This is a genomic window from Shewanella sp. DNRA4, assembly GCF_012843185.1.
Taxonomy (GTDB): Bacteria; Pseudomonadota; Gammaproteobacteria; order Enterobacterales; family Shewanellaceae; genus Shewanella; species Shewanella xiamenensis.
Genome location: NZ_JABAIP010000006.1, coordinates 115,344 through 230,686, shown reverse-complemented (window position 1 = coordinate 230,686; position 115,343 = coordinate 115,344). Strand labels below are relative to the sequence as shown.

General features: G+C 46.8%; 98 protein-coding genes (1 of these 98 only partly in view). 47 read left to right on the top strand and 51 right to left on the bottom strand.

Annotation, left to right across the window (positions count from 1 at the left end; genetic code table 11):
* Window positions 1–59 precede the first annotated feature (59 nt).
* Window positions 60–419 carry a DsrE family protein gene (locus HG547_RS08715; RefSeq protein ID WP_047534199.1) on the bottom strand — a complete coding sequence of 120 codons (360 nt, stop codon included), beginning with the start codon at window positions 417–419 and terminating at the stop codon, window positions 60–62.
* A 252-nt stretch (window positions 420–671) separates the two neighbouring features.
* Here HG547_RS08715 and HG547_RS08710 point away from each other — a divergent pair, with 252 nt between their 5' ends.
* From HG547_RS08710 to HG547_RS08680, 7 genes are all read left to right on the top strand, one after another.
* A complete protein-coding gene (locus HG547_RS08710; RefSeq protein WP_169547627.1) occupies window positions 672–1,490 on the top strand; it encodes a hypothetical protein in 819 nt (272 codons plus the stop codon).
* 227 nt (window positions 1,491–1,717) lie between these two features.
* Entirely contained in the window at window positions 1,718–2,029 is a 312-nt protein-coding gene (locus HG547_RS08705) for a hypothetical protein (RefSeq protein WP_169547644.1), read from the top strand.
* An 11-nt stretch (window positions 2,030–2,040) separates the two neighbouring features.
* The gene (locus HG547_RS08700) at window positions 2,041–3,495 is read left to right on the top strand and encodes a protein adenylyltransferase SelO (protein WP_169547626.1); all 1,455 of its coding nucleotides are present in this window, start codon (window positions 2,041–2,043) and stop codon (window positions 3,493–3,495) included.
* An 11-nt stretch (window positions 3,496–3,506) separates the two neighbouring features.
* Window positions 3,507–3,800, top strand: a complete 294-nt coding sequence (locus tag HG547_RS08695; protein WP_248278724.1) for a DUF3630 family protein — start codon at window positions 3,507–3,509, stop codon at window positions 3,798–3,800.
* 29 nt (window positions 3,801–3,829) lie between these two features.
* Window positions 3,830–4,867: a serine/threonine protein kinase gene (locus HG547_RS08690; protein WP_169547624.1), complete on the top strand. Its 1,038-nt coding sequence runs from the start codon at window positions 3,830–3,832 to the stop codon at window positions 4,865–4,867.
* Between the two features lie 128 nt (window positions 4,868–4,995).
* The gene (locus tag HG547_RS08685) at window positions 4,996–5,604 is read left to right on the top strand and encodes a thiol:disulfide interchange protein DsbA/DsbL (protein ID WP_047534208.1); all 609 of its coding nucleotides are present in this window, start codon (window positions 4,996–4,998) and stop codon (window positions 5,602–5,604) included.
* A gap of 453 nt (window positions 5,605–6,057) precedes the next feature.
* Complete coding sequence (locus HG547_RS08680; protein WP_011070699.1) at window positions 6,058–6,270, top strand: DUF1107 domain-containing protein; 213 nt, start codon at window positions 6,058–6,060, stop codon at window positions 6,268–6,270.
* On the opposite strand, the gene HG547_RS08675 is transcribed toward HG547_RS08680, so the two are convergent.
* Window positions 6,267–6,488: a cell division protein ZapB gene (locus HG547_RS08675; RefSeq protein WP_037413745.1), complete on the bottom strand. Its 222-nt coding sequence runs from the start codon at window positions 6,486–6,488 to the stop codon at window positions 6,267–6,269. The genes HG547_RS08680 and HG547_RS08675 overlap by 4 nt on opposite strands.
* 179 nt (window positions 6,489–6,667) lie before the next feature.
* Between HG547_RS08675 and HG547_RS08670 the strand changes: the two genes are divergently transcribed.
* Together HG547_RS08670 and HG547_RS08665 are read left to right on the top strand one after the other, a co-directional pair.
* Window positions 6,668–8,188 (top strand): Na+/H+ antiporter NhaC family protein, encoded by a 1,521-nt coding sequence (locus HG547_RS08670; protein ID WP_169547623.1) that lies wholly within the window; start codon window positions 6,668–6,670, stop codon window positions 8,186–8,188.
* A gap of 56 nt (window positions 8,189–8,244) precedes the next feature.
* A complete protein-coding gene (locus HG547_RS08665) occupies window positions 8,245–8,601 on the top strand; it encodes a RidA family protein (protein ID WP_037413739.1) in 357 nt (118 codons plus the stop codon).
* Window positions 8,602–8,737: 136 nt separating this feature from the next.
* On the opposite strand, the gene HG547_RS08660 is transcribed toward HG547_RS08665, so the two are convergent.
* Together HG547_RS08660 and HG547_RS08655 are read right to left on the bottom strand one after the other, a co-directional pair.
* The gene (locus HG547_RS08660; RefSeq protein WP_169547622.1) at window positions 8,738–9,073 is read right to left on the bottom strand and encodes a hypothetical protein; all 336 of its coding nucleotides are present in this window, start codon (window positions 9,071–9,073) and stop codon (window positions 8,738–8,740) included.
* A 17-nt stretch (window positions 9,074–9,090) separates the two neighbouring features.
* Window positions 9,091–9,357, bottom strand: coding sequence for a Rho-binding antiterminator (locus HG547_RS08655; RefSeq protein ID WP_169547643.1), 267 nt, complete (start codon window positions 9,355–9,357; stop codon window positions 9,091–9,093).
* A gap of 70 nt (window positions 9,358–9,427) precedes the next feature.
* On the opposite strand from HG547_RS08655, the gene HG547_RS08650 reads away from it, so the two are divergent.
* Both HG547_RS08650 and HG547_RS08645 read left to right on the top strand, forming a co-directional pair.
* Window positions 9,428–10,249 carry a DUF1223 domain-containing protein gene (locus HG547_RS08650; RefSeq protein WP_248278723.1) on the top strand — a complete coding sequence of 274 codons (822 nt, stop codon included), beginning with the start codon at window positions 9,428–9,430 and terminating at the stop codon, window positions 10,247–10,249.
* Window positions 10,250–10,403: 154 nt separating this feature from the next.
* Entirely contained in the window at window positions 10,404–11,495 is a 1,092-nt protein-coding gene (locus HG547_RS08645) for a branched-chain amino acid aminotransferase (RefSeq protein ID WP_047534222.1), read from the top strand.
* 40 nt (window positions 11,496–11,535) lie between these two features.
* Here HG547_RS08645 and HG547_RS08640 read toward each other — a convergent pair whose 3' ends face one another.
* From HG547_RS08640 to HG547_RS08615, 6 genes are all read right to left on the bottom strand, one after another.
* Window positions 11,536–16,074, bottom strand: a complete 4,539-nt coding sequence (locus tag HG547_RS08640) for an EAL domain-containing protein (protein ID WP_169547620.1) — start codon at window positions 16,072–16,074, stop codon at window positions 11,536–11,538.
* Between the two features lie 326 nt (window positions 16,075–16,400).
* Complete coding sequence (gene prpF / locus HG547_RS08635; RefSeq protein ID WP_169547619.1) at window positions 16,401–17,594, bottom strand: 2-methylaconitate cis-trans isomerase PrpF; 1,194 nt, start codon at window positions 17,592–17,594, stop codon at window positions 16,401–16,403.
* An 86-nt stretch (window positions 17,595–17,680) separates the two neighbouring features.
* Window positions 17,681–20,284, bottom strand: a complete 2,604-nt coding sequence (gene acnD / locus HG547_RS08630) for a Fe/S-dependent 2-methylisocitrate dehydratase AcnD (RefSeq protein WP_169547618.1) — start codon at window positions 20,282–20,284, stop codon at window positions 17,681–17,683.
* An 80-nt stretch (window positions 20,285–20,364) separates the two neighbouring features.
* A complete protein-coding gene (gene prpC, locus HG547_RS08625) occupies window positions 20,365–21,492 on the bottom strand; it encodes a 2-methylcitrate synthase (protein WP_169547617.1) in 1,128 nt (375 codons plus the stop codon).
* 235 nt (window positions 21,493–21,727) lie between these two features.
* Entirely contained in the window at window positions 21,728–22,606 is an 879-nt protein-coding gene (prpB, locus tag HG547_RS08620) for a methylisocitrate lyase (protein ID WP_144375679.1), read from the bottom strand.
* Window positions 22,607–22,670: 64 nt separating this feature from the next.
* Window positions 22,671–23,459 carry a GntR family transcriptional regulator gene (locus HG547_RS08615; protein ID WP_169547616.1) on the bottom strand — a complete coding sequence of 263 codons (789 nt, stop codon included), beginning with the start codon at window positions 23,457–23,459 and terminating at the stop codon, window positions 22,671–22,673.
* A gap of 332 nt (window positions 23,460–23,791) precedes the next feature.
* On the opposite strand from HG547_RS08615, the gene HG547_RS08610 reads away from it, so the two are divergent.
* Entirely contained in the window at window positions 23,792–24,256 is a 465-nt protein-coding gene (locus tag HG547_RS08610; RefSeq protein WP_169547615.1) for a DUF523 domain-containing protein, read from the top strand.
* A 40-nt stretch (window positions 24,257–24,296) separates the two neighbouring features.
* Here the strand turns inward: HG547_RS08610 and HG547_RS08605 are convergent, their stop codons facing one another.
* The 3 genes from HG547_RS08605 to HG547_RS08595 form a co-directional block, all read right to left on the bottom strand.
* A complete protein-coding gene (locus HG547_RS08605) occupies window positions 24,297–25,238 on the bottom strand; it encodes an acyltransferase (RefSeq protein WP_037431237.1) in 942 nt (313 codons plus the stop codon).
* A 7-nt stretch (window positions 25,239–25,245) separates the two neighbouring features.
* A complete protein-coding gene (locus tag HG547_RS08600; RefSeq protein ID WP_169547614.1) occupies window positions 25,246–26,148 on the bottom strand; it encodes an acyltransferase in 903 nt (300 codons plus the stop codon).
* 100 nt (window positions 26,149–26,248) lie between these two features.
* Window positions 26,249–27,775 carry a YifB family Mg chelatase-like AAA ATPase gene (locus HG547_RS08595; protein ID WP_169547613.1) on the bottom strand — a complete coding sequence of 509 codons (1,527 nt, stop codon included), beginning with the start codon at window positions 27,773–27,775 and terminating at the stop codon, window positions 26,249–26,251.
* Window positions 27,776–27,991: 216 nt separating this feature from the next.
* Here HG547_RS08595 and HG547_RS08590 point away from each other — a divergent pair, with 216 nt between their 5' ends.
* The gene (locus HG547_RS08590) at window positions 27,992–29,110 is read left to right on the top strand and encodes a DUF1963 domain-containing protein (protein ID WP_169547612.1); all 1,119 of its coding nucleotides are present in this window, start codon (window positions 27,992–27,994) and stop codon (window positions 29,108–29,110) included.
* 5 nt (window positions 29,111–29,115) lie between these two features.
* Here the strand turns inward: HG547_RS08590 and HG547_RS08585 are convergent, their stop codons facing one another.
* The 9 genes from HG547_RS08585 to gmk all read right to left on the bottom strand — a co-directional run bounded on the left by HG547_RS08585 (window position 29,116) and on the right by gmk (window position 38,284).
* Window positions 29,116–29,712: a response regulator transcription factor gene (locus HG547_RS08585; protein ID WP_169547611.1), complete on the bottom strand. Its 597-nt coding sequence runs from the start codon at window positions 29,710–29,712 to the stop codon at window positions 29,116–29,118.
* Entirely contained in the window at window positions 29,712–30,791 is a 1,080-nt protein-coding gene (locus HG547_RS08580; protein ID WP_169547610.1) for a sensor histidine kinase, read from the bottom strand. Before HG547_RS08580 ends, HG547_RS08585 begins: the two co-directional genes overlap by 1 nt.
* A gap of 84 nt (window positions 30,792–30,875) precedes the next feature.
* Window positions 30,876–31,580 (bottom strand): hypothetical protein, encoded by a 705-nt coding sequence (locus tag HG547_RS08575; RefSeq protein WP_037426427.1) that lies wholly within the window; start codon window positions 31,578–31,580, stop codon window positions 30,876–30,878.
* A 185-nt stretch (window positions 31,581–31,765) separates the two neighbouring features.
* A complete protein-coding gene (locus tag HG547_RS08570) occupies window positions 31,766–32,716 on the bottom strand; it encodes a calcium/sodium antiporter (RefSeq protein ID WP_169547609.1) in 951 nt (316 codons plus the stop codon).
* 158 nt (window positions 32,717–32,874) lie between these two features.
* On the bottom strand, window positions 32,875–34,539 hold the full coding sequence (locus HG547_RS08565) for an AMP-binding protein (protein ID WP_055647873.1): 1,665 nt from the start codon (window positions 34,537–34,539) through the stop codon (window positions 32,875–32,877).
* Window positions 34,540–34,771: 232 nt separating this feature from the next.
* Complete coding sequence (locus HG547_RS08560) at window positions 34,772–35,155, bottom strand: RidA family protein (RefSeq protein ID WP_011070722.1); 384 nt, start codon at window positions 35,153–35,155, stop codon at window positions 34,772–34,774.
* 22 nt (window positions 35,156–35,177) lie between these two features.
* Window positions 35,178–37,280, bottom strand: a complete 2,103-nt coding sequence (gene spoT / locus HG547_RS08555) for a bifunctional GTP diphosphokinase/guanosine-3',5'-bis pyrophosphate 3'-pyrophosphohydrolase (protein WP_037413695.1) — start codon at window positions 37,278–37,280, stop codon at window positions 35,178–35,180.
* A gap of 43 nt (window positions 37,281–37,323) precedes the next feature.
* Window positions 37,324–37,602 carry a DNA-directed RNA polymerase subunit omega gene (gene rpoZ / locus HG547_RS08550; RefSeq protein ID WP_007651394.1) on the bottom strand — a complete coding sequence of 93 codons (279 nt, stop codon included), beginning with the start codon at window positions 37,600–37,602 and terminating at the stop codon, window positions 37,324–37,326.
* 58 nt (window positions 37,603–37,660) lie between these two features.
* A complete protein-coding gene (gene gmk / locus HG547_RS08545; protein WP_169547608.1) occupies window positions 37,661–38,284 on the bottom strand; it encodes a guanylate kinase in 624 nt (207 codons plus the stop codon).
* A gap of 364 nt (window positions 38,285–38,648) precedes the next feature.
* Between gmk and HG547_RS08540 the strand changes: the two genes are divergently transcribed.
* The 4 genes from HG547_RS08540 (at window position 38,649) to HG547_RS08525 (ending at window position 43,762) form a co-directional block, all read left to right on the top strand.
* Window positions 38,649–40,142: a hypothetical protein gene (locus tag HG547_RS08540; RefSeq protein WP_169547607.1), complete on the top strand. Its 1,494-nt coding sequence runs from the start codon at window positions 38,649–38,651 to the stop codon at window positions 40,140–40,142.
* Between the two features lie 158 nt (window positions 40,143–40,300).
* Entirely contained in the window at window positions 40,301–41,182 is an 882-nt protein-coding gene (locus tag HG547_RS08535; protein WP_169547606.1) for an NTP transferase domain-containing protein, read from the top strand.
* Complete coding sequence (locus tag HG547_RS08530; protein WP_055647870.1) at window positions 41,166–42,230, top strand: aminoglycoside phosphotransferase family protein; 1,065 nt, start codon at window positions 41,166–41,168, stop codon at window positions 42,228–42,230. The genes HG547_RS08535 and HG547_RS08530 overlap by 17 nt, the downstream gene beginning before the upstream one ends.
* A 107-nt stretch (window positions 42,231–42,337) precedes the next feature.
* Complete coding sequence (locus HG547_RS08525; protein WP_169547605.1) at window positions 42,338–43,762, top strand: MFS transporter; 1,425 nt, start codon at window positions 42,338–42,340, stop codon at window positions 43,760–43,762.
* 50 nt (window positions 43,763–43,812) lie between these two features.
* Here HG547_RS08525 and HG547_RS08520 read toward each other — a convergent pair whose 3' ends face one another.
* Entirely contained in the window at window positions 43,813–44,646 is an 834-nt protein-coding gene (locus HG547_RS08520; protein ID WP_169547604.1) for a sulfotransferase family protein, read from the bottom strand.
* A gap of 304 nt (window positions 44,647–44,950) precedes the next feature.
* Here HG547_RS08520 and HG547_RS08515 point away from each other — a divergent pair, with 304 nt between their 5' ends.
* From HG547_RS08515 to HG547_RS08505, 3 genes are all read left to right on the top strand, one after another.
* A complete protein-coding gene (locus tag HG547_RS08515; protein ID WP_169547603.1) occupies window positions 44,951–46,066 on the top strand; it encodes a Fic family protein in 1,116 nt (371 codons plus the stop codon).
* Window positions 46,067–46,226: 160 nt separating this feature from the next.
* Window positions 46,227–46,457, top strand: coding sequence for a helix-turn-helix transcriptional regulator (locus tag HG547_RS08510; RefSeq protein WP_011624886.1), 231 nt, complete (start codon window positions 46,227–46,229; stop codon window positions 46,455–46,457).
* Entirely contained in the window at window positions 46,454–48,412 is a 1,959-nt protein-coding gene (locus HG547_RS08505; RefSeq protein ID WP_169547602.1) for a DUF2075 domain-containing protein, read from the top strand. The genes HG547_RS08510 and HG547_RS08505 overlap by 4 nt, the downstream gene beginning before the upstream one ends.
* Before the next feature lie 32 nt (window positions 48,413–48,444).
* Here the strand turns inward: HG547_RS08505 and HG547_RS08500 are convergent, their stop codons facing one another.
* Window positions 48,445–48,921, bottom strand: a complete 477-nt coding sequence (locus HG547_RS08500; protein WP_047534281.1) for a PD-(D/E)XK nuclease superfamily protein — start codon at window positions 48,919–48,921, stop codon at window positions 48,445–48,447.
* Between the two features lie 103 nt (window positions 48,922–49,024).
* Complete coding sequence (locus HG547_RS08495) at window positions 49,025–49,921, bottom strand: LysR family transcriptional regulator (RefSeq protein ID WP_169547601.1); 897 nt, start codon at window positions 49,919–49,921, stop codon at window positions 49,025–49,027.
* A gap of 240 nt (window positions 49,922–50,161) precedes the next feature.
* Here HG547_RS08495 and yjjG point away from each other — a divergent pair, with 240 nt between their 5' ends.
* Window positions 50,162–50,899, top strand: coding sequence for a pyrimidine 5'-nucleotidase (gene yjjG, locus HG547_RS08490; protein WP_169547642.1), 738 nt, complete (start codon window positions 50,162–50,164; stop codon window positions 50,897–50,899).
* A 305-nt stretch (window positions 50,900–51,204) separates the two neighbouring features.
* Complete coding sequence (locus HG547_RS08485; protein WP_169547600.1) at window positions 51,205–52,428, top strand: site-specific integrase; 1,224 nt, start codon at window positions 51,205–51,207, stop codon at window positions 52,426–52,428.
* A 128-nt stretch (window positions 52,429–52,556) separates the two neighbouring features.
* Here HG547_RS08485 and HG547_RS08480 read toward each other — a convergent pair whose 3' ends face one another.
* Window positions 52,557–52,823: a type II toxin-antitoxin system HicB family antitoxin gene (locus tag HG547_RS08480; protein ID WP_088211932.1), complete on the bottom strand. Its 267-nt coding sequence runs from the start codon at window positions 52,821–52,823 to the stop codon at window positions 52,557–52,559.
* Between the two features lie 97 nt (window positions 52,824–52,920).
* A complete protein-coding gene (locus HG547_RS08475; RefSeq protein WP_241406601.1) occupies window positions 52,921–53,349 on the bottom strand; it encodes a helix-turn-helix domain-containing protein in 429 nt (142 codons plus the stop codon).
* A 145-nt stretch (window positions 53,350–53,494) separates the two neighbouring features.
* Between HG547_RS08475 and HG547_RS08470 the strand changes: the two genes are divergently transcribed.
* From HG547_RS08470 to HG547_RS08450, 5 genes are all read left to right on the top strand, one after another.
* The gene (locus tag HG547_RS08470; protein WP_169547599.1) at window positions 53,495–53,878 is read left to right on the top strand and encodes a hypothetical protein; all 384 of its coding nucleotides are present in this window, start codon (window positions 53,495–53,497) and stop codon (window positions 53,876–53,878) included.
* Between the two features lie 552 nt (window positions 53,879–54,430).
* The gene (locus HG547_RS08465) at window positions 54,431–55,999 is read left to right on the top strand and encodes a type I restriction-modification system subunit M (RefSeq protein ID WP_169547598.1); all 1,569 of its coding nucleotides are present in this window, start codon (window positions 54,431–54,433) and stop codon (window positions 55,997–55,999) included.
* The gene (locus HG547_RS08460) at window positions 55,999–57,231 is read left to right on the top strand and encodes a restriction endonuclease subunit S (protein WP_169547597.1); all 1,233 of its coding nucleotides are present in this window, start codon (window positions 55,999–56,001) and stop codon (window positions 57,229–57,231) included. Before HG547_RS08465 ends, HG547_RS08460 begins: the two co-directional genes overlap by 1 nt.
* Before the next feature lie 23 nt (window positions 57,232–57,254).
* Window positions 57,255–59,321, top strand: coding sequence for an RNA-binding domain-containing protein (locus tag HG547_RS08455; protein ID WP_169547596.1), 2,067 nt, complete (start codon window positions 57,255–57,257; stop codon window positions 59,319–59,321).
* 27 nt (window positions 59,322–59,348) lie between these two features.
* Window positions 59,349–62,285 carry a type I restriction endonuclease subunit R gene (locus tag HG547_RS08450; protein ID WP_169547595.1) on the top strand — a complete coding sequence of 979 codons (2,937 nt, stop codon included), beginning with the start codon at window positions 59,349–59,351 and terminating at the stop codon, window positions 62,283–62,285.
* Between the two features lie 559 nt (window positions 62,286–62,844).
* On the opposite strand, the gene HG547_RS08445 is transcribed toward HG547_RS08450, so the two are convergent.
* The 8 genes from HG547_RS08445 to prmA all read right to left on the bottom strand — a co-directional run bounded on the left by HG547_RS08445 (window position 62,845) and on the right by prmA (window position 67,432).
* Window positions 62,845–63,357, bottom strand: a complete 513-nt coding sequence (locus HG547_RS08445; protein ID WP_169547594.1) for an inovirus-type Gp2 protein — start codon at window positions 63,355–63,357, stop codon at window positions 62,845–62,847.
* Between the two features lie 300 nt (window positions 63,358–63,657).
* Window positions 63,658–63,909, bottom strand: a complete 252-nt coding sequence (locus HG547_RS08440) for a helix-turn-helix domain-containing protein (protein ID WP_169547593.1) — start codon at window positions 63,907–63,909, stop codon at window positions 63,658–63,660.
* Window positions 63,906–64,145, bottom strand: a complete 240-nt coding sequence (locus HG547_RS08435) for an AlpA family phage regulatory protein (RefSeq protein ID WP_088211923.1) — start codon at window positions 64,143–64,145, stop codon at window positions 63,906–63,908. Before HG547_RS08435 ends, HG547_RS08440 begins: the two co-directional genes overlap by 4 nt.
* A 186-nt stretch (window positions 64,146–64,331) precedes the next feature.
* The gene (locus HG547_RS08430) at window positions 64,332–64,556 is read right to left on the bottom strand and encodes a hypothetical protein (RefSeq protein ID WP_023268967.1); all 225 of its coding nucleotides are present in this window, start codon (window positions 64,554–64,556) and stop codon (window positions 64,332–64,334) included.
* Window positions 64,556–64,816 carry an AlpA family phage regulatory protein gene (locus tag HG547_RS08425; RefSeq protein WP_023268966.1) on the bottom strand — a complete coding sequence of 87 codons (261 nt, stop codon included), beginning with the start codon at window positions 64,814–64,816 and terminating at the stop codon, window positions 64,556–64,558. The genes HG547_RS08430 and HG547_RS08425 overlap by 1 nt, the downstream gene beginning before the upstream one ends.
* 269 nt (window positions 64,817–65,085) lie before the next feature.
* Window positions 65,086–65,391, bottom strand: coding sequence for a DNA-binding transcriptional regulator Fis (gene fis, locus HG547_RS08420; RefSeq protein WP_006083371.1), 306 nt, complete (start codon window positions 65,389–65,391; stop codon window positions 65,086–65,088).
* 16 nt (window positions 65,392–65,407) lie between these two features.
* Window positions 65,408–66,376, bottom strand: a complete 969-nt coding sequence (dusB, locus tag HG547_RS08415; protein WP_037413666.1) for a tRNA dihydrouridine synthase DusB — start codon at window positions 66,374–66,376, stop codon at window positions 65,408–65,410.
* A gap of 174 nt (window positions 66,377–66,550) precedes the next feature.
* The gene (prmA, locus tag HG547_RS08410; protein WP_037413663.1) at window positions 66,551–67,432 is read right to left on the bottom strand and encodes a 50S ribosomal protein L11 methyltransferase; all 882 of its coding nucleotides are present in this window, start codon (window positions 67,430–67,432) and stop codon (window positions 66,551–66,553) included.
* A 426-nt stretch (window positions 67,433–67,858) separates the two neighbouring features.
* Here prmA and HG547_RS08405 point away from each other — a divergent pair, with 426 nt between their 5' ends.
* The 4 genes from HG547_RS08405 to HG547_RS08390 all read left to right on the top strand — a co-directional run bounded on the left by HG547_RS08405 (window position 67,859) and on the right by HG547_RS08390 (window position 72,288).
* Window positions 67,859–68,584: a fumarate reductase cytochrome b subunit gene (locus HG547_RS08405; RefSeq protein WP_037426389.1), complete on the top strand. Its 726-nt coding sequence runs from the start codon at window positions 67,859–67,861 to the stop codon at window positions 68,582–68,584.
* 231 nt (window positions 68,585–68,815) lie between these two features.
* Window positions 68,816–69,487 (top strand): fumarate reductase cytochrome b subunit, encoded by a 672-nt coding sequence (locus HG547_RS08400; RefSeq protein WP_169547592.1) that lies wholly within the window; start codon window positions 68,816–68,818, stop codon window positions 69,485–69,487.
* 63 nt (window positions 69,488–69,550) lie between these two features.
* Window positions 69,551–71,557 carry a fumarate reductase flavoprotein subunit gene (locus tag HG547_RS08395; protein WP_169547591.1) on the top strand — a complete coding sequence of 669 codons (2,007 nt, stop codon included), beginning with the start codon at window positions 69,551–69,553 and terminating at the stop codon, window positions 71,555–71,557.
* Window positions 71,557–72,288: a fumarate reductase iron-sulfur subunit gene (locus HG547_RS08390; protein ID WP_037413651.1), complete on the top strand. Its 732-nt coding sequence runs from the start codon at window positions 71,557–71,559 to the stop codon at window positions 72,286–72,288. Before HG547_RS08395 ends, HG547_RS08390 begins: the two co-directional genes overlap by 1 nt.
* A 64-nt stretch (window positions 72,289–72,352) precedes the next feature.
* Here HG547_RS08390 and HG547_RS08385 read toward each other — a convergent pair whose 3' ends face one another.
* Both HG547_RS08385 and HG547_RS08380 read right to left on the bottom strand, forming a co-directional pair.
* Entirely contained in the window at window positions 72,353–72,637 is a 285-nt protein-coding gene (locus HG547_RS08385; RefSeq protein ID WP_169547590.1) for a putative quinol monooxygenase, read from the bottom strand.
* Window positions 72,634–73,656, bottom strand: a complete 1,023-nt coding sequence (locus tag HG547_RS08380) for a zinc-binding alcohol dehydrogenase family protein (RefSeq protein ID WP_055648724.1) — start codon at window positions 73,654–73,656, stop codon at window positions 72,634–72,636. Before HG547_RS08380 ends, HG547_RS08385 begins: the two co-directional genes overlap by 4 nt.
* Before the next feature lie 119 nt (window positions 73,657–73,775).
* On the opposite strand from HG547_RS08380, the gene HG547_RS08375 reads away from it, so the two are divergent.
* The 4 genes from HG547_RS08375 (at window position 73,776) to HG547_RS08360 (ending at window position 79,839) form a co-directional block, all read left to right on the top strand.
* Window positions 73,776–74,705, top strand: coding sequence for a LysR family transcriptional regulator (locus HG547_RS08375; protein ID WP_037426378.1), 930 nt, complete (start codon window positions 73,776–73,778; stop codon window positions 74,703–74,705).
* Window positions 74,706–75,006: 301 nt separating this feature from the next.
* Window positions 75,007–75,426 carry a hypothetical protein gene (locus tag HG547_RS08370; protein ID WP_047534356.1) on the top strand — a complete coding sequence of 140 codons (420 nt, stop codon included), beginning with the start codon at window positions 75,007–75,009 and terminating at the stop codon, window positions 75,424–75,426.
* Window positions 75,427–75,488: 62 nt separating this feature from the next.
* Window positions 75,489–76,358: a hypothetical protein gene (locus HG547_RS08365; RefSeq protein WP_169547589.1), complete on the top strand. Its 870-nt coding sequence runs from the start codon at window positions 75,489–75,491 to the stop codon at window positions 76,356–76,358.
* A 22-nt stretch (window positions 76,359–76,380) separates the two neighbouring features.
* Entirely contained in the window at window positions 76,381–79,839 is a 3,459-nt protein-coding gene (locus HG547_RS08360; RefSeq protein WP_169547588.1) for a zinc-dependent metalloprotease, read from the top strand.
* 112 nt (window positions 79,840–79,951) lie between these two features.
* Here HG547_RS08360 and rho read toward each other — a convergent pair whose 3' ends face one another.
* The gene (rho, locus tag HG547_RS08355; protein ID WP_037413641.1) at window positions 79,952–81,217 is read right to left on the bottom strand and encodes a transcription termination factor Rho; all 1,266 of its coding nucleotides are present in this window, start codon (window positions 81,215–81,217) and stop codon (window positions 79,952–79,954) included.
* 212 nt (window positions 81,218–81,429) lie between these two features.
* Window positions 81,430–81,756, bottom strand: coding sequence for a thioredoxin TrxA (trxA, locus tag HG547_RS08350; RefSeq protein WP_011070766.1), 327 nt, complete (start codon window positions 81,754–81,756; stop codon window positions 81,430–81,432).
* Window positions 81,757–81,907: 151 nt separating this feature from the next.
* Between trxA and rhlB the strand changes: the two genes are divergently transcribed.
* On the top strand, window positions 81,908–83,227 hold the full coding sequence (gene rhlB, locus HG547_RS08345; RefSeq protein ID WP_037413639.1) for an ATP-dependent RNA helicase RhlB: 1,320 nt from the start codon (window positions 81,908–81,910) through the stop codon (window positions 83,225–83,227).
* Window positions 83,228–84,154 (top strand): exopolyphosphatase, encoded by a 927-nt coding sequence (locus HG547_RS08340; RefSeq protein ID WP_169547587.1) that lies wholly within the window; start codon window positions 83,228–83,230, stop codon window positions 84,152–84,154.
* Between the two features lie 87 nt (window positions 84,155–84,241).
* Here HG547_RS08340 and HG547_RS08335 read toward each other — a convergent pair whose 3' ends face one another.
* The 10 genes from HG547_RS08335 to nadC form a co-directional block, all read right to left on the bottom strand.
* Window positions 84,242–84,778, bottom strand: a complete 537-nt coding sequence (locus tag HG547_RS08335; protein WP_011070769.1) for a thioredoxin family protein — start codon at window positions 84,776–84,778, stop codon at window positions 84,242–84,244.
* A 143-nt stretch (window positions 84,779–84,921) separates the two neighbouring features.
* Window positions 84,922–85,317 carry an 8-oxo-dGTP diphosphatase MutT gene (mutT, locus tag HG547_RS08330; RefSeq protein ID WP_037413635.1) on the bottom strand — a complete coding sequence of 132 codons (396 nt, stop codon included), beginning with the start codon at window positions 85,315–85,317 and terminating at the stop codon, window positions 84,922–84,924.
* An 86-nt stretch (window positions 85,318–85,403) separates the two neighbouring features.
* Window positions 85,404–85,613 (bottom strand): DNA gyrase inhibitor YacG, encoded by a 210-nt coding sequence (yacG, locus tag HG547_RS08325; protein ID WP_037413634.1) that lies wholly within the window; start codon window positions 85,611–85,613, stop codon window positions 85,404–85,406.
* Window positions 85,614–85,708: 95 nt separating this feature from the next.
* A complete protein-coding gene (gene zapD / locus HG547_RS08320; protein WP_169547586.1) occupies window positions 85,709–86,443 on the bottom strand; it encodes a cell division protein ZapD in 735 nt (244 codons plus the stop codon).
* The gene (gene coaE / locus HG547_RS08315; RefSeq protein ID WP_169547585.1) at window positions 86,436–87,053 is read right to left on the bottom strand and encodes a dephospho-CoA kinase; all 618 of its coding nucleotides are present in this window, start codon (window positions 87,051–87,053) and stop codon (window positions 86,436–86,438) included. The genes zapD and coaE overlap by 8 nt, the downstream gene beginning before the upstream one ends.
* A gap of 131 nt (window positions 87,054–87,184) precedes the next feature.
* Window positions 87,185–88,111, bottom strand: coding sequence for an A24 family peptidase (locus HG547_RS08310; RefSeq protein WP_169547584.1), 927 nt, complete (start codon window positions 88,109–88,111; stop codon window positions 87,185–87,187).
* Window positions 88,112–88,245: 134 nt separating this feature from the next.
* Complete coding sequence (locus HG547_RS08305; protein WP_047534376.1) at window positions 88,246–89,517, bottom strand: type II secretion system F family protein; 1,272 nt, start codon at window positions 89,515–89,517, stop codon at window positions 88,246–88,248.
* 119 nt (window positions 89,518–89,636) lie between these two features.
* Window positions 89,637–91,346, bottom strand: coding sequence for a type IV-A pilus assembly ATPase PilB (pilB, locus tag HG547_RS08300; RefSeq protein WP_169547583.1), 1,710 nt, complete (start codon window positions 91,344–91,346; stop codon window positions 89,637–89,639).
* 86 nt (window positions 91,347–91,432) lie between these two features.
* On the bottom strand, window positions 91,433–91,867 hold the full coding sequence (locus tag HG547_RS08295) for a prepilin-type N-terminal cleavage/methylation domain-containing protein (protein ID WP_282433114.1): 435 nt from the start codon (window positions 91,865–91,867) through the stop codon (window positions 91,433–91,435).
* Window positions 91,868–92,467: 600 nt separating this feature from the next.
* Window positions 92,468–93,349, bottom strand: a complete 882-nt coding sequence (nadC, locus tag HG547_RS08290) for a carboxylating nicotinate-nucleotide diphosphorylase (protein WP_088586229.1) — start codon at window positions 93,347–93,349, stop codon at window positions 92,468–92,470.
* A 288-nt stretch (window positions 93,350–93,637) separates the two neighbouring features.
* On the opposite strand from nadC, the gene ampD reads away from it, so the two are divergent.
* The 9 genes from ampD to HG547_RS08245 all read left to right on the top strand — a co-directional run bounded on the left by ampD (window position 93,638) and on the right by HG547_RS08245 (window position 112,034).
* Window positions 93,638–94,177, top strand: coding sequence for a 1,6-anhydro-N-acetylmuramyl-L-alanine amidase AmpD (ampD, locus tag HG547_RS08285; RefSeq protein WP_169547582.1), 540 nt, complete (start codon window positions 93,638–93,640; stop codon window positions 94,175–94,177).
* A gap of 162 nt (window positions 94,178–94,339) precedes the next feature.
* Window positions 94,340–95,191, top strand: a complete 852-nt coding sequence (gene ampE / locus HG547_RS08280; protein ID WP_037413617.1) for a beta-lactamase regulator AmpE — start codon at window positions 94,340–94,342, stop codon at window positions 95,189–95,191.
* Between the two features lie 415 nt (window positions 95,192–95,606).
* Window positions 95,607–96,359 (top strand): pyruvate dehydrogenase complex transcriptional repressor PdhR, encoded by a 753-nt coding sequence (pdhR, locus tag HG547_RS08275; protein ID WP_011070781.1) that lies wholly within the window; start codon window positions 95,607–95,609, stop codon window positions 96,357–96,359.
* 80 nt (window positions 96,360–96,439) lie between these two features.
* Entirely contained in the window at window positions 96,440–99,106 is a 2,667-nt protein-coding gene (gene aceE, locus HG547_RS08270; protein WP_169547581.1) for a pyruvate dehydrogenase (acetyl-transferring), homodimeric type, read from the top strand.
* 12 nt (window positions 99,107–99,118) lie between these two features.
* On the top strand, window positions 99,119–101,146 hold the full coding sequence (aceF, locus tag HG547_RS08265) for a pyruvate dehydrogenase complex dihydrolipoyllysine-residue acetyltransferase (RefSeq protein WP_169547580.1): 2,028 nt from the start codon (window positions 99,119–99,121) through the stop codon (window positions 101,144–101,146).
* A gap of 149 nt (window positions 101,147–101,295) precedes the next feature.
* Window positions 101,296–102,723, top strand: a complete 1,428-nt coding sequence (gene lpdA / locus HG547_RS08260; protein WP_011715641.1) for a dihydrolipoyl dehydrogenase — start codon at window positions 101,296–101,298, stop codon at window positions 102,721–102,723.
* A 167-nt stretch (window positions 102,724–102,890) separates the two neighbouring features.
* On the top strand, window positions 102,891–107,363 hold the full coding sequence (locus HG547_RS08255; RefSeq protein WP_169547579.1) for an EAL domain-containing protein: 4,473 nt from the start codon (window positions 102,891–102,893) through the stop codon (window positions 107,361–107,363).
* A 225-nt stretch (window positions 107,364–107,588) separates the two neighbouring features.
* Window positions 107,589–109,802: a patatin-like phospholipase family protein gene (locus HG547_RS08250; RefSeq protein ID WP_169547578.1), complete on the top strand. Its 2,214-nt coding sequence runs from the start codon at window positions 107,589–107,591 to the stop codon at window positions 109,800–109,802.
* 189 nt (window positions 109,803–109,991) lie between these two features.
* The gene (locus HG547_RS08245; protein WP_169547577.1) at window positions 109,992–112,034 is read left to right on the top strand and encodes a M13-type metalloendopeptidase; all 2,043 of its coding nucleotides are present in this window, start codon (window positions 109,992–109,994) and stop codon (window positions 112,032–112,034) included.
* Window positions 112,035–112,092: 58 nt separating this feature from the next.
* On the opposite strand, the gene HG547_RS08240 is transcribed toward HG547_RS08245, so the two are convergent.
* Together HG547_RS08240 and hxpB are read right to left on the bottom strand one after the other, a co-directional pair.
* Window positions 112,093–112,419: a DUF2845 domain-containing protein gene (locus tag HG547_RS08240; RefSeq protein ID WP_169547576.1), complete on the bottom strand. Its 327-nt coding sequence runs from the start codon at window positions 112,417–112,419 to the stop codon at window positions 112,093–112,095.
* Between the two features lie 52 nt (window positions 112,420–112,471).
* On the bottom strand, window positions 112,472–113,125 hold the full coding sequence (gene hxpB, locus HG547_RS08235; protein WP_169547575.1) for a hexitol phosphatase HxpB: 654 nt from the start codon (window positions 113,123–113,125) through the stop codon (window positions 112,472–112,474).
* A gap of 421 nt (window positions 113,126–113,546) precedes the next feature.
* Here hxpB and acnB point away from each other — a divergent pair, with 421 nt between their 5' ends.
* Window positions 113,547–115,343 carry the 5' portion of a bifunctional aconitate hydratase 2/2-methylisocitrate dehydratase gene (gene acnB, locus HG547_RS08230; protein WP_169547574.1) on the top strand. It continues 801 nt past the right edge of the window, so the window shows 1,797 of its 2,598 coding nt (coding positions 1–1,797); the start codon lies at window positions 113,547–113,549; the stop codon falls past the right edge of the window.

The following is a 115,343-nucleotide window of genomic DNA, read 5'->3' as shown; positions in this document are numbered from 1 at the left end:
GGCGCGGGCTTGTTCAAAACGTAAGTGTCAATTTATGAAGATGCGCACAAAATAAGACTTTAAATGTGCATTACCTTATCGGCATCAAGTGTCCAGCGGGTGAGATCCTGTAAGGTGCCAATTTCAGCGCCTTCGAGCAGCATATCCGTATTCACTCCTCGCGCTTGAGCGCAGGTTTTACACAGTAAAATCGGGACTTGCTGAGCACTAAGGATCTCAAACATTTGCTGCAAGTTATAGCTTAAATCAGGCGTTGTCTGCTGTTTGAGTGCCCCAAATACCGCATCTGACATTAAAAAGATTTTGAGATCAACATCTTGCTCGGTTTGATCCTTGAGGGCTAAAGCAATGCGCAGGCTGTTAAACAGTTTTTCTGTGCCGTATGGGCTCGCGTGGGCAACAATAAGAATTTTTTGCATTAGGCTTTCCTTAATTTTTGCAAACGGTCATAAACCTTACCAGTCTAGCCGAATTGCTTATATCGATTTGCGTGCAAGATCGGATAAAACGGCATAAATACTTGATTTACACAGACACTATGGACTTTAATAGCGGTTAATCACTGCTCAACTTTTGGACAAAACTCCTTGTCAGTCGCAGACCACTGAGTCGTTCTGGCAAGCCAACTGCAATAGCTTCTAACAGGAAGCAGCCATAAAAGGTGAAGAAGAATGAAGGTCATTGTCGTTTTAATACTGATCGTTATCGGAGTGTTTTTATTTCGTCGTGCCCAGCGCTTGGCGAAGGAAGAGCGAGAGGCAATGATGGCAAAAAAAACAACTGAAATGACAAAGGATACTAATTCTTTCCCAGAAGTGGCTGAATCTACGCCCGAAGCTACTCCTCCAGTGAATAATACGCCTGAAGACGCTTCTGCTACTGTGAAAGCGCCTGAGATTGAATTAATGCCAAGGGAAGAGGAGCATCAGCCTAGCCGCGCCGAAATCGTTGCAATAAGTGAAGATATTATCGATGTCGATATTCCCGCTGTGCCCAATCAAGACCCTGTGATTATTTTGGCCGATGCCTCCGCAAATATTGAGAAAGAGGCTGAAATTAAACCTGTATCCTCCGAGGCCGAAGGCCTTGCGACACTAGGCCCATGGGCGAATGTGACATTGCAGCGTGCGTTCGAAGGTTATCAAAGTGCAGAGACCGAACTTGCGCGCTATAACGCGTTACAGGATGTGATTGCAGAGTGTTATAAGCAGCGAAAATCGACTGACTATTTAGCCTATGGTGCAGCACTGTGTGAGCTTTATCTGGCATTATTCCATCTAGCTAATGCCACCAAGCCCAAACAGGTTGAGCTTAAAACCACAGGCTTTATGCAACTTGCAACATTATTAAATGATACTCAAGCCTTTAACGAAGCTATCGCGTTATGTCAGCAGGCTGTCTCGCTTGGCTTAACCGACGGTACTGTCACTGGATTCGAAGGCCGGATCAGCCGTATTGAGAAGGCGCAGGCAAAAGCTGCAACTGCATAAAAGTGATAGTAAGAATGACTCTGTTGTCATGGTGTAAGGTTAAAGACTCTGGCATAAACCGGTTAATTCTAGCGCCTCAAATGCCCATAACCTAAAAGCGGTTATTTAACGGCTAAAAGCCGTGTAGAATCCGGAGACTTACCGCGCAAAAGGCGAACTAAGGTTCGCTTTTTTTATGAGCTATTTTTATGAAGTGTGTTGCGAGTTTCTTGAATCAAATCGTCAAAATGAAATTATCCTTGGTTGTCTTATTTGCCAGCTTGGGCCTTGGGCTGACAGGTTGCACTAAAACCCCGGAATGGACGCTATTTTATTATCCTAAGGCGATCTCGCTGCCAACGACGCCGTTACAACCTGATGATATCAATGGTTATTACGACACTCTCGAACAATGCCAGCGTAAAGCCCATGGATTACAGCGTTTAACGGGGTCAGGTATGAGTGGCTTCGAGGCCAGCGGCGCCGGCGTATATCAATGTGGCCAGCAGTGTGAGTTGAACGATAAGTCCGTGCTGGTGTGCAAGCAGCTCACTCAATAGGGAATGTATTGATGAAGTTCAAACAGGATTTTTTCACCCAATTGCCTGAGTTTTATTCCCAAGTCTATCCGCAGGGCATTAGTAACCCCCATTGGCTCGCTTGGAGTGAAGATGCCGCGTCATTAATTGGCTTAAATCAGCCAACAGATGAGTTATTACAGGGCTTATCGGGTAACGCGGCTGTTGAAGGTGCAAGCTATTATGCGCAGGTTTATAGCGGGCACCAGTTTGGTGGCTATACCCCTAGATTAGGCGATGGGCGCTCGATTATCCTCGGTGAAGCAATCGGCCCTAATGGTGCATGGGATGTGGCACTCAAAGGCGGCGGACCGACCCCTTATTCTCGTCATGGTGATGGCAGAGCCGTAATGCGCTCTGCGGTGCGGGAGTTTCTCGTTTCTGAGGCATTGCACCATTTAGGTGTGCCAACGACCCGTGCCTTGGCGGTGATCGGCTCTGATATGCCCGTTTGGCGCGAGAGCCAAGAAACCGCAGCCATTACTGTGCGTTTGGCGCGCAGCCATATCCGTTTCGGTCATTTCGAATTTTTCTGCCATAGCGAGCGTGGTCAAGCCGATAAGCTGACGCAATTGCTCAACTTTACCTTGAAGCAGCATTATCCGCATTTGAGTTGCGATCTGGCGGGTTATAAAGCTTGGTTTTTACAGGTGGTGCAAGATACCGCCAAGATGATCGCCCATTGGCAGGCTATCGGTTTTGCCCACGGGGTGATGAACACCGATAATATGTCGATTCTTGGTGATAGTTTCGATTTTGGCCCGTTTGCCTTCCTCGATACCTTCCAAGAAGACTTTATTTGCAATCATTCCGATCCTGAGGGGCGTTACGCCTTTGGTCAGCAGCCCGGCATTGGCCTGTGGAACCTGCAACGTTTAGCGCAGGCGTTGACGCCTGTTATCCCGTCAGATGATTTAATTGCCGCTTTGAATCAATATCAACATGCTTTAGTGCAGCATTATTTGATGCTGATGCGCGCTAAGTTAGGACTCGCTGAGCGAGCGGATTCGACAGCCGAGCAGGATCAACAGGACTTAGAACTCATTGACCGCTTTACCGTGTTGATGGAGAAAAATCAGCTGGATTACAGCAACACTTGGCGTCGATTTGGTCAGCTTGATCCTAGCAGTGTGCACTCGCCTTTGCGGGATGATTTTATTGATCTCAACGAGTTCGATACTTGGTATCAGGCCTATCAGGTGCGGCTCGGTGAGGTTACTGATGTTGAGGCGTGGCAGCAGGCGCGGAATAACATCAATCCCAAGTATATTTTGCGCAACTATTTGGCCCAAGAAGCGATTATCGCCGTTGAAGAAGGGGATCTTGCGCCGCTACAGCGTTTGCACCAAGTGTTGCGTCAACCGTTTAGCGAGCAAGCTGAGCATGACGATCTGGCCAAGCGTCCTCCGGATTGGGGGCAAGGGCTGATTATGTCGTGCAGTAGTTGATGGAAGTAAAGATGAAATTAAACGCCATTCAGTTAGATAGCGCCGCGTTAAGCTTAAGTGTGAGCGGTGATATCGATTTTGATCATTTCGAGGCCTTTGCCGAGCCGTTAGCCCAGGCCTTAGATTGCCGCGTGCGCGAGCGTCAATGGGGAGCCGATCGTCATCAATGGTTATTGGAGTTTGAAGGTACACCACTTTGTCTCAATTATGAGTTTTACGGCAATATCTGTTGGCTGAGTGTGGAGCGTGAGGCTGATGTTGAGGTGCTAGAATACCTTGCCACGCTGTTAAGCCGCCACTTATGAGCGCGCCACCATTTAATGAGAGAGTTCCAATGAGCCTAGATACGTTAAATCAACACCAAAGTGCTATCGATAATGCTGATTCGGGGGCGGCTTTTGCTTTTCAAGCTCTAACACCGGATTTGATTTTAGATGCTATCGAAAGTCTTGGCATTTACCCTGAAACGGGCCTACTTGCACTCAATAGCTACGAAAACCGCGTGTATCAATTTCGCAGTGATGAAGGGCGGCGCTATGTAGTGAAGTTTTATCGTCCAAATCGTTGGACCAATGCGCAAATTCAAGAGGAGCACGATTTTGCCCTCGCGCTTGCCGAGCAGGAAATCCCGATGGCGGTGCCAGCCTTAGTGCAAGGGCGTACCTTGCACCATTTCCAAGGTTTTCGGTTTGCACTGTTTCCTTCCATCGGTGGTCGAGCCTTTGAGGTCGATAATTTAGAACAGTTGGAATTTGTTGGCCGTTTTATCGGTCGTATACATCAGTACGGCGCGCAGTCGGTTTTTCATGCCCGCGAACCGCTCAATCCGCAAATCTTAGGCGATGAGCCTTTGGCGTGGTTGAAACAATCAGAATTAGTGCCGACTTCTCTACGGGTCGCCTTTTTCACCGTGGTCGAACAAGTGCTGGCGAAGGTCAACACCGTTTGGTCGCAGCAATGTTTCAAACCGATTCGCTTGCATGGCGATCTACACCCAGGGAATATTCTTTGGACACCCGATGGGCCGGGTTTTGTGGATTTAGACGATGCCCGCATGGGACCTGCCATTCAAGATTTATGGATGATGCTAACGGGGGATAGGGCGCAGCAGCAACTGCAACTCGAGGTATTGCTCGAAGCCTATGAGGAATTTTGTGAATTCGATACGCGGCAACTGGCGTTGATTGAACCCCTACGCGCATTACGGATGGTGCACTATAACGCTTGGATTGGCAGGCGTTGGCAAGATCCGGCTTTCCCTATGCATTTCCCATGGTTTGGGGATGAAAAGTATTGGGAGCAGCAGATTTTGGCATTTAAGGAGCAACTCGCGGCACTTAATGAACCACCGCTAAGTTTGATCCCTTATTAAATGTGTGAACAGGGTGGGATTTACGAGGCTCTCTTGCCTAACGGATTGAACTCTCAGCTTGAGTTACACTCAAAAAATGAAATATGTTAGGCTCCAGCTATTTTAGATAATTGATTTAAGGAAAATTCATGAAAAAAGCATTACTTATGGCGGCAGCGCTGTTATTGGCTCCATTAGCGGTTTCGGCAGCGGAATACAAAGAAGGCGTACATTACACTGTGATTAATGATGGTCCCGCGACAGCTAAACCTGAAATCACCGAGTTTTTCTCTTTCTATTGCCCACATTGCTACAACTTTTCGAAAACGGTTGTGCCTAAAATTTTGGCTGAAAAGCCTGCAGGTGTGGAATTTAACCAAGCCCACGTTGATTTTATCGGCAAAGAAATGGGCGTAGAGATGTCACGCGCTTTTGCGGTTGCTCATCAACTCAATGTCGATGAAAAAATCGATGCGGCTTTATTTGCTGCCATCCATGACAAGAAACAACACTTTACCAGCCGTGACGATGTGCGTGCCTTATTTGTGGCTAATGGCGTTGATGGTAAAGCTTTTGATGCCGCAGCAGATTCATTTATGGTCAAAGCCCAAATGGCGAAAATGAAGCGCGATACTGAAAACGCGAAACTTTCTGGCGTGCCTGCGATAGTGGTGAATGGCAAATACCGTGTTGAAACGGGTGCGATTAAGTCCTATGACGAGCTATTAGACATTGCATATTACTTAGCGAGAAAGTAATTATCTTAGGATTGCGGTGATTTAGTCATCTAATTGCAATCTAACTCATTGATAATGAATAAGTAACACAAAAGGAGCCGAGCGCTCCTTTTTTATTGGCCGCATCAAATTGTCCACGATACGTTGAACCAGTTTTGCGGAGAATGCGTATTAGGATTTAGGCAAAAAAAAACCGTACTTCCGATAATGGAGAGTACGGACTTGAGCCATATGGCTCATTTTTACCCTGAGTAACACGGATGATTTTAGATAAGCGTCAAAATAATGTCAATAGTCAAAATATTGACATTATTTTTAGGTGCTGTTGAATGACTATATTGCTTAATAAAATCAAGTTGTTAAGTTATTTGCATTGTAAGTATTGAAAAAAATCCTTTGTGGATGAAACTCAACAGGTCATCTTTCGGTCAAATACTGTGATCTATAACAACAAAAATGCATGTAGGGGGTTCTATGAGAGTTTTCCCTGTCTACGCACCTAAGCTTATTGTTAAGCATGCGCGTATTTTTCTCACTGGCGTGATATGGGTAAAAGACTTAGGTCGATTGGAATTTGAAAAAGGAAGATTTTTATTACCGAGAAAAAGCCTGCCAAAAGTAAAGCAGGCTATCTTAGAGCTGAACGAATTGATTGAAGCGCAGAATCATCAAACTAAAACAGCTTAGATTTCACTATTGAGCAAGCCAACAAGTCCGGTAACTTTCTCGTTCCAAGAACTCAGTTCTTGCTGCAATTGTTGGTTTTGCTCACTTAATTGTTGGTTTTGCTCACTCAAGGTTGACGTCTTTTGCTTCTCTTCCTCTAGCTCCATTTTTAGAAGCTCGATAGTTTCGAGTGTAGCCTGGATCTTGGTTTCCAGTTTGGACAGTAATTCAAGGCTCATCTGGAGAGTCCTATAGTTTCTGGATGGGACTGTGATTCTAGCAGTGCCAAGAGCATAAGGAATAGCAGTCTTTGCCGTTTGGCTAAAAAATACCCGATAACGGAGTGCTAATTTAAGTTTTTTTGCATTTGTTATTAACTCGTTAGTATTCTTGGTTTTATTTATTATCGGAATGGCCCATGACATCAAGCCTGCTCGCCATAATTCCCCTGTTATTAACCTTAGTGTTAGCCCTATGGTTGCGACGTACCTTAGTTGCCCTAGGTGTTGGTATCCTCTCGGGCGCCTTGATTATTGCCCACTTCAATATACTGCAAAGCTTAAGTTATCTTGTGGAGATAGGCGTTAAGCAGTTTTATAGCCAAGATTCATGGCAATGGTGGCATTTAAACGTGCTAATGGCCATGTTATTACTGGGTAGCATGACGCAGCTACTTGCCCGAAGTGGTGCGGTAGGGCAGTTCGGTGATTGGTTATATCAGCGTATTCGTACGGGCCGACAAGCGCGTATTGGTGTCGTATTGCTGGGTTGGTTAGTGTTTATTGATGGCATTTTTAGCTGCCTTGCCGTAGGGCATGTGTGCCAACCGTTGAGCCAGCGTTATGGTATCCGTCAGACGCAACTGGCTTATTTGGTTGACTCTAATGCGTCGCCGCTTTGTTCCTTATTGCCTTTTTCTAGCTGGGGGCCCTATGTGATGGCGCTACTGGCGGGACTCAGCTTTTTACCCGTTTCAGCCCTTGAAGCCTTTATCGAGGTGGCCTTATCCAATTTTTATGCGATTACGACTTTAGGTTTGTCGTTGATTGTGGCCTGGTTTGGGGTCGGATTTCATCCTGTAGAGAGGGCTGCGTTGGGAGCTGAGCCGCTGGATGCTGATCATGTTGAAATTGTATCGCCTAGCACTCAAGGGAATCCTTGGCTGTTGTCCATTCCGATGCTGACCTTACTGTGCGCCTCTGTCGGTTTAACTCTCTGGTCTGGCGCGCAGCAGGTGCCGTCATGGGATATTTCGGCCTGGTTAGCCAGCGCTGATATTGGCGCTGCGATGCGTGATGCCTGTTTGTTATCGACGTTAGTGACTCTAGTGTTGTTGCTGCTGTCGGGCCGAAGCATAGGGAAACTGCTGGCGGACTTGGCGCATGGGGTGCGGATGATCGCCTTTGCCATCGCGATTTTACTCTGCACTTGGATGATAGGTGCTGTAATCCAAGATCTGGGCGTGGCGAGTTTATTGGCCGATTGGGCAAAATGGTATTTATCCCCCAGTTTGCTGGTGGCGGGGATGTTCCTACTCTGCGCTATCATGGCCTTTGCCACTGGCTCAAGCTGGGGAACCTTTGCGATTATGATCCCCATCGGCGGAGAAACCGCCCATAACATGGATGCCAGCTTGCTGTTACCAGTATTAAGTGCGGTGATGGCAGGCTCGGTGTTTGGCGATCACTGCTCGCCAATTTCCGATACCAGCGTGCTGAGCGCGACGAGCTCAGGCTGTTTACCCCATGACCATGTGGTGACTCAACTGCCCTTCGCATTAATTGCTGCTGTTGCGGCATTAGTGGGATTTCAGTTAGTCAATTTATCTGTGGCAACAGTGTTTGTATGGTGTGGCGTGATATTTACGGCGCTAGGTTTGCTCATGCTAATGACGCGCTTTTATCCACCCTGGCTGGGCGCTCGTTCGCAGACAAACTAAGCCTTTCGGGGTAAAATGGTCACAGAATTAACTATCTGATTTAAGAGATTATCCCTATGAGCATTACCCGTTTAGATGTTGGTACACGTATGAGCAGCATAGTGATCCACCAAGGTACAGTGTACTTATGTGGCCAAGTGGCGAAGGATAAGTATCAAAACATCACCGAACAAACGACGACTATGCTAGAGGAAGTTGATACCCTGTTAGCGCAGGCGGGCAGTTCCCGTGAGCACTTGTTGTCAGCCACTATCTATCTAAAGGATATGAATGACTACGATGCCATGAATGCCGTTTGGGACGCTTGGGTACCACAAGGTCATGCGCCTGCCCGTGCCTGTGTACAGGCGGCGATTGCCGAGCCCGAATATTTGGTTGAAGTCTCTGTGATTGCAGCTGTAGCCAAGGCGTAAACCGCGATCGACAGCTAAGTCAGTCGTAAAGCCAAGTTAATACTTGGCTTTATTCGTCATCAGGTAATTGCTGCCAGAGATTCTGGTGTCATATCCGTCGCAACAACGCGATTTTCAATTAGAACAAGATCTTCAGTTAGAAATAGCGGGCTAAGTTCGACGGAATTGCGGGGCTGTGCGAGGCATACTGTGCCTGCAACCCTTGGGAGATGGCTTCAATATCCAGTGTTGGTAAAGCTTGCGCTATGATGGCCGCAGCCCAAGATACGTGGAGCTTGAGTTGAGTATAATGTTCAGTTTCAACAAACCGTGCCAACGAATAACGGCTGCCACCCAATCCGTGTCCCCAACCTTCGCTAACGTCAAAGGGGGAATCGAGTCGCTTGCTATCAAACTCCACCAAGTAGGGAGATTGGCCGTGGTGACCACCAGTCCAATCGCCTAATTCCAACAGCAGAATCATCCTTGCCATTTATTTTTGCTCCTTTGTTATTGGCTCGCAATCATAACACGGCCAAAACTAGCTGCGGGATCCGTGGGCGTGATGGCGATAATGCTATCTAGCCGCAGTATTTGCTGGCCCGCTTGATGTTCAACGACCAGCCATTCAGTATTATCTGCATGGGTCTGAGTCGTAATTGCCCGTGCTTGGCACTGGCTGCCGTCCTGTAACTCAATCTTGAGCCAATAGCTCCGAAGGCAAGCCAGTTCAAGGTAGTCGTAGTGGGCACAGGGGATTATTTTATACTCAGACATCATCTTTGTTCTCAGTTGAATGATTTAGATGCAATTCAAGGTCTCATATTCAGCGATAGGAGAATTGAATATGAAGTGCATCTTACTCTTTGGTCTTTTGTGGTTGCAGTTTTGGCAACCCGTATTGGCTCAGACATTGGCCCCTTTTCAAGCGCAGAGTGCAGCGACCCGTCCATATATTATCGAACTTTACACCTCACAGGGATGTAGCAGTTGCCCGCCCGCCGAAGCTTGGTTATCTGAGCAGTTTAACCAGACCGATTTATGGCAGAAATATTTTCCGCTAGCCTTTCATGTGACCTATTGGGATTACCTTGGTTGGCGGGATATTTTTGGTCAAAAAGCATTTAGTGAGCGCCAATATCAACATTTAAACCAAAAGCATACACGGCAAGTGTATACGCCACAGTTTGTGATTAATGCTAAGGAGTGGCGTGGCTGGTTTTCGGGTGAATTAACCGAGATTTTTGCCGTGCCTCAACCTGAGGTGGGTGTGCTTAAAGTGCGTATCGCCAACCAGCAGCTTGAGGCGAGTTTTGTGCCACAGCAACCTTGGGGGCAGCATAAAGATCTGAGTCAAGCACGTTTACAGTTAGCACTCGTCGGCTCAGGGTTAACTAGTGAAATTAAACGCGGTGAGAATCGCCATAAGCAGTTAACCCATGACTTTGTTGTATTTAGCATGCAATCAATCCCTGTGAGTGTCCGTGCGACGGAGTTTGTTGCATCAGATTCAGCACTGTATTTTGAGCAATATCTCAATAGCATTCCGGCTACGGCGCAGAAGGCGCCTCATTTAGCTTGGGTGGTGTGGTTAACGCTAAATGAAGAGCCCATACAAGCCGTCGGTGGTTGGCTTGAGGCGAAGCAGGGGGAAATCCAAAGTCAATAAGGGAAGTAGAATCAACCTATTCAAGATTACGGCAAGCTAATAAGACATTTTTGCAGGGTTATTTTATCGGCTAAGACTTTTAGATGAATCTCACCTATTGACTTTATTCCTGTCGCTACCTAGTCTGCTTGTTCAGTAATCAAGGTGGTATGCGATGGAAATAAAATACGATTTAAAACCTGCGTCCGAACGCCGTACTGAGCAATTCAAGCCCGAAGGAAATGTGGGCTTCGGTAGCCTCAGAACCGATCATATGTTTTTAATGGATTATCGCGATGGTGAGTGGCGCGATCCTCGTATTGTGCCCTATGGCCCGTTTGAAATGGCGCCGGGTGCGATGGCCCTGCATTATGGTCAGTCAATCTTCGAAGGCGCCAAGGCCTTTATGCATGAAGATGGCGAAATTTACACGTTCCGCATCAACAAAAACGCCGAGCGTATGAATCGCTCTGCGGATATTGTCTGTATTCCTAATATTGATGAGCAGATGCAAATCGATGCGATTAACGCCTTGATCGACGTAGACCGTCTTTGGTTCCCGATGCAAGAAGGTGCCTGTTTATACATTCGCCCCTTTATTTTTGCGACCGAAGACCGTCTGTCTGTGAGTCCAAGTTCGCGCTACACATTCTGCGTGGTGTTAAGCCCAAGTGGTGCTTACTACGCGGCGGGTGTGAATAAAGGTATTCGTCTGCTGATCAGCAAAACTTACCATCGCGCCGTATCGGGTGGTACTGGCGCCTCTAAAGCAGCGGGTAACTATGCTGCCTCATTGCGTGCGGGTAAAGCTGCCGCACAGTTTGGTGCTTCGCAGGTACTGTATTTAGATGCGAACAACCAACAGATTGAAGAAGCGGGCGCGATGAACCACTTCCACATTCTGAAAGACGGCACAGTGATCATCCCAACCTTCACCGATACCATTTTAAAATCGATTACCTCGCAATCTATTATGGAGCTGGGTGAATTGCTAGGCTGCGAAGTGCGCCAAGAGACGGTCATGCTGGATAAGTTTATCGCCGATATCGAATCCGGTGAGATTATCGAAGCGGGAGGTTTTGGGACTGCTGCCGTAGTGTCTGCTGTCGGTTCCTATATTTTTGAAGATGGTCGAGTGGTGACTGTGGGCAACGGTGAAGTAGGTGAGCATATTCAACGCATCTACAAGCTGTATACCGATATCCAGAAAGGCCATATTCAAGGCCCTGATGGCTGGGTGAGACGCGTTGAGCGTATCGCACCTTAATAGTTTCTAAATCAATACGATAAGGCTCCATGATGGAGCCTTATTCTTTTGCGTCTTGACGCTTTTGTATCTGTTGTATTAAAAGTGTTTGGCAATCTTTGGCGCTCAGCGGTTTACTCAGCAGAAAGCCTTGGACTTGATCACAGCCTTGCAGCGCTAAGAAGTTAAGTTGTTCTTGAGTTTCAACCCCTTCTGCCACCACATTCAACTCTAGGCTGTGGGCGAGAGCAATAATCGCGCTGGTAATGGCCGCATCATCGGGGTCGTTGGTTATGTCGCGCACAAACTCGCGGTCAATTTTTAAGGTATCGATAGGGAAACGTTTGAGGTAACTCAAGCTTGAATAGCCAGTACCGAAATCGTCTACAGCAATGGTTAAGCCTAATGCTTTGAGTTTTGAGAGGATATTAACTGACTCCTGTGGGTTGCCCATGATCATCGATTCAGTTAGCTCCAACTCAAGAGCCTGGGCGGGAAGTCCTGATACCGCAAGGGCTACTTCAATGGTTGAGATAATATCGGCCTTTAACTGTCTAGCAGACAAGTTAACGGCCATGGTGATATCGCTAAAACCTAACTCACTCCATTCGGCCAGTTGTTGGCAAGCGTGGTTAATCACCCAATGGCCTATTTGATTGATCATGCCTGTTTCTTCCGCGAGGGGAATAAACTCGGCGGGAGAAATGGGGCCTAATTCTGAATGCTGCCAGCGCAGTAGTGCTTCAAGCCCTGTCAGAGAGCCATTGCGTAGGCAAAACTTAGGTTGATACACCAAGCTTAACTCATTGTGGGCGATTGCTTGTTTTAATCCCGTTTCGAGCAGCATATGGCGAGTCGCCATCTCATTGAGTTTATTGGTATAAAACTGAAAGTTATTTCGCCCGAGAGCCTTAGCATGGTACATGGCGGTATCGGCAAATTTAATTAATGAATCCACATCTACAGCATCATTAGGATAGAGACTGATACCTATCGAAGTGGAGATAGTGAGGGATTTGTCCTCTAATAAGAAGGGCGCTTGAAAGGCTTTGAGCACTTTTTCCGAAATTAACGTCGCCGCTTTAGTTTTCGCCACACCTTCTAGAATAATGGTAAATTCATCACCACCCAAGCGGGCTACGGTATCCCCTTCACGGACGGCGTTTTGTAGCCGGTGGGCTACGGCTTTAAGCAGCAAATCGCCAATGTGGTGCCCCATAGAGTCGTTAATATGCTTAAAACGATCGAGGTCTAAAAACAGTAGGGCGACAATATTATTCGATCTATGTGCTTGAGATATCGCGTGATTAAGCCGGTCTTGGAATAAGGTTCGATTAGGCAGCCCTGTGAGCGTGTCAAAGCTAGCGAGGAAACGTAAATCTTCCTCGGCCTTTTTACGTTCGGTAATATCAGTAAATACCGCCACAAAGTGGCTAGTTTCACCTTTTACGTCAATTACTTGATTTATCTCGAGCCACACCAAAATTGCTCTACGGGCCTTATTGCGGATCCAAATTTCTCCCGCCCAATGTTTATGGCGTAGTAGTTGCTGTTCAATGCTATTAAACAGATCCCGTTGTTTTCTACTATAGGCTAAGTGAATTAAGTATTTATCACTAATCTGCCGCTCTGAATAACCAGTTATATTGCTAAAAGCGGGGTTTACCGAACGGATTCGATAGTCTAATCCTGCCACCACGACGGCTTCATTCATGCTATTTAGCACTTGTGAGGAGAGTACCAGCTCGTTTTCGATCAGCTTGCGCGAGGTAATATCCCGAGTTGTGCCCGTCATACGAATGGGATGGCCCTGCCCATTAGCTTCAACAACTTTACCTCGCTCAAGGATCCAAACCCATTTGTTGGACGAATGCTCAATGCGGTATTCCACTTCAAAGAAGGGAGTGCGTCCTTGTAGGTGTTCGGCTAACTCGTGCCTAAATCTTTCCCTATCTTCAGGATGAGCATTGTCGTGCAGTAGATGGTGACGGTTCCATTGAGGGACAGGTATATCTGTATGCGTCCGGTAAACCTGTTGTTCTTGGATATTCCAGTCCCACATCCCGTCGCCCGAAGCCCAAAGCGCCAGTTTAAGCCGTTCTTCAGATGCACGAATGCTAGTTTCAAACTCTTGTTGTTGGCGACGTTTTTGTTTGCGCCATTTTACTATCCATATCAGTAGAGTCAGTGTCAGTAGAATATAAAGCGCATAGGCCAATTCGGTGCGATAAAAAGGTGCATTGACGGTTAAATCGACCAAAAGCGTATAGTCACCTTGACGGTTGTATTCAAGTGAGTGGCGCACATGGAGCACGTAGTTGCCTGGATCGATATTAGTGAAGGTGATTTCATTGCCTGTCGGTAAATCGTGCCAATGGTTATCAAATCCTTCGAGGAAATAACTAAAGCGGTTTTTTCCTGTATAGCTAAAATCCAGTGAGGTGATTTCAAAGCTCACTAATTGATCTGCGTAGTTCATTACGATTTTCGGCGGATGACTCAGATCTAAAATCGTCTGTTTTTGGCCGGCAATTTTATATGCGGTGAGTGCTACCTTCGCTTCACCCCTTTTGTCAGGTAGGATTTTAGGGTTAAAGCGATTGATGCCATTAATTCCGCCAAACCAGAGATCGCCATCACTGTCTTTAAGTTTTACACCACCGTTAAATTCCAGTGCCTGTAAGCCTTCCTGTTCGTTGAAATTGATAATTTTGTTATTGGTAGGGTTTAATTTTCCAATACCGGCATTGCTACTGAACCAAATATGATGCTCATCGTCCTCTAGCAGAGCGTAAATCGTATCGCTGGGTAGGCCTTGTTCACGGGTATAATTACTAAAAATGGGCAATAAGGTTTGATACGATAGCCGACTAATGCCACCGTGGGTCGCAAACCAAACATCACCATTATTTGCGACTAAGATATCCCTAATGCGGTTATTGATAATACTGTTTTTGTCATGGGGGTCATGGTAAAAAACGTCGCCATGCCCTGTTTGCATATCTAATTTTACTAGTCCATTGAGCGAACCAATCCACAGAATATTATTATTGGCCCTAAGGGTGAGTAACAGGTTTTGTGTAGGATGAAAATTTTCAATGCCTGTTAGCGAAACAGGCGTAAATTCATCATTTACAGTGGATTTCCGATATAGCGCATGGGATGTCGCTACCCAGAGCCTATTTTGATCATCTAACTCTAGACTGCGGATATAGTTCGCTTCTGCTGAGGTGTCTTTGCTATCTGCAACATTGAGTAGGCTAAATTCACCGTTTGGAGCCAGACGCCCTAGTCCATAGTTACTGGCAAACCAGAGTACGCCTTGCTTATCTTGAATAATCGAGCGCAGAGTGAGGTTTAAGTATTGAGTCCCTAACCCTAATGCCTTGGCAAAAAAAGTGCTGTAGTTTTCATATGTTTTACTATTTCGTGCTAACCGCTTAAGGCCAGCGCCTTCTGTTCCTATCCACAGTGCCTGATCTTGGCTGCGGTAAAGGCTACGGACATTATTGCTCTGTTGAGGTAATTCGGTCGTATATTCAAACAGATGCTGAAAATATTGACGGCGAGTGTTGATCTTATTCAATCCAGAATAACTCGCGCCGAGCCATAGATTGCCAAAAGGATCTTCTAGCAGGGATAAGATATTGTTTTCACTGATACTGTTTGTGCGTTTGGGATCAAATTTATGATAAGTGGCAACGAATTGATCCGCCTCTCTTTCTAATTGTATTAAACCAGCTTCAGGTCCGACGACCCAGAATTGTCCTTGGGATGTTTGAACAAAATCTTTGATATAGGGAATATTATTTTCTGCTTGCCAGATGATAGTCCCTTGTTGAGTGGTCAGATCATAGTGCCAGAGCTGATTACCAAGCGCTAAGCTAATTGCTCGACTTGAATTGGCTTTAATCTGATAAGCAATCACATCCTGCGGCACATTCAGCCGCGTAATCGTATTTGCACTTACAGCAAAGGTTCCATTATCCCTGGTTCCTGCGAGTAAATAGGTGTTATCAACATTGGCAAGACTGGTGATGTAAGGTTCAACACTGGTTCCTAGTGAAACTTGGGTTAAGCGTTTTGTTCTTGTGGAAAAAGAAAACAAGCCACTTTGAGTGCCAATCCACAGTGTATTGCCGACAATATTGAGTTTAGTGACCCTGGGATCGGTGAGACCCTGTTCTATGCCAATGCGTTCAAAGGTGCCTGTTTTTAAATTGAGCCGATTTATACCTTGGCTAAAAGTACCTATCCAAAGATAACCTTGGGCATCTTGGATAATATCCGAGATATAACTTTCTGAAATGCTTTGAGGATCATTAGGGGAGTGGATAAAAAGATTGAAGTTGTAACCGTTATAGCTATGGAGTCCATCTTGAGTGCCAATCCACAGCATGCCAGCACTGTCCATAAATAGGCTGGTGATTGTGTTTTGGTTTAACCCTTCTTCACTGCGGATATGCTCAAATTTAAGCTGTGTGTTTGCCGCATTAAGCGGTAATGCCAAGCCTGCGGGAAGCACCGCAACAAAACTGAGAATGCAGAGCACGCTAACGATTAGTCTAAGGATTGGTTGACTCAAAGCTACCCCTATCATTCCCTACTTTTTCCCCAATTTTGGGAGGTATTATTCACGTTACTTTAGGAATGTCGCGTTAAGAATGAGACTGACGCGATCTCAGTTTTAAAATTAAAATAATGGTTAATTTATTCACAGATTTATATAGCGTAAGGTGTTTTTATCAATATCAGCTGTAACCAACGCAAGTTTAGCATTTTTTACCGAATGCCAACATATTGCAGCTCGCAGGGAAGATAAATAAAAAAAGACCTTGCCGGAAGGGGGAGAAGCAAGGCCTTTGGTTGAACTCTATTGATAGGGTGATATCAATCAACTTGGAGATGCGAATCAGTTGTTAGGATTTATACGGTGGGCACGCGTACAAAACCCTCCATCAGCACTCGGGCGCTGCGGCTCATAATGGCTTTAGTCACTGTCCATTCGCCATCTTGTTGTATGGCCTGTGCGCCGACGCGAAGGGTGCCTGAAGGATGGCCAAAACGTACCGCTTCCTTCTCACCACCGCCTGCAGCGAGATTGACTAAAGTGCCGGGAATCGCCGCCGCGGTACCAATCGCTACGGCGGCCGTGCCCATCATCGCATGGTGCAATTTGCCCATGGATAGGGCACGTACCAGAAGATCGATCTCCTCCGCTGCCACCGCTTTGCCGCTGGATGACACATAGCTTTTGGGCTTAGCCACAAACGCTACCTTTGGCGTGTGTTGGCGTGATGCGGCCTCATCAATATGTGTGATAAGTCCCATACGTACGGCGCCATAAGCACGGATGGTCTCAAACTTGGCAAGAGCGGCATTATCGCTGTTGATATCGTCTTGCAGTTCAGTGCCCGAGTAACCTAAGTCCTCGGCATTGATAAAGATGGTTGGAATACCCGCGTTAATCATGGTGGCATTAAAGCTGCCAATACTAGGTACTTCGAGTACATCCACTAAATTACCCGTTGGGAACATGCTGCCACCATCGCCGTCTTCGTCAGCGGCGGGGTTCATAAATTCGATCTGCACTTCGGCGGCGGGGAAGGTCACGCCATCGAGCTCAAAATCGCCTGTCTCTTGCACCATGCCATCGGTAATCGGCACATGGGCAATAATGGTTTTTGCAATATTGGCCTGCCAAATACGCACGGTGCAGATACCGTTTTGCGGGATGCGCGCAGCATCAATCAGCCCATTGCTGATGGCAAAGGCGCCGACGGCGGCGGTCAAGTTGCCGCAATTACCGCTCCAATCCACAAAGGGTTTGTCGATAGACACTTGGCCAAACAGATAGTCAACATCGTGGTCGACTTGGCTGCTTTTAGACAGAATAACCGTCTTGCTGGTGCTGGAAGTTGCGCCGCCCATACCATCAATCTGTTTACCATAGGGGTCGGGACTGCCAATGACGCGCAGCAGTAGTGCATCACGGGCAGGGCCTGGTACTTGGGCTGCTTCGGGTAAATCTTGCAGACGGAAAAATACCCCTTTGCTAGTGCCACCACGCATATAGGTTGCAGCCACTTTAATCTGGGGCGGGAAAAGTTTATTACTCATGCTATTAACTCCAAGGGGAATAGCGAAAAGGTTCGTGTCGATATAGGCGGCAAGCTTGTCGGCATTGCCGCCTTTTAGCGCGAATCTTACTTTAGATTTGACTCTAAAAAATCCTGCGCAAACCGTTGCAGTACGCCGCCAGCAGAGTAGATAGACACTTCTTCAGCGGTATCTAAACGACAGGTCACAGGCACTTCGACACGCTCACCGTTTTTACGGGTGATGATAACGGTGAGATCTGCACGTGGCGCGATATCACCAACAACATCAAACACCTCGGTGCCATCGATGCCGTAGGTGGCGCGATTCTCGCCCGCTTTGAACTCCAGTGGCAACACGCCCATACCGACTAAGTTTGTGCGGTGAATACGCTCAAAGCCTTCAGCTACAATCGCCTCTACACCCGCTAAGCGCACGCCCTTGGCCGCCCAGTCACGGGATGAACCCTGACCATAGTCGGCACCAGCGATAATAATCAGCGGTTGTTTGCGATCCATATAGGTTTCAATGGCTTCCCACATGCGGGTCACTTGGCCTTCTGGCTCGATACGCGCCAGTGAGCCTTGCTTCACCTTGCCATCGACAATTGCCATCTCGTTTTTGAGTTTAGGGTTGGCGAAGGTCGCGCGCTGGGCCGTTAAGTGGTCGCCCCTGTGGGTCGCGTAGGAGTTAAAGTCTTCCTCTGGCAGGCCCATTTTATGTAGGTATTCGCCCGCCGCGCTGTCCATCATAATCGCATTCGATGGCGATAAATGGTCTGTGGTGATGTTGTCACCTAATACCGCCAGTGGGCGCATGCCCTTGAGGGTGCGCTCGCCCGCTAATGCACCTTCCCAATAAGGTGGGCGGCGGATATAGGTTGATTGTGGACGCCAGTCGTACAGTGGGCTGACCTTATCGCCGTAGTCGACGCTCAAATCAAACATGGGCTCGTAGACTTTGCGGAACTGCTCAGGCTTAACGCTTGCCGCAATCACTGCATCGATTTCAGCATCCGTTGGCCAAATATCGATTAAGCGCACAGGCTTGCCGTCTTTATCGAGGCCTAACACATCCTTCTCGATATCGAAACGAATGGTGCCCGCAATTGCATAGGCCACCACTAACGGTGGCGATGCGAGGAAGGCTTGCTTAGCGTAAGGGTGAATACGGCCGTCGAAGTTACGGTTACCGGATAATACGGCGGTGGCGTAAAGATCGCGGTCGATCACTTCCTGCTGAATCACTGGGTCGAGTGCGCCGCTCATACCGTTACAGGTGGTGCAGGCAAAACCGACAATACCGAAGCCTAATGACTCTAGCTCTGGCAGCAAGTTGGCTTCTTCTAAATAGAGTTGTACCGCCTTAGAGCCGGGGGCGAGTGAGGTTTTCACCCAAGGTTTACGGCTTAAGCCTTTGGCATTGGCGTTACGTGCCAGCAGGCCCGCCGCAATTACGTTGCGTGGGTTACTGGTGTTGGTGCAGCTAGTGATGGCCGCAATAATCACTGCACCATCTGGCATGAGGCCTGGCTCGTTTTCAACCACGCCGCTGATGCCGCGCGCGGCCAACTCTGAAGTCGGAACGCGAGCATGGGGATTCGATGGGCCAGCAATGGTACGCACTACCGATGATAGATCAAAATGCAGGGTGCGTGGGTACTCGGCCTGCTTGAGATCATCGCTCCACAAACCTGTGGTCTTGGCATAGGTTTCAACCAGCTTCACTTGCTCGTCGCTACGACCCGTCAGGGTTAAGTAGTCCAGCGTCTGTTGGTCGATATAGAACATGGCGGCGGTTGCGCCAAATTCTGGCGTCATGTTAGAGATAGTCGCGCGATCGCCAAGTGTTAAAGCCTCTGCGCCTTCGCCGAAGAACTCAAGGTAAGAAGAAACCACTTTTTCCTTACGCAGGAATTCGGTCAAGGCTAAAACGATATCGGTAGCGGTGATGCCCGGCTGAGGTTTGCCTGTGAGCTCAACGCCGATAATGTCGGGTAGACGCATGTATGAGGCGCGGCCCAGCATCACGCTTTCGGCCTCAAGTCCACCCACACCGATAGCGATAACGCCCAGCGCATCCACGTGTGGCGTGTGACTGTCGGTGCCCACTAAGGTATCGGGGAATGCCACGCCATCACGGGCATGCACCACGGGTGACATACGCTCCAGGTTGATTTGGTGCATGATGCCGTTACCCTGCGGGATCACATCGATGTTTTTAAAGGCTTTTTGCGTCCAGTTGATAAAGTGAAATCTGTCTTCGTTGCGTCTGTCTTCGATGGCGCGGTTTTTGGCGAAGGCATCTTTATCGAAACCACCGAATTCCACTGCCAGTGAGTGGTCAACAATCAGCTGAGTTGGAACCACAGGGTTAACCTGGGCAGGATCGCCACCCTTAGCGGCAATTGCATCACGCAGACCTGCAAGGTCTACCAGCGCGGTTTGGCCTAAAATATCGTGGCACACCACGCGGGCTGGGAACCATGGGAAATCCAGTTCCTGTTTTGATTCAATAATTTGTTTTAGCGAGTCTGTGAGTGCTTCTGGCTCGCAGCGACGCACTAAGTTTTCCGCTAACACGCGCGAGGTGTAAGGCAATTTCGCATAGGCGCCGGGGGCAATGGCTTCAATGGCTTCGCGGGTATCGAAATAGTCGAGTGCTGTGCCGGGTAAAGGCTTGCGATATTGGGTGTTCATAACAGTGCTCATAACATCATCCATTTCGGAAAATGAAGTCGGCGCGAGACGCACCTTGAGTGAAGTCTCGCGCTAAGTGTGGTCAGTTTTGCTTAACGGTTGGCAATGGGTACCACTTTGCGTGGTGATACACCCACATAGTCGGCACTTGGACGAATAATGCGGTTGTTTGAACGCTGCTCCATCACATGTGCTGCCCAACCCGTTACCCGTGAACAAACGAAGATTGGGGTAAATAACTTGGTTGGAATGCCCATGAAGTGGTAGGCACTGGCGTGGAAGAAGTCAGCGTTACAGAAGAGTTTTTTCTGTTCCCACATCAGGGCTTCACAGGCAACAGATACGCGGTAGAGGCGATCATCGCCGTAATCGGCGGCCAGCTTTTCAGACCATTCTTTGATGATGGCGTTACGTGGGTCTGACTCACGGTAGATGGCGTGACCAAAGCCCATGATCTTCTCTTTACGCTCGAGTTTACCCATCAATACATCGCGGGCATCGGCTTCGTCTTTCATATCTTGGATCAGTTCCATCGCCGCTTCGTTGGCACCACCGTGTAGCGGACCACGCAGTGAGCCGATAGCACCAGTCACGCAGGAATGCATGTCCGACAGAGTCGATGCACATACGCGGGCGGTAAAGGTTGAGGCGTTAAACTCATGCTCTGCATACAGAATTAAGGATACGTCCATCACCTTAGCGTGCAGTGCCGATGGCGCTTTGCCATGCAGCAGGTGCAGGAAGTGAGCACCGATTTGCTCGTCGTTGGTTTCGGTGTCGATGCGTACGCCATCGTGGCTAAAGCGATACCAGTAGCAGATGATCGATGGGAAAGCCGCCAGTAAACGATCGGCGATTTGGCTTTGCTCGCTAAAGCTGTGCTCGGCTTCGAGGTTACCCAGCATAGAACAACCAGTACGCATCACATCCATTGGATGAGCGTCGGCAGGGATGCGCTCTAAGACTTCTTTTAATGCCTGTGGCAGGCCGCGCATGCCCTTAAGTTTGGTCTTATAGGCTTCGAGTTGTGCTGTGGTTGGCAGTTCACCGTAGAGGATGAGGTGAGCGACTTCTTCGAAGGTGGCGTTTTCAGCCAGATCTTTCACATCATAACCGCGGTAGGTCAGGCCGCTGCCCGATACACCTACAGTACTTAGTGCAGTCTCACCCGCGCTCTGGCCACGTAATCCAGCACCACTTAATTTTTTTGCGTCTGACATAATTCTTCCCTTCCGTTAACGCTATGGTTATTGCAGACAGGCTCAATATTAGCCGTCTACCTTTTTGGTTAAAGCTGCATAAATGTTGACTAAATACAGAGTTTTAGCCTTATGTAGGGTTGCAGCATATCGGTGATGCATGAGCCGTTATTTGAGGTCACGGCTCGCGCATCTGGGTATCAGTAACAACGCGAAGCCTAAGCTTCTACTGACGTCCATGGTCTGTACTTATCTTTTACTTATCTTGGCTAAATAATTGATCTAACTTGTCTTCAAAGGCGTGGTAGCCCAAGTACTTATACAAATCCGTACGGGTCTGCATAGTGTCTAAGACATTGCGTTGATGACCATCATTCATCAGCGCTTGCATCACTTTCAGTGCGGCTTGGTTAGCGGCGCGGAAAGTGCCGAGTGGGTAAAGCACCATGTCGGCACCCGCCTGTGCGAGTTCTTCTTTATTGAACAATTGGGTTTGGCCAAATTCGGTCATGTTCGCCAGGATCGGCGCCTTAACCTGGGCCTTGAAGTGACGGTATTGGTCCAGCTCAGTTAAGGCTTCGGCGAAAATCATATCGGCACCCGCGGCGATATAGGCTTTTGCGCGTTCGATACCCGCTTCTAAACCTTCAACGGCAACCGCATCGGTGCGCGCCATGATCACAAAGTTAGGATCAGTGCGGGCATCGACGGCGGCCTTGATACGGTCAACCATTTCCTCGGTACTGACGACCGCTTTGTTGGGTCTGTGGCCACAACGCTTTTGCGACACTTGGTCTTCCATGTGCACGGCAGCTACACCGATTTTCTCAAACTCTTTAATGGTGCGGGCGATGTTGAAGGCGCCGCCCCAACCGGTGTCGATATCGACCAGCAGTGGCAGTTGAGTTGCCGAGGTGATACGACCTGCATCGATTAGCACATCGTTCATCGAGGTCATGCCTAAATCCGGCAAACCGTAGGAGGCGTTTGCGACGCCTGCGCCCGACAGATACAGGGCTTGGAAACCAGTTTGCTCCGCCATCAAGGCGAAATACGCATTGGTGGTGCCAACGATTTGTAAGGGTTTTGAGTTAGCAAGAGCTTGGCGAAAACGTAATCCTGCGCTTTGGGTCATGGTCTTGTCCTTATCCAATTAAAAAGTACTGAATGATCAGTATTCGATGCTTATGGGCTGCGACTTAGCTGATATTGGCTAAGGTTTCTTTCGCGGCGGCGTTAGCTTGTAATTCAATCAAGCGTAATTCGGTATTTTTACGGCCTTGCTCAATATGGCGACGCATCAACAGGCTAGCGAGTTCACCATCACGCTGGGCAATGGCTTCGACTATGCGTCTGTGTTCGGCAATGGCTTTTACTGGGCGGTTCTTATTGGTGCACTGATAGCGATACATCCGCAGCAGATGATAAAGCCCGCCAATTAAGGTTTCTTGCAGATGTTTATTGCCGCTGGCTTGGATGATTTGATAGTGGAAGTCGACATCACCTTCCTCTTGGAAATAGGTATCGCCATTGGCCAGCGCGGTTTCTTGCACCGCGAGTAAGTCTTCTAACTTGGCTAATTGTTCTGGAGTAATACGGCTAGCGGCGAGTTCGCAGGCCATGCCTTCGAGCACGCTACGTAATTGATATAAATCGTTTAACTCGCTCACTGTGAGTTGAGCGACTCGAGCTCCGACATGGGGCGCACGGACTACGAGACGTTGTCTTTCTAAGGTTTGCAGCGCTTCACGGGTCGGGCCTCGGCTGATGCCATATTTTTCGGCGAGGGCTTGCTCGTTGATCTTACAGCCTGCAGGCAGTTCACCCTTGATGATGCTGGTTTGTATTTGCACCAAAATTTGATCGGCTAAAGTGGTCGACGATTTTTCGCTGGCGAGGGATTTCACCTTATTCGTTGGGCTCGTCGAGGCATGGGCCACTGAGCTTTGGGTGTCATCTATGGGGAATATGGTCTCTTGCTTCAACATACTGCGCATCACTCGTTGATTGCTGGATTGTCGACAATGGGTAAAAAATAGTCCCGTTAAATGCCATTGTCAACAATATGTTTGCTTAGACGTAAGTCTATACTTCTGCCGATTTAAGTTTTAATTGCTGTATTTGTTGGTTATTTTGTGTTTTCGTTGATTTTGATAATTTTATCTTCTCTATTATTTAATGGGTAATTGTCGACAATTTTGGTGTTGAGTGATGTCAGATGGTGCGATCAAGCACAGCTTTTACCCCATTGCGACTTATTGAGTACAATGCAGAGAAAGTATTGGTCGGCACTCACAGGGTGAAGGTATAGAGGGGCAAGATGGAGAAAATCCTCATTAGCAGTTGTTTGCTTGGGCAGGCGGTGCGTTATGACGGCGGTCATAATCTGCTGCAAGACGAGTGGATGCAGCGATGGCAGCGAGAAGGGCAGATAGTGGCGTTTTGTCCTGAATGCGCGGGCGGATTACCCACACCAAGGCCTGCGGCCGAGCGTGTTGGCGAGCTAGTGCTAACAGCGCAGGGTGAAGATGTAACAGCGGCTTTTAGGTTGGGAGCACAAAAGGCGCTTGCTTTGGCTCAGGAGCAAGGCATTAAGATAGCGATTTTAAAGGCGCGTAGTCCTTCCTGCGGCAATCAGCACATTTATAATGGCAGTTTCAGTAAGCATTTAATTGCAGGGCGGGGAATGACGGCCGAACTTCTGCTAGCGGCAGGTATGAGTGTGTTTAATGAAACGGAATTAGCAGAAGCGGCAATGAGGCTGGCACAGCTAGAAGTGGAATAAGCGGGCTAGGTCAGCCTAACCCGCTATCGACTCACTTACGTTAGTGAAGCTGTGTGTGGGTGCTGGTGGCACTATCCGTTAGCTGCTGATGTTGCTGCAAGAGTGCAGCAATTTGATCATCTTTTTCCGCCCAAACTTGGTTTAACCAACGCTGAAACTCGACCCGATATTCCGATTCTGAAAAGTAGCGCGTAGCGTCGACTTGCGGTACTGGCAAGGCGCGCACCCGTACAATAATCTTGCGTACTTTGCCGTTCATTACGCCAAATAACACATCGTCTGGCGCATCGGGATACACTACCGTCACATCCAGTAGGTTGGTAAATTGCTCACCCATAGCGGAAAGTGTAAAGGCAATACCACCCGCTTTAGGCCGAAGCAAATGACGGTAAGGCGAATCTTGGCGCTGACGCTTATCTTCGGTAAAGCGGCTGCCCTCAACGTAGTTGATAATTGATGTGGGCATATTTTTAAACTTCTCACAGGCACGGCGAGTGGTTGCTAAATCTTTACCCTTAAGTTTCGGATTTTTCTTGAGTTTTGCCGGGCTGGTTCTGTCCATAAAAGGCATGTCGAGCGCCCAGCAACCTAGGCCCATAATGGGGACATAGATCAGCTCTTTTTTGAGGAAGAATTTCAACATGGGGATATGGTTACGCAGCAGGTAAGTCTGCGCAGCAATATCAAAGCCACTGAGGTGGTTACTGATTAGCAAGTACCAGCTGTTTTTATTGAGCCCTTCAAGTCCTTCAACATCCCACTCGATTTTGGCAATCAAATACAAAATGCCACCATTGCAGGTTGCCCATGCCCACATAAAACGATTCATCAGTCCGGTCACTGCATTGCGTGCGCCTTGAGCTGGCATCAACATTTTCACTAAACCACCAAGGCAAACCAAGGTTCCCCAAAGGGCGGTGTTAATGATCAGCAGGCTCAGACTGAGAATAAACAGCACTGGGCCGGGGAGAAAATTCAACATAGAGGTTTTACCTTACTTCTTGGTCCGCTTGCCCTGCCAATTGGCTGATCACTTGATCTTTAGCGAGCCAAAGTTCATTCAATTGTTCTTGGAAGCTAATTTTAAACTCGCGATCATTCATATAATCGCCACGCATATCCGGCGAAATATCCTTCACTGTTATGTGTACTTTAACCTTTGGCAGCTTGCCTGTCAGGTAGTCCCAATAGCTAGGAATGCTATCTGGATAGTAAATCGTGACATCGACTAGCTTGTGGATCTGTTCTCCCATGGCGGATAGCGCAAAGGCCATGCCGCCCGCTTTAGGTTTTAACAGATGTTGGAACTGTGAGTTTTGTTTTTTATGTTTGGCCTTAGTAAAGCGTGTTCCTTCGACAAAGTTCATCACACTCACTGGCTTAGTCTTAAACTTTGCGCAGGCTTTACGGGTGATCTCGATATCTTTGCCCTTGAGTTTTGGGTTCTTTTTAAGTTGTGCTGTGCTATAGCGGCGCATAAAAGGAAAATCTAATGCCCACCATGCTAGCCCTAACACGGGCACATAAATCAGTTCTTGTTTCAGGAAGAATTTCAAAAACGGGATTCGGCGATTAAATACGCGCTGCAGGATCAAAATATCGACCCAAGACTGATGATTAGCGATCACCATATACCATTCTTTGGTAGAAAATTGGCTATCGCCCGAGAGCTCAATTTGCACTGGGTGCAGCACACGTTCAATCACCCCATTGACGCTTATCCAAGCGCTGGCGCAAAAGTCGAGAAAATAGCTCGTCGCCGTTCTCAACACAGGCAAAGGAATAAGTTTAATGAAGCTGCCCAGAACAATGGGTACAACCCAAAACAGCGTATTCACGACATAGCCTAAGAAAGCTATGCACCCTTTTAATTGTGAAAACAACGTCCCCATTGGCGCCCCCTGATAAAAATTGGAGGCCTATGTTACTCGGTGTCGGCGTTTGGCTCAATCTTAGGGCGGCTGGTCGGGGCATTTGTTAATATTTCGAGTCTCAATACTGTTGGGATAAACGGGCCAATAATTTATCCATAGCCCGATAACCTAAGGCTTGGGCGAGGTGGCGCCTTTCGGTATTGGGGGCCTGCTCAAGGTCGGCAATGGTGCGGGCAACCCGTTGAATACGATGAAAGCTGCGCACGGATAATCCTAACTTGACGACACTCTGTTCTAAAAAAACTAGGTCAGCATCATTGATACCACTAAATTGCTTAAGTTGTTTACCTGATAGTTCGCTGTTTAGCACGCCCGCTCTGGCGAGTTGAATATCGCGGGCGCATTTTACTCGTTTGGCGATTTGATGGCTGGTTTCGCCTTGCGTCGACTGTTGCGTTAGGGTGCCTGCGGGGAGTTTGGGGACTTCGATGGTGAGATCAAATCTATCTATAAACGGGCCAGAGAGTCTGGCGAGATAGCGCTGGATTTGATCGGGTGTAGCTCGATTGGGGCCGTCGATATCGCCGCTCGGGCTGGGGTTCATGGCGGCGATCAATTGAAAGCGGCTTAAAAAGGTCAGTTTTGCCGCCGCGCGGGAGATCACCACTTCACCTGTTTCCATCGGTTCACGCAAACAGTCGAGCACTTTTCTTGGAAATTCAGCGACTTCATCCAGAAATAATACTCCGCGATGGGCCAATGAAATTTCGCCAGGCTTAGGAATACTGCCACCTCCGACTAAGGAAATTGAGGAGCAAGTATGGTGCGGCGCGCGAAATGGTCGCTTAAGAAAGTCCTGCGGTTTGATATTGATGCCCGCGACGGAATGAATTGCAGCCACTTCTAAGGCTTCTTCATAATTGAGTGCAGGTAATAGCGCCATCATGCGGCTGGCTAGCATGGTTTTGCCAGTACCCGGCGGGCCTAGCATTAATAGGTTATGGTTGCCTGCAGCGGCGATTTCAAGTGCTTGTTTAGCTTGGTATTGACCTATCACCTCGCTAAGGCAAGGCGTGGACTGCGCCGGCTCATCCGAGATCCATTCGAGCTGCTGCTCCAGCATGGGGAGTGGCGCTTGTCCATGGAGAAACGCCGCTAAACTTTGCAAATGGGAGCCAAAGTAGACCTTAGGATAACCAACTAACTCGGCATCGTGGCGATTATCGAGTGGCAGAATTAACTGATTATTATGGCGTTTAGCCGCAATGATTGCTGGTAGCAATCCTTGGCAGTGGCGGATTTGCCCTGAGAGGGCAAGTTCGCCGACAAATTCGGTATCCTTAAGGCTTGTGTGGGGGATTTGCTCTGAAGCAGCCAAAATGCCGATGGCGATAGGTAAATCGTAGCGGCCGCCTTGCTTGGGTAAATCCGCAGGCGCGAGATTAACGGTTATTCGCCGCATCGGAAACTCGAACCCCGCATTGATCAAGGCGCTGCGTACCCGCTCGCGGGCTTCTTTGACAGAGGCTTCTGGCAAACCCACCAGATTAAAAGCCGGCAGGCCATTACTGAGATGCACTTCAACCGTGACTTCGGGTGCTTCAACTCCACAACTGGCTCGGGTATGTACGCAGGCTATCGCCATAAACAAATCCTTTTGTTGATCTTTTGAGCAGAGTTTGAGTGTAGCAGTAATTAACGCAAGGAGTTTTCTATCGCCTAGGTTGTTGCTTGTCTCATGAGTAAGTCCTTTGCTCTGAGTTTGCGGTTCCTGTAATAGCTTTGGCAATTTGCCATATTGGACGATAGCAAATAGTTGATAGAAATGATAAAAAGCCAATATTGGAGTCGTGAGGTCAATATGGATATGTTATTAGCAGAAAATTCCCCCATTCGTCGGCAGTTGCTCAAGCAAAAGCTGGCACAGTTTAAAGACCCCAACCTTGCCAACGTGCTCTCGGCGTTTATTCGCAGTAGTGTCGATCTCTATCCCAGTGCAAGCGAAGACTATAACCAGTTAGGTAACAGCCGATTGGGTGGATTGCCGGATTTACCTGTAGGCATGGATTATCCGGTGACTTTGGTCGGAAGGGAGGAGATGCTGGATGCTTACGCTGAGGAATTCGACCATACTCGCGAGTATATCGAGGAGCATTATGGGTGGTCGCAAGATTGGGACTGGGACGAGGCGGCGCAGGCCTTCCGTGTACCCATGCAATTTATTGCACAAATCAATTGTAGCGACCTGAAGGCGTTTCAATCTTATTTGCCCCGAGAAGGGCGATTGTTGTTCTTTTTGGAGCGCTGGCGATTCTCGGAAATGCTTCGCGGCCATGTTTATTATGTCGCTGAAGATCAGCAACTGAACTCTGGGAAAGCGATTGCCGAACTTAAGTTCGACGATGCGGTATGTGCAAACTATGAGTATGAAGAGGCTTATCAACTTCAGGGAGTTGCCAGCATTAAGATGATAGCCCCTGACATGATTAATAGTGACAACCCGCATTTAGTAAAGTTAGCCAAGGCACGTTTACAAGCGCTACCAGAACCGCAACAAGCCATGGTGCTGGAGGCCATAGAGGTTGTGGATGATGAATTGGTACCAGAGTGGCAAGATCAGCTCTATTTCTTTGATCTAATCAAAATGAATAAACACGGGTTAATCCCCGGTCAGATTTTCACTCAAGCACAATGGTCTGCGCTACCCGAGTGGCAGTCATCTAACTTGCAGGCATTGCTCGTCCCCGAGCAGCCGCTGCCGTATTACGATGGTATCGCTAGCATTAATGGCCATGGTGATAGCCGCTATAAAGCCCCCGAACTCCACGCTGCGGCAGAGTTAGGCGGTAATGCCGAAGATTATCTGGTGCTGTTCAAAGCCGTCTATAGTGAGCACTCAATGCAGTTGAATTTTATTATCCACCGAGACGATCTCGCATTGGGTAAATTCGAGCGCATTTACTGCATTTATGACAACTAGCTGAGCTATAACCAACCTTTTTGTTTGGCAATGCGGGCGGCATCGATTCGGTTGCTCGCATTGAGTTTGGCAATGGCTTCGGATAAATAGTTACGTACCGTGCCTTCGGCAATAAACAGCATCTCGGCTATCTCTGCGGTGGATTTGCCTTCACTGGCAAAACGTAGGGCGCGGCGTTCTTTATCATTGAGGGGGTCGACATCGCCAATTGCCATCATGGCTAACTCAGGATCGATAACGCGTTTACCCGCCATCACTTGTTGAATTGAACTGACGAGGGTTTCTGAGGGCGCATCTTTTAGCAAAAATCCACCGACACCCGCTTCGATAGCGCGTTTAATGTAACCCGCGCGGCCAAAAGTTGTGATCACCACCACTTTGGTTTGGCTATGTTGCTCCTTTAGCCAAGCGGCTAGCTCCAAACCTGTTCGTCCCGGCATTTCAATATCCGTCAGTAACAGGTCAAAATGCTGCTGTTTGAGGAGGCTTAACGCTTCGTCGCCATCACTGGCCTGAGTAATAGTAAAACCGCCAGCAAGGGTTAGCAGTGCCGCTAGTGCGCCGCGCACCATGGCTTGATCTTCTGCCAATAGAATCTTCATTAATCTGTTGCTCCCTGCAAAGGTAAAGTAACGCTAAAGGCATATCCCTGCTCAAGATTATAGCGTAAATGACCTCCGAGGCTATCGAGACGTTCACGGATACCTGTTAGCCCATTTCCTTCGATAAAAGGTCTTGCTAAGGCATTATCTTTAACCTCGACATTAAGGGTATTTGCCTGCTCACTAAATTGAATGCTGCATTGGCTCGCGTTGCTGTGGCGCAAAATATTATTCACGAGTTCAGTTAAAATCAGCACAAGTTGGCTTTCTGTTCTGGCGGGCAGTTTTGGTAATTCACCAATTAACTCAACGTAGATGCCTTTGTCCCTGAGTGAATGACATAGCTGGGTGATGCAACTTGCTAAGCCTTTGTGTTTATAGTCTGAGATGGTATGCCTTATTTGGCTCAAGCTTTCCCGCGCAATTTGTCCTAGCTCTTGTAGTTGAGTCGTTGCAAGTTGATATTCTTGTTTCGCCAGTAGTTTTTCGGCCAATTCAGCCTTTAGCGCAATCGATGACAAACTGTGCCCCATAATATCGTGCAAGTCTCTGGCGATACGCTCCCGTTCAACCATAGTGGCTAAGGTGCTGATCTCTTTGGCGCTTTGTCGCTCCTTCAATCTATGCTGGTAACGTCTTCGCTCTGCTTTACCGAGCATACCAACCCCTAATACTAAGGCTGAGCCGTACATTGGAAAATAGTAGCTATTGAATTGACTAACGTAGTTGAGCAAGAACAGTGTAACGAGTATCCCGAGCCAGCATAACAAGCTAACTCTAAAGGAATAAAAGAAACCAATAAAGAAACTGGCAAAGGTAAAGAGTGAGATGGACCCGGGATTAATAGGGGTAATGGCTATAGCAAGTACTAACATGCCGATAATAGGCCGATGGGCGCTGCGGAAATTACTGCGATAGGTCCCAAAATAGCAGTAAATAAAGGGAACCAGCACGGCTAAAATTAAGATAATTTGCCAGCTAGGATAAGGCGTAATAAACAGCGGTATCAGATAAAACGCGAGGTTTATTAAGTACACCCATGCGAGCTTTCGTTCAAGTTGTAGGGGGTTATTTGTCATATCGCTTCGCCTAAGATCCATTTTGCGGCTGCTGAGAGTAGGATTGGCCGTAAACATTAGCCAATCCTTTCGCCTTTTCTGGGGTTATTTTGCACTTATTTGCTGATTTTTCTGAAGTAAAAACTTAGCCCAACCATAATCTTTTTCCACTTGCAGTGCCTGTTGCCAATCTTCCATCGCGCCTTGGATATCCCCCAATTCTTGTTTGGCCAGTCCGCGCCAAGTGTAAGCTTCGGCCTCACCCCAGCAAATGTTCTCGCAAGGTTGATTAAATCGCTCAATGGCGCTGCTGGCGAGCGTCTTGGCAACTTGCATGCTGCCCCCAAACATTGCTGGCGTATTATAGGCGGCAATCGCTTTCACTAATGCGACCCGCGGATTAAGCGGTGCCAGCTGTTCGGCCTGAGCAATGGCGTTAGCTGATTTGATCCCAAGCTCAGCGCCTTTGCTGTTATCCAAGGCGATTTGCATACCATACACGGATGATAATAGTGCTAGGGATTCGGCATCGGCTTGACTATTGGTTAAGATTTCTAAGCTCGCTTGAGCCGAAGCTAAGGCATTATCTGCTATGGTTTTTTGTCCCATCACATTGGCGCTGATGGCTAAACGATAGTTGGCATAAGCCGCCTCGTAATCTTGAGTGGCAGTGCTGAGCTGTTGCAATTTATCAATATTCAGTGTGTTAGCCGCTTTGTCTGCCTCAGCGATATTGGGGCTAGAGTTCGAAGCCGCGAACGCTGGCACGCAGGCGAGGGCAAGGCTTGATAGCAGTAAAAGTGTTTTCATGGTATTTCCTTATTGAAGAGATTGCCCATTGCTTGGGTACGGCTTCATTATCAGAAATCCCTCGACACGATTGCAGGCACAAAGGTCATCAATTAGGCATGACATATGTCATTCTTTAATGGCTACATAGCAAAACACCGGAGTGGCTCCGGTGTTTTAGTAAGCGAAGGTGAACGCGTAAATCGTTAGACTACCGCTTGGCTGCTAGCTTGGTTAACGAGGTAAACCATGTAGCCTAAGTAAGCGATAAGCAGCGTGGCACCTTCGCGGCGACCAATTCGTAGGCCAGACCAAGCAAAGGGTAAAAGGATTACGGCTAACGCTAGCATGACAATAAAGTCTAAGGGTTGGAAACCAAGCCCAGATACAGGATAAACGACGGCGGTCACGCCAAGAATACCTAATATATTAAATATATTTGACCCAACGATATTACCAATAGCAATATCGCTTTCGCCTTTGAGTGCCGCTAAAACCGAGGTCACTAGCTCTGGCATGCTGGTACCGATAGCGACAATAGTCAGGCCGATAATGACTTCACTAACACCAAATACTTTGGCTAAATCAACAGCGCCATTCACAAATAAAATGCCACCGCCGACTAACATTCCGATGCCGACAATAATAAACGCGATTGAAAGCAATGGATTTTTAGGACCTTCTTCAATCACTTCACCATCGGCATCAGTAGTATTTTTGGCGCTGAAATAGCTGAAAACCAAGTAGCCGACAAGGAGTGATAATAAAATGATGCCGTCAATCAGGCTGAGTTCGCCATCTAGCAATAATCCCCAAAACAGCATAGAAGCGAGGATCATCAGTGGAATATCCCGTTTTACCATCTGCGATTGAACTTGGATCGGGCGAATAAGCGCAGTAATTGCCAAAATTAAGCCAATGTTGGCGATGTTAGAGCCAATCACGTTACCCAGTGCAATGCCGCTATTGCCTGCCAAGGCTGACTTTACGCTTACCGCAAGCTCTGGTGCGCTGGTACCGAAAGCCACAATCGTTAAGCCGATCACCAGCGGCGTAATCCCAAGACGAAGTGCAATGGAGCTTGCGCCACGGACTAAGGCCTCTGCGCCTAAGGTTAAAATAATAAAGCCGCCGATAATTGAAAGTGCAATAAGCATTTTGGACTCTGTTAAACCTGATTGAGTGAATTAATTTAAGGTGTATCACCTTACGCTGATAGGCGCACATGATACGTGTTTTTAATTTGCTTTGACAGAATATGTCATAAAAAAGCACGCCGAAGAGCGTGCTTTAATCATAACGGTGCGCTTTGACGTTATTTTGCGACTAACTCATCTTCCCAGCGTACTTGAGCACCACGGATCCCGTCCACCCTTTCGCTAAAGGCTTTCTCAAGCACGTGGCGCTTGATCTTCAGTGTGGGGGTTAATACATCGTTTTCGATGGTCCAAGGTTCACTCACCACCACAATGGCATCCACATGTTCGTGGGATTCTAAATGTGGATTCACACTATCGAGTGTCGCTTTAAGGGAAGCGCGTACTTCTTCACGGGCTTGTAGGTTAGCTCCCTCAGAGAGTTGCACTAGGGCTACAGGGTGCGGCAAACCAGAGCCAATAACACAAATCAGCTCCACATGGGGATCCTGCGCGAGCTTACGCTCAATGGGCACTGGGGCGACGTATTTACCTTTGGCGGTTTTAAAGTTGTCCTTCACCCGGCCGGTGATAGTCACACAACCATCGGCATCGATGGCGCAGAGATCGCCGGTATGGAAGAAACCATCAGCATCGAAGGCCGCCGCGGTGGCTTCAGGTTGCAGATAATAGGCGGTCATTAGGCCTGGGCTCTTAATGAGTAGCTCGCCATCTTCACCTTGGCGGATTTGGCAATCCTGCACGGGTTTACCCACAGTGCCGATTTTACGCGCATCGAAAGGGTAGTTGATGATGGAGTAAGCACAGTTTTCTGTCATGCCCCAAGCCTCACAAATATCCAGCCCAATACTGTGATACCAGTGGATGAGTGAGGGTGGAATAGGCGCTGAGCCAGAGCCGAGTAAACGGCAATGGTTGAGTCCTAAGCCCTTATGGATCTTGTGTTTTACTAGGCTGCTAATCAGTGGAATTTTTAGCAATAGATTGAGTTTGCCAACACCAATCTTGTCGATAATGTTCTTTTGGAACAGGCTCCACAGGCGTGGAACGGAGAAAAACACCGTTGGTTTAGCGCGCTGCACATCCGCAACGAAGGAGTCTAAGCTTTCGACGAAGGCGACTGTGCTGCCGGAATAAAAGGATGAGCCTTCAATCGCCACGCGCTCGGTAATATGGGCTAACGGTAAGTAGGACAATAATCTATCTTTACCATCTGTACGTAGATCGCGCACCACCGCTTGGCAAGTCCAACCATAGCTAGCATAGGTTTGAATCGCACCTTTAGGTTGACCCGTTGAGCCCGAGGTATAAATCAGCGTCATTATCTGATCGGGTTCGGGTAATGGCGCTTCAATCAATGGGTTGCCCATATTGAGCAATTGTTCCCATTGATATTGAGCTGGCATGGTGTCGTAGGGCATGGCGAGACGCAGCAATTCGCCGCCGACACCGGCTTCTTGATCGGCCCAATGATCGAGCTTACCGAGGACAATCGCTTTAGCCCCACTATGCTGCAATACATAGCGAATGGTATCTGGATTCGCAGTCGGATAAATAGGAACGCTGATATAGCCGCCGTGCATCAGGGCGAGGTCGGTGATAAACCATTCGGCACAGTTTTTAGACAGAACGGCAATCTTATCGCCCGGCTCTAAGCCTAAATGACGCAACGCGCCAGCAAGTTGTTGGACTTTTTCTTGTACTTCATTCCAAGTGAAATCAAGGTATTGCCCCTTGATTGGCTGGCGCAAATAAATCTCATCCCCACGCGTATTCGCCCAGTGCGCCAGCATTTCAATTGGCGTCTTAATCGCTTTATCCATAGGCAATTCCCTGTTCTTTATTGTTATTTTCACCCCAACATAGGTGCCCAGTATGGCGAGTTTTGTGAGGCCGCGCAAATAGTTTGCAAGATTGTAAAATCACTAAATCTGCAAAACAGCCTAATGGGCGAGTATGAAATGAAAATGAACTTAATCACAGGTCAGAGCAGGAGCCGCAGGGCGCATTAGGCAATAAAAAAGGCGCCTAAGCGCCTTTCATATCGGTTGAAGCTTACAGCTCCATCACGCCATCCATTTCGACTTGCGAATCTTTGGGTAACTGCTTCACGCCAATAGCGGCGCGAGCTGGGTAAGGCTGGCTGAAGTAACGGCTCATGATTTCGTTCACTTTTGCGAAGTGGCTTAAATCCGTCAGGAAGATATTGAGCTTAACGATATCGTTGATTGTGCCGCCGGCTGCGGTACAAACGGCCGTTAAGTTTTCAAACACTTGCACAACTTGCGCCTCAAAATCATCGCTCACGATTTGCATTGTGCTTGGCACCAGTGGGATTTGGCCGGATAAATATACTGTGTTGCCGACTTTAACCGCTTGAGAATAAGTGCCAATTGCCGCTGGGGCGTTTTCGGTCGCGATAATGATTTTTTCTGCCATGACGCTCTCTCTAAAGTAATGATCAACGATTACGGGATGTACGCAACACCTCGGGCAGTACCCTGATACGGCGCATCACGTTAGCTAAATGGATCCTGTCCTTCACCGAAATTCGCAGGTTAATCAAGTAAACGCGGCCATCGCGCTCTTCGGTGCTAAGGTTGTGAATGTTCGAGCCCTCGGCGGCGATAATCGAGGTGATCTTCGCCAGCGCGCCTTGGTGGTTAACAATTTCCACCCGCAGATTGGCTTGATACTCGACGCCTTCGACATTGTCCCACTGTACGGGAATGTATTTATCTGGCTCGCCTTGGTAACCGCGAATGTTAGCGCAGTTTTCCATGTGGACGACTAAGCCTTTACCTTGGCTCACGTGGGCTATCACCGCATCACCTGGGATGGGGCGGCAGCAGTTGGCGAAGGTCACTAACATGCCTTCGGCGCCGCGGATTGGCATCAGGTGAGAATCGCGGCTCTCTTGATTCTCTAAATTATCGCCAATCAAACGTTGGGCGATGACTATGCTCATGGCATTGCCAAGGCCGATGTCGGCGAGTAAGGAATTTAAATTGGCGTGCTTAGTATCGCGCACAACTTTATCAATCTGCTCGGCAGGAATGCTATCGAGTTTGGTTTTACCTAGCGCATGGTTAAGCAAACGGCGGCCAAGGGCGATAGCATCGTCTGCTTTTAGGCTCTTGAGCACTTGGCGGATTTTGGCGCGGGCTTTACCCGTCACTACAAAGTTAAGCCAAGCGGCATTCGGACGCGCGCCTTTAGCGGTAATGATCTCAACGGTTTGGCCGGAGATTAATGGCTGGCTTAACGGATAAGCTTGGCGGTTAACGCGGGCGCCGACACAGGTGTTACCCACATCGGTGTGGACTTCATAGGCAAAGTCGACGGCGGTGGCGTTAACCGGTAATTCTAAAATGCGACCTTCGGGGGTAAACACGTAAATCTCTTCGGGGAAGAGTTCGGTTTTGACGTTTTCCACGAATTCGAAGGAGGTGCTGGCGCTCTGTTGCAGTTCCAGCAAGCTTTGCATCCACTTACGGGCACGCACTTGCGTGGTGGTGCCTTGACCATCGGCACCGCCTTTGTAAGCCCAGTGGGCCGCAACCCCTTTATCGGCCATTTGATCCATATCTTCGGTACGAATTTGGATCTCGACGGGTACGCCGTGGGGGCCGAATAACGAGGTATGTAACGACTGATAGCCGTTGGCTTTGGGGATAGCAATATAATCTTTAAAGCGACCTGGACGTGGTTTATACAGGCCATGCATCGCACCGAGCACGCGATAACACGTATCGATGGAGTCGACAATTACGCGGAAGGCATAGATATCCATGACTTCTTGAAATTGCAGCTCTTTACTCTGCATCTTGTTATAGATGGAGTAGAGGTTTTTTTCGCGGCCTTTGACTTTGCCCTTAATGCCCGCATCGTTTAAGCGGGTGAGTACCGCGGCCTCAATACCTTGAATGAGCTCTTTACGGTTGCCTCGAGCCGCTTTTACCACTTCCCTTAGTACCCGATAGCGCATCGGATAGTAGGCTTGAAAACCTAAATCCTCTAACTCAGTCTTGATATTGTGAATACCGAGTCGGTTGGCAATGGGGGCGTAAATCTCTAAGGTTTCGCGGGCAATACGACGGCGTTTGTCAGGACGCAGTGCGCCTAAGGTGCGCATGTTGTGGGTGCGGTCGGCAAGCTTGATGAGAATAACGCGGATATCCTGCGTCATCGCCATCATCATTTTGCGAAAGTTTTCTGCTTGAGCTTCTTTCTTATCGCGAAATTTCAGCTTGTCGAGCTTAGACACCCCTTCAACCAATTCAGCCACCGATTCGCCAAATCGCTCGGCTAAATCTTCTTTGGTGACATAGGTATCTTCGATGGTGTCATGCAGCAATGCCGCCATCAGCGTCTCATGGTCGAGACGCATTTCGGCGAGGATGCGGGCAACCGCAACCGGATGGGTAATATAAGGTTCGCCGCTAGTGCGCATTTGCCCTTCATGGGCATCACGCGCAACTTGGTAAGCCTGCTTGAGCAATTCTACCTGTTCAGGTTCTAAGTAACCGGAAGCAGACTCCTTTAGACCTTCAAACAGATACAAGTGGCAGCTCTCCTTTACCCAAACAGGTGTGACTCAATCAAACTTATAGTGAACGGCCTTCAGCGATAGCTGCAACAGCTGCGATTTCAGCAGCTTCACGCTCACGCACGGTTTGACGCTCATCAGCATCTAAAGTGTGAGCATTCACTAAACCTAGTTCGATTTCACGCAGGGCGATAACCGTTGGTTTGTCGTTCATCTCTTCAACCATAGGGTCTTTACCCTGCACGGCGATTTGGCGAGCACGACGCGCCGCAACCAGGATCATATCAAAACGGTTGCCGATTTGTTCTACGGCGTCTTCTACAGTTACGCGAGCCATGTGTTGAAACTCCAGTTTATCTAGGGAAAAAATGACGCAAAATTGTACACTATGGCAGTTAGCCTGCCAACAGATCGTTAAGCATATCATTTTGCGCGTGGATCTGACTAGCACCCGTTAAGCGTTGGCTGCGAATGATCGCCCGCAGATCCGCCAGTGCTGTGTCAAAATCGTCATTGACGATAATAAAATCATATTCTTTATAGTGCGACATTTCAGAAACCGCCTGTGCCATACGGCTGGCGATCACATCTTGGCTGTCTTGGCCGCGGCTAGTCAGGCGACGCTCTAGCTCATCCCGTGAGGGTGGCAGAATAAATACGCCCACGGCTTCTGGCATTAAAGCTTTGACTTGCTGTGCACCTTGCCAGTCGATATCGAGGAACACATCAATACCTTGAGTTAAGGTGTGCTCAATCACATGGCGCGAAGTGCCGTAATAATTGCCAAACACTTCGGCCCACTCAAAAAAGGCATTTTGCGCGATCAGTGCTTTAAATTCTTCAACATTAACAAAATGGTAGTGTTGACCATCAACTTCACCTGGGCGTGGCGCGCGGGTGGTGTGCGATACTGAAACCTGCATATCGGCAGGTTTGTCTTTTAATAATGCCGAAATTAGCGAGGATTTACCCGCACCACTTGGCGCTGACACAATAAATAAATTTCCGCGTGCGGTCATGAGCTAAATATCCAGTTGGTTAACACAAGAAGGGCCAAGAAAGCAGAGTATTATACAGATTTTGACCTTAAAAAGGCTAGCTACCAATGGCACTCAATTGGTGGTTTTGTGGTCGACACGAATTCCCTTGGACGATTTTAGCGGTTAAGTGCTAGCTCGAGCTTGCTTGTTTAAAATCTCTACACATCAGCATCGGCGCTAATCGAGGATTTAAGCCTAATTTAGTTTTAGCCTATTAGTATCAGCATTTTTATATGTCTAGCGCCATATTGCACTGACAATTGCAGCTAAATTCGTTACGCTCATGCCTATACGGCATTTAAGGTCGTGTGCGCTTGGATTATTTCACTATAAAGGAAGGGTCGTGCTGTTAAAATCTCTTTTCTGCCTTCACGGGCGTGATTCCCGCCCCCGCTTTGTTGCTATCAGTGTTGGTGTCTATTTAGGCATTTCATTGGCTGTCGCCGCATTTGGGGCGAACTTTTTAATGTATCTTTTAGCGCTAGTGGGCCTACCTTTGCTTGCCCTCACGGCGCTGCGTCGTTTAACTGATGCCGCCAAGCCTAAGGTTTTAGTGGTGGTGTTTATGTTGCCGCTGCTGATTTTACTGGCGCTGTATATTGTGGCTGCGCCACCAGTATTGGCGATATTAGGGTTAGTGTTGGGGGCTGGCGCGACTTTCTGGGGAACCCGTTTGAAGTCGCCAACCATAGTGGATTATCGTTTTGGTTATTATGGACCCGCACTCGATGCGCCTATCTCGCAGGCGATCCCCCGTCGCCGAGTTGAACCTGTGATCACGCCAAAGGCTGCTGCTGCGCAAAATGCGGTGCCTGATGTATCTGCAAATATTCCTGTTGCGGCTTCGGCAGAAGCTTATTCCCAGACAGAGCCAACTATTTCGTCTGCTGTTGCTGAGCCAGAACTTGAGGTGTTGCGCCAAGATGAGCTGCGCTTTGATGCCTTAACCAAGATGACTGCCAATCCAGCGGATTTTGTGGTGCCTGATGCTGTAATTGAAGGGCATGCCGATTTTCATCCCGCTAATCCGAGCCGAGTAGAGCAAACGCGAATCGACCTCGCCGAGGTCGATTTAGCTCAAGTGGATTTGCAGGGAGAGGAATTTAAGCGTGCTCCGCTTGATCCTGCTGAGCACAGTGATGAGCCGGTGTGGCGCTTTGATCCCGATGACGATGCTGAAGTATTTAATGATACCGAGCATGCTGAAGAAGTACGTCGGCGCCGCGCCGAAGCTAAAGAATCCGGTTCTATGACCGAATTGTTTAGGGGCGTTGCGGAGTTTTTCGCCCCTTATCGTCGTTATATTAAGTTGCCTACATTACCTAAGCTGGAACGCCGTTACTGGTTACCCGTTGGCGGCGGTGTGGGCGCTGTGCTGTTAGTCTTGCTGGTGTGGGGATTATGGCCTAATGCTGATGAGTCGCCGGCCGAAGAAGCCGTTCCTTCCGTGCCTTCAGCACCTATTGCTACAAGCGATCGTGTGACCTTAGATCTGCCCGATGGTTTTTCGGTGGCGTTAGAGCAAGATGTGTTAATTATTCGCTGGTTGGGTGAACGCGACAAGCCGCAAAACCTTTGGTCTATTGCCACGGCAAAGGGCGATAAGAGTTGTAGTGCATTAGTGTTTAATAATGGCACCGAATATCGCACTATCACAGTGGATTTGCTGGCTGATTCTGCAACTGAGGCGCGTTTCACGCCGCTGGATACCGCCAGTATCATTACCGATTTAGCCCGCCGTGGCAGCATTGGTTTGTGTGGCTACAAGTTCAGTTTAAAGGGTAGCCAAGCGGTTTTAGAGCCAAATCGCGCCTTTGGAACTTATTTAGCCCGTTAAATAGATAAAAAATCAGCTTAAATGCTAGTCAGGATTAGAGGGGTAGATTACACTTTTGCTCCTCTTTTTCTCCAATCTTGTGTTACATGCGCTCGCATAGCCGATGACGGCGAGGTTCGGGAAAATTTCTTTAATACGAACTGAAAACTCAATCCCACATGAATACAGATTTGACCTTAGTCATTATGGCGGCGGGGCTAGGAAGCCGTTTTGGTGGCGACAAGCAATTAGCCTCCCTTGGGCCTTCTGGCGAACCCATGTTGGTGTTATCTATTTTATCGGCTATTCGCAGTGGATTTCAGCGCGCTGTTTTAGTGATCCGCCCAGAGCTTGAGGCGGAACTTACTGGGATATTGACGCACTTTTTACCCGCAAACTTTGAATATCACTTTTGTTACCAGTCATTAAGTGATTTGCCACAAGACGCAAAGCTTGCTGATCTCAGCCATCGTTTAAAACCTTGGGGAACAGCACATGCGCTTTGGTGTGCCCGCGATTGGGTAAAAGGGCCAATGGCGGTGATCAATGCCGACGATTTTTACGGTGACAGCGCCTTTGCCTCACTCGCGAAGGGATTAACCGCCAGACCTAACGATTGGATGATGGTGGCTTATCCTATCGAGCTGACCTTATCTGAGCATGGCGGAGTAAATCGTGGCTTATGCCAAGTTGCACAGGGGCAGTTACGCTCTGTCGCCGAGTGGTTAAATATTCAAGCGCAAGATGATGGTTTTGTGGGCGAAGGACCAATGGGCTTGGCAAAGCTTCCTCCACAGTCGCTGGTGTCGATGACCTGTTGGGGCTTCTCGCCAAGCATATTTAATGTTATTAAACAGCAATTAACCGCATTTATTGAACAAAAGGGCCAATTGCCGAAATCGGAATGCTATTTGCCCGCTGTGGTTCAGGCGGGGATTGAGCAAGGTGTGCCTGTCAATGTTGATGTGGCCAGCGAACCTTGGCTCGGTGTGACCTATCCGCAGGATACTGTCTGGGTAAAGCAAAAATTAATGGAGTTATTGGGTGATAAAACTCATTAGGCAGTCAGTGTTGCCTCATTTTGGAATTGAAGCCGACGAGGCAAAAATCTCAGCGTTAGGGAATGGTCATATTAACGATACTTTATTGGTGCGTTGGCCTACGGGCGAGTTGGTTTTACAACGTATTAATACTCAAGTGTTTAAGACGCCGCAGGCGCTGGTGAGCAATGCCGATAAGATCAGCCATCATTTATGCGCCAAGGCTTTGCAACAGCAATATGGTCTGCAAGTGGTCAGCCCTTGTCTTACCCAAGAGGGTGAACTTGCTATCGACTTAGGTGAGCAGGGATTTTGGCGTGCGATCAGTTATTTACCCCATAGTTTAAGTATCGAAGTGGTGAAGTCTGAAGCGCAGGCTGAAATGGCCGCCAAGGCTTTTGGTCACTTTGCCTGTGCATTAAGTGATTTTGACGCCACCGAGCTTGAAGATGTGATCCCGCAGTTTCATCACTTGCCTGGGCGGATGGAAATGCTGCGCCAAGCGGTGCAGCAGGATAAAGCCAAACGCTTAGAGTCGTGCCGTCAATGGGTCGATTACGCGCTGTCACAGCAGAGTTTATTGGATGAACTGGCTGAAATCTCGCCGCAGTTACCGCTGCGGATCTGCCATAACGACACGAAAATCAACAATATGTTGTTTGATAAGCGCGACATGTCGAGCATGGCGATTATCGATTTAGACACCTGCATGAAAGGTCATCTAATGTATGACTTTGGCGATATGGTGCGTACTTTCTGTTCGCCCGAGGAAGAAGATTCTACTGCCCTTGAAAATGTTAAAGTGCGCCAGTCGATCTTTGCCGCCATTTGCCGTGGCTATTTAAGTGAGCTCTCCGAGGTATTAACTGAGGTCGAAAAACGCAGCCTTTGGCTTGGGGCGCGAGTCATTTGCCTGATGATCGGCGTGCGTTTTTTAACGGATTATCTCAATGGCGACGTGTATTTCCACGTGCACCGTGAGGGTCATAATCTGGATAGAGCGGCGAATCAGTTTACCTTGTATCAAAGCCTGCTCGACCAAGAGGCTGAACTTAAAGCCTGTTTCTAGTCTGCTTTCTTTTAGCAAACGCCCCAAACGGGGCGTTTTGTTTTTTGCTTATATACGACATAATTGCCCCATCAAAAACCCTCAGTCTCATATGGATTTGGCTTGGAATGGGCAACCACGAAGTACCCACTGCATTAACTTGCGCGCGCCGTAGCGCCAGAAATCTCTGGTTAAGATGTACTCTGCGTCGTTCACAGCAGGAAGCCGTTGCCTCGTCGATGATGACGGCAACCAGCGATAACTTTTTTAATGCTTACGCGATTTTTCTCGGTGCTAGTCTTGCGCAAATGGGTTTTGTTACTGGATTACCTCAGCTCTTTGGGGCGATGTCGCAGTTAGTTTCTGTCTGGTTAGCGAGTCACTTTTCCCGTCGTAGTTTTATCGTTTACTGTGCTGCTTTACAGGCTGTGTTGGTATTAGGAATGGGTGCGTTAGCGGCCTTTCGGCCTGAGCATGCAGTATGGATATTTATCGCGCTCGCCGTGGGATACCACGGTTTTATTAATCTTATCCAACCCCATTGGCGCGCGTGGATGGGGTCGATTGTACCTGAACGTCGCCGCGGCGCCTTTTTCGCGGCGCGTACCCGACTCACTATGGGCGCATCCTTAAGTGTATTCTTTATTGGCGGTGGCATTCTGACCTTGACCGATTCGCAGCAAATGGCCTGGTTGGGTTTTACGCTGCTGTTTTCGATTGCCGCTATGGGGCGTTTTGTCTCGGCTTGGTTATTACTGCAAATGCACGATCCTGATCCGCGCGAAGCCAAGCAGCGCGGCGTGTTTATCCAAACCATTGGTAACTTTCGCGGCGCATGGAAGGATAAAACCTTTCGCCAGTACAGCTTGTTTGTGGCCAGTATGCAGGCGATGGTCGCCATATCGGCGCCGTTTTTCGCTGTGTATATGCTAGAAGACCTGCACTTTAGCTACATCGAGTTTGTGCTCGCGAGCGTAGCCTCGATAGCGACTCAATTTGTGACGCTAAAGTTTTGGGGGCGATTTAGCGATCAATTCGGCAATCGTTTGGTGATGATTATTACCAGCTGCCTGATCCCAAGCTTGCCATTGTTATGGCTGTTTTCCGATAACTATCTGTATATTCTCCTTATTCAGGCATTTTCTGGGCTGGCGTGGAGCGGCTTTACCTTAAGTACCGCCAATTACCTTTATGATATTCGCCCCTTTCGTAGTGACTTTGCCACCTATGCAGCGTTGCAAGCGTCACTCAGTGCGGGATTGGTGTTTGTGGGAGCCATGGTCGGTGGCACGATTGCCTCCCATGCGGCGGATTTTTTAGTGTGGTCGGGTTGGAATGCTTGGCTCAGTAGCCCGATTTTTGTGGTGTTTTTAGTATCGACCATACTGCGCGCATTTGTGACACTGTGGTTTATTCCGCGCTCGGTCGAACCTAAAGTCAGGCCTCGGCCGCAGTTACTGCAACTTATTTTCCGTATCCGCGGCTTTAATGCGATTTCGGGCGTGAGTCTCGACTGGTTAACTGTGGTCAAGCGTCGGAAAAATAATGATTAATCTAGAATCTAGAACCTAGAACCTAGAACCTAGAACCTAGAACCTTGGCCCTAGATTTTATAATCAAAGAACTTACGTTTGTCTGGCCCAGAGGCATTGGCGCTGATCTTATTCGGGTGTTTATATTCATCCCAACTGGCCACATTGCGGCCGACATTGAGCTTAGGAAAGTTCTGCTGATTTTCGCTAGCGGCTAGGCCCATAAAAGCCAATAGCTGACCGAGGGCACCTTGTTGGCTCACATCGATACTGAGTAAGTCGTGTCTGCCCGCAAAGTAGTTAACCACCTCAGCGTTATGACGCTGATAACAATCGATAAGATGTTGTTCATCCTGCGGATTTTCTACCATTCCTACGCCAAAGCTATGGCGAAAGCTGCGCTTCATGATTGGGTGGAATCGGCCAGTTTTGGCATCCAAATGTGGCAGCATTCGGCTGAGTAACATCTGCATCGACGGCACCCAAGAGTCTAACTCGCGGTCAAGATAAACAAACTTGGCCTCGGGGAATAATTCATCCAACTGCTTGAAATCACTAAAACAAGGCGCATCGGAAATCGCATCAGCCTGCATAAAGGCTGCTTTAGTAAACGCCATATGTGCCACTTTTAAGCCTTGCTCCAATAGCGCCACGCTTACGCTCGTCGTCCCCGTGCGGGGCAAGCCGATAAAAATAACCTTCTGTTTTTGCTCGGCAACAACCGATTCATGCTTAATTGCATTTGGCTTAATTGCACTCGGTTTGGTTGCATTCGGCGCGAGTAAGCTTGGCCTGATTTCATTTGGTTTAGTCGAATCGCACTGTGGCTGATTGAGCTGCACATCTTCACTATGGTTATGCCTTTGAGAATCGGGAAGGGTGGCAATAGTTGGGTTATCAGGCATGGATTTGGCTCGGCATTCTTGTCAGCGTAGTCGCGATGGGTAGGTAAATTGGGGTTTAACATTAGCGTTTTATCAACGTTGGCAGTATATCGCAGTGCACAGGTTTTGGTAGCGCAAAGCTAGCGTTGCGTCGGTATTGCGTTGTAGAGGCAATCAACAGGATAAATCCCTTTATGCTAGAAGCAGTTGGGCAAGTTGAGGCGATTACTTGCATTATTTGCCTCATTTTTTGAGGCGAATAAGTTTGTTAATTGACTCATTGTGTGAGTAGAATAGGCTTGTTATTTGACTCATGGGGTAGGATATGTGGATTTGGCAGCAAGCCGATTGGCCTAAGTTTCATTGGAATGCCAGCAGCATTGATGCCTTGCTGCGTCAGGTCTATTTCAATCAGGGCCAACTGCTTGGCAAGCAAATGCTAAGTCACGACGACAGCCAGTTAACCTCAGCGGCGGCACTCAACACCTTGCTTGCTAACATTATCCATTCCAGTGCTATTGAAGGTGAAAAGCTCAATGCGGCTTCGGTGCGCTCATCCTTGGCTAAAAAACTCGGTGTGTCCGAAGACAAACCGTATCCGACCACGGCACAAACCGATGGTTTGGCCGACATTATGCTCGATGCCTTAAAAAATTTAGATACAGAGTTAACCCTTGAGCGGATATTAGGTTGGCATAAACAGTTATTTCCCCAGGGTTATACGCTGTTTAACCCCGTTATTGGCGGAACGCTGCGTGGCGATACACCTATGCAGGTTGTCTCAGGCCGGATTGATAAACCAACAGTGCATTTTGAGGCACCCTCTAGAGCGGCATTGGATGCTGAACTCTCGCAGTTTATCGAATGGTTTAATGCTTCACGGCAAGCGCAGGTTTTAGATCCGCTTATACGTGCGGCGATAACACATCTTTGGTTTGTTACTCTGCATCCACTTGATGATGGTAATGGGCGCATCACGCGCTTATTGACTGATTTAGCTCTAGCGCAAGCGGAGAAACGCTCGATTCGTTTTTACGCTATGTCGGTCAGTATTCTTGCCCGTCGCCAAACCTACTATGATATTTTAGAGTCCACTCAAAGGGGCGATGTAGATATTACTCCTTGGTTAGTCTGGTTTTTTGAAACCCTCAATGATTGCTTACTCAATGCGATGGCAGATGTGAGCAGAACGCTGTCGAAAACTCAGTATTGGCAAAGTGTCGACCAATCCTTATTGAGTCAAGAGCAAGCCAAAGTGCTCAATCGGATGTTAGATGGCGATTTTGAACTAGGGATGAATAGTAGCCAGTATCAAAAGATTGCGAAGGTGAGCCGCGCCACCGCCACCCGTCACCTTGCGCAAATGGTCGAGCAAGGCTTTTTAGTGAAAGCCGACGCCGGCGGCCGAAGTACGAGGTACTTATTGCCGAGTGGGCAGTAGATGGATTCCGCGCCAATAATCATTTTGCATTTTGTTAGTGATTACCCTGTGTGATCTTATGCCCAAATCATTATGTGTTTGATATTGAATGTGACTCATAGTCCGTAGACGTATTGTCTACAAGTAAAGATCATCATGAAAACTCTTCACAGGATTATTCATGGAAGATCATTTGCTTACCTCATTTGGTACTCATCTAAAAAGTTTGCGACTCGAGAGATCGTTTTCGCAGGAGCAGCTTGCATTAAAAGCTGACATGGACAGAACCTATGTCAGCGGCATTGAACGTGGTCAGCGTAATGTGAGTTTGATTAATATATTCAAGCTCGCTAAAGCCTTAGATATTCCCGCGAAACAACTTCTAGATTTTACCGTTGAGGGATCATTATGACTCAACGAGCATTTTATTCGGCGAGTTTTAAAGATTTTTTGTCGGCAGAGGCCCATGCGATTACCGGACTGATATCCGCAGCCCATACCCAGCCTTTACAGCATTTGCAAACCTGCGCTTGGACTGCTGAAATCGGCATTCTCAAACATAATTTGGCCCAGAACAATGTGACTGAAGGACATATCTTTATTGAGTTTATGATCCCACGAATGGGGCGACGTGCCGATGTCGTGATGATATTTAAAGGGATTGTTTTTGTAGTAGAGTTTAAAGTGGGCGCAACAGCATTTACCGCTGCCGATATGAGGCAGGCTCATGGATATGCCTTAGATTTAAAGAACTTTCATCGCGGTAGTCATGATAAATATCTAGTCCCTCTGCTTGTCGCCACCAACGCGACCAGCCAATCGGAAAATCCAGTATTCGCAGGCGATAATGTTGCTTCGACTTTGTGTATTTCGCCCGGTGAATTGTTTTCAAGAATGCGCCTAATTGCTGAGCGGTTGAATCAACCTACTTTTGATCCAAACTTGTGGGCTGATTCTGGTTATTTGCCGACGCCAACCATTATCGAAGCTGCACAAGCTCTGTATGCGTCGCACAATGTCGAAGATATTGCTCGTAGTGAAGCGGATACACAAAATCTTGGGCAAACGAGCCAGCAATTACTTCAGTTGATTCACGATGCTCGTATCAATAAGCGAAAAATAATTTGTTTCGTTACCGGCGTTCCGGGTGCGGGCAAAACCCTTGTAGGGCTTAATATTGCGAGTATTCACGCAAACAGGGAAGAGAATGAGTATTCTGTTTTCCTCAGTGGTAATGGCCCCTTGGTGGCGGTATTACAGGAAGCCTTAGCTAGGGATCGATCTTCTAGAACTGGTGATTCTATCAGTGCAACTAGAAAGGAGACTGAATCATTTATTCAAAATATCCATCGCTTTAGGGATGAATATTTGCATGGTGGCGTGCCGCCTGAAAAAGTGGCCATATTTGATGAGGCTCAACGGGCGTGGGATAAAGAGCAGGCAAGCGATTTTATGCGTCGTAAGCGAGGTATTGTCGACTTTGATAAATCAGAGCCTGAATTTCTCATCGAAGTAATGGACCGTCGTCAAGACTGGGCGTTTATTATTGCGCTAGTTGGTGGTGGACAGGAGATTAATAAAGGTGAGGCAGGACTAGCTGGTTGGTTGGATGCGCTTAAGGCTAAGTTCTTAGATTGGGATGTCTATTTTTCCACAGCTTTATTGTCAGGTGAGTATGTTTCGCTAGGGGTTGATCTGAATGCGGTTTCAAGGGCGAATGTCTTACCTAACTTACATCTTGCCACATCCATGCGATCTTTCCGTGCTGAAAAGTTGTCCAGTTTTATTCATTACTTGGTAGCTGGGCAATGCGGGCTTGCTATTAGCGTTTATAAAGATCTAGAGCATGTCTACCCAATCAAAGTCACTCGCGATTTAGCTAAGGCTAAATCTTGGGTTCGGCAGCACAGAAGAGCTAATGAATCTATGGGAGTTCTTGCTTCTTCTAACGGCATTAGGCTTAAAGCTGAAGGGATTTTCGTTAAAAATGAGATAGATCCTGCAAAGTGGTTTTTAAGTGGAGTTGAAGATATTCGTTCTGCTGAGTTTTTAGAGGATGTAGCCACCGAGTTTGACGTACAAGGATTAGAGCTAGACTGGTGTGTCGTTGCTTGGGATGCTGATTATCGTTTCAACGGCCAAGTGTTTGAGCATTGGGAATTTAGAGGAACTAAATGGGAAATGCGGCATAAAGCTGTACGTAAGAGATATCTTGAAAATGCTTATCGCGTATTGTTGACTCGGGCTCGTCAGGGCATGGTGATATTTGTTCCTAAAGGCGATAAATCAGATGAGACTCGAGATCCCAAGTTTTATGATTATACCTATAAGTACTTGATAAATTGTGGGATTGGTGTGATTCAATAAAAGCAAGGGTCGAAATTGTTCGACCCTTTTGGTTATTTTGAAACGAAAAAATTAATAAATTCATCAAGGTCACTAAAGACTTTGATTTGTTTGTCTTGAATATTACTTGCAGCAGTTTTTATCCAGTCAAAAGCTTTTTGTTTATAGCCTTTCCCACCGAGTAAAATGACTAAATTTTGCTCTGGTGCGAGGCGGAGAGACTCTAGGAAAAAAGGAAATTTTTGATCGACAGAGCCGCTTTGCTCTTGCTTGTGAGCTTCAATTCGGACTGCTCCTAGTGTTTGATGTTGTACTAAGAAGGCTGCCTTTCGAATTCCACCATACATATCTGTATAAGGCACATTTTTAAGGAACTCGTTTTGAGATGGAACACCTTGTGCTTCACAAAAGCCTAGCGCTACAAGGGATTGTTCTACTTGATCACAAAATTTCTGATTGGATAACATGCTTGCTTCATACTTACCTGTGTCCACTTCAGGTAAATCTTCAAAAAGTGATTCTTGGTTCATTCTCCATCCTTGGTTGTTAAATCGCCCTTTAATGTAGCATTGAGAGTGGCTGATTTTCAATCAGTTAGAGCCACTACTCAAAATTGTTCTATCACTTTGAAATTTATCTAACTTTGTCATTCGCCAACTTCTCCATCAAAAACTTAATCAATACCGTCACTTTGGTTGGGAGGTATTTTCGCTGTGGGTACACGGCGTAAATGCCATGTTCGGGGAGGTGATAGTCAGTGAGTAACGCCTGTAAATGTCCGGCTTGCAGAGCTGGCTCAACAATAAAGCGCGGTAGGTTGGCGATGCCAAGACCATCGAGACAGGCCTGATGGATGGCATCACTATTATTCACCTGATAGTTGCCTTTGGGTTGAACACGTTGCACGCCATCGGGACTGTCGAAACTCCATTCCACACCATCTTGAAAGTAACTGTAAAACAAGCAGTTGTGCTGAGTTAACTCGCTAGGAGTCTTGGGTAAACCGTGCTGCGCGAGATACGCGGGGGACGCGCAAATAACGCTTAAACAAGGGGCAATTTTACGGGCGATAAGGCTGGAGTCGGGCAGTTCGCCGATACGAATGGCTAAATCAAAGCCGCCTGCGATTAAATCTGTGGTCTTGTCATCCATCTGCATTTGCAGCTGGATATCGGGGTAACGCCTTAAAAATTCAGCTATTAATGGCGCAATATATCTGCGTCCAAACACCATAGGTACTGAAATCCGCAAATTGCCTCTAGGGGTTTGCTGCAATTCGGAGATGGCATCCAATCCTTCTTGGGTGAGCTTTACAGCCGGGCGAATGTACTCGAAATAGCGCGCGCCAGCGTCGGTTAGGCTTAAGCTGCGGGTGGTGCGTTGTAATAGTTGAATCCCTAAGTGTTGCTCTAACTGTGTGATTCGTTTGCTGATGGCTGATTTGCTCAGTCCAAGCTTTTGTCCCGCCGCAGAAAAACTACCGCATTCGACCACAGTGACAAAAATGGGTAATGCCGAAAATTGCTCCATGGTGTCCTTAGATTATCTTGTCCCCTGCCATTATTGTTGATAATACCTCAACAGTCAGTTTTTATTATCGTGGTTATCATTGCCCTTGATGCAAGGTAGACTAATGCACTTGCAGATTGCGGGTGTTGACTGTGAAGCCTCGTTATTTTTGGATTCATCACTCATTGTTTATCGCTTATCTTGATTACTGTTCGGCAACTTGCCGCAGCAGTGCCGCAATTGCCGATGTACCATTCTCTGATGCCTCTGAACGGCATAGGAATGGAGCTTAGCTATTTTGTTAGAAAGAGAGTTCCTATGTCATTGCCATACCAATGGATTCTGTTCGATGCCGACGAAACCCTATTTTATTTCGATGCCTTAAAAGGGCTTAAGTTGATGTTTGGTGAGTTTGGGGTCGATTTTACTCAAGCGGATTTTGATGAGTATCAGTTAGTTAATAAACCGCTATGGGTTGACTATCAAGACGGTAAAATCACTGCTGCCGAATTGCAAACCACACGTTTCGAGCCTTGGGCTGCCAAACTTGCGGTAGCGCCGCAAGCGCTCAATAGTGCCTTTTTATCTGCTATGGCTGAGATTTGTGCGCCGCTGCCTGGTGCGCGCGAATTGCTATCGGCATTGCAAGGTAAGGCTAAGCTGGGGATTATTACTAATGGCTTTACTGAGTTGCAGACGGTGCGTTTACAGCGAACAGGCTTGCAGCATCATTTTGATATTTTAGTTATTTCAGAAAAAGTCGGCATTGCCAAACCCGATGTGGGTATTTTTGAGCATGCACTTGAGTTGATGGGGCGGCCAGCGCGTGAGCAAGTATTAATGGTGGGTGATAATCCCCATTCCGATATCCAAGGTGGTATCAATGCCGGTATTCATACTTGTTGGTACAACGTCCATGGCCATGCTGCGCCAGCGGGGATCACCCCACATTATCAAGTGAATTCCCATCAAGAGCTGCAACAGATACTGGGGCTTTAAGACAACATTTGGGGTACATATTGCCGTACACATAATACGAAAAGGGGCTAACCCTTGCAGGTTAACCCCTTTTCTAACAATCACTTAATCTAAAAGATTAGTTCATGCCATAGATTGCATTTTAGTGTTTTCAATGGTTTTCACATGTCTCTGTTTCACATAAGTTTTTATTAGTTATCAACAGCTAAGAGGATTTTAGTGTCTTGGTTGGTATTGATACGTATTGGTTCCTATGATGACATGAGGGTACATATGGGGGTACATGGATTTGACCCTTTTTCTGCCTTTATTGAGTGAAAAATGCCATGTTATACGAAACCAGTCTGCGCGCCTTAAACGGTAAATCTCAACCTAAACCGCTAGAGCTGTCTGATGGAAGAGGTCTTGGCGTACGAGTGTCTAAAGAAGGTAAAATCCGCTTTCAGTATCGCTATAAAATTCAAGGTCGGAATAAGCGAATGGACTTAGGCAGCTATCCTGACCTATCGCTCAGCAAGGCGCGGGATATCGCAGAGGAATGCCGCACATGGCTCGCTGAAGGGCATGATCCCAAAATTAAGCGTTCTATGGGGCGAGAAAAATCATTAGCCCCCGTTACTGTTAGGCAAGCGCTTAACTACTGGATAGATGAATACGCCCGCGAGAATCGCGTCAACGTAGCTAAGTGCCTTAAGCAGTTTGAACTTCATCTATACCCCTACATCGGTCATTTTCCATTAGAACAAACGGAAACCCGCCATTGGATTGAGTGTTTTGACCGTATCCGTAAAGGCATTAAGGGCAAGCAGAAGCCAGCCCCTGTAGCATCAGGCCAAATTCTACAAAATGCGAAACAGGCGCTGAGGTATTGCCGAGTTAGGCGGTATGCTGTGAGTCATGTGCTTGATGATTTGATCGCCAGTGACGTAGGCAAGAAACAGGGGAAAAAAGATAGGGTGTTAACCGATGTTGAGTTACACGATTTATTAAGTGCAATTCGTGAGCGGCAAGGCAGTTTATATATGCGCTATCTGTGTCAGTTTTTAATCATTTTTGGTGCCCGTACACAGGAGTTACGGCTATCAACCTTTGATGAATGGGACTTAGAACGCGGCATTTGGACAGTGCCAAAAGCCCACAGCAAAACTGATAAGATCATCATCAGACCCATACCAGCTAAAGTAAGGCCGTTGCTTGATTTACTTTATAAACGCCACGGCCATACGGGTTACCTTTTAGGGGAGCTTAAAAGTGGTGAAACGGTCAGTGCTTCTGGCAGTAAATTTCATCAAAAACTAAAGCAAAATGAATGTTGGTCATTACACGATTTGCGGCGAACCTTCGCAACCAAGCTTAACGATTTAGGCGTTGCCCCCTATGTGGTCGAACAGCTATTAGGGCATACCCTTGGTGGTGTTATGGCTATTTATAACCGCAGCCAATACTTACCAGAAAAACAAGCTGCACTCGATATGTGGTGCGATTGGTTAGATTTACTGATTAATCCCGCTGACAATGTCGTGTCTATTAACGCGAAAAGGGCGGGTTAGGCTGGCCCGATGTTATAGACGTTGTTTGGTTCCGCAACATAGCAGTCTGGTAAATCCCTTTACTGGAAGCGACAGGGTCATTAAGCATGAACTCCATGCGTTCGCGTATGTAGCGTTTACAGCGAACCTCAATAGGGCTCAATGATTACGTCAATAATCGCCCATGACCAGCCATGGTATTCAGGTGCCATTTTTAGCGCCTCTAGTTGGCTTGCCTGTGGCGGTGGTATTTGGCGTTCGGCCAAATCTTCGAGAAACATTTTAGCGGCCTCATGAGCGTTGTTAAGCGCTTCGTCTAGCGTGTCGCCAGCTGAAAAGCAGTTGGGTAAATCGGGAAAGGTAACCCCGTAGGCGTGTTCGTTGTCGCCAGTTTCGATGGCCACTGGATATAACATAGTCATTCCTTAGTGATTTAAGCTTAACAACGTAGAGTCGCCAATCATCCTATAGCTATATGACAACGAGCGGCCCTTGTTATGGGGTGTTAGCTTTTTAAATGAAAAGCGCACGGGGGACATTAAAACGCGCGGCTAACTTTTGGATATGGGTAAGGCTCAATTGCATCTTGTCATTGACTATCATGGATACAGTTGCAGCATCGCCGATTTCGTCTTGAAAATCGCTATTATTTAGGCCGTGCTGAGTCATTAAAACACGCAATACTGCTGCGCCTTTATCGGTGTTATTCACCGTATCGTTAAAATCTTTGAATTCGTCGCTTTGTGCTTCGTACTCGCTAATCCTCAAGACGAGTAAGTCGAGCAACAACCCATTAGTCTCTTGGTCGCCAATTAAATCGTCGACCAAGTTCAGAGCCGCTAAATAATCCTGTTTGCTTCGAATACCAATGATAAATGGAATTTCGGTTTCTAATTCAGCCACCAGCTGCCTTACACGCGCAATATTCATATACGTTGCCATGGATTAACCCGTCGCTAACGATTATGCGCTTTGCTTGGGGCGTTCACAAATTAAACCGAGCTAACCTATTGCGAAATAACAAAAAGGGAGCATTGTATTGATTGGCTCAGATAATTGGCACCCAAACAACGGATTGGAGGTTTAGATGACAACAGTAAGGCTGTTAGTCGATGGCGAGGTCGATGTGTTTTTGCTGGTGGCTGAGCCTCGGGGTATGCGCCGCTCTTATGAGAAGGAGATCAACGCCCCGTATGAATTCGACTCGGTCCCTCCTGAGTATATCCGCAGTCTTTCACATATTCTTGATGGATTCATGCTGTGTGGGCATATTTCCCATGAGGGCGGGGATGCGGTTATATGCTCAATACCCAAGATGATTGGGGTTTTGCAAAACATGGGTTACGAAGTTACCCCTGATGAAAATTATGATGCCATGGTTGAGGAGGCCGCTATTCCCTTGACCGATGCGCAGTTGCGCGCAATGAAAGCTGATATGCAGAAAGAGCGCGAACAAGGAATAGTGTATTAATGAGCCGAAAGCCTCGATATCGTCAGTTTGGCTGGTTGGCGTATATTTAGCTTAAGGATCCGTGCTCATTGCCTGACTGTGTTAAACCTTCACCACTAAGCTTAACGCTCTCGGTTTTACGTCTTGCATCGTAGAGCTGCTATTAGGTAATACCTTAGGGGTGTTATGGCTATCTATAGTCGCAACCCGTATTACCCGCAAAAGTCATCTCACTGAATATAGGGGCGTGGCTTAGAGCTCAACCCTGCTGAGAAAGTGCTCTTCATTAACCCCATTAAAGCAGGCTAACAATGCATCAGAGCGACGTAATCCGCACTGAGTCATCTACACCTTATTTCCATTATTGCGCGTTAATTCTGTTTTTAGCCGCATTTAAATTGATATTGATTGTTAACGTGGCAAGGAGGATTGATGTCTTCTTTATAACGTCAGGTTGTCAATACCGTTAAGCGCTTAGTATCTTTTTGATCTCGCACTGAATACGCTAAGGAGTATTGTGTATAATCGAGGCCATTATTGGTGCATAACACCCCATTTTTATACTGAGTTATCATGGTCGAACAACATCAACAAGAGCTAAAAAAGCAGCTTTGGAACATTGCTAACACCCTACGCGGCAACATGTCGGCTGACGATTTCCGTGATTACATCTTAGGGCTGATTTTCTACAAATACCTGTCTGACAAGCTTAATCGTTATGCTGACCTCCTGCTTAAGCAAGACGGTTTACATTTTGCGAAAATTGATGAAACGAGCGCCGACGGCAAAGAGCTGTTAGACGCCGTTAAAGAAGAATCCCTCGATAACCTCGGCTATTTCTTTAAGCCGTCAGAGTTGTTTCATGTGCTTGCTGAGCGCGGTGAAAACGGCCAGTTTATTCTCGATGATTTGACCAACGTGCTTAACCATATCGAGCAAAGCACCATGGGTGAAGACAGCGCCGATGACTTTAATGGCCTGTTTGATGAGCTTGACTTAACTTCAAATAAGCTCGGCAAAAACCCTGATGCGCGCAACAAGCTAATTGCGCAGGTGTTAGCGCACTTAGACAATATCGACTTTCACCTTGAACGCACTGAAATCGACATCCTTGGCGATGCCTACGAATACCTGATTGGTATGTTTGCCAGTGGCGCGGGTAAAAAGGCGGGGGAGTTTTACACCCCGCAGATGGTCTCTAAATTGCTCGCCAAGTTAGTGACCCAAAATAACCCAAACCTGAAAAGTGTATATGACCCCACCTGTGGTTCCGGCTCATTGCTGCTTAGGGTCGCTAAAGAGGCCAATAATCCCGACCTTAAATTTTATGGCCAAGAGCAAAACCCCAGTACCTATAACCTTGCGCGCATGAATATGATTATGCATGACGTGCACTACAACCGTTTTGATATTCAAAACGATGACACCTTAGAAGCGCCGCAGCATTTGGATTTGCGCTTTGATGCCGTGGTGGCTAACCCGCCGTTTTCGGCGACATGGTCCGCCAGCCCATTGCACCTGAATAACGACCGTTTTGCCGACTATGGCAAGCTTGCGCCCCAATCTAAGGCCGATTTTGCCTTTGTACTGCATATGCTCCACCAGCTGAGCGATAACGGCACCATGGCCGTGGTATTGCCCCATGGCGTGCTGTTTCGCGGCGCGGCCGAAGGCCATATCCGCCAGCACCTGATTAAAGATAAAAATTACCTCGATATGGTGATTGGCTTACCTGCCAATATCTTTTTTGGCACCTCCATCCCCACCTGCGTACTGGTGTTTAACAAGCACCGCCAAGCCGATGACAATGTGCTGTTTATCGATGCCAGCCAATACTTTGAAAAGGGCACCAATAACAACCTGATGCGCGAAGAGGATTTAGAGCGCATTTTGAACGCGGTCGCCAAGCGTGAATCCATCGCTAAATTTGCCCATGTTGCCAGCCCTGCTGAGCTTAAGGATAACGACTACAACCTTAATATCCCGCGCTATGTCGATACCTTTGAGGATGAAGACGCAGTCGATTTAGCCCAAGTGGCGAAACAGCTGGTGGCCAATGATAAATCCATGCGCGAAACCGATAAGATGATTGAAAAATTCTGTGTTGAATTAGGCATTGATAAGCCGTTTGGAGGTTTTTGATGCCTGTATCTAGCTTGCCAAGTTTAAGATTTTTCGATTTCACAGATAAGTGGTCAGAGAGCGACCTTCAAGAAGTTTCTGCAAAAAATATCTCTTATGGCATCGTTCAAACTGGAGAATACGTAGATGATGGTGTTCCTTGTATTCGTGTAATGGATTTAACTAAAGAAAAAATTAATACAAACGAATTGATCAAAACTAGTGTAGAAATTAGCCAGTCATACAAAAAGACCATTTTAGAAAAAGATGAACTGATGATCGCACTGCGTGGTGAAATCGGTCTTACTAAACTAGTTAATTCAGAACTCGAGGGCTGCAACTTGACTAGGGGAGTCGCAAGAGTATCACCCAAACTTGATATTATTGACCCTCGCTTTTTAGAGTTATATTTAAATAGTGAGAGTTCTCGTGACATATTCGATAAACGGAAAAATGGCTCAGCATTGAAAGAAATCCCTATTTCTGAGCTAAAAAAAATTCCGGTTCGTTACCCTAAGCTAAGCGAACAGCAAAAAATCGCTGACTTCCTCACTGCCGTCGATAGCAAAATTAGCCAGCTTACCGAAAAGAATCGCCTGCTTAACGAGTACAAAAAAGGCGTAATGCAACAGCTGTTTAGTCAGCGGCTGCGCTTCAAAGACGAAAACGGTAATGCGTTTCCTGAGTGGGAGGAGAGGCCGTTAAATGTATTGGCTTCTAAATGTACCGAAAAAAACAAGGGGCGGCTGGTTAAAGATGCTTTAACCAACTCAGCTAAGCACGGCATTATTGCACAACAAGATTATTTTGATAAGGATATAGCCAACGCTGATAACACGGATAATTACTACGTGGTCAACATTGACGACTTTGTTTATAACCCACGCATATCTGAATATGCTCCAGTTGGTCCTATCGGTCGTAATCATGTGAAAAAAGGTGTCATGTCCCCGTTGTACTCGGTATTTCGTTTTAAGAACAACGTGAATCTAGATTTTATTGAGTACTTTTTTAAGGGCTCTACATGGTATCGCTATATGAACTCTGTAGCTAACTTTGGTGCAAGGCATGATCGTATGAATATATCTAGCGCTGATTTAATGTCATTGCCTTGCCCTTATCCTTGCTTGGCCGAACAACAAAAAATCGCTCAATTCTTGCAATCCATAGATAACAAAATCGTGGCCGTAGCCGAGCAAATCGAGCAAACCAAGCAATTTAAAAAAGGCTTATTGCAGCAGATGTTTGTCTAGGGCGCGTTAAGGATAAAAGCGGAATGACCGAAACTAATCAACCCCAAGAAATTGATATCGCCACACTACAAGAGAGCGTTGAGCTTGAATGCAAGCTTGCCAGTGGGCGTGATGGCAAAGGTGCACTGCCCCATGATATGTGGGAAAGCTATAGCGCCTTTGCCAATACCCGTGGCGGGTTGATTTTGTTGGGGGTGAAAGAAAAAAAAGGTCAGTTCAGCGTTGAAGGTATCGCGCAGCCTGCGCCCTTACTGAAAAACCTGTGGGATATAGTCAATAATCCGCAAAAAGTCAGTGTTAACCTGCTGAGTGAGGCCAATGTGCGCTTAGCAACGCTTGAGGGCAAAACCGTGATTGCCATTCAGGTGCCGCGTGCCCCCCGTGAAAGCCGCCCCGTATTTATTAATGGCAATCCCCTTAATGGCACTTATGTGCGCCGTTATGAGACCGACCAAAAGTGCCAACAGCTTGCCATTCAGCGTATGTTGGCCGAGCAAGAGGAAGTGCGTGATAACCGGATTTTTGAACATTTCGGCTTAGAAGATGTTGATGCTGAAAGCCTGCGGGTATATCGGCAGATGTTTGTGGCGGCAAAACCGGATCATGTGTTTTTGACCTACAACGACCTTAAGTTTCTGGAGTCGATACGGGCGTGGCGCAAAGACAGGGCTACGGGTAAGCAAGGGCTCACGCTAGCGGGCATTGTGATGTTTGGTACATGGCAGGCGCTGCAAGATGCCTTGCCCTCTTACGCGTTAGATTACCGCGAACAGGATGGGCACAACGAACGCTGGGTTGACCGCATTTATACCGATGGCTCATGGTCGGGTAATGCCTTTGATTTTTATCGTAAGGTGTATCGCAAGCTGACGGCAGATCTCAAGGTGCCTTTTGGCCTTGTAGGCGATCAACGTATTGACCATACCCCCGCCCATGAGGCAATCCGCGAAGCCTTAGTCAATACTCTTGCCCATGCCGATTACACGGCTGATGGCAATATTTTGATAGAAAAACATCCGGATTTTATTGGCTTTCGTAATCAGGGTTTAATGCGTGTACCCATACAGGAAGCCATCGCAGGCGGCAATAGCCAATGCCGCAACCCCGCTATTCATCAAATGTTTTTAAACATCGGCTTAAGTGAAAAAGCGGGCTCAGGCGTACCTAACATCTACCGCAATTGTAAGCGGCAAGACTGGCAGATACCGCACCTGTATGAAAATGATGTGTTAGGCCAGACCTTGCTCGAATTGCGCATGGTGAATATTGTCTCAGAAGAGCTAATTCAGCGGCTGGTGGCACGATTTGGCGCGGGCTTTAATCAATTAAGCCAGCTTAAACGTACGATATTAATCACCGCGATGACAGAGGCGTGGTTTAACCATGAGCGTATTTGCTCGCTGACCTCTGAGCATACCCGTGAAGTGACCATTGCCTTAAGCCAGCTGGTTTCTGGCGGCTATTTAGAGTCATCTGGTCAACACAAAAGCAAGATTTATCATTTAAAAGGCATTGAGGTGCCTGCGCCTGATAATAATGCAGGCAAAAGCATTAGCTTTGTAACATCGCCCACAGACGTGCAGCTTTCGCTATTTGCGGCGGATTCGACAGTGCTCGCTACTGACGCTGAACATAGCGACACCGACAGCACTGATGAGCACGCAGTGGATATCGACAATAGAGGTCCGGACCTGACTCCGGATATCGACAATAGAAGTCCGGACCTAGCTCCGGACATGGGTAATTGTGGTCCGGACTTAGCTCCGGCTCATGAGGCCGCTTTCGATAAGCAGGCTCAACATTTATGGGCAAATTTAAAGCAAATTACCCAACCGCTCCTCGCGCAATCTGAACGCAAAAGAACCAAGGCGTCGATTGAGCAAGTGATTGTTGAACTTTGCCAAGCTGCGGAGCCGCGTTGTCTAAAGCTTGCCGACATTGCCCTTTTACTCACGATGAAGCCGGACACGCTTAGAAAAAATTATCTAAGAGAAATGGTAAAACGGCAGCAATTATATTTAGCCTACCCGACAGTGCCGAACCACCCAGAGCAGGGCTATACCACTAAAAATAATACACAACAGAACTAACACCGCTAAGGAAGGCAATACGACGCTATGGATTACCAATCAGAACAGCAACTTGAAAACAACCTAATCAAACAGCTCAGCACGCAAGGCTTTGAGGTTGTGAGCCTGCCAGATAATGCCGCGCTACTGGCGAACCTGAAAAAGCAGCTTGAGCGGGTGAATGGCATCGTGTTGTCTGATCGCGAGTTTACACAGGTGTTGGGTAAGCTTGAGGGCGGTAATATTTTTAGCAAGGCTAAGATGCTGCGCGACCAGCTGGATGTCAGCCTTGATAACGGCGATAGCTGTCATTTGACCTTGTTATTTGACACACCTGAGCTGGGGAAGCCTCATCGGAACCATTTTCAAGTCGCCCAGCAAATTACCGTTAAAGGCGTTTACCTTAATCGTTATGACGTGACGATTTTGGTTAACGGTTTGCCCTTGGTGCAAATTGAGTTGAAGCGTCGAGGGCTTGAGCTTAAGCAGGCGTTTAATCAAGTTAAGCGTTACCAAAAGCACTCCTATCATGCCAATCACGCGTTGTTTAATTATGTGCAGCTGTTTGTGATATCTAATGGGGTGAATACGCAGTATTTTGCCAATAACAGTGAGTTATCCGCTAAGCAAACTTTTGATTGGACCGATGTTAATAATCGGCGCATTGCTAAGTTGCCTGAGTTTGCGAGTGCATTTTTACAACCCGCCCACCTTACGGCCATGCTGTGTAAATACATCGTATTGAACGAGACGGAAAAGTGCTTGATGGTGCTGCGCCCCTATCAGTTTTATGCGGTTGAGGCGATTGTTAAGCAGGTGCAAGAATCGACAGAGCCCCAAGATGAACAGCGCTATCCTAATGGCTATATTTGGCATACAACGGGCTCAGGTAAGACCCTGACCTCGTTTAAAGCGGCGCAAATTATTACGTCATTAAGCGAAGTCGACAAAGTCGTGTTTGTGGTGGATCGAAAAGACCTTGATTATCAAACCGCCCTTGAGTTTAACGCCTTCTCGAAAGGCTGTGTTGATAGCACCGACAATACTAAGGTGCTGTTCCACCAGCTACTGGATAAGGCTGTGACGCCGCGTAAGGGGCAAAAGGAAAACCTCAATCGCAATACTAAGCTGGTGGTTACAACGCTGCAAAAACTCAACAATGTGGTAACGAAAAAGCGCTATCTTGATGAAATGGCCGCATTGAAACACAAGCGCATCGTGTTTATTTTTGATGAATGCCATCGCAGCCAGTTTGGCGACACCCACTTAAACATTACTCAATTCTTTAAAGCGGCTCAGCTATTTGGATTCACGGGGACGCCGATATTTACTAAAAATGCCATTGCTAAGAAATCAATCAAAAAGACGACCAAGGATTTATTTGGCGAGTGTTTGCACACCTATGTGATTGTTGATGCGATTCGCGACCAAAACGTGCTTAAGTTCGCTATCGAGTATGTCGGGCGTTACCAGTACAAAGACGGCTCGAATAATAATCTCGATATTGAAGTGGAAGACATCGACACCAAGGAGCTTTTAAGCTCGCCAGCGCGCTTAGAGAAGATTACCGATTACATTATTGCGAATCACAATCGCAAGACCCATAGCCGCGCTTACAATGCCATGCTGTGCGTGTCGGGCGTGCCTGAACTCATTCAATATTATGAATTGTTCGCTAAGAAAAAGGCTGAGGGTAAGCATAACCTTAAAGTTGCAACCATTTTTAGCTATGAGGCAAACGAAGAAGAGGAATACGAACTCGGCGGTAGCGATGTGGATGAGGTACGTGAGGTTGCCGCTAAGTATCTCAATGAAGGGCAAGCGAGCAAACTGCATAGCCGCGATAAATTAGAGGGCTTTATTGCCGACTACAATGCCATGTTTGGCTCTAGTTATAACACCTCCGACACTAAGCTGTTTTACGATTACTACAAGAACATTGCCAAACGGGTAAAGGCGAAAGAAATCGATATCTTGCTGGTGGTTAATATGTTCTTAACGGGTTTTGACGCGCCTAAGCTCAATACCTTGTATGTAGATAAAAGTCTTAAGCAGCATGGCCTTATTCAAGCATTCTCGCGCACTAATCGATTGTTAGACGAGACAAAGTCCCACGGTAATATCGTTTGCTTTAGAAACCTTAAAAAAGCCGCCGACGAGGCGTTTACGCTGTTTTCTAATAAACAGCCTAAAGAAGACATCGAGACCCCATCCTACAACGAGTTGCTTGCTGATTTTAACAGGGCCCATGCCGCGCTATTGGCAATTACGCCAACCGTGGATGATGTTGATACCTTGCCCGACGAAGACGCGCAAAAGCTGTTTGTATTGCAATTTAGAAAGTTATTACAGCTTAAAAACATGCTAAGCAACTTTGCCGATTTTGATATGGCCGAGACGGGCATGGATGAGCAAACCTTTCAAGATTTTACCAGTAAGTATGCTGACTTAAGCCGCCAGATCCGCGAGAACTCAACCAAAGAAAAAGTGTCAGTTTTAGACGATGTTGATTTTGAATTGGAGCTATTGCACCGCGATGAGGTCAATGTCGCCTATATTTTGCAGCTATTGCGCGACCTTCATGATGAGGATAGCGACGAAGGCAAAATTAAAAAACGCCAAGTTATCGCCAACCTTGTAGCGGCTGATCCAACCCTCTTGAGCAAAAAAGCATTGATCGAGAAGTTTATCAATGACCACCTAGACGGCATACCAGCGAGCGGCGACGTAGAGGAAGAATTTGAATTTTTCTGGGAAAAGGAAAAGCGTCTCGCGTTAGAAGCGCTTGCTCAAGAGCAGCAGCTCAACCAAGAGCGCCTACTCAAGCTGGTGGCGCGTTATGAGTTAAGTGATGAAATGCCGCTGCGAGAGGATTTTGCCGACGCCTTAGAGACTAAGCCGACCTTATTGCAGCGCAAGCGGGTGCTACCCATTATCACGGATAAATTTAAACGCTTTGTCGATACGTTTATGTCAGGATTTTAAACCGTAATTGTCTGGCCTCAGTTTTATGCACCTTGAATGGCGATATGAGAGCGCGTTACGTATCGCAATACACGGTTAAGCGTATCGGTGTATGCCATTGCTGCTAATGCGTTATGCTTAGTTTTGGGCCATTGATGTCGGCTTTTTTAAATATGACCTTACTGATTTAACATTTCCTAAAGTGCCGCTCTGTTATGGAGCGGATTGCACTTAGCAGAAAATACTGCGTTGTGACATGCGTTCTAACCTGCATTTTGTTCCAGACTGAAAGTCGCTTTCATTACAATCCCCATACATATGCTTTGGAATTGGCTGGCTTGAGTGATCACAAAAAAGTGATCACAGGACTATGCTACGAATTTTTTGATCAGCTTTTAGAAATTTCTAAAGCTTAATTATTTGAAAAATAGATTTTTTACCTAGGGTGTTTGATCAGGATTGTGCATTAAAAATCTAAATATTTAAAAAGCAGAACAACGGTTAACTTTATTTTAACATTATTTGTAGCAAAGTTACGATGAGTTAAATAAACGAGGGGGTAGACTGAAAGTCGGCCATTTTATCGTTTATGCTCGATGTGGCTAAAGTAATAACCTTTGGCGGTGCTTGGCTTGCCATCTTTTGAGTCATTTTTAGCTAAATAACTAAGCCTGAATAGCGCTTTTTGAAAGGATGCAAGCGAATTACGTTGAATCTCATAGTCGCAATTTTCGGGGAAATAGGCGTTGATATCTACAACTAAGGCCAAGGCGTGCTGCACAATGTCAAAGGTGGTATTAGTGCTATTGGCTTTATGGCCATTGAGTAACACAAAGCAGTGATAATGGCATTTGTCGTCAGTGCTGTTTTGTTCTCTTACCCAGCCGAAAACTACGGTCGATTGGTAATATGATTCCAGCGACTTAACAACAATGCTTCTGAGTTTACTGATTTTATGATTGTGAGGTAAGGAGTCATATAGCGAGATATCGAAACGGATCATATAAGCCTTAGAATGCCACGACAGGAAAGCGCTGAGAACACTGTATAGCTTGTTAAGCAATGGTCGATTAATCCCTGAGCGAAATGACATTACTTTCCATACGCGGCCTTCTATTACGACGTCTACCGTTGGTGTGATACTGGGCAATACCGCAGGCTTTGTATTCGGTGAAATAGTTAAAGCAGGTCTCTTAACAAAAGCTTGAGGCATAATAATATTTAATTACCTAGTGTAAAATCGTAACGGCTCAAGCTGTAAGCCTTATGGCATCCAGTTTTCAGCGTATTTATTTCGATTTATTCAATTCGACAACCCGCTAGAACAGCCCAAGTTGTCTCACTTCAACATTAAGAAAAGGGCAACGTGTTGCCCTTGTATCCTCGGCTAAAGCTATCGCTTAGCTTGACTTTCCCAGCGTAGATAATCTGATAGCCTTACCATCCATTGGTTTTGGTCTTTAAATGCTCTAGGTGCATCCTCGCCCTGTTGCAGCCAACGCCTCACTGTTTTGGTATTCCGACCTAGTCGAGCGGCGATTTGCGCGCAGGTGAGAACAGGCTCAACGGTATGAGTTAATGCGATGTACTCGCATAGTCGAATTTTCTTTGGTCGCTTGACGTTAGCCACAGTTGATTGAGTCATTGATTGCCCTCCATTTGCTTTAGCTCTACCACGGGGCAGGCGCGCACCCATGCGACTATTTCGCTGAGCTTCCAAACGTTAGTATTTGCATTTAGCTTGATGCGCTGAGGGAATTGCCCAAGTCGCTCCAATTGAAAGGCGTGCGCTCGACTTACCGATGTAATGAATCGGCGCTGTTGTTCATTGATGACAATCTCATTGGGCTCAGATTCAGGTGTAAAGAAGGATGTATTCATTCGTCTCTCCTAGGCTTCAAAGGGTTTTTGCCGCTTGCGTCGAGGAGTTTGCTTAAGATGCAACTAAAAATTAAATTTTCGGGGATTTTAGTGTTTGATTTCGAATCTGGGCGTTGAGGGCATTGTTTGCGGTTAAAAATTAATACCTATTCGCTGGTGGTTTGGCCACCAGCGTGCATAGAAGCGTTAGTGTTTTGGGGCGTTGTCTTGGCTTAACTGCCAGCGTTTAAATTCATTCGGGCACCAGCCGAGGGTGCGCCTATTACGATAGACTGGCGCGATAAGCTTTTGCGTTTTAACCCATCTATGGACAGTGGCGCGACTCTTTTGCAATGCTGCGCACATGTCAGTGATGCCTATCAATGGGTTGATGTCAAATTCAATTGACTGATTAACGCGATCGCTCGGCATTATTTCGCGCCTTCAATTTGGTTATTTGAGTTAACGGCCTCTCTTGATTTGACCCAATGAAGTAGCTCGGAAAGCAACCATCCTACTGAACGATTTGAGATCCTTCTGCGTCTTGGATACATGCCTTTGCGTTCGAGTTGAAAGGCCTCGGCCCTACTTATCGAAGTAATGAGACGACGCTCTTTTTCCTTAACTATACGGTCGAACACAAGCTCACTGGCAACATCTGTGTCCATCATTGCTAAATTGACGTTTGTCATTCGTTTCTCCTCGTATTCATAGCGCTTGAGTGCGCGGAAATGAATGTTGAGGGCGGCGCAAGTAAAAGCGAAATTTTAGGGCGTTTTAGTAAAAAGGCCGCATTCGCGACAACTAAAAATTTTTCCATGAAATCTTTTAGGGGTGAATTTGTGAGGATAAAACGCAGAGGCAATCAAACAACGGGGGTACATATGGGGGTACATATAAGCAAAAACGGGCTTTTTCGTGAGAAAAAACCCGTTTTCTTACAACAACCTAAGAGAAAATCTTAGTTCATGCCATATTTCTTTAATTTCTTACGCAGAGTACCGCGGTTGATACCTAGCATGTTTGCTGCGCGGGTTTGGTTGCCGCGAGTGTGTTGCATGATGATGTCAAGCAGAGGTGCTTCAACTTCACTTAGCACCATTTCATACACTTCTTGTGCTTCCTGACCGTCCAACTGTGCGAAGAAGTTAGTTACGGCACGCTTAACAGCGTCACGTAATAACTGGGGCTTGATAGTGCCGTTTGCTGTTTCGATTTTGCCAACGGTAAGCTGGTGAACTTCTGTGTTAGTTGTCTGATCAAACATTCTATTCTGCTCTTTATTAATTCTTTACTAATTCATCAAAATAATATTCCACGAGGGAATACTGTTCTGCAGCGGTTTCCAGCTGATTAAAGTCAGCCCGAAATTGGCGCTGATCCTCCTGGTCTAGGTACCATCCGATATGTTTTCTGGCGAAGCGGATACCCTTATATTCACCATATAAATCATAAAGTTTGGTGAGGTGTTCCAGCATCACTTGACGCTGTTCTACCACCTCAATGGGCGCTAGCTTATTACCCGTCTCCAAGTAGTGCTGGATTTCTCTGAAAATCCAAGGTCGTCCTTGAGCACCCCGTCCTATCATCAGAGCATCGACACCGGTGTAATCCAGCACAAAGCGGGCTTTCTCCGGACTGTCGATATCCCCGTTTGCGACAACAGGAATCGAGACATTCTGTTTAATTGCTTTAATGGTGTCGTACTCGGCGTCGCCTTTGTACATGCATTGTCTCGTCCGGCCATGAACGGCCAGCGAGGCGATGCCACAATCCTCGGCAATCTGGGCGATTTGAACACCGTTCCTGTGTTCAGGCTCCCAGCCTGTGCGAATTTTTAACGTAACGGGCACATCTACTGCAGCTACCACGGCTTGTAAAATGTCTTTTACGAGGGGTGGATTTTGCATTAGGGCTGAGCCAGCCAGCTTTTTATTCACTTTTTTTGCAGGACATCCCATGTTGATATCAATGATATGGGCGCCTTGTTCAACGTTGAACTGGGCGGCCTGCGCCATTAACTCTGGATCTGCACCTGCAATTTGCACTGAGCGAATACCTTCCTCACCAGAATGTGTCATACGCTGGCGGCTTTTATCCGTATCCCAAACCTCAGGATTGGATGAAAGCATCTCCGACACCGCTAAGGCTGCACCATAACGAAGACAGAGATTACGGAAAGCTTGATCGGTGACACCTGCCATTGGTGCCACGATCAGCTGATTCTTCAGTTGATAGGGTCCAATCTGCATTTACTGTTTCACCTTAGCTCTTCAAAGGGGCGCTATAGTAGCCCTTTTTATTGGCCGTGAAAAGGTCAATAAATGACCTAGGAGCAATTTTTTTTCTTGACTTTTTAGCCTTGAGAAGTCATCGACAAAATAAGCCTAAGCCAGTGGTGGCGCATGTTGCGCCACCCTTTAGCGTTATTTGCGCGTACCTGTCAAGCGGCTCCAATCTTCTTTGTGAGCCGCTTCGTCCATGTCGAACCATTGGCTATAAAAGTCAGAGATTTCTTGCGCTTGCTCTTTTAGGAGTCCAGAGAGGGCTAATTTACCGCCTGTTTTGACTCGGTCGGCGATAAGGGGGGCAAGTTCGCGCAGTGGGCCTGCGAGAATATTGGCAACTAATACATCGGCCTTAAGATCGGCGGGTTGATCTTCAGGCAGGTAAAGCTCGAGTTGGTCGGCGACATCGTTACGCTCGGCATTGGCTTTTGAGGCGTCAATGGCTTGATAGTCGATGTCGATACCGGTGACTTTTTTCGCGCCCAATTTTAGGGCGGCAACGGCAAGAATGCCTGAGCCACAGCCAAAGTCGATCACTTCTTCGTTGCTTAGATCTAAGCTGTCTAACCACTCTAAACACAGTGCTGTCGTGGGGTGAGTGCCTGTGCCGAAGGCCAGACCCGGATCTAAGATCACGTTGACTGCGCTTGGATCGGGGACTTCACGCCAGCTTGGGCATATCCATAGGCGTTTACCAAATTGGATTGGGTGGTAGTTATCCATCCATTCGCGAACCCAATCTTTGTCTTCAATTTGCTCGATTTTATGGCTGAAGTGTTCACCTAAAAACGGCAGGGTTTTCAGCATCTCAATGCTTGGGGTTAGATCGGTATCGGCTTCGAATAGCGCGACAACCACGGTATCACGCCACAGCGGGGTTTCACCCAGTTTAGGTTCAAAAATCGGGGTGTCTTTACCATCTTCAAAGGTAATGGAGACTGCGCCTTCTTCCATGAGTAAGTCGCTGATGGTTTCTGCATCATCACTGTTAGTGTTAATGCGGAGTTGGATCCAAGGCATGGGTTAAATCCTGTGGCTAGGGTTAAAAAATATCACGCTATTGTATACCCAAACCGCGCTAAATTGCAGAATTCGGTGGCAATTTCGCATTGTCGATTAGATAAATGAGTTGCTGTGCAGCAGGGGATTGGCGAGTGATAAATGGATTTTATTCTACGCCGACAAAGAGTTAGTCAGTCATCCTTTTTGTGCGAAAATGCGAACCGGTCGTTTCGATTTTAAGTATAAACATATGAAATATAATGGTTAATTGGTTTTACCTTTGTTTGGTTTTTTACTTGCTTTTTGTGATCGCCTTCTAAGAGTTGACGCTGCTCCCGTGAGTTGCCTCACGCTTTAAATCTGTGACACTCAGCCGGGTATTTTGTTGCTGCTATGGTGTAGTTTGCAAAGAGGTGTCAACAAACCATCAAAGGTAAAAGCAAGATGATAAGCGTAACGCGCGTTCACACTAGGGTGAAAACACAGGGGATAGGTCACCCTTGGTCGGCTAAGGCTGATCGATTACAGAGCGCGACAGGCATTATGTTGGGATGCTTCCTGTTGTTGCATATGCACTTCGAGTCGAGCATTTTGCTGGGCAAAGAGGCATTTTACCAAGTAGTACAACTGCTTGAAGGCGGTATGTTTAGTAGTACAGGCCATGGCTTTCCGATGGTTACTAAAGTCTTCTCGGTTTTTATGCTGTTAGTGGTGATATTGCATGCCGCAGTTGCGCTTAGGCGGTTTCCGGCACAACTGGGTCAGTGGCGGGCATTGCGCTCGCATTTAGGTGGCATTAATCACCGTGATACCCATGCATGGTTTTGGCAGCTCATTACTGGCTTTATTCTGTTTTTCCTGGTGCCTGTACATCTGTTTACCATGATCTTAAATCCTGAGATTGGCCCACATTTATCCGCCGAGCGTGTTTATCACGATAATGCTTGGCTGCTTTATGCCTTATTGCTGCCCGCAGTGGTGATCCACGCCATGATTGGTTTGTACCGTGTGGCAGTTAAGTGGGGCATTACCACTCAACGCTCCGGCTTACGTAAACTCGCTAAGGTATTGATTATCTATTTGTTGTGCCTAGGTAGCGCTAGCTTAGTTACTTATATGTTGATCGGCAGCGAGTTGACTGTTCCTGTGCAGCCCTATGTGCCCCAGTAATTTGAATGCCAACCCTGCTGCGCGCGTTGCACTGAGATAATTCGCAGCAGGATTTTGTGTCGCTGCCACTCGTTTTTATTGGTTCTATCGCTAATAGTTAAGCATTCGATTAATTATTCGCCTCCTAGTTGATCTAACTCAGGTTTGTTGTTGGATTTGTGAGCGATATTAATTTTTAAAGATCACTTAATGAGCTTGGCTCAATAGAGCCTGTGGCGCGAGGCGAAAGCAATGGCAATCAAACTAAGTATAAAAAAATGGAGTGCGTGGCTGGATTTAAGCCAGAGTGTGTCGGGTGTCATTTTGGCGGTGTTTTTATGGAGTCACTTAGTGTTGGTGTCGTCCATTTTGTTGGGTGGCGATGCTATGAACTGGGTGGCTCGCACTATGGAGCTAAGTTTTCTCTCTAGTGATGGTCATGGCTATCCCTGGGTGGTGACTTGTATTGCCATCGGTATCGGCGCTTTAGCGTTAGTGCATGTGCTAGTGGCATTGCAGAAGCTACCGATGAGTTTGCGTCAGCAAAGGGCGCTGCAACAGCAGATGCAAGTGATCAATCACAGCGATACTCGCCTGTGGCGCTGGCAGGCCATTACGGGTGTGGTGATCCTGTTATTGCTGCCGGTGCATCTGTGGCTTATCGGCTCGGCGCCTGAAACCATAGGTCCGCAGGGCAGCGCCGAGCGGATTTGGAACCAAGGCGTGTGGATGGTGTATCTGCCGCTATTACTGACGGTGGAGTTACATGCGGCCATCGGGGTTTACCGCGTGGCACTGAAGTGGGGCGCGGCGCGGGATCTTAATAGTCGCAGCCGTTTACGTAAGATCAAAACGATTGTGAGTATCGCGTTTATCACTGTAGGGATTGCCTCTTTATTGGCATTTTTACCCCATGCGAGTTGAGCGAAATATAACAAAAGAGTGTTGTCCTAAAACAATAACAGCAGTACCCGTTAAGGAGCAGGCGTGAAACTGATTTATACCGATTCATTAGTGGTTGGTGCCGGATTGGCAGGGCTAAGGGTAGCCATTGCCTCTAAAGAGCGTGGGCTGGATACCTTAGTGCTATCGCTTATTCCTGCCAAACGTTCTCACTCCGCCGCAGCGCAGGGGGGAATGCAGGCAAGCCTTGGCAACGCAGTTAAAGGCATGGGTGATGATGAAGATGTGCACTTTCAAGACACTGTGAAAGGTTCGGACTGGGGCTGCGATCAAGAGGTCGCGAGAATGTTTGCCCACTGTGCGCCAAAGGCAGTACGTGAGTTAGCCAACTGGGGGGTGCCTTGGTCACGTGTTAGTGCTGGTCCACGGGAAGTCATTGTTAACGCACAAAAAGTTACTCTACAGGAAGCCGAAGAAGCCCATGGGTTAATTAATGCCCGCGACTTTGGTGGCACCAAAAAATGGCGCACCTGCTATACCGCCGACGGTACCGGCCACTCTTTACTCTATGCCATGGATAACAAAGCGATTTCGATGGATATTCCGGTCCATGAGCGCGTCGAAGCGCTGGCGATTATCCACGATGGAGAGCGTTGTCACGGGGTGATTGCCCGCTGTTTAATCACGGGCGAGTTGCGTGCTTATGTGGCGAAATCAACCACCATCGCCACCGGCGGTTATGGCCGGATTTATGAAGTGTCAACCAATGCGATTATCTGCGAAGGCATAGGGCAGGCGCTAGCGCTCGAAACGGGCGTGGCAACGCTTGGCAATATGGAAGCGGTGCAATTCCACCCCACGGCGATTGTGCCCGTTGGCATTTTAACCACTGAGGGTTGCCGCGGTGACGGCGGTTTGCTGCGGGATAAAGACGGTTATCGTTTTATGCCGGACTATGAGCCTGAGAAAAAAGAACTGGCATCGCGGGACGTGGTATCACGGCGCATGACCGAACATATGCGTAAAGGTAAGGGCGTCGATAGTCCCTATGGCCCACATTTATGGCTCGATATCACCCTGCTGGGGCGCAAACATATCGAAACCAACCTGCGTGAAGTGCAAGAAATTTGTGAGAACTTCCTTGGGATCGACCCTGCGAAGGATTGGATACCCGTGCGTCCGACTCAGCATTACTCCATGGGTGGCATTCGCACCAAAGCCACCGGCGAGAGTCCGCAGCTTAAGGGCCTGTTCAGCGTGGGCGAAGCCGCCTGTTGGGATATGCATGGCTTTAACCGCTTAGGTGGTAACTCGCTCGCCGAAACCGTAGTGGGCGGTATGATTATTGGCAAGTATGTTGCTGATTTTTGTGAAAATAATAGCCTTGAAATCAACACAGCGCTTGCCGAAAAGTTTATGCAGCAGGTGCAGACTGAAATCGATACCTTAGTCGATGGTGATGGTCACGAAAACCCCTTCGAGCTTAAGCACGCAATGCAGCGGATTATGATGGATTACGTAGGGATTTTCCGTAATGGGCCTGAACTCGATAAAGCGGTGACTGAGCTTAAAGCCCTGCTTGAACGTTCACGCAAACTCGGCATTAAGTGTAAAAAACGCCACGCCAACCCAGAGCTGGTGGAGGCATTGAGGGTAAAGCGTATGCTCAAAGTCGCGCTGACCGTAGCCTGTGGTGCGGCAGCTCGCACCGAAAGCCGCGGTGCCCATGCCCGTGAGGATTATCCGCAGCGTAATGACCGCGATTGGCTTAATCGCACCCTCGCCAGTTGGCCTGATGCCAATGCGTTGGAACCCGTATTGAGCTACGAGCCGCTAGATGTGATGAAGATGGAACTGCCACCGGGATACCGGGGTTATGGTATCGACAATGCGATTGCTCACCCCGATACCGCTAAACGTGAGCAACAAATTGCTGAAATTTTGGCTGGGCTTGGGGAGGATGCCGATCGCTATCAACGCCAAGCGGCGCTGATGCCTTTCGAGCTGCCACCCAGCCTGCAAGCTAAAAATGAACGTTTAAGTGATACCTTACAAAAACCCTCTGCCAATGCGTTAGGAGAAAAATCATAATGACCCAAGGTCGCCAGTTAACCTTTAATATTTTTCGTTATGATCCACAGGAGCCAAACGATAAGCCGAAAATGGTGCGTTACCAGCTCACCGAAACGCCGGGGATGACAGTATTTATTGCCCTCAATAAGCTGAGAGAAGAGCAAGATACGTCGTTGCAGTTTGACTTTGTCTGTCGGGCAGGGATTTGTGGCAGTTGTGCCATGGTGATCAATGGTTTTCCGACATTAGCTTGCCGCACCTTAACCGCCAAATATCCCAAGGGTGAGATTACCCTGATGCCGTTACCTGGCTTTGAATTGATCGGTGATTTATCGGTTAACACAGGTAAATTTATGCGTGAACTCGCTGAGCGGTTAAAGCTATGGTTACATCCTAAGGCGAATGATATCAGCATTCATCGCCTCGAAGATCCTATGGCTCCTGAAGAAGCTGCTCGCCTGTATGAGTTGGAGCGCTGCGTCGAGTGTGGCGTTTGCGTATCAGCCTGCGCGACCAAGCAAATGCGCGAGACCTTTGTCGGTGCAGTTGGCATGATGAAAATTGCCCGCTTTGAACTCGATAGCCGTGATGCCCGCACTGCGGAGGATTTTTACCATGTGATCGGTAATCAGGATGGGGTGTTTGGGTGTATGACCTTGCTTGGCTGCCAAGACAACTGTCCGAAGGATTTACCCCATATGCAACAGATTGCTTATCTACGCCGAAAAATGGCTATGACGTTGGTTTAGCTTTATTTACGCAGTTGATTTAAAAATAGAAAGCGCCAAATTTGGCGCTTTCTTGTTGGTGATGCTAGCAAGCATAACACTTATGGATCTCGACTTTCTCTACTAACTGCTCGGAGGTGGCGACAAAGGTATTAAAGTGTGGGCTTGCCATATGCGCATCCAGTGCTGCTTGGGATTGCCACACTTCATACATCCAAAACTGATTAGCATTATCTAAAGAATGATGCAGCGTATACTCCAAACAGCCTGCCTCGGTGTGGGTGTCACTTACCAGTTGTTTGAGGACTTTAAAGAGTGAATCACTCTGGCCTGAATGCGCTTGGATTTGCGCAAAAACCGTGATTTTCATTGGCTAAATCCCTCAAGCACAATTTTACCAATCGCTTTGCCCGACTCAATTTGTGCATGGGCCTTTAGCAAGTTTTGCGCATTAATCGTGCCGTAATGCTCACCAAAGGTGCTTTTTACTTTACCGGTATCAATAAGCTCTGCAATGCGGTTGAGTAGATGGTGCTGGGCAATCATATCCTCGGTTTGATACAGGCTGCGGGTAAACATCAGCTCCCAATGCAGCGACAGGCTTTTACGCTTAAGCTTCATCACATCTAACGGGGCTACCGGATCATCAATCAGTGCCAGTTTTCCTTGTGGTTTGAGCACTTTTACAATTTCGTCAAAGTGCTTATCGGTTTGAGTCAGGCTAATCACATGGGTGACATCGGCAATATCTAGCTTAGCCAGCTCTTCCGAGAGGGGTTTATTGTGATTAATCACTGCATCGGCACCTAAGGTTTGCACCCAAGTTGCTGATTCTGGCCGTGATGCGGTACCGATAACCTCTGCTCCAGTCAATTTGACCGCCAGTTGAGTGATAATCGAACCCACACCACCTGCGGCACCGATAATCAGAATACGTGCATCCGTGGCGGAGCCATCTTGTGGTAGACCTAAACGGTCAAACAGCAATTCCCAAGCCGTGATACTGGTTAAGGGTAAGGCTGCCGCCTGTGCGTTGCTTAAGGTTTGCGGTTTATGGCCGACAATGCGCTCATCCACTAACTGATATTCGGCATAGCTGCCACTGCGGCTAATATCGCCGGCATACCAAACTTCATCGCCTACCTTAAATAGGCTGACTTTGTCCCCGATAGCTTTTACAACGCCAACGGCATCCCAACCGAGGATTTTATACTCCCCAGCAGGCGCTGAGCTTGATGCGCGGATCTTGGTATCAACGGGGTTAACCGATATGGCCTTAACCTCGACTAACAAATCAAAACCCGTTGGAGTTGGTTTGGCTAATGTTATGTTTTCTAATGCATTATGCGCATTGACTGCGCCTGCTGTTTGGTAACCTACGGCTCTCATAATCATTCCTCACTGGCGACTCATGTCTGTCACTTGTCATTGAGCACCATTGTGTGAAATATTAACCTTTAGATAAACGGGGTAAAGTTTGTAATTTTTTCAAAGGAAATTTGATAATCATGTTGCTTAATGATCTCGCCTTATTTGTTCGCGTTGCCGATTGCGGCAGCATTTCGGCCGCAGCGGCCGAAATGGACCTCTCTGCTGCTTCAGCGAGCGCAGCGATTAAACGTCTTGAAAAACAGCTTGATACGAGTTTGTTTGTGCGCACGACTCGCAGCCTTAGATTAACCGCTCAAGGGGAGCGTTACCTGATCCATTGCCGCCGCGCCTTAAGTGATCTCGCCCTTGGAGAGCAGGCGATTGCCAGCGATAAAGGTAAGGTCTCTGGCACCTTAAGCCTGTCGGTTTCATCTGACTTTGGGCGAAACTTATTTGTCCCTTGGCTCGATGACTTTCTCTTGGATTTTCCACAGCTGCAAGTGCGTCTGCATTTAGGCGACAATATCAGCAGTTTTTACCACGATAAAATTGATGTGGCGGTGCGTTATGGTAAGCCGCAGGATTCTAATCAAGTTGCCTTTCCGATTTGCAGTGCCGACAGAGTGTTATGTGCATCGCCGGACTATCTTGCTAAATTTGGTCAACCCGAAACCTTAGAGCAGCTAACACAACATAATTGCTTGTTTTATAAGTTAGATGAGAGAACTCACGATCAATGGCAATTTGAGCGTGATGGCCAGGAATGTAAAGTTCGCGTCACGGGGAATCGTAGTGCGAATGATGCTGAAATTGCGCGCCGCTGGGCGGTAGCAGGAAAGGGGTTAGTGTTTAAGTCGAGCTTAGATTTGGCAGAGGATATTATGGCTGGGCGTTTAGTGCCCTTGTTACCAGAATATCGCGGCGAGTCGGTCAATTTATACTTAGTGTGCCCAGGACGCGAACATGTCACACCCGTGGTGTTACTGCTTCGCGAAATGTTACGTCGCCGTTGTAAAGAATTGCAAACTCAACTGGCTGCTCATCATATTATCCCAAACTACCGTTAAGCTATTTGCATTATGGTGGCATATGTAAATAATCGTACTGCATGTTGTTATTTGCTGTTTTTAATCTGTTTTTAAATTGTTTTTTATGGCGGTTTTTTCTGTTATGAATTGTGTTGTTTATGTTTAATGTCGCTAATTTTTTCTGATCTAACTCATATTTATTTTAATTGCATATGAGTTGTCGCTGGCTTGAGTTGAAAAGCATTTTTTTTCGTGCGTATGATGCGATAAATGTATCGTTTTGTATCTTTAACTGTGGGTCACAGTGGATATTATTTATAGTATGACGTATTGACTGAAAATGTTAACTAAATTAGCCACAAAAAATTACTCAAAAATACCGAAACATCTTCATCCCATAGTCGGTGGATTACTGGTGCTCGGAATATTATGGTTGAGCTTATCGCTAAGTGTTTCTGCTAAAAATGAAATTTATTCTGTTGAAAAGAATGATTTTTTAATGGCTTCGACACTTGTGGCGCAGAGTGAGTTTGTGGGCCATAAATCGACAATCGTACTGAATGAATATAGCGTTACACTTTGGAATTGGTTTTGTGAAACTAATTTTGAAAGCATATTTATTGGGCTGTCTTTTTTTGTTTTATTTAGTGTTATTTATTTCATTTCAGCTATTTTTCTGCGTAGTTACATTCTTAATTTGGAACATTGTTATTCCATTTTACTTAATTGGATAAAGTCTATTCAAGCAAGTACATCCTAGCGCTATATAGAGCGCATGCTCACTATCAATATTTTCATCAAAATATAAATCAAGGTTTTATTATGCAACCAACGAATAATCAATATTATTCGTCGATTTCTCGTCGACGAAATAAATGGTCTGTGCTTTTCTGCTTGCAGGTGATGCTGGCGAGCTTTTCATTTGTTGGCCAAGTATTGGCTGTCAATGAATTTGAGTTAGCCACGGATGCACAAGCTGCAAAATGGTCTGGCTACGTTAATGTTGGGTTTACCCGAAACATTTATGACTCGGATAGTTATTACGCCTATCAAGCCTATAACATCGATAGCCGGATCGATTACAAGGCAAATTGGGGCAATGTGCTGTTTACCCTTGGGGGCGAAAAGCAAACATTGCATGGCAAAGAGTCCAGTTTTTATGACCCTTTGCTGGAATACCGCACACCACTGTATGCCTTAAGCGATACCGTCTCATTCAAAGGCAGTTTAGGTGTGTATTTGCCCGCAGAGCGCGAATCAAAATTGGATAGGTTGCAATATGCACCGCGTATTGCTGCGTACTTATTTTGGAGCCCGCTAGATAACCTAAGTTTTTATTTTTCACCGCGCTATCGCTACAACGCTTACCAATACAAAACCGCAGGTGAGCGTGTGTTGGTTGAACAGCAACTCGATGGATTACTCGATGCTTATTGGCAAATTACGGCCAATTGGTATTTGGACGTGAGTGGTCGTTATCGAATTTCCAAAAACTATTACGGTCGCCGACTCGACGATCAATTTACCTTCGCCCAAGAACTCGGTTGGTCGTTTAAGCCTGACTGGGTATTGGCTGTTGGTCATAACAATAGTGGTCGTTTTTACAACCCAGAAGTGGGGACATCTCAGGGATTTGAGATTTATGACAAAAAGAGTTCAACCTTTTATTTGTCAGTCACTAAATATCTATAAAAACAGTCGTTAAGAGGAATCTATGAAGAAGTCCATGGTATGTCTGGCGATCACCAGCGCACTAACCCTTGTAGGGTGTGGTGCTGGCGATGAGCCTTATAAAGAACTCCCCAAAGATGAAAAGCAAGTCACCACTGCCGACATCGATAAAGCCACTGAGCGGCAATATCTTTATATTCGCAGTGTAGGTAAGGCTCCGCGTTATGCCGCCGAGGTGCGAGGTTTTACCCAAGGTGATCCTAAGCTGGTGACCTTGCACAAAACAGAGAATGGCATCCAAGTGCGTCAAATTGACCGGGATAATATCGGATTAGGCCATGACAGCCGTTATCCTAATGAGTATAACCAAGCCCCAGTGTTAACCATTCCTGGCGAATATATCGACTTTAAATGTACTGAAGACAAATGGCGCGAGTGCATTAACGTAGAGCAAGTTAACACCGATGCTAATTTAACATGGCAGGATAAGCGCTACTTTGTTCCTGACTTTGCGAAAGCTAAAATTGCTGAGTTAGATATTAATGACATTATTACCTTCGGTGAATGTGTGACTGAAACCGAAGCCCCCCGTTTGGTTACCTCTAATGGTCAAAAAGGCTATGAAATGGATTTAGCCAAAGGGGTGGTCAACTTTGAAATTGAACATACTTATCAAGCTTCTCCAAGTTGCTTTAACCAATTTTACGGTGGCAACCTCGACAACTTATCCTTTACGACCACCGAGTTTATTTCGATTGTGGCGGTGGATCAGTTAGCCAGTAAAGACTATCAAGCAATACCCTATGCTGAAAACGAAAAGGGCGCATTTGGTTTCTTTACCTCTTCCCATACTTATCGTGATGCGACTGATTCAGAGGGCGTTGACGGGTATGTGCGTACCTACATGAATCGCTTCAATCCGGCCAAATTGGAACTGACTTATTACTTGAGTAATAATTTCTACGATGCGAAAAATAAACCCTTTTTGGATGCTGCTATCGAGTCCGTGACGGCAATTAACATTCAAAACAAGTTGTATAAAACGGGTTTTCCACAGATAAAACTTGAGCAAGCCCACGATAAACGCCATGGCGACCTGCGCTATAGCAACATCACTTTATTTGATGAACCGCTGGATAATGGTTTGGCGGGTTATGGCCCATCCGCGGCAAACCCGCTTACAGGCGAAATTGTGAGTGCGCGAGTCAATCAATACAGCTCGAATCTAAAACAAGGCGCAGTACGTTACTATCGCCAAGTGCGTTTAGATTATAACAGAGGCAAATTGGACGCGAATTCAGTCACATCGTTAACGGGCGAGCCTTATGTGTCGAATTTGAACAAGCCAGATGTCAGCGTTGATACTGTGCCAGTTGAGGCGGCGGCATTTGAACAACCGACTCAGCAGCTTATTGCAGCACCCAAATCAATGTTATTAACGCCTAAGGATAATAGTCTCGATGCTTTGGCGGATTTTGATGAAAAAACACAAGCGTTTTGGTCTGAAAATTCAATGATGCATGTGGATACCGTGTTTGCTACAGGTGGTAGTAATCGTGAATTACCTCGCGGTATCAAAGGTCATGAAATTGATTGGAAAAAAGCCGAAATGTGGGTTGATGGCAAAGTGGGCGGTAAATTAGCGGCATTTGAAGATTTGCCGATAAGTTTACAAGACTCATTAACTACAGCCCTTGCTGCACAAGCATTTGCCGGCACCTTGACCCATGAATTAGGGCATACCTTTGGCTTAAGACATAACTTTGCTGGGAGTCGCGACCACGACAATACCTTTAACCAAGCACAACTGACGGAGTTAAAAGCCGCCTTTAGCGATGCAGGTTACCCAGATATTACTGTTAATGCCGAGTTTTCGAGCCAAATGGACTACAACGTGAATCGGTTTGCAACCACGTTTGAACCCTATGACTTAGCGGCGTTACGTTTTGGCTATGCCCGCGAAGTGGAAACAAAGGCTAACGAATTTGTATCGCTCAAAGCGGAAGATGCTAAGCGTCGTGATGAACTCGCTAAAGGTGTGGTGAACGGTGAGACCCGATTTGGCGCGCTTTATAACATAGAGCAAAACAACAGCCTACGTCAGTATTCGTTCTGTACCGATGAGCACGTGTCTCTGAACAGCAACTGTAATCGCGGTGACGCGGGTAAAAACTTAGATGATATTGGTCAGTTTTATATCGAAAAGTACTTCGATAGCTACGAGACCATGAACCTACGCCATAATCGTCAATCTTTGTTTGAAGATCATAGCCTAAGTTACACCATCAATCGTAAAGCGCAGTTTGATGAAATACGTCAATTCATTGAAGATGTGAGCTTTTTAGAACAATTGTTTGGTTTATCAGAGAACTTTTTTGCTGGTGAGTGCGAACGATTGGCGGCCACAGGAAGTGATGCTTGGTATTGCGCGAATCAGCGGGCGATGAATCAGGCGGCAGATTTCTTCCTCAAGCTGGCGGGAGAAAATGATGCAACCCTCGATGTGACATACAAACAAGCTGATGGCAGCGTAGCGTTAAGACAGCAGTACAATTTTGCTAAGGTACTTGAGCAATATCGTTTTAAAAGCGGCGATATGAAGGCGCAATTTGAGCCGGGTGAGGTGATCAGTCAGTTCTCTGATTCCCCAGAAGCCTTGAAAGAGTTGATCATTAAATCGCAAATAAATCCTCAATTTCAGGATTTATTAACGGCTGATGTTAGCTTTTCGGGCCGCTTACTCAACGGTATTAAAACGCCTGCATCCTCACCTAACCATCCGTATGTAAATGAGCGCGACGTGTTAGGTGTATGGCCTGATAAATTGTTAGCCGTGCGAGCCTTAGTATCACGTACAACGCCCCGCAGCACATCGAGTCGTGGTTATAAAGCCTTGGTTGATTTACCGAATGTGGGTCCAGTGTTCCAAGACATGTTGTGTAAGATGACCATGGGTGAAGGCCCAGGGCTGACTCGTGGTAGCACGCCGCTCTTTACCGAAAGCTGTGGCGTAAGTGGTAAGCTCGATAGTTATCTGCCTTATTACACTGATTTTGCCCAACAAAGTATTGAACCATTACCTAATTACGATCGCTCAGTTTCACGTTATTTCCAATTTGATACTGTTAACGGCCAGCCAAAAGGTAAGAGCAATTTACTGCAGATGATATTACGCCAAGTGGTGCTTGCATCGGTTGACAGTGATTATCAAGGCGAGCAAAAAGCCAGAGTATGGCGTGAATACGTCGGTATTCATCTAGCCGGCCCTGCATTAGCCACACAAGCGGAAGTGACAGTAAATGGCCGTGTGTATGCTGCGACCGCAGAAAACACTTTAGCATTGGCGCTGATCAATCGAATTAAAGAAATGGAAACCTTTAAGACGCAGGTCGGCGAGGCCACGCTTGCCATCAAGTTAAACAACGGTACAGTAGGTGAGATAATTGATGGGCAACTAAGCCGAGATCAGTTAGTACTCAGTTATTTACCTGTGCTTGATTAAGTCACTTGAATCGAGTGAGCCGCACCCGCGGCTTTGCAATCCATCACCATGTGTAAAACGTAAAAAAGGCCGCTCAGTGAGCGGCCTTATTATTCATGCAATCTTATATGGCTTAAGACTTTGCGCGTTTCATCGCGGTGAAGAATTCTTCGTTAGTCTTAGTCATCGCCAGCTTATCAATGAGGAATTCCATTGCACTGACTTCATCCATTGGATTGAGGATCTTACGCAGGATCCACATTTTTTGCAGTTCGTCTGGATTTGTCAGCTTCTCTTCACGACGAGTACCACTGCGGTTAAAGTCAATCGCAGGGAAGACGCGTTTTTCAGCGGCTTTGCGTGACAGATGCAGCTCTTGGTTACCAGTACCTTTAAACTCTTCGTAAATCACTTCGTCCATCTTAGAACCAGTATCGACTAACGCAGTAGCGATAATGGTTAAGCTGCCGCCGTGTTCGATGTTACGTGCTGCACCGAAGAAGCGTTTTGGACGATGCAGGGCGTTGGCGTCCACACCACCGGTTAACACTTTGCCTGATGAAGGGATTACAGTGTTGTAAGCACGCGCCAAACGGGTGATAGAGTCGAGCAGAATCACCACGTCTTTTTTGTGTTCGACTAAACGTTTAGCCTTTTCAATAACCATTTCAGCCACTTGTACGTGACGACTTGCTGGTTCGTCGAAGGTAGATGCAATAACTTCACCTTTAACGAGGCGTTGCATCTCGGTTACTTCTTCTGGGCGTTCATCGATCAGCAGAACCATCAATACCACTTCAGGGTTGTTGTAGGTAATGGATTGCGCAATGTTTTGCAGTAATAGCGTTTTACCCGCTTTTGGTGGCGCAACGATCAGACCACGTTGACCTTTACCGATAGGTGAGCATAAATCCAGAATACGGGCAGTGATGTCTTCAGTTGAGCCATTACCACGCTCCATACGCATACGTTCTTCTGCGTGGAGTGGGGTTAAGTTTTCAAAGAGGATTTTATTGCGAGAGTTTTCAGGTTTATCAAAGTTAACTTCGTTAACTTTTAACAGGGCAAAATAACGTTCACCTTCTTTTGGTGGACGAATCTTACCAAAAATGGTGTCACCCGTTCGCATGTTGAAACGGCGAATTTGGCTTGGTGACACGTAAATATCATCAGGGCCAGCTAAGTAAGATCCATCTGCACTTCGTAAGAAACCGAATCCGTCTTGGAGTATCTCTAATACGCCGCCACCGAAAATGTCTTCGCCACTTTTGGCGTGGGCTTTAAGGATGGAGAAAATAATGTCCTGCTTGCGAGCACGGGCCATATTTTCGAGTTTCATGTTTTCGGCTAGCGAAACTAGGTCGGATATCGGCGTGTCTTTTAATTCAGTTAAGTTCATGTTGGGGATCTTGTGTTACGCGACAAAGCTTACCGCGATCAATCAGTAAAGTTTGTGATTCAGGATAGTGATTGACGAGCGAGAAGTGGTTTAGTTAGAAAGAATCTGGTTATTAAAGTAGCACTAACAAAGCGGGGCGTCCAGAAATTTAGGGGCATTCCGGCACAATTTAATTTCAGCTTGTGCCGGAGGTCACTCATAACGACAACAAATTAGATTTGTGCGTCGATAAACTCTTTTAACTGAGTTTTAGAGAGCGCGCCAACTTTGGTCGCTGCCAACTCACCGTTTTTGAATAACAGCAATGTTGGAATGCCGCGAACGCCGTATTTCGCTGGAGAAACGTTGTTCTGGTCAACGTTTAATTTAGCGATAGTTACGCGACCGGCATACTCTTCGGCAACGTCGTCAAGGATTGGCGCGATCATTTTACATGGACCACACCATTCAGCCCAAAAGTCTACCAATACTGGTAAATCGGCCTTTAATACGTCGTTTTCGAAGCTGTCGTCGCTCAGGTATATAATTTTATCGCTCATGATGTTCTCCAGTTTGGTTGCCATTGCTGGTTTGTTAATGGCTTACCATGTATATTGGGGCTGAAAAATAGCTTTTCAAGTTACCTTTTACAATGTGGCTATTTCAAACGATCGAGTATCTTATTGCAACCCCAAATGGTATGCTTGCGCTATGAGCCAAACACATTTATCAAATCAAAAATTTGCCGACTTACCTCTGCATCCTGAGGTTAAACAGGCCCTTGCCGAGAACGGCTTTGAATTTTGTACGCCGATTCAGGCGTTATCATTACCCGTATTACTTCAATCAAAAGATATCGCTGGCCAAGCTCAGACGGGCACTGGCAAGACAATGGCGTTTTTGGTTGCCACATTTAACCATTTATTGTCGACCCCTGTTCCTGAAGGGCGTCAATTAAATCAACCGCGTGCCATTATCATGGCGCCCACCCGTGAATTAGCCATTCAAATTGCTAAGGACGCGATTTTACTCGCGAAACATACTCGCTTAAAGGTAGGGATTGTTTACGGTGGTGAGAGTTATGACGTCCAACGTAAAGTGCTTGACCAAGGTGTTGACATCTTAATCGGTACAACCGGACGGATTATCGATTATGTGCGTCAGGGCATTATTAGCTTAAATGCGATTCAAGCCGTGGTGTTAGATGAAGCCGATCGTATGTTCGACCTCGGTTTTATCAAGGATATTCGTTTCTTATTCCGACGCATGCCTAATGCCGATCAGCGCCTGAACATGTTGTTTTCAGCGACGCTTTCAATGAAGGTGCAAGAGTTGGCTTATGATCATATGAATGATCCGGTGAAAGTCGAAATTGCCCCCGAAGAAAAAACCTCAAAGAATATCAAAGAAGAAATTTTCTATCCTTCCCAAGAAGATAAGATGCGTTTATTGCTAACGCTGATTGAAGAAGATTGGCCTGAGAAAGCCATTGTTTTTTCAAACACTAAGCATAGCTGCGAGAACTTATGGGCTTGGCTTGAGGGTGATGGTCACCGTGTGGGTTTGCTCACTGGGGATGTGCCACAGAAGAAACGTATTCGAATCCTAGAGCAATTTACGCAAGGTCAATTAGATATCTTGGTTGCGACTGACGTGGCTGCACGTGGCCTGCATATCTCTGATGTTTCCCATGTTTACAATTATGATTTACCTGATGATTGTGAAGATTACGTCCACCGTATTGGTCGTACTGGGCGAGCGGGTAACAAAGGGGTATCAGTTAGTTTTGCCTGTGAAGAATACGCACTAAACTTGCCAGCGATTGAGACTTATATTAATCACTCAATCCCAGTGAGTAATTATGACCGCGATGCGTTACTGGATGATATTCCACAGCCAGCTAAGATTCATCGCAAACATCCAGCGGGAGCTCGTAATTTACGTGAGCGCTCTGGGGTGAGTCGTACTCAAGGTGCACATCGTAGTGGTGGTCGTCCACCTCGCCATGACAGGACGCGTAGACAGCCGTAAATGCCAACACCCGCTTATGCTGCCATTACTTTAGGCTCTAACAGTTTTAATATGCTGATCGCTAAAACAAAAGGTGGTCAGCCACATATTATTGCTAAGTACAAACGTAAAGTAAGGTTAGCCGAAGGGATTGGCGAAGACGGTTATTTATCACAGGAAGTGATGCAACGAGGTTTAGATTGCCTCGCCATGTTTGCCCAAATGTTAGCACTGCATAAAGTCCATCCTAATCATGTTGCTGTGATTGCCACAGCAACACTGCGTACTATCAATAACGCCGACGAGTTTAACCAGAGGGCAACTCCCCTTCTCGGTCACCCGATTGAGATTATTTCGGGCATGCGTGAAGCTGAGCTGATTTATCAAGGTATGGTGGCAACAACCTGTGGCCAAGGTCGACGCTTAGTGATTGATATTGGTGGAGCAAGTACCGAATTTATTATCGGGGATGGTCATCAGGTTCAGTTTAAGACTAGCTTGCCTATGGGCAGCGTGACCTTTAACCGCCGTTTCTTCAACAACGCGCCGTTGCAAGAGCTCGATTTTGACGATGCTAAGCAGGAAGTGCTAGCAGTCTTAGGTGAACATAGGCAAAGGCTAAAAGACTTAGGATGGCACTGTGTGGTGGGGGCTTCTGGCGCAGTGCAATCTGTGGTCGAAGTGTTAATGCACCGTAAGCAGTCTGAAATCATCACTTTGGCTGTGCTGACACAGCTGAAAGCGGAAATCCTCGCCGAGGAAGATGTGAGTCTTGAGGGGATTATCGGCTTAAGCGCCGAACGTGCGCCGACATTTGCCGCAGGGGTGGCGATTTTACTTGCGCTCTTTGAACTCTTAGGAATTGAGCAGTTGGCGCTATCAGGTGGAGCATTGCGTGAGGGTGTGTTAGTGATGCTGGCGCAGCGGATTTTAGAAGAAGCGATTTAATACGATTGGTATAACCTCACATCTATTATTAAAAGACAAAGGCCGCCAAGTTTACACTTGGCGGCCTTTGTTATTATTCGGGTACGATTACTTTAAGATCTCGGCTAAATCTTTTTCGAGCGAGACGGTTGGACGCTCTACGATACGGCCAATTTCTTTACCTTGTTGTTGCACGATAAAGGTGGGAATACGTTTGAATTCGTATTTTGCCGCCAGTCCTTCAGGGTCTTGCTTGCTGCGATCGACACCAATATAAGTCACTTTAATATTGGGGTTCGCCACTTCTTCGATAATACGGATAAAACGTGGCGTTTCGCGATGACAGTCTGGGCACCAAGTACCAATGATCACGACGATTTCTGTTGGTTCTGTGACTTTTTTGAGTGGTGCTAAGGCGTCGGTATCGACTTGGTAGCTTTTGTAGCCCTCAGCAAACTCATTGAGATCTTTTACTAAATGTTGCGCTTCAACTACACCGGTTAAAATCACTTCTTGTTTCTCCTCGCTGCAGGTGGCAATCAAGCCCTGTTTTTGCTCTTCAAAGCCACAGCCGCCATTTGCTAGTACTTGGCAACTAAAAAATAACGCGGTCGTGGCGAGTAATGCTTTAACGTTATTGTGCATGATATGCCCTCAAAATCGAAGAAGAATAATGAATTTGCATTCAAGCACTAATTTACGTTTTGTAAAAGTTGTGAATGAATTTGCTGCAAGCCAGATCACGTATCGCTAATGTAAATTTGGCTATTACCCATAAAAAGATGTGATTAGTTTTGTGCTAATAGCTTGGCGAGGATAGGTTTATTAGCATCAGGGAAGTCATAATGGGTGAGCTCGTGCTTATCGACCCAGACGATTTGTTGTCCTTCAAGCCCTTGCGCCTCGCCCGTAAAGTCACTCACAGTGTGAATATCGAGTAGTACCTGTTTATCTGGGTAGTCGTAGCTTAACGCCATAAAAGGTTCGCTCGAATGGACGTTAAGCGCCACTTCTTCTTTTAACTCACGAATTAAGGCTTGGGTAACGGTTTCGTTTTGCTCCACTTTTCCACCGGGAAATTCCCATTTGCCGCCTTGATGTAAATGCTCTGGGCGCTTGGCGAGTAGGATTTGTCCGTCAGTATTAAGAATAATGCCCACGGCAACATGAATACGTTTTGTCATAAATTTCTACTTATCACTGTATGAACAACAATCCGAGACTCGTCGGTTCTGGTCGTTGGTAAATAAACTGAGTTGTTGTATGAGGCTTATTCTTTAAAGAAGCTTTCTTCGTCGTAACCAAGTTCGTCTAAAGCGTCGACATCAAACTCAGATTTGACTGGAATGGCGTGTTTCTCCGATGCCCAATCACCGAGATCGATCATCTTACAGCGCTCACTGCAAAAAGGTTTGAACTCTGACTGAGGGCTCCATTGTACTGGAGTTTTACAAATTGGGCAGTTGACGGTTAACGGCATAATGGGGATCTCTTGATTTACTGCTGAATAACGAATAACGAATAACGAATAACGAATAACGAATAACGGTTATCAATGGCTTTAGTGTAAAGGCTTCACGCGCAGGTCGCTAGTAAGAATTCGATGCTACGGTCTGAGTGGCGTTGTTGATCGAATTGTACAAAATGAATGGCATAACGATTTTTATGGCCACTGATCGTGGGATAACAACCGTGGGAAGCATCGACTTTGACTCTAACTAATGACAGGGCTTGAGTGCTATCCCCTTGATAAAAACCGGCATGAGCGGTGGCATTATCGAAATCAGCGGTACTGCGGGTAAGTTGAAGCAAAAGCGTGATGGGTGTGAGTAGGGGATCGAAATGACTTATCCAAGCTTGATAATCCAGGCGTCTTTCTTCCCAGGGTTTGGCGAGCCAAAAATGCAGTTGGGGAAGGTCGAAGTTACAGCAGGCACCTGGCATACCAAAGCGTTGCCTGAGTGCAGATAAGAATCTGTCTTGCTTTAGCTGGCTCCCACAGCGTTCGGGGCGTTGTAACGGTTCTCTGGCTTGGGTTAAGGCTTGAATATAAAAGCGGATTTGTTCGCTATCGACATGCTCGAGTTCTTGCCATTTGCTCAGTTGCAGTAGATTTCGCTCGATATCTTTGAGGACCTCATTGCGGTAGTCGCAGCGCTCCGAGAGCTCGCACAGGGAAAACAGAGGGTAGAAACATCTATGCTGGTGGTCGTGATTTAGGTTATTACAGAGCTGCTTATTGAGGTATTCGAGCCGCAAGTAGCTGCGGATCTTCTCATTTAAAGGCTGTTCATAAACTAAGTCAGTCATGGGCGTTGTGATTACCAGATAATTGTAAATAGCGCTGATGCAATGCTTGCACCTCTTGTTTTAGCGTTGATATCTCTCCCTGATTATCAATAATGTCATCGGCTCTAGCGAGTTTTTCACTGCGGCTACACTGGCTCTCAATGATGTTATTTACTTGAGTTGCTTCGACATTGTCCCGCTTTACGGTACGGCTTATTTGTAACTCTGGCGAAATATCCACCACTAAAGTCCGATTGACTAACCTATCTAACCCGTTCTCAAATAGCAAGGGTACAACCATAATTACATAGTCTGAGGTGGCATTTTTGACTTGCAAAAGCATTTCTTGGCGGATCATAGGGTGCAGCAGTTGATTTAACCACTGACGCGCTTGTTCATCGCTAAACACTCGTTGCCTAAGTTTTGCGCGGTCAAGCTCGCCCGAAGCCGTTAAGATTTCTGTCCCAAAATGGTCAATAATGGCGTTTAATCCGTAGGTGCCTGGTGCGACGACTTCTCGGGCAACGACATCGGCATCGACTAGGCAAACACCTTCTGCCGCGAACAGATTCGCCACGGTCGTTTTACCACTGCCAATCCCGCCCGTTAAACCGACAACAAATTTGGACATAAAACTCTCTTAAAAGCGATGAAGGACGTGACGCTGCTAGGACCTAGAACGGACTAGACTTCGTCCTGCTAGGGCGTCGCTGCGCTCCTTCTAGAACCTAAAGCCTAGAACCTATAAGGCCGAAGCCAGTTCTATAACGTACTTAAATACCAATCCACAATAGGTTGACCCCATATTAGGGCGATCCAACCTGCGGCGGCAATGTAAGGACCAAAGGGAATCGGATTTGCCAGTTGATTACGTTTGGTCAAGATCAGCGTGATGCCTACGAGGGCACCCACTAAGGATGAAAGTAAAATCACCAGTGGCAACATTTGCCAACCAAGCCAAGCACCAAATACGGCAAGCAGTTTAAAATCACCATAGCCCATGCCTTCTTTACCGGTTAACAGCTTAAATAGCCAAAAAATCGACCATAAACTTAAATAGCCTACTGCGGCACCAATAATCGCATCGGTTGGGTTGGTAAAGGTATGGTTGAGGTTAATGAGTAGTCCTAACCATAGCAGGGGAAGTGTCATCTGGTCGGGAAGCAGCATTTCATCCAGATCGATTCCGGTGAGCGCAATCAATACAAAAGTGAGTATTGCAGCAAATATAAATTGCCCGCTGGGGCCAAAATGCCAGGCGAGTGTTGCAACGAGTAACCCTGTTATTAGCTCAATAATCGGATAGCGTGAGGAAATGGGGGCATGACAGGCTGCGCATTTTCCTCTGAGCATTAACCAGCCCATAATCGGCAAATTATGCCAAGGCTTGATGGCGGTTTTACATTTAGGGCAGGCAGAGCCAGGTACCACAAGATTGTATTTGGGAGGATAGTGATCGATCGGTTTATTGAGCTTTTCTATTCCTACTTGCTTAACAATATCTGCATGATATTCCTGCAGATACTGATTACATTCCTGTTGCCATTCGCGCTTCATCATCACCGGAAAGCGGTGAATCACCACATTTAAAAAGCTGCCAATGGTGGCGGCAAACACAAAACTTAATAAGATAAAAAGCCATGGTGCTTGGTCAAAAGTGTGACCCAATAAAGTGAAAAATTCAGTCATTATTCTTACTTAATTATATTGTTCAATGTAAAACGGATTTTAGGCCTCTAGGACGCTTCGCTGCTCTAGAACCTAGAATCCATAAGGGCGTAGCCCGTTTTGCTTTTTCTGGCTGCTGCGGTTTTTGCAACGTTCTAGCCACCAACCACCTTACCCATTTGGAAGATGGGTAAATACATAGCGACAATAAGACCACCAACAACAGTGCCAATGACCACCATCATGATAGGTTCAATTAGGCTGGATAAACCATCAACAGCATCATCGACTTGCATCTCATAGATAGTTGAAACTTTATTAAGCATATTATCAAGTGAGCCTGATTCTTCGCCAATCATCACCATTTGGATCAGCATATCGGGGAACAGCCCTGTGGTTCGCATTGCCACGTTCATTTGCATCCCGGCCATCACTTCTTGGCGGATTTTTAAAATGGCTTTACGGTATACCGCATTGCCCGATGCTCCGGCCGCGGATTCTAAGCCGTCGATTAAGGGGACACCAGCGGCAAAGGTGGTGGCTAAGGTACGGGCAAAACGCGCCATAGCGCCTTTGTGTAGAATGGGACCAATAGCTGGAATTTTTAAGATGACTTCGTCAACTCTGTCTCTCACGATTTGCGAGTTCCTATGAGCCCTCACAAATAAAAATACGCCAGCCACTATGGCACCCAAAAAGATATACCAAGAGGATTGTAAGCCGCGGGAGATTTGCAGCACTAATTGGGTAAAAGCAGGCAACTCGGCCCCAAAGCCCTTAAAAATATCTTCAAATTGTGGCACCACAAACAGTAATAATAGTGCCGTTACTAAAATAGCGACTATTACTACTGCTGCCGGATAAAACATGGCTTTTTTAATCTTAGATTTTAATGCTTCAGATTTTTCACGGTAGGTCGCAATACGATCAAACACTACATCGAGTGAGCCTGAATGTTCACCCGCCGCCACTAAATCGACATAAAGATCATCAAAGTAACGTCGGTGGGGACGCAAAGCATCAGATAACGGAATACCTGACTGGATCTCCGATAGAATTGTCGCTAACAGCTCACGCATTTTTGCTTTTTCATGGCCGCGACCCAGTAATTCAATGGTAGTCACTAATGGCACCCCAGCGGCAAGCATGGTGGCAATTTGCCGAGTCACCATAGCAATATCCATAGGGGTAATTTTGGCATCGCCTAATTTAAATAAGGCGGCCGATTGTTTGCGAACGGTTTTAGGATTTACCCCTTGAGATTTTAACTTGCTACGAACCTCAGCAGCAGAGGCCCCCCTCAGTTCGCCACTGGTTTTTTGGCCGTCGCGGTTAACACCTTTCCATTCAAAGGTATAAATTTTAGGTTGGCTTTTTTGCTCAATCTTTTTTGGGCGAGGCTTTTTTACTGTGGTTGCCGTAGCCATAAATTATCCCTGTTGGTTGTAAAGCTAAGAAGGACGTTGCTGCGCAACTGTTAGAACGCTCACATGCTCGCTCTAGCATCTAGAGCCTAGCTCCTAGAAGGGCGCAGTCCGTCCCGCTATTAAAAACTGGTTACCCGATTCACTTCGGCAATACTGGTGACACCTTGGAGCACTTTTAGTAGTCCAGATTGCCGCAAGTCGCGCATCCCTTGGGCCTTGGCTTGGTCGGCAATTTGCAATGAATTACCCCCTTCCATAATAGTACGGGCAATTTCATCTGACATCTTCATCACTTCGTAAATACCTACCCGTCCTTTATAGCCACCAGAACAATGCTCACAACCCACGGGTTTATAGGTGATAAACCCTTGGGCGATTTGCGCATCACTAAAGCCTAAACGCTTTAGCTCATGTTCAGGTATTTGTTCGGGTTGCTTGCATTCAGGGCAAAGTCGCCGTGCAAGTCGCTGAGCAATAATTAAATTGACTGAGCTGGCAATATTATAGCCGGGTACGCCCATATTAATTAAACGGGTGAGTGTTTCTGCCGCCGAGTTAGTATGCAGGGTTGATAGAACCAAGTGGCCTGTTTGTGCGGCTTTAATGGCAATTTCGGCGGTTTCAAGGTCACGGATTTCCCCGACCATCACCACATCGGGGTCTTGGCGCAAAAAGGAGCGCAGTGCCGAGGCGAAGGTTAAACCTGCTTTTAAATTAATATGGACTTGGTTTACCCCCTCAAGGTTAATTTCCACCGGATCTTCGGCGGTGGAAATATTACGCTCGGCGGTATTGAGGATATTTAAGCCTGTATAGAGCGAAACGGTTTTACCCGAACCTGTTGGGCCTGTCACTAATATCATGCCTTGGGGTTTGGCTAGCATCTCAAGGTAGAGCTTTTCTTGATCAGGTTCGTAGCCGAGTTTTTCGATACCGAGCTGTGCGGAAGAAGAATCCAATATCCGCATTACAATTTTTTCGCCCCACAGAGTCGGCAGGGTACTTACCCGAAAGTCGATAGACTTAGTGCGGGATAGCTTCATTTTAATCCGGCCATCCTGGGGGACGCGACGCTCGGCAATATCCAGCTTTGACATTACCTTTAAGCGCGCTGAGAGTCGTCCGGCTAGGCTGATTGGCGGCTCGGAGACTTCATGCAAAATACCATCGATACGAAAACGGATACGATAGCGTTTTTCATAGGGCTCAAAATGTAAGTCTGAAGCGCCCTTACGAATAGCATCGGTTAGTATCTTATTGATATAAATGACGATAGGGGCATCGTCACTGGATTCACTAGCATTGTCTTCATTGCGTTTATCGGTATCGGTAATTTCGATACCAGCAAGCGCTGCTTCATCCATGCCGCTTAAATCAAGGCCAGTAATATCTTCTTCGAGTACCTTTTCAAGGGCCTTAGCGAGCTTATCTTCTTCCACCAAAATCGCTTCGGCATGCAACCCAGCACTAAATTGGAATTCCTCAAGGGCGGCAATATTGGTAGGATCTGAAGTGGCGATATAAAGGCGATTGCCGCGCTTAAATAGCGGTAAGCAGCGGTGTTTTTCAATCAGTTTTTTATTCAGAAACTCTTCGGGTATTGCGTTAACATCAAATTCGGCTAAATCCAACAGCGGGGTGCCATATTCCTCATAGCAAAGCTCGGCAATACTGCGGGCTGACACGAGCTTAGTTTGCACTAAGGTGGTGACTAAGGTTTGTTTGTTTTGGCGGGATTTGGTGATGGCACTCGCCATCTGCTCTTCATTTAGCAGCCCTTTACGAATAAATAAAGTGGATAAACCTAAATGTAAGCCAGAGGTGGGCATCGATAGACCTAATATTGAAAAATAAAGAAGAGAGAGTTATCCCTCTTCTTCATTAGATTCATTAGAGAACAAATTTAAATTTGCTGTTATGGCGCTGCGGTTACATTACTACCAGCACCAGCAACGCATTGCTCTGGAGTTGCACCAGAAGCAGTCGAATCTGCTTCATAAGTTACTAAACCATCATTTGTAAGTTTGGCCGTTACTGAGCAATTTCCTTCATTAAAAGTTAAGTTCCCACCAGCACCTTCTGCAAAAGTACCTTCAACACCACCTAATTGAGCAACGTCTTTCATATCCTTGTTAATAGTGTCACAACCAACACCTGATTGAACACATGTAACGGCTTTAGTAGTGTAAGACGCTAGGCCTTTCATCGCCGCGCCACCATGGGCTGAACCAACATAATCACGATATGCAGGTAATGCCACGGCGGCCAGAATACCGATAATGGCTACTACAATCATTAATTCGATCAAGGTAAAACCCTGAGCTTGCTTGTTCATCTTGATGCCTTTCATTTTTTGCTCCAAATATAATGCAAATTGTTGTTTATCGATTGTGTTCGTTTCGGCTGCTTATCTTGATTGCTTGCAATGAATTGCTGATTTTTTGGCTAGCGACAATTCACTTTGAGCTAATTTTGATAAGGAAGGCCGAAACGGCCATCTCGCCTAGGTAAAAGTTAGTACAAAGTTAACTAAATTGAAACTACTTTTACGCATAAAGTATTAATTAAATGATTATTTTGTCTAAAAACTTGACGCTAAAACGTATTGCGTTCTAACAAATGTTTGACAATGTTAGTTAAGTTGGCGCATTTAAAACAACGTCAAAACATCGGCGCGAGTTATACCTGTTTTTAATCAGCGTATTTAGTGGGGTTATGCTGTAAAGGGTAGGAAGCTCGAATCTAGGACGATGCTGCGCAACTGCTAGGACGCTGGCAAGCTCGCTCTAGAAGCTAGAGCTGAAATGCATAAAGCTGGATCCCCGCGTCGATAACTGCTCCTGCGTTATTCTACCTCCTGCATCCATGCAGTCGTTCGCGAGGATGGCAGCTTATGGGCTACTAGAACCTAGTACCTAGAATCTATAAGGGCGCAGCCCGCTCTACTTTTCTAGCCTTTCAGTCGCATTGATAGATCTAAGGCGCGGACATGCTTGGTGAGAGCGCCGACGGAAATATAATCCACCCCCGTTTTGGCAAATTCCGCTAAGGTGTCTAAGGTCACATTGCCAGAGACTTCAAGTTTTGCACCTTTACCTTTAGCTTGGCTTTTTGCATTCAGTTCAACCGCTTCGACCATCATAGTGATATCGAAGTTATCTAACATAATGATATCTGCGCCAGAATCCAGTGCTAATGCCAGTTCGGCTAAGGACTCGACTTCGACCTCAACGGGTTTATTGGGGTGTAAACTGCGCGCTGCATCCACCGCTTGGCGAATACCACCACAGGCCATAATGTGATTTTCTTTAATTAAGAAGGCATCAAATAGACCTATACGGTGATTTTTACCGCCGCCACAGGTGACAGCATATTTTTGGGCGGTGCGCAGTCCTGGAATGGTTTTGCGGGTATCGAGCAGCTGTGTGTGAGTGCCTGCAAGTTTGTCTACATAGTGTTTGGTGAGGGTGGCGACACCGGATAAGGTTTGGATAAAGTTCATCGCGGTGCGCTCACCCGTTAATAAGGCGCGAGCGGGGCCGGATAATTCACACAAGACTTGATTGGGTAACACAAGATCGCCATCATCGACATGCCAATGCAGCGCGACTTCGCCACCTAATTGATTAAAGACTTGTTCTGCCCAAGCTTTGCCACAAAAAACCCCTTCTTCGCGGGTGATTAAGGTCGCTTCGGCATATTTATCTGCCGGAATAAGTTCGGCAGTAATGTCACCGTAGGCAATGGTTTTGGTATGCTCGTTGATTTCAGTGCCGCCAAGATCTTCATTGAGCGCGGTTTTTACGGCGTGGCGAATATCGTTTTCTAGCATGATCGGAGTCCTTGCTTTATACATCGGGCGAGTGGGCATGGGTTAACATGGGGTCAATCGTCTGCCTGCTTGCATTTAGGCTTAAGATTATCATGGCTGCGCCGCTAGGTGCTAGGATGCTGCGCTGAAAGCTAAGAAGGACGCTACGTTGTGCGGGCGATGACAGAACGTCGCTTTGCGACTCACTGATAACGGAACGGGCTGCGCCCTTACGGTAGCGAAGCGTGCTGTGAGTGAGCTTGCGAACGTTCTGTTATCTGTAAACCTTTTCGGCTTTAAGGAGTAAACATGAGTTTTGGGTTTGGTTGGTATCGCGCGGCGCGGCGCTGTGAATCGCCACATTTTAATCAACGCCCCTTTGGGGAGATTAGTCTGTTGGTAATCCACAATATCAGCCTGCCCGCGGGATGTTTTGGTTTACCTTACATTGATCAATTATTTCAAGGCTGTTTAGATACCTGTGCCGATGAAACTTTCGCCGATTTAGCGGGGCTTAAGGTATCAGCACATTTTTTAATTCGCCGCGATGGCGAATGTGTGCAGTATGTGAGTTGTGAAGATAGAGCTTGGCACGCTGGCGTGTCCCGTTATGGTGAAAGGGAAAATTGTAATGATTTTTCCATTGGCATTGAGCTCGAAGGGACGGATACTAAGCCCTATACTGCCGCACAATATCAACAACTTGTTGAATTGACTCAAGCCTTGTTTGCACAATACCCTAGCTTGAGTGTCGAGCGGATTGTTGGGCATTGTGATATTGCGCCAATGCGTAAAACTGACCCTGGCCCAAGCTTTGACTGGGAAAGGTATTTAACGGCGCTGCGTTGAAGGCAAAGAAGGATGCTGCTTCTAGAATCTAGAACGCTTCGCTGCTAGGACGCAGCAAAAAGCACTGTTCTAGGACGCCACTTCGTGGATCTAGAACCTAGACGGGCGAAGCCCGCTCTGCTTTTTCTAGTCCGTCCTGCTTTTTTACAAGGAGTACTATCGATGGCATTATTTTCATTACTGGTCGCCATTCTTGTGGAGCGACTAAAGTTTCTTCCCGCCTCTTGGCAGTGTGATCGTGTACTGCAATCTTACCAATCCAGCTTTTTTGGCGATAAAGCGTCGCTTAATAACACTAATATGTTGCTGGCTTTGATATTGCCCGCGGGTGTGGTTTATCTGTTGGGTTGGATTGCGTCGGGTATGTTTTGGGGAGTATTAAGTCTCGCGCTATGGGTGCTGGTGGCGATTATTTGTTTTAATCATCAAAAACAGCGCGATACCTTTAAAAAATATATGCAGGCGGCGTGTCGCTCCGATGTGCAGGCCTGTTATCACTATGCCGCTGAATTAGATTGCAGTGAGTGTTTGGAGGCGGTTTCGGAAAAAGATTTAGGTGCCAAGGTCGGGCAGAGCGTTGCTTGGATTAACTATCGTTACTACGGTGCAGTGGCATTATGCCTTATTTTTCTTGGACCTGTGGGGGCAGTGTTATATTGCACAGCGCGATTTTATGCGGAGGAAAATATACGTAAGTCACTTAATTTACCGCTGATTGAAGATATTATGTTTGCGTTTGATTGGCTCCCAAGCCGAGTGTTTTCCTTTGGCTATGCGCTCAGTGGTCAGTTTAGTGAAGGGCTCGCGGCGTGGCGCAATAATGCGTTAAATATTAATGCCAGTGCAAGGCAAGTAGTCACTGAAACGGCACTCGCTGCCCAGCCTTTGCCCGAGGTGTCTAGCGCGCCTGTTTGTGTGCAGTCGACCTTAGCATTGTTAGTATTAAGCAAACGCAACTTTACGCTGATGGTTGCTGTGTTATCACTGCTGACTATTTTTGGGTTGGTGAGTTAATAAGAAGGACGCTGCGCAGCTTCTAGAACCTAGGGTGCTTCGCTGCTAGGACGCAGCAAAAAGCGCTGCTCTAGGACGCCACTTCGTGGCTCTAGAATCTAGAACCTAAAATCTAAAATCTAAAATCTAAAATCTAGAATCTAGAATCTATAAGGGCGCAGCCCGTTCTGCTTTTTCTAGCATCTGCGCTTTTTGCAGCGCTCCAGAACCTAGCCGCTAGCACTTGCTCTCGTTGTGGTTTAATGGTCTGACCCCATGATGAGTTTTTTAGGCTATGCTCTCTCATCGTGAGCGGTTTTGAGTGAGATCACCTTTTAAGGTTGATTTTCAATCTGGACATCAAAAGTGTGATTTGATAAAGTGCGCTCACTCATAAAAATTGGTAAGACCAATTTACAACGGAGCTGAGCGCCAAATGGCCTATAGTAAAATTAATCAGCCAAAAATTTCTGATGTGATCATGGCGCAACTCGAGCAAATGATCCTCGAAGGCAGTTTACAGCCGGGCCAGAAATTACCACCGGAGCGTGAACTGGCCATCCAGTTCGAAGTTTCTCGTCCCTCATTGCGTGAAGCGATTCAAAAACTTGAGGCGAAAGGGCTATTAATGCGCCGTCAAGGCGGCGGTACTTATGTCAAAGAGCAACTCTGGCAGAGTCTTGCCGATCCTATCGTTGAATTAATGACAGCCGATCCAGAAAGCCAATACGACTTGCTGGAGTTTCGTCATGCGACCGAAGGCATGATGGCCTATTTTGCCGCCCTGCGTGGCACAGACGCCGATATGCAAAATATCAAGCGGATGATCCTTGAGGTGGAAGCCGCCACCAATATCGAACAACAAGCTGCTGCTATTGTGCGCTTCTATCGCGCCGTTGCTGAAGCGTCACACAATGTGGCTATGTTGCATCTCGTACTCAGTTTAACCCCTGTGCTGCATAAGAATGTGGCGCAAAACCTGGAGCTTTTAAGCCGCCGCGAAGAAGCTTCCACTATGGCTAACGATCACAGACGTGCTCTGCTCGCTGCAATCGTTCGTCGTGATCCTGAAGCCGCTAGAGAAGCCTCGAATGAACATTTAAGTTACATCGAAGAGGTGATGTTATCTGTGCGGGAAGAAGATAGCCGGTTGCAGCGAAGTTTGCGCCGTTTAAAGAGTGGCGCTTAAGTTCCCGACTTTAGCACTCGCTAAAGCGGAATATGCCGCAAATACCATTCATTATCATGTATATAGAGAAGGACAGTGTCATGTCTGAAGATATGCTACAAGACTTAGATCCGTTAGAGACTCAGGAATGGGTTGATGCCCTGCAAGCTGTATTAGAACAGGAAGGCCCTGAACGCGCCCATTTCTTATTAGAGAAACTGATCGATAAAGCCCGTCGCAATGGTACACACTTGCCTTATACGGCGACCACAGCCTATTTGAACACCATTCCAGCGGGTCAAGAGCCGCACATGCCAGGCAACCAAGAGATGGAACGTCGCATTCGCGCCATCATCCGTTGGAACGCCTTAGCTATGGTTCTGCGTGGTTCTAAAAAAGATTTAGAATTAGGCGGCCATATTTCGAGTTTCGCTTCCAGTGCGACCATCTATGATGTGTGTTTCAACCACTTCTTCCGTGCGCCAAACGAGAAAGACGGCGGCGACTTAGTGTATTTCCAAGGTCATATTGCCCCAGGTATCTATGCGCGTTCATTCTTGGAAGGTCGTTTAACGGAAGATCAACTGGCTAACTTTCGTCAAGAAGTGGATGGCAAAGGCCTGTCTTCGTATCCGCACCCTAAGCTGATGCCTGACTACTGGCAATTCCCAACGGTTTCTATGGGTTTAGGCCCAATCCAAGCGATTTACCAAGCGCGCTTCTTAAAATATCTGACTGACCGTGGTCTGAAAGATTGTTCTGAGCAAACCGTTTACTGCTTCTTAGGTGACGGTGAGTGTGACGAGCCAGAAGCCTTAGGTGCGATTGGTTTAGCTGCCCGCGAAGAATTAGATAACTTAGTCTTTATCATCAACTGTAACCTGCAACGTCTGGACGGCCCAGTACGCGGTAACGGTAAGATCATCCAAGAACTGGAAGGCGAATTCCGCGGCGCTGGCTGGGAAGTCGTGAAAGTGATTTGGGGTCGTTATTGGGATCCATTATTGGCCCGTGATACCAGCGGTAAGTTATTGCAGTTAATGGAAGAAACCGTTGACGGTGAATACCAAAACTGTAAAGCCAAAGGTGGCGCTTATACTCGCGAACACTTCTTCGGCAAATACCCAGAAACCGCCGAAATGGTGGCGAACATGTCAGATGATGACATTTGGCGCTTAAACCGTGGTGGTCATGACCCAGTGAAAGTGTACGCGGCATTAGACCATGCGCGTAAGACTAAAGGTCGCCCAACGGTGATCCTAGCGAAAACCGTTAAAGGTTACGGCCTCGGTGATGCGGGTGAAGGTAAGAACATCGCCCACAACGTGAAGAAAATGGGTATCGAGTCTATCCGTTACTTCCGCGATCGTTTCAATATCCCGATTCCTGACGATCAATTAGAAGATCTGCCGTTCTACCACCCAGGTCCAGATTCGGAAGAAGTGAAGTACATGATGAGCCGTCGTGCCGCGCTGCATGGTAGCGTGCCACAACGTCGTGAGAAGTTCAGCGAAGAGCTGGAAGTACCATCACTGAAGATTTTCGATTCGATCTTAGCAGGCTCAAATGGCCGTGAAATTTCATCGACCATGGCGTTTGTTCGCGTACTGACTGCGCTGTTAAAAGACAAGAAAATTGGCAAAAACATTGTGCCAATTATCCCTGATGAAGCGCGTACTTTCGGTATGGAAGGTCTGTTCCGCCAAGTGGGTATTTATGCTCACGAAGGCCAAAAATACGTACCGCAAGACTCTGACCAAGTGGCTTACTACCGTGAAGATAAAACCGGTCAAGTATTGCAAGAAGGGATTAACGAACTGGGTGCAATGTCATCTTGGGTTGCTGCTGCGACCAGCTACTCAGTCAACGATACACCGATGATCCCATTCTACATCTACTACTCAATGTTCGGTTTCCAACGTATTGGCGACATGGCTTGGGCTGCGGGTGATATGCGTGCACGTGGCTTCTTAGTCGGTGGTACTTCAGGCCGTACAACACTGAACGGTGAAGGTTTACAGCATCAGGATGGTCACAGTCACGTACTGGCTAACACTATTCCTAACTGTATTACCTACGATCCAACTTATGGTTATGAAATTGCCGTTATCGTTCAAGATGGTATTCGTCGTATGTACGGCGAAAAACAAGAAGATGTCTTCTACTACCTGACCACAATGAACGAAAACTACATCCAGCCTGAAATGCCAGAAGGTGCCGAGGAAGGTATCGTTAAAGGTATCTACAAGCTGGAAACGGTTAGTGGTTCTGGTAAAGGCAAAGTGCAGTTATTGAGCTGTGGCACCATTCTTGAGCAAACCCGTAAAGCGGCGCAGGCGCTGGCGAAGGACTTTGGTATCACTGCCGACGTATTTAGCGTGACCAGCTTCAACGAACTGACTCGCGATGGTCAAGCGGCAGAACGTTGGAACATGCTGCACCCAACGCAAACGCCAAAACAAGCGTATATCAGCCAAGTGATCTCCAGTGATGCGCCTGCAATCGCAGCGACTGACTACATGAAGATCTACGGCGAGCAGTTACGTGCATTTATGCCAACCGATTACAAAGTGTTAGGTACTGACGGTTTCGGTCGCTCAGACAGCCGTGACAACCTGCGTCACCACTTCGAAGTGGACGCTAAGTTCATCGTTATCGCGGCACTGAAGTCACTGGTTGATCGTAAAGAGCTGCCTGTTGATGTGTTAGCAAATGCCATCAAGGAATACGGCATCGACGCTGACAAGATCAATCCACAGTACGCGTAAGAGGCAATAAAAATGGCTGAATTAAAAGAAGTTTTTGTTCCTGATATCGGCGGCGATGAAGTACAGGTTATCGAAATCTGTGCTTCTGTGGGTGATACCCTCGCGGCCGATGACTCGATTATTACCGTCGAAAGCGACAAGGCGACCATGGATATTCCTGCGCCTTTCGCAGGTGTGTTAGCCGAATTGAAAGTGGCCGTCGGTGACAAAGTCAGCGAAGGTACCTTAATTGCGATGATGCAAGCAGCGGGCACAGCTAATGTTCAAGCTGCGCCAGTTGCTCAAGCTACCACTCCTGCGCCAGCTCCAGCAGCACCTGCTCCAGTACAAGCGGCTCCTGCCCCTGTAGCTGCCGCGCCAGCCACGGGCGCAACCCAAGTGGTTGAAGTCACTGTGCCGGATATCGGTGGTGACACCGATGTGTCTGTTATCGAAGTCTTAGTTGCCGCTGGCGATAAGATTGAGGTTGACGCTGGCCTTATCACGCTTGAAACCGACAAAGCGACTATGGACGTACCATCGCCATTCGCGGGTGTGGTAAAAGAAGTGAAAGTGGCTGTGGGTGACAAGGTTTCCCAAGGCTCATTAGTGATCATGCTCGAAGTGGGTGGCGCAGCTCCTGCTGCCGCTGCTCCACAAGCAAGCGCGCCAGCAGCATCAGCTCCTGTCGCTCAAGCGGCACCTGCGGCGGCTGTTGCTCCAGTAGCTGCTGCACCAGTGGTTGCCGTTAAAGAAATCCAAGTGCCAGATATTGGTGATGCCAGCAATGTCGATGTGATCGAAGTGCTAGTGTCTGTGGGTGATATGATCACTGCTGACCAAGGTTTGATCACGTTAGAAACCGATAAAGCGACCATGGAAGTGCCTGCGCCATTCGCCGGTAAACTGTTGTCGTTAACCGTTAAAGTGGGTGATAAGGTTTCTCAAGGTAGCGTGATTGCGACGATTGAGACTGTGACTGCTGGTGCAGCTCCTGTGCCAGTAGCTCAAGCCGCAGCGCCAGTTTCTGCACCTGTCGCCCAAGAAGCGGCACCAGCACCTGTTGCAGCCGCGCCGAGCCGTCCACCGGTTCCACATCACCCAAGTGCAGGTGCGCCTGTGTCTACTGGTGCGGTTCATGCGTCTCCTGCGGTTCGCCGTTTGGCCCGTGAATTTGGTGTGGATCTTACTCAAGTGACGGGTTCTGGCCGTAAAGGTCGCATCATGAAGGAAGACGTTCAGGCGTATGTGAAATACGAACTGTCTCGTCCTAAGGCGACAGCGGCAACTTCCGTTGCAGCGGGTAACGGTGGTGGTCTGCAAGTGATTGCCGCACCGAAAGTGGATTTCAGCAAGTTTGGTGAAGTGGAAGAGATTCCATTAAGCCGTATCCAGAAAATCTCTGGTCCAAACCTGCACCGCAACTGGGTAACTATTCCTCACGTGACTCAGTTCGATGAAGCTGATATCACTGAAATGGAAGAGTTCCGTAAGCAGCAGAACGACGCGGCGGCGAAGAAGAAAGCCGATTATAAGATCACTCCGCTGGTCTTTATGATGAAAGCTGTGGCGAAAACGCTGCAACAGTTCCCAGTGTTCAACTCAAGCTTAAGCAGCGACGGTGAATCACTGATCCAGAAGAAGTACTACCACATCGGTGTGGCGGTTGATACGCCAAACGGTTTGGTTGTGCCAGTGGTGCGTGACGTGGATAAGAAAGGCATTATCGAGTTATCTCGTGAGCTGGCCGATATTTCTATCCGTGCTCGCGATGGTAAGCTCAAATCTGCTGATATGCAGGGTAGCTGCTTCACTATTTCAAGCCTAGGTGGCATTGGTGGTACTGCATTTACCCCAATCGTTAACTACCCAGACGTGGCGATTTTAGGTGTTTCTAAATCTGAAATTAAGCCTAAGTGGAATGGTAAAGAGTTCGAGCCTAAATTGATGTTGCCACTGTCGCTATCCTACGATCACCGCGTGATCGATGGTGCAATGGCTGCACGCTTTAGCGTGACCCTGTCAGGAATTCTGTCCGATATTCGTACTTTGATTCTGTAAACAAATAAGGCTGCTCATCTTGAGTGGCCTTTTGTTTATTGTGATCAGTATCAAACACAGGTTAAAATGCGCCCACCTTACGCGCTGGCGCATTTTCGGTTGGCAGGATTACTCCCCTCCAACGGATTGAATGAGAATTAGAGGAAAACATGAGTAACGAAATCAAAACTCAGGTAGTGGTATTAGGTGCAGGTCCTGCGGGATATTCTGCTGCCTTCCGTGCGGCTGACTTAGGTCTGGAAACCGTTATCGTTGAACGTTTTAGCACCTTAGGTGGCGTGTGTCTGAACGTGGGTTGTATCCCATCTAAAGCCCTGTTACACGTTGCTAAAGTCATCGAAGAAGCCAAAGCCGTTGCTGCACACGGTGTGGTGTTCGGCGAGCCAACCATCGATTTAGACAAGTTACGCAGCTTTAAGCAAAAAGTGATCAGCCAGTTGACTGGTGGCTTAGGCGGCATGTCTAAAATGCGTAAAGTAAACGTTGTTAATGGCTTCGGTAAATTTACTGGCCCTAACAGCTTAGAAGTGACAGCTGAAGACGGCACTGTGACCGTTGTTAAGTTTGACCAAGCGATCATCGCTGCGGGTTCTCGCCCAATCAAACTGCCATTCATTCCCCATGAAGACCCACGTATTTGGGATTCGACCGACGCATTAGAACTGAAAGAAGTTCCTGGCAAACTGCTGGTCATGGGCGGCGGTATCATCGGTTTAGAAATGGGTACGGTTTACTCTTCTCTGGGCAGTGAAATCGACGTGGTTGAAATGTTCGACCAAGTGATCCCTGCGGCTGACAAAGACGTTGTTCGCGTATTCACTAAGCAAATCAAGAAGAAATTCAACCTGATCCTCGAAACTAAAGTGACTGCGGTTGAAGCCCGTGAAGACGGTATCTACGTTTCGATGGAAGGTAAGAGCGCGCCAACTGAGCCAGTACGTTACGATGCAGTATTAGTGGCTATCGGCCGTACACCAAATGGCAAGCTGATCGACGCTGAAAAAGCGGGCGTTAAGATTGATGAGCGTGGTTTCATCAACGTAGACAAACAATTACGTACTAACGTACCGCACATCTACGCTATCGGTGACATCGTTGGTCAACCAATGCTCGCTCACAAAGGCGTGCACGAAGGCCACGTAGCGGCCGAAGTTATCGCTGGCATGAAGCACTACTTCGATCCAAAAGTCATCCCATCAATCGCTTACACAGACCCTGAAGTGGCCTGGGTTGGTCTGACTGAGAAAGAAGCGAAAGAGCAAGGTATTGCTTACGAAACAGCGACTTTCCCATGGGCTGCATCTGGCCGTGCAATCGCTTCAGATTGCAGCGAAGGTATGACTAAGCTGATTTTCGATAAAGACACTCACCGCGTAATCGGTGGTGCTATCGTAGGTGTGAACGGTGGCGAACTGTTAGGCGAAATTGGCCTAGCCATCGAAATGGGTTGTGATGCTGAAGATTTAGCATTAACCATTCACGCTCACCCAACGCTACACGAGTCAGTGGGTCTAGCGGCTGAAATCTACGAAGGTTCTATTACTGACCTACCAAACCCAAAGGCAAAGAAAAAGTAATTTAACCTTTGTCTCGTCCTGAAATAAGTTGAGACTTATATTTGTAAAAGCGCCTTTAGGGCGCTTTTTTATTGCCTAAGTAAAAATGTAAAGTTAATGTGAATGTGCGGGTGTATTCAGGCTGTTGAACTGCTACAGTAAAACTATGGTGTTAAGTAAGTCGTCAAATGAAAAAAATAATAATCCACTTCCTTTTGGCATCAATATTGGTTTTTTGTTCAGGTCTTCATTCGGCTTGGGCGGGTAGTTTTGTACAACGGGTGTTTTCCGACAGGGACGGACTTGAAGCGACCAGTATTCGCGCGCTCACACTCGATGACCATGGTTTTATATGGGCTGCAACCGAGCAAGGTTTATATCGGGTTAGTAATTCTAAAGTGAGGCGAATTGATAAAACGGGTTCTGAGTTACGCCTTGCAGATGAGTTTTTGACAACAGTTGTCAATATCGATCGCGATATGCTGTTAGTCAGTACCAATGCCGCAACCTATCTTTATGACATCGCAAAAAATCAATTTACCCAGATGGGGTCACCTAATTTATTCCCTCATTTCCCTGGTGGAGTGTTAATTTCTGCTGCTCGTAAAAATGCCCAAGAATGGCGCTTGTTGATTGATAACGGCCAGATTTACGACTTATCCCCCTCAACCTTGACCTTAACTTTAGTGAGTCAGTTACCCGTTAATCGCGATCTACCTTGGCGCAAGTTATTGAGCATGCCTGATGGTCAGTTTCTTGTTGCGGGTCAATTTCAATTGTTACTCCTCAACAGTGCCGGGGAAAAAGTCGTTGATTACCAATGGACTGAACCTATGGGCAGTATTCTGGATATGCTTGAGGATTCAAAACAGCGTATTTGGATTGCAACGAGTCGAGGGATTTACCGATTAGAACCAAAAACCTTACAGATTTTCCCTGTTCCTGAATTACCCGATTGGAGCACTGCTATGGCTGAAGGCCATAATGGTGAGATTTGGTTTTCGAGTCGGGCAGGTTTATTAAAGTGGTCTCCAGATACCCATCAGATTGAAAATTATCAACAAGAGCTTAAAACTCAAGCCAATATGGAAACATTAAAGGCGATATTGTTTGATAAATCAGGTTTGATGTGGGTTGGGGGCTCTGGAGATGGTTTAGCCTTACTGGCCTCGCAACCGGATTTCATTCTTGATACTTATACTGGCGAACCGCCACACCAATTATCTGACGCTATGGTGTGGTCGGTGTTTGCGAGTGATGAAGGATTATGGTTTGGGGCGTCAAATGTCAGCTTTGTCGGGCGAAACACTCAAAAAGCAATTACCGTAGATATTGAGGGATTAAAGCCGCACGAGAGTGTTTACGGGATCAGTCGCTTTATTGACCACTATTTATTAGTTTCGACCACGAGTGGTTTGTTTGTCGTGGATAAGTTGACCTTAAAAGGGATCAGTTTTGCCCAGTGGACGCACGGTGGTGAAGTATTTAAAAATAAACTCATCTATGGCACTTATGCCGATCCCAAACTCAAAGGACGGTTTTGGATTGCAACGGGTACGGGGCTGTATTTTTGGGAGCAAGGACTGTTTGAGCCGCAGCCATTTAACTTTGATGGGACAACTGGGGATTCGCCAGAGCTTAAGCGGCCGACCATTCGTACTTTATATCGAGCCTCTGACGGCAAGTTATGGATAGGTGGACGAAAAGTATTTGGTTATATCGACGAGCAAAATCTTTTTCGCGATCAAAGACAATTGTTTAGTGGCTTAAACTCTGTGCCCTCAATTAGCCATATTGAAGAAATATCTCCCGGTGTGATGTGGTTTGGCTCCTATGAAAGGGGCTTATTCGAATTAAATCTCCACGGCGGCAAACTGGTTTCGTTAAGTTCACAATGGCAAGTAAATTGTAGTTCAGTATTTTTTATCCAAAAAACAACCAATGCCAATGTCGTTGCCTGTGCTGATTCGCTAATTCGTCAAGATAGAGCGACAGGGCAAATCTCAATGTTTAACCAACTTGATGGCCTAATTTCTAATGAAATGAATGAAGGCGCCTATTTCTATTCTGCCGTTTCAGGTCTGTATATTGGTACTCCTGAAGGGGTGATGAACCTTGATGTGGACAAGATGGTCAACCGTATTGCCGATGATCATGTGATGTTGGAGTCGGTATCGGTTTATTACGACATCAATACCCAAGTCTCGTTGCTACCTAAACCGTTGATGGTGATTAAGCCTGACGCCAATATGGTAAGCCTGCAGATCACTAACCTCGATTACCTTGATGATTCGCCAATACAATTTAAATATCGACTCAGATATCAAGGGGAGGAAGATAACTACGTGTTGCTCCAAGGTGAGTCGCAGGTAAACCTCGCAGGCTTAGCGGCAGGAGAATATGTACTTGAGGTGTTAAGCCAAGTCAATGGAATCTGGTCAGATAAGCCCTTTACTTTTCCCTTCTATGTTGAGCAGCACTGGTGGCTGACTCAAGGGTTTAAAGGCCTATTATTATTAGTGTTTTCAATTATTGCACTGAGTTTAGCGTGGTATCGACAGCGTCAGGTTCGCACCTTTATGGCGATGAACCAAGCGCTAACCGAGAGTGATGATCGTCTCAGGCAATCGTTACGTGGCAGCGACTCTGATCTTTGGGAATGGCACAGGGATAGCCAATGTTTTTATCTCGATAACCGCGGTTATGTCTTGGGAAGTCATGCCAACGAAATTGTACTTACTCTTGAATCACTTCCCGTACATCCTTTGGATCGGGAAAAAGTACTGGTGCAATGGAATAGCATGCTTGCAGGAGAGGTTGATCGGTTTGAAGCCGAATATCGATATCATCGTCGCGATGGTAACTGGGGCTGGTTGAGAGTGCGTGGGCGTCCTGTGGCTCGTAATAAACAAACCCAAGTTATTGAGCGGGTAGCGGGGATTTATAGTGATATAACCTTGCAGCGACAGCTTGAAGATGAAGTCAGTCTTTTAGCTCAAGCGTTTGAAAATACATCAGAAGGTGTACTTATTTTAGACGTAGATGAAAATATTCGTGTTGCCAATCATGCCGCACAGCACATTATAGGCTCAGAACAACAGAGCTTAGTCGGCCTATCATTTTCGCAATTTGTGCAAATGAAGGACGGGTTGTCTACGGAAGTTGCCCAGTTACTTGGTCAGGATAGCTCATGGACGGGTGAGCGTGAGTTAGTCGGACAAAACGGCCTAGTGTATCCCGTATGGCTTAACGTGTCGGTGATGCAGTCATTAAATGAAAATGCCATTCACTATGTAGTGGTATTTTCAGATATCACTGAGCGGAAACGCACCGAGGCCGACCTCAGACGTCTGGCAAATTACGATGTATTAACAGGACTCCCTAACCGTTCGTTATTCGCCAATCGTTTGATGCAATCTATTCAAGCGGCTGAGCAAAGTGGTGAAAAGTTAGCATTGCTGTTTCTTGACCTAGATAGATTTAAGCATGTCAATGATTCCTATGGCCACAGTATGGGCGATGCACTCTTAGTTGAAGCATCTAATCGATTACAATCCTGTATCGGAAGTGACCATTTACTCTGCCGTTTTGGTGGCGATGAATTTGTTATTTTGCTGAAGAATGTTAAAGAGTTAAGTGATATTAACCACTTAGCAGAACAGTTGTTGGCACAAATCGTCGCGCCATTTAGGTTGTTTGGCCGCGAGTTTTATATTTCAACTAGCATTGGGATCAGTATTTGGCCCGATGATGCAATGCAGCCAGAAGCCTTCATAAAAAATGCGGATCTGGCCATGTATCATGCCAAGGAAGAAGGTCGTGGTAACTTCAAATATTATTCATCAGAGCGCAATGCCCAAGCGTTATACCATTTACGTTTGGAGGCTGATTTACGTAAAGCGATAGAGCGGCAAGAATTTGAACTGTATTATCAACCACAAATTGATATTTTGCAGGGGGATAAATTTATTGGCATGGAAGCACTCATTCGTTGGCGACATCCCGTCGATGGTTTTGTGCGACCCGATATTTTTATTAAAGTTGCCGAAGCTTGTGGTTTGGTTGTTGATATTGATCGCTGGGTTTTACGCCGCGCGTGTTCGGATGGGGCCAAATGGGCAATGCAAACCGCTGAGCCATTTAAATTGTCGGTCAATATTTCAGCTGTGCATTTCCGTCAACCAGACTTTATCGATGGCGTGAAGAAAATTCTCGATGCCACCCGTATGCCCGCTTCATCTTTATGCTTAGAAATTACCGAAGGGGTGTTAATGAAAGAGTTGCAGGTGGCTAAAGCCCACTTAATGCAGCTTGACGAGCTTGGCATTGAAGTCGCGATTGACGACTTTGGCACCGGATATTCCTCTTTAGCTTATTTACGCAATTTTGAGGTGAATACACTCAAAATTGACCGTTCATTTTTGATCGATATCGCCTCTAATTCTGCCGATCAGGCTATTGTGAGTAGTATTATTGAATTGGCTCGTAACTTAAAATTAACCGTAGTAGCAGAAGGGGTCGAAACCGTTGAGCAGTTAGAGCAGCTTTTTAGCCGTGGCTGTTATATTGTTCAGGGCTATTACTTTGCTAAACCAATGTCTGTCAGTGATTTTGAAAAATATCTTCAGTTACAGTCTCCGCTTGACTCATTGCAATCTTAATCTGCAATTTATGTGTGCTTAATTGCGCATTTTTAGCCTCGGCTCAAGTTGGGGTTTTATGTTGAATTATCTGTTTACAGCACTTGTGTTTAAACGTAAATGAAATAACGCGATCATTAATGGCAAATTTTCAACTCATCGGTTCAGATAAAATATGACTGATGGTTAAATAGATAAATTTGCTAATATTAACTCGAAATTTTTTATCCTATAAAAGTACTCATTATGATGCGCCGAATAGTAGCTTCTCTCTTTTTATGTGTGTTGCTGACTCCCTTATGTGCGGCTGAACGGCCAAAAATAGGATTAGTGTTAAGCGGTGGTGGTGCTAAAGGCGCCGCCCATGTTGGTGTACTTAAAATTTTAGAAGAACATCATATTCCTGTGGACTATATTGCAGGTACGAGTATCGGCGCTTATGTCGCGGGTATGTATGCCTTGGGATACAGTGCAAGTGAAGTCGAAACCATCATGATGGGGGTTGATTGGGATAGTGGTTATTCGGATACCATCCCTCGTAATGTATTGAGTTATCGAGATAAACAGTTACGAGATCGCTATAATATTCCGCTCAATATTGGTTATACCGAAGGCGAGGTGAAAGCGCCAAGTGGGGTATTGCGTGGGCAGACCATGTCGCAGTTATTACGACAGTCTACGGATTTAGTGGAGCAATTTGGTGATTTTGATGCTTTAGCTATTCCTTATCGTGCCGTGGCGACGGATTTAGAAACCAGTCTACCCGTAGTGCTTAACCATGGCAGTATTATCAAAGCAATGCAGGCTTCTGCTACGGTGCCAGGTGCATTACAACCTACGCAAATCGACGGTAAGTTACTGGTGGATGGTGGTATTGCCAACAATATGCCTGTGGACGTAGTGAAGGCGATGGGCGCTGATATTATCATTGCTGTGGATATTGGCTCACCACTGGTAAAAAAAGATAAGCTCGATAGCACTATTGCCGTATTAGATCAGTTGTCCAATTTCTTGACTAACGCCAGTACTGAAAAACAAAAGCAATTATTGACTGATAATGATGTGTTGATCCGTCCTGCGATCGATGCCCTAAGCACAACCGATTTTACCATCATGCCTTTAGCGTTAACCCTCGGCAAAGAAGCGGCGACCAGTCAGTTAGTTAAATTGCAAAAGATGAGCGTTAGCGAAGAACAATATGCCGCCTATGTTGAGAGTAAAAGGGCCAAGGGTAAGACTGTCATGGCGGATATCGCTCATCCTATCAAGGAAATTGTGTTTGATAACCACTCAAAAGTTAGCCTTAATTTATTAAAAGAAACCCTAGAACTTAAACCTGGTCAGAATATTACTAAAGATGAATTGAACGAGGCGATAAAACGTATCTATTCCTTAAATAAATTTGAACGTGTTGACGCCGAATTTGTGGAGGGTAAAGAAGGGCGTGTACTTACGGTAACCACGCGCGCTAAATCATGGGGACCTAATTATTTCCAACTAGGCTTTAATTGGGAGGACGATTTTAGCTCTGATTCAGCCATCAGCTTTGATATGGCTTATACCATGACAGACTTAACCTTTAATGGCGGAGAGTGGCGAAACGAAGTTAAGCTTGGATTCGAGAAGCTATTTGCGACTGAGTTTTATCAGCCCTTGAATCGGGATCAAGAGTTTTATAGTCGAGCTCGTTATCAATACGATATCCATAATTGGGACTTATACGATAACAATAATCGTGCGCTAACCTTTGATAAGAAAACCCACACCGTCGAATTAGGTATTGGTTACAACTATGTGCTGCAAGGCGTTGTCGAGTTGGGGCTAGTGGCGGAAAAAGGTGTCATTATTAATGATGCTTGGCTACTTCAGGATTTTGATTTTAATTCCTATGGTGCCTATTTCAGGATGGGGTATGACAGCTTAGACAGTATTAGTTTTCCGACATCGGGCAATCGTGTCAGCTTAAACGTTTATGTTCGTAAAGAGAATTTTGACGATGTCATCGATAATCAGAACGACTATAGCGTGCAGATAGAGGCCGACTGGAAAGGGGCGCTGAGCGTTGGTAATCATGCGTTTGTGGGTAAAGCGTCGCTTGCGACAAATAATAATGATGGCCTCAATACCTTGCACTTGTCTGATTTAGGCGGTTTCTTAAATCTTTCTGGTTATCACAAGGACTCGTTGAATGGAGCTCATAAACTCTTTGGTGCCTTTATTTATCAGTATGATTTAGGGCGTGATGCCTTAGGTATGCGAGATTACCCTCTGTACTTAGGCTTAAGTTTAGAGGCAGGTAATGTGTGGTTTGAACGATCAGAAGTATCGCTTACTGATCTTATTTATGCATCGAGTCTGTACATCGGCACTGATACCACAATGGGACCTGCGGCGATTGGTTTTGGTATTACCGATATGGGTGATAAGTCAGTTTATTTATTTATTGGTAAAGCGTTTTAATGATAAGGCTATAACTAGGGCGTGTTGACGTTTCGAGATTAGATTTTGTTCATTCTGTCTTTTAATAAGGTGGGATGAATCGATAAGTGTCATAACCTTTTACAAAATCTTACTACAGCCAAACCAGTCTAAATGCTAAGGTTTTGCAGGAAAAAATAACAACACTCTCAACGGAAGCTGGGGAAAACAATGAAGAAGATAAGCACACTGGCGCTGGGTATTGCCTTGAGCCTAGGTTTAGCCGCTTGCAGCAGCGAGCCTAAAACTGAAGTCGCCGCGGTTTCTGGCATTGAATTACAAAACTTTGATGCCTCAGTTCGCCATCAAGATGATTTTTACTACAGTGTTAACGGTAAATGGTTAGCCAACACACCCATTCCAGCTGATAAATCCAACTACGGTGCATTTTCTGTGCTGTACGATCAAAGCCAAGATGCATTGAAAAAGATCATCGATGCAGCGGCCGCCAAAAAGAATGCTGCCCCTGGCTCCAATGAGCAAAAAATTGGCGACTTTAACGCCAGCTTTATGAATACCGATTTGCTCGAAACCTTAGGTGTAACCCCATTAAATCCATTACTGGCGGACATCTCAGCAGTAAAAAGTCACAGTGAATTACCCGCGGTGATGGGGAAATTACTCACCAGCGGCTCAGGTATTCCCTTTGGTTTCTACGTTAATAACGACGCGAAAAATTCTACCCAATATGCAGTGTATTTAAGCCAGTCGGGCTTAACCTTGCCAGACCGCGATTACTACTTAAAAGATGACGCTAAGTTTGCTGCAACCCGCGAAGCGATGGCGAAGTATGTGACTGATATTCTTACCGAAGCAGGCTACAAGAATGCCAAACGTGCGGCGAAAAACGTGGCCGATATTGAGATGATGATCGCTAAGAGCCAGTGGAGCCGTGTTGAATCTCGCGATGCTAACAAGTCTTACAACAAGCTGAGCCGTGCTGAGCTGCAAAAGCTGACCGGCAAGTTTGACATCAATGCCTTTGCGGCTAGCGCAGGCCTTGGCGATAAAGTGACTGAAGTCATCGTGCGTCAGCCATCATACTTAGAAAAGTTAGGCGCTAATTTTGATGCCTTCCCCGTTTCAGCTTGGCAGGATTACTTAACGTTCCACTTAGTGGATAGCTATGCTGAGCTGTTAAGCAAAAACTTCGTTGACCTTAACTTTGCCTTTAAAGGCAAAACCTTAATGGGTATTGAAGAACAACAACCACGTTGGAAAAAGGCGGTAGATGGCGCCGACCAAGTGATTGGTGAGTTAGTCGGTGAGGAGTACGTTAAGCAATACTTCAAACCAGAAGCAAAAGCCCGCATGGAAACCATGATCAAAAACTTGATCAAAGCTTTTGAAGTCAGCATCAACGAACTTGAGTGGATGACGCCTGAAACGAAAGTCGCGGCTCAAGAAAAATTGTCTAAGTTTACCTACAAGATTGGTTATCCAGATAAATGGAAAGACTACTCTGCACTAGAGATCAAGCCTGATGAGTTGGTGGGCAACTATATGCGTTATGCCAACTTCGAATATCAAGACATGATCAACAAGTTAGGTAAGCCAATCGATCGTACCGAGTGGCATATGACACCACAAACGGTGAACGCTTATTACAGCCCTGTTGGCAATGAAATCGTATTCCCAGCAGCGATTCTGCAACCGCCATTTTTCAATATGGAAGCCGATGATGCGGTCAACTACGGCGGTATCGGTGCGGTTATTGGCCACGAAATCAGCCATGGTTTCGACGACCAAGGCGCTAAGTACGATGGCGACGGTAACCTGCGTGACTGGTGGTCGGATAAAGACCGTGAAGAGTTCCAAAAACGCGGTAAGCAACTGTCGGCGCAGTATTCTGGCTACGAAGCATTACCCGGTAAGTTTGTGAACGGTGATTTAACCTTAGGCGAAAACATCGGTGACTTAGGCGGGTTAACCGTAGCGGCGCGTGCCTATGCGATGAGCTTAAACGGTAAACCTGCACCAGTGCTTGATGGCTTAACGGGTGAGCAGCGTTTCTTCGTCGGTTGGTCACAAGTGTGGCGCCGCAACTACCGTGATGAAGAGTTAGGTCGTCGTTTACTGACGGATCCGCATTCACCTAGCCACTACCGCGCGATGGGGACGCCGCGCAATATTGAAGCTTTCTATAAAGCCTTTGAGCTGAAAGAGAGCGACAAGATGTATTTAAAACCAGAAGAGCGCGTAAAAATCTGGTAATCCATAGGATGAAAACGAAAAAGCCAGACATCTGTCTGGCTTTTTACTTGGGTTAGGATTAATGCCCATATCCTAAGGTTTCAATTTTTTCGATTTTTTGATCGGTTGCATAAACCCGCCGCATCAATCGTGTCAGGCCAAAATCATAGGTCCACTCAGCATATTCTATCGGCAACTTGCTTGGATCAATCACGATATCACCCGCGGAGTTTCGATAAGTGGCGGGTTGGCTGTATTCTTTGGCTTCGTTTGGCGGTCCGCACTTTTCTAACACAGCGTCTAAGGGATCGCCTACGTTGATGACGAATTGCTTACAGCGCATAGAATCTGTCGCTAAGGCTGGCAAACTCGCCGCCCACAGTATTAACAACACATAATACTTCATCGGTGTATCCTAGCAGTGATTAACCTTTCTCAAATTGATTCGGTGACTTTATTTAGAACACCTTATCAAGCTCCAATAAACTCTCTAATTGATGATGGGCTATGATCCATTTTGCTTCACCGCGTTGTTCTGGCGCAGGAATCGCAACGGTTTGCATATTGGCGGCGCGGGCAGCGATCAGACCATTAAAAGAGTCTTCAATCGCGAGGCAATATCGCGGGTCAACCCCTAAGGCCGCTGCGCAATTTAAGTAAACCTCTGGATGGGGTTTGCCATAGGTGAGCGCTTCAGCAGATTCTACCGCCATAAATTGGCCCTTAAGCTTAAGCCTTGCTAGCACTGCATCAATCAACGCTGTTGGTGAAGAGGTGGCTAAGCCTACCTTTAAGCCTTTTGCCTGGCAGTATGCCATTGCTTGTTGAACGCCAGACATCGGCTCACCGGTTTGCCGAATTTCTTCAGCAACTTTGTCAACAATGGCGTTGCTGACCTTGGCATTATCGTAATCGGCCCAAGGCGCTTTGTGATACCAATAATCGACACATTGATCGATACGTAACCCCGTGGTTTGTTGAATCGTTTCAATAGTGACGGGTACGCCAAGTGCCGATAACACTTCATATTCAACCCTTTGCCAAAGGGGTTCTGAATCAATTAACACGCCATCCATATCAAAAATAACGGCTTGAATACTGAGGGATGTCATTACTACTCCAAAGGACGGGAAATGGGTCATTCGAGCTTGAGTGTAAGTTTAAGCCCGTCATCTTCAAAGCCTAAACACACAAAGTTGAGAAATATTTTTGGTGGAAAGGAATTGATGTCCAAAAAAATAATCGTTCGATTTTAAATTGATTAACTTATGTTAACTATTTGTAGATTATGGTTTTTTATCTGTTTTCAAACTATTGTCTAATTTCCATTGTTTTATTGTTGCCGTAAGTTGAGTTGCACCTCCGGATTTAGCCCTTATTTCGTCTTTTGCCGAGTGTGACCTGATTCATACTTTTGCAAAGCTGTAGTATACTGCTGGCCGGAAATACGGGTCGATCATGTCGGACTGTCAGCTTCAATTGAGAAGACGTGCAGTTTCGTTGTTAGAGCGCCAAACAAAGAGGAATGTTGCCGTGCTAGAAGCATATCGTAAACACGTCGCAGAACGTGCTGCAGAGGGCGTAGTCCCTAAGCCATTAGATGCACATCAAGTGGCTGAACTGGTTAAATTGGTTCAAAATCCCCCCGCTGGTGAAGAAGCTGTTATTCTTGACCTGCTCGAAAATCGAATTCCCCCCGGTGTTGACGAAGCCGCCTATGTTAAAGCCGCTTTCTTAGATGCGGTTGCTAAAGGCACTGCAACTTCACCCATACTATCTGCCGAACGTGCGACTGAGTTATTAGGCACTATGCAAGGTGGCTATAACATCGAGCCGCTGATCGCTCAGTTAGATAACTCCGCTCTGGCGCCTTTAGCTGCTAAAGCCTTATCTCACACTTTGCTGATGTTTGACTCTTTCCACGATGTGGTTGAGAAAATGGAAGCGGGTAACGTCTATGCAAAACAAGTGGTTGAAGCGTGGGCAAATGCAGATTGGTACTTAAGCCGTCCAAAATTAGCGGACAAAGTCACCCTGACCGTATTCAAAGTCTCTGGTGAAACCAACACCGACGATCTGTCACCAGCACCCGATGCTTGGTCACGTCCAGATATCCCATTGCACGCCTTAGCGATGCTGAAAAACGCGCGTGATGGTATCGAGCCAGATGTACCTGGCAGCGTAGGTCCAATCAAGAAATTAGAAGAACTGAAAACCAAAGGTTTCCCATTAGTTTACGTGGGTGACGTTGTAGGTACTGGTTCATCACGTAAATCTGCGACTAACTCAGTACTGTGGTTCATGGGCGATGATATCCCATTCGTACCTAACAAACGTGCTGGTGGTTTCTGCTTAGGTGGCAAAATTGCGCCGATTTTCTTCAACACTATGGAAGATGCGGGCGCACTACCAATCGAACTCGACGTCAGCAAAATGGAAATGGGCGATGTGATCGACATTTACCCATACGCTGGTGTTGTTAAGCGTCATGGCTCAGATGAAGTGATTTCTGAGTTCAGCCTGAAAACCGACGTACTGTTAGACGAAGTGCGTGCAGGTGGTCGTATTCCACTGATCATCGGTCGTGGTTTAACTGACAAAGCACGTGCAGTATTAGGTTTACCAGCCTCTGACGTATTCGTACGTCCTCAAGACATCGCTGATAATGGCAAAGGTTATACCCTTGCACAGAAGATGGTCGGTAAAGCCTGTGGCGTTGCTGGCGTGCGCCCAGGCCAATACTGCGAACCTAAGATGACTTCTGTAGGTTCACAGGACACTACCGGTCCTATGACCCGTGACGAGCTGAAAGACTTAGCCTGTTTAGGCTTCAGTGCTGATTTGACTATGCAGTCATTCTGCCACACTGCCGCTTATCCAAAACCGGTTGACGTTAACACTCACCACACGCTGCCAGACTTCATTATGAACCGTGGTGGTGTGTCGTTGCGCCCTGGTGACGGTGTTATTCACTCATGGTTAAACCGTATGTTATTACCAGACACAGTTGGTACTGGTGGTGACTCACATACGCGTTTCCCAATCGGTATTTCATTCCCAGCGGGTTCTGGTCTTGTTGCCTTCGCTGCTGCGACCGGTGTGATGCCTCTGGATATGCCAGAATCAGTATTAGTACGCTTCAAAGGTAAGATGCAACCTGGTATCACCCTACGTGATCTAGTACATGCTATCCCATTAAAAGCGATTGAAATGGGTCTGCTGACTGTTGAGAAGAAAGGTAAGATCAACATCTTCTCTGGTCGCGTACTGGAAATCGAAGGCTTAGAAACCCTGAAAGTGGAACAGGCATTCGAACTGTCTGACGCCTCA

Excerpts from the sequence above, each read along its gene's own strand:
- HG547_RS08525 (WP_169547605.1), top strand. The coding sequence starts at position 42,338 with ATGGGCAACCACGAAGTACCCACTGCATTAACTTGCGCGCGCCGTAGC.
- HG547_RS08655 (WP_169547643.1), bottom strand. The coding sequence starts at position 9,357 with ATGTCTGAGTATAAAATAATCCCCTGTGCCCACTACGACTACCTTGAA.
- HG547_RS08670 (WP_169547623.1), top strand. The coding sequence starts at position 6,668 with ATGACATCAAGCCTGCTCGCCATAATTCCCCTGTTATTAACCTTAGTG.
- HG547_RS08360 (WP_169547588.1), top strand. The coding sequence starts at position 76,381 with ATGAAGAAGTCCATGGTATGTCTGGCGATCACCAGCGCACTAACCCTT.
- rpoZ (WP_007651394.1), bottom strand. The coding sequence starts at position 37,602 with ATGGCTCGCGTAACTGTAGAAGACGCCGTAGAACAAATCGGCAACCGT.
- HG547_RS08245 (WP_169547577.1), top strand. The coding sequence starts at position 109,992 with ATGAAGAAGATAAGCACACTGGCGCTGGGTATTGCCTTGAGCCTAGGT.
- dusB (WP_037413666.1), bottom strand. The coding sequence starts at position 66,376 with ATGCAGATTGGACCCTATCAACTGAAGAATCAGCTGATCGTGGCACCA.
- HG547_RS08590 (WP_169547612.1), top strand. The coding sequence starts at position 27,992 with ATGGATATGTTATTAGCAGAAAATTCCCCCATTCGTCGGCAGTTGCTC.
- HG547_RS08580 (WP_169547610.1), bottom strand. The coding sequence starts at position 30,791 with ATGACAAATAACCCCCTACAACTTGAACGAAAGCTCGCATGGGTGTAC.
- nadC (WP_088586229.1), bottom strand. The coding sequence starts at position 93,349 with ATGCTAGAAAACGATATTCGCCACGCCGTAAAAACCGCGCTCAATGAA.
- aceF (WP_169547580.1), top strand. The coding sequence starts at position 99,119 with ATGGCTGAATTAAAAGAAGTTTTTGTTCCTGATATCGGCGGCGATGAA.
- HG547_RS08445 (WP_169547594.1), bottom strand. The coding sequence starts at position 63,357 with ATGTCATTTCGCTCAGGGATTAATCGACCATTGCTTAACAAGCTATAC.
- HG547_RS08510 (WP_011624886.1), top strand. The coding sequence starts at position 46,227 with ATGGAAGATCATTTGCTTACCTCATTTGGTACTCATCTAAAAAGTTTG.
- HG547_RS08480 (WP_088211932.1), bottom strand. The coding sequence starts at position 52,823 with ATGTTATATCCAGTGGCCATCGAAACTGGCGACAACGAACACGCCTAC.
- HG547_RS08500 (WP_047534281.1), bottom strand. The coding sequence starts at position 48,921 with ATGAACCAAGAATCACTTTTTGAAGATTTACCTGAAGTGGACACAGGT.
- HG547_RS08700 (WP_169547626.1), top strand. The coding sequence starts at position 2,041 with ATGAAGTTCAAACAGGATTTTTTCACCCAATTGCCTGAGTTTTATTCC.
- prmA (WP_037413663.1), bottom strand. The coding sequence starts at position 67,432 with ATGCCTTGGATCCAACTCCGCATTAACACTAACAGTGATGATGCAGAA.
- HG547_RS08240 (WP_169547576.1), bottom strand. The coding sequence starts at position 112,419 with ATGAAGTATTATGTGTTGTTAATACTGTGGGCGGCGAGTTTGCCAGCC.
- rho (WP_037413641.1), bottom strand. The coding sequence starts at position 81,217 with ATGAACTTAACTGAATTAAAAGACACGCCGATATCCGACCTAGTTTCG.
- pdhR (WP_011070781.1), top strand. The coding sequence starts at position 95,607 with ATGGCCTATAGTAAAATTAATCAGCCAAAAATTTCTGATGTGATCATG.
- HG547_RS08385 (WP_169547590.1), bottom strand. The coding sequence starts at position 72,637 with ATGAAAATCACGGTTTTTGCGCAAATCCAAGCGCATTCAGGCCAGAGT.
- mutT (WP_037413635.1), bottom strand. The coding sequence starts at position 85,317 with ATGACAAAACGTATTCATGTTGCCGTGGGCATTATTCTTAATACTGAC.
- HG547_RS08560 (WP_011070722.1), bottom strand. The coding sequence starts at position 35,155 with ATGGCAGAAAAAATCATTATCGCGACCGAAAACGCCCCAGCGGCAATT.
- HG547_RS08255 (WP_169547579.1), top strand. The coding sequence starts at position 102,891 with ATGAAAAAAATAATAATCCACTTCCTTTTGGCATCAATATTGGTTTTT.
- aceE (WP_169547581.1), top strand. The coding sequence starts at position 96,440 with ATGTCTGAAGATATGCTACAAGACTTAGATCCGTTAGAGACTCAGGAA.
- HG547_RS08430 (WP_023268967.1), bottom strand. The coding sequence starts at position 64,556 with ATGCCGAGCGATCGCGTTAATCAGTCAATTGAATTTGACATCAACCCA.
- HG547_RS08645 (WP_047534222.1), top strand. The coding sequence starts at position 10,404 with ATGGAAATAAAATACGATTTAAAACCTGCGTCCGAACGCCGTACTGAG.
- HG547_RS08665 (WP_037413739.1), top strand. The coding sequence starts at position 8,245 with ATGAGCATTACCCGTTTAGATGTTGGTACACGTATGAGCAGCATAGTG.
- HG547_RS08660 (WP_169547622.1), bottom strand. The coding sequence starts at position 9,073 with ATGGCAAGGATGATTCTGCTGTTGGAATTAGGCGATTGGACTGGTGGT.
- pilB (WP_169547583.1), bottom strand. The coding sequence starts at position 91,346 with ATGCCCACCTCTGGCTTACATTTAGGTTTATCCACTTTATTTATTCGT.
- HG547_RS08675 (WP_037413745.1), bottom strand. The coding sequence starts at position 6,488 with ATGAGCCTTGAATTACTGTCCAAACTGGAAACCAAGATCCAGGCTACA.
- HG547_RS08595 (WP_169547613.1), bottom strand. The coding sequence starts at position 27,775 with ATGGCGATAGCCTGCGTACATACCCGAGCCAGTTGTGGAGTTGAAGCA.
- acnD (WP_169547618.1), bottom strand. The coding sequence starts at position 20,284 with ATGAGCACTGTTATGAACACCCAATATCGCAAGCCTTTACCCGGCACA.
- HG547_RS08605 (WP_037431237.1), bottom strand. The coding sequence starts at position 25,238 with ATGTTGAATTTTCTCCCCGGCCCAGTGCTGTTTATTCTCAGTCTGAGC.
- zapD (WP_169547586.1), bottom strand. The coding sequence starts at position 86,443 with ATGACTGACTTAGTTTATGAACAGCCTTTAAATGAGAAGATCCGCAGC.
- HG547_RS08570 (WP_169547609.1), bottom strand. The coding sequence starts at position 32,716 with ATGCTTATTGCACTTTCAATTATCGGCGGCTTTATTATTTTAACCTTA.
- HG547_RS08365 (WP_169547589.1), top strand. The coding sequence starts at position 75,489 with ATGCAACCAACGAATAATCAATATTATTCGTCGATTTCTCGTCGACGA.
- HG547_RS08470 (WP_169547599.1), top strand. The coding sequence starts at position 53,495 with ATGACAACAGTAAGGCTGTTAGTCGATGGCGAGGTCGATGTGTTTTTG.
- ampD (WP_169547582.1), top strand. The coding sequence starts at position 93,638 with ATGAGTTTTGGGTTTGGTTGGTATCGCGCGGCGCGGCGCTGTGAATCG.
- HG547_RS08370 (WP_047534356.1), top strand. The coding sequence starts at position 75,007 with ATGTTAACTAAATTAGCCACAAAAAATTACTCAAAAATACCGAAACAT.
- HG547_RS08475 (WP_241406601.1), bottom strand. The coding sequence starts at position 53,349 with ATGGCAACGTATATGAATATTGCGCGTGTAAGGCAGCTGGTGGCTGAA.
- HG547_RS08565 (WP_055647873.1), bottom strand. The coding sequence starts at position 34,539 with ATGGATAAAGCGATTAAGACGCCAATTGAAATGCTGGCGCACTGGGCG.
- HG547_RS08250 (WP_169547578.1), top strand. The coding sequence starts at position 107,589 with ATGATGCGCCGAATAGTAGCTTCTCTCTTTTTATGTGTGTTGCTGACT.
- HG547_RS08405 (WP_037426389.1), top strand. The coding sequence starts at position 67,859 with ATGATAAGCGTAACGCGCGTTCACACTAGGGTGAAAACACAGGGGATA.
- HG547_RS08705 (WP_169547644.1), top strand. The coding sequence starts at position 1,718 with ATGAAATTATCCTTGGTTGTCTTATTTGCCAGCTTGGGCCTTGGGCTG.
- HG547_RS08425 (WP_023268966.1), bottom strand. The coding sequence starts at position 64,816 with ATGACAAACGTCAATTTAGCAATGATGGACACAGATGTTGCCAGTGAG.
- coaE (WP_169547585.1), bottom strand. The coding sequence starts at position 87,053 with ATGTCCAAATTTGTTGTCGGTTTAACGGGCGGGATTGGCAGTGGTAAA.
- ampE (WP_037413617.1), top strand. The coding sequence starts at position 94,340 with ATGGCATTATTTTCATTACTGGTCGCCATTCTTGTGGAGCGACTAAAG.
- HG547_RS08615 (WP_169547616.1), bottom strand. The coding sequence starts at position 23,459 with ATGTTGAAGCAAGAGACCATATTCCCCATAGATGACACCCAAAGCTCA.
- HG547_RS08710 (WP_169547627.1), top strand. The coding sequence starts at position 672 with ATGAAGGTCATTGTCGTTTTAATACTGATCGTTATCGGAGTGTTTTTA.
- HG547_RS08495 (WP_169547601.1), bottom strand. The coding sequence starts at position 49,921 with ATGGAGCAATTTTCGGCATTACCCATTTTTGTCACTGTGGTCGAATGC.
- HG547_RS08435 (WP_088211923.1), bottom strand. The coding sequence starts at position 64,145 with ATGAATACATCCTTCTTTACACCTGAATCTGAGCCCAATGAGATTGTC.
- prpF (WP_169547619.1), bottom strand. The coding sequence starts at position 17,594 with ATGAGTAATAAACTTTTCCCGCCCCAGATTAAAGTGGCTGCAACCTAT.
- HG547_RS08650 (WP_248278723.1), top strand. The coding sequence starts at position 9,428 with ATGAAGTGCATCTTACTCTTTGGTCTTTTGTGGTTGCAGTTTTGGCAA.
- HG547_RS08380 (WP_055648724.1), bottom strand. The coding sequence starts at position 73,656 with ATGAGAGCCGTAGGTTACCAAACAGCAGGCGCAGTCAATGCGCATAAT.
- HG547_RS08400 (WP_169547592.1), top strand. The coding sequence starts at position 68,816 with ATGGCAATCAAACTAAGTATAAAAAAATGGAGTGCGTGGCTGGATTTA.
- HG547_RS08450 (WP_169547595.1), top strand. The coding sequence starts at position 59,349 with ATGGATTACCAATCAGAACAGCAACTTGAAAACAACCTAATCAAACAG.
- HG547_RS08685 (WP_047534208.1), top strand. The coding sequence starts at position 4,996 with ATGAAAAAAGCATTACTTATGGCGGCAGCGCTGTTATTGGCTCCATTA.
- HG547_RS08505 (WP_169547602.1), top strand. The coding sequence starts at position 46,454 with ATGACTCAACGAGCATTTTATTCGGCGAGTTTTAAAGATTTTTTGTCG.
- yjjG (WP_169547642.1), top strand. The coding sequence starts at position 50,162 with ATGCCTCTGAACGGCATAGGAATGGAGCTTAGCTATTTTGTTAGAAAG.
- HG547_RS08575 (WP_037426427.1), bottom strand. The coding sequence starts at position 31,580 with ATGAAAACACTTTTACTGCTATCAAGCCTTGCCCTCGCCTGCGTGCCA.
- HG547_RS08520 (WP_169547604.1), bottom strand. The coding sequence starts at position 44,646 with ATGCCTGATAACCCAACTATTGCCACCCTTCCCGATTCTCAAAGGCAT.
- HG547_RS08295 (WP_282433114.1), bottom strand. The coding sequence starts at position 91,867 with ATGAAAGGCATCAAGATGAACAAGCAAGCTCAGGGTTTTACCTTGATC.
- HG547_RS08690 (WP_169547624.1), top strand. The coding sequence starts at position 3,830 with ATGAGCCTAGATACGTTAAATCAACACCAAAGTGCTATCGATAATGCT.
- hxpB (WP_169547575.1), bottom strand. The coding sequence starts at position 113,125 with ATGACATCCCTCAGTATTCAAGCCGTTATTTTTGATATGGATGGCGTG.
- HG547_RS08465 (WP_169547598.1), top strand. The coding sequence starts at position 54,431 with ATGGTCGAACAACATCAACAAGAGCTAAAAAAGCAGCTTTGGAACATT.
- yacG (WP_037413634.1), bottom strand. The coding sequence starts at position 85,613 with ATGCCGTTAACCGTCAACTGCCCAATTTGTAAAACTCCAGTACAATGG.
- prpC (WP_169547617.1), bottom strand. The coding sequence starts at position 21,492 with ATGTCAGACGCAAAAAAATTAAGTGGTGCTGGATTACGTGGCCAGAGC.
- lpdA (WP_011715641.1), top strand. The coding sequence starts at position 101,296 with ATGAGTAACGAAATCAAAACTCAGGTAGTGGTATTAGGTGCAGGTCCT.
- HG547_RS08310 (WP_169547584.1), bottom strand. The coding sequence starts at position 88,111 with ATGACTGAATTTTTCACTTTATTGGGTCACACTTTTGACCAAGCACCA.
- rhlB (WP_037413639.1), top strand. The coding sequence starts at position 81,908 with ATGAGCCAAACACATTTATCAAATCAAAAATTTGCCGACTTACCTCTG.
- HG547_RS08460 (WP_169547597.1), top strand. The coding sequence starts at position 55,999 with ATGCCTGTATCTAGCTTGCCAAGTTTAAGATTTTTCGATTTCACAGAT.
- HG547_RS08440 (WP_169547593.1), bottom strand. The coding sequence starts at position 63,909 with ATGACTCAATCAACTGTGGCTAACGTCAAGCGACCAAAGAAAATTCGA.
- HG547_RS08390 (WP_037413651.1), top strand. The coding sequence starts at position 71,557 with ATGACCCAAGGTCGCCAGTTAACCTTTAATATTTTTCGTTATGATCCA.
- HG547_RS08535 (WP_169547606.1), top strand. The coding sequence starts at position 40,301 with ATGAATACAGATTTGACCTTAGTCATTATGGCGGCGGGGCTAGGAAGC.
- HG547_RS08610 (WP_169547615.1), top strand. The coding sequence starts at position 23,792 with ATGGAGAAAATCCTCATTAGCAGTTGTTTGCTTGGGCAGGCGGTGCGT.
- HG547_RS08715 (WP_047534199.1), bottom strand. The coding sequence starts at position 419 with ATGCAAAAAATTCTTATTGTTGCCCACGCGAGCCCATACGGCACAGAA.
- HG547_RS08375 (WP_037426378.1), top strand. The coding sequence starts at position 73,776 with ATGTTGCTTAATGATCTCGCCTTATTTGTTCGCGTTGCCGATTGCGGC.
- HG547_RS08485 (WP_169547600.1), top strand. The coding sequence starts at position 51,205 with ATGTTATACGAAACCAGTCTGCGCGCCTTAAACGGTAAATCTCAACCT.
- HG547_RS08305 (WP_047534376.1), bottom strand. The coding sequence starts at position 89,517 with ATGGCTACGGCAACCACAGTAAAAAAGCCTCGCCCAAAAAAGATTGAG.
- HG547_RS08680 (WP_011070699.1), top strand. The coding sequence starts at position 6,058 with ATGAGAGTTTTCCCTGTCTACGCACCTAAGCTTATTGTTAAGCATGCG.
- HG547_RS08340 (WP_169547587.1), top strand. The coding sequence starts at position 83,228 with ATGCCAACACCCGCTTATGCTGCCATTACTTTAGGCTCTAACAGTTTT.
- HG547_RS08455 (WP_169547596.1), top strand. The coding sequence starts at position 57,255 with ATGACCGAAACTAATCAACCCCAAGAAATTGATATCGCCACACTACAA.
- prpB (WP_144375679.1), bottom strand. The coding sequence starts at position 22,606 with ATGACCCAAAGCGCAGGATTACGTTTTCGCCAAGCTCTTGCTAACTCA.
- fis (WP_006083371.1), bottom strand. The coding sequence starts at position 65,391 with ATGTTTGATCAGACAACTAACACAGAAGTTCACCAGCTTACCGTTGGC.
- HG547_RS08515 (WP_169547603.1), top strand. The coding sequence starts at position 44,951 with ATGTGGATTTGGCAGCAAGCCGATTGGCCTAAGTTTCATTGGAATGCC.
- HG547_RS08335 (WP_011070769.1), bottom strand. The coding sequence starts at position 84,778 with ATGCACAATAACGTTAAAGCATTACTCGCCACGACCGCGTTATTTTTT.
- trxA (WP_011070766.1), bottom strand. The coding sequence starts at position 81,756 with ATGAGCGATAAAATTATATACCTGAGCGACGACAGCTTCGAAAACGAC.
- HG547_RS08695 (WP_248278724.1), top strand. The coding sequence starts at position 3,507 with ATGAAATTAAACGCCATTCAGTTAGATAGCGCCGCGTTAAGCTTAAGT.
- HG547_RS08585 (WP_169547611.1), bottom strand. The coding sequence starts at position 29,712 with ATGAAGATTCTATTGGCAGAAGATCAAGCCATGGTGCGCGGCGCACTA.
- HG547_RS08640 (WP_169547620.1), bottom strand. The coding sequence starts at position 16,074 with ATGATAGGGGTAGCTTTGAGTCAACCAATCCTTAGACTAATCGTTAGC.
- HG547_RS08600 (WP_169547614.1), bottom strand. The coding sequence starts at position 26,148 with ATGGGGACGTTGTTTTCACAATTAAAAGGGTGCATAGCTTTCTTAGGC.
- gmk (WP_169547608.1), bottom strand. The coding sequence starts at position 38,284 with ATGACCGCACGCGGAAATTTATTTATTGTGTCAGCGCCAAGTGGTGCG.